This window comes from Microbacterium flavescens, assembly GCF_018588945.1.
GTDB classification, from domain to species: Bacteria; Actinomycetota; Actinomycetes; order Actinomycetales; family Microbacteriaceae; genus Microbacterium; species Microbacterium flavescens.
This window is the reverse complement of sequence record NZ_JAFIWA010000003.1, coordinates 1-113,398: the sequence shown is the minus strand read 5'-3', so window position 1 is coordinate 113,398 and position 113,398 is coordinate 1. Positions and strand designations below refer to the sequence as shown.

Here is a 113,398-nt window from a genome sequence, read left to right as displayed (position 1 = left end):
TCCGGCCGCTCGGGAACCTTCGCCGGTACGACCTCCTCCGCCTCGTCGTACAGGCTGTCGAAGTCGAACCCGATGGCGCCCGTCGCCGCCTTGCGCTTCGTCTCGACGGCTGCCTCGGTGGCGTCCTCGTGGATCTCCATGAGTGCGCGTCGCGTGGAGCCGAGCGAGTCGAACGCGCCCGCCTTGATGAGCGACTCGACCGTGCGCTTGTTGGCGACGTGGATCGGCACCTTCGTCAGGAAGTCGTGGAAGCTCACGTAGCCCTCGGTGGCGCGCGCGCTCACGATGCCGTCGACGACGTTGGCGCCCACGTTGCGCACGGCGCCGAGGCCGAAGCGGATGTCTTCCCCGACGGCCGCGAAGTACCGGATCGACTGGCCGACGTCGGGCGGGAGCACCTTGATGCCCATCCGGCGGCACTCGTTGAGGTACACCGCCATCTTGTCCTTGGAGTCGCCGACACTCGTCAGCAGCGCGGCCATGTACTCGGCCGGATAGTGCGCTTTGAGGTAGGCCGTCCAGTACGAGACGAGTCCGTACGCCGCCGAGTGCGCCTTGTTGAAGGCGTAGTCCGAGAACGGCAGGAGGATCTCCCACAGCTTCTGGATCGCGGCGTCGGAGTAGCCGTTCGCGTGCATGCCGGCTTGGAAGCCCTCGAACTGCTTGTCGAGCTCGGACTTCTTCTTCTTGCCCATGGCGCGGCGGAGGATGTCGGCCTGGCCGAGGCTGAAGCCGGCGACGCGCTGCGCGATCGCCATGACCTGCTCCTGGTAGATGATCAGGCCGTAGCTGGTGTCGAGGATGTCGGCGAGCGATTCGCGGAACTCCTCGTGGATCGGGGTGATCTCCTGCTGCCCGTTCTTGCGCAGGGCGTAGTTGATGTGCGAGTTCGCGCCCATCGGCCCGGGTCGGTACAGCGCGATGACGGCCGAGATGTCTTCGAAATTGTCGGGCTTCATGAGCCGCAGGAGCGAGCGCATCGGCCCGCCGTCCAGCTGGAAGACGCCGAGCGTGTCGCCGCGGGAGAGGAGTTCGTACGACTCGGCGTCGTCGAGCGTGAGGTCTTCGAGGACGAGCGGATGACCCCGGTTGGCCTCGATGTTGTCGAGTGCGTCGTTGATGATCGTGAGGTTGCGCAGCCCCAGGAAGTCCATCTTGATCAGGCCGAGCGACTCGCATGCCGGGTAGTCGAACTGCGTGACGATCTGGCCGTCCTGCTCGCGCTTCATGATCGGGATGATGTCGATCAGCGGCTCGGACGACATGATCACGCCGGCGGCATGGACGCCCCACTGACGCTTGAGGTTCTCGAGCCCGACCGCGGTGTCGAACACCGTCTTGGCCTCGGCATCCGTCTCGATCAGTGCCCGGAACTCGGACGCCTCTTTGAAGCGGGGGTGGTCCTTGTCGAACATGCCCTCGAGCGGCATGTCCTTGCCCATCACGGCCGGGGGCATCGCCTTGGTGAGCTTCTCCCCCATGCTGAACGGGAAGCCCAGCACGCGCCCCGCGTCCTTCAGGGCCTGCTTGGCCTTGATCGTGCCATACGTGACGATCTGCGCGACGCGCTCGTCGCCGTACTTCTCGGTGACGTACTGGATGACCTCGCCGCGTCGGCGGTCATCGAAGTCGACGTCGAAGTCGGGCATCGAGACGCGGTCGGGGTTGAGGAACCGCTCGAAGATCAGGCCGTGCTGCAGCGGGTCGAGATCGGTGATCTTCATCGCGTAGGCGGCCATGGAGCCGGCGCCGGAGCCACGGCCGGGACCGACGCGGATGCCGTTGCGCTTCGCCCAATTGATGAAGTCCGCGACGACGAGGAAGTAGCCGGGGAAGCCCATCTGGACGATGACGCTCGTCTCGTACTCGGCCTGCTTGCGCACCTCGTCGGGGATGCCGCCGGGGTACCGGTCGTGGAGGCCGTTCTCGACCTCCTTGACGAACCAGGACTCCTCGGTCTCGCCCGCCGGCACGGGGAACCGCGGCATGTAGTTGGCGCTCGTGTTGAACTCGACGTCGCAGCGCTCGGCGATCAGGAGGGTGTTGTCGCACGCCTCGGAGTGATCGCGGAAGACCTGGCGCATCTCGGCCGGCGTCTTCACGTAGTAGCCGTCGCCGTCGAACTTGAAGCGCTTCGGGTCGTCGAGCGTCGAGCCCGACTGCACGCAGAGCAGCGCCGCGTGGCTCTTCGCGTCGTGCTGGTGCGTGTAGTGCAGATCGTTGGTCGCGACGAGTGGGATGTCGAGATCCTTGGCGATCTTCAGCAGATCGGTCATCACCCGGCGCTCGATGGACAGCCCGTGGTCCATGATCTCGGCGAAGTAGTTCTCCTTGCCGAAGAGATCCTGGAACTCGGCCGCCGCCGCGCGCGCGGCGTCGTACTGGCCGAGGCGCAGCCGGGTCTGCACCTCGCCGGACGGGCATCCGGTCGTCGCGATGAGGCCCTTGCCGTACTTCTGCAGCAAGTCGCGGTCCATGCGGGGCTTGAAGTAGTAGCCCTCGATGCTCGCGAGCGACGAGAGGCGGAACAGGTTGTGCATGCCCTCGGTGCTCTGCGAGAGCAGGGTCATGTGCGTGTAGGCGCCCGAACCCGACACGTCGTCGTCGTTCTGCTCGGGGGTGCCCCAGCGAACGCGCGCCTTGTCGGAGCGGTGTGTGCCCGGCGTGACGTACGCCTCGATGCCGATGATCGGCTTGATGCCGGCGTCTTTCGCGGTCTTGTAGAACTCGTACGCCGCGAACGTGTTGCCGTGATCGGTGACGGCGATTGCCGGCATGTCGAGGCGCGCGGCCTCCTGCACCATCGGCCCGATCCGGGCGGCGCCGTCGAGCATCGAGTACTCGCTGTGGACATGCAGATGAACGAAGGAGTCGGATGCCACGGATCGAGCCTAACGAGCGCCGCCGACACCTCGGTGCCGCACGCCGCGGCTCAGCCGATCGGACGGAGGAGTCGCTTCACCCTCCACTCGAAGGTGAAGCTTGCGGTCGCGCGCGGGGTCAGGGCGCCTCTTCCACCACCGTGATCGCGGTGGTGTACGAGTAGTCCGGAATCGATTCGGGCACCACCCCGGAACCGGGCCCGAGCGTGGTCGACCGCGACGTCACGAGGCCCGTCGTCGTGTCGATGGTCAGCGTCTCGCGACGGCCGCCGGAGAAGACGTACGCGATGGTCGACGTCGACGGGCCGGAAGCGACCATCTCGGCGCCCGGCACCATCCCGAGTGCGCGGAACATCGCCGCTCGCAGCACCGGCGGGGCGGCGTTCATCTCGAGATCCTGGATGAGCATGATCACCACCGCGGCGTCGACCGGCTCGTCAGCGGAGAGGTTCGCCCCTCCGACCCTGTCCCGGTTCCACTGCAGGAGCGCAGCCGGGTCCTCGGGCATCTCTGCGAAGTACGCATCCGACCCGGGGAGCACCTCCCCTTCGAAGGACTCGACCGTTCCGCCCTGCACGCGGTGCACGATCTGCTCGGCGACTCCGCTGTCTCCGAGCCACTGCTCGATCAGCTCATCGGTCGCCGCCCCGAACCGGCCCGTGATCTCGCGCTCCGGCTCGAACACGCGAACCCACTCCCCGGACCTGTCAGCGGGGATGTACTGCACCCACGTCCCCGTCGACACCCAGGCGGCGGTCGCCGTCTCACGGCCGGCGTTGTAGGGGCTCTCCGGGGCGTCCTCCGCGAAGAGGACGAGCTGCTCGATCGTGTGCTCGACCCGCAGGTACCTTCCGTCCGCCATCACCGATCCCGCCGACGAGGCTGCCAGCGCCGCGGCATCCTCCAAGACGTCCTGCGCCGTGGGTGCGGACGGCGTCGGCTCGGAGGGGCTCGGCTCCGGAGCCGGTTCGACGGTGACGACGGGCGTCTGCCGCACGCCGGCGTCGGGTGACGGCTGCACGACCGGCGGGGTCGAGTTCAGCATCGACACGGCGATGGTCGTCGCCGCGGCTCCCGCGAGCACGGCCCCTCCGATTCCGCCGCCGAGCGCCCAGCGGAACCGGCGCTTGCGTGCGCTCTCGCCCGCGATCGCCTGTCGCAGCATCCGCTCCGCTGCTCGTTCGCTCTGCTCGTCGAGCTCGACGTCACGGCCGACTTCACGCACGAGTTCCCACACGTCCATCGATCCCACCTCCCGTGCTGTCCCCGTCGGCTGCGACAGCGCCGACTCCCTCGGTGAGCTTCTGCCGCACGCGATGCAGCCGTGAGCGCACGGTTCCCGTCGGCACTCCGAGTGCCTGCCCGATCTCCTCGTACGTGAGGTTGCCCCAGGCATACAGCAGAAGCGTGTCGCGGTCGCGACGCGGCAGACCGGCGATGAGTGGTGCGAGGAGGCGCACCGAGGCTGCGGCATCCAAGCGCTCGCCGGCCGCGTCCAGCGCACCGTCAGACGACGTAGCGCCGCTTCGCGACTCGGCAGCGAAGGCCCGCCACTGCGCAGCCTCGTCTCGGAAGTGCTTGCCTGCCACGCGAGACGCGATGCCGAGCAGCCACGGACGCGCCGACTCCCAGGTGTCGGTGTCGAACGAGCCCCGCCGGCGGAACGCGATGAGGAACGTCTCGCTGAGGACGTCCTGCGCTGCGTTGCGTCCCACGCGACGGGCGGCGAACGCACCGACCGGCTTGGCGTGACGCACGAAGATCTCGGCGAACTCCGCTGGTCGATCCAGGGAGAGCCGGATGATGTCGGCGTCGTTGGTCACACTGAGTATTGTCCGATTCGCCGTTCCCGGTTCATATGGGGTGCGTGATTCGACGCTCCGCAGGGACTCGGCGAGACCGGCCGGGACCGCGCACCGCGGGAAGCCCTGCTCCGCCTCAGCGCAGGTCGAGCCGCATGAGCACGCGCGGGAAGCCGTTCAGCACCGAGTGGGTGTCGGCGGCCTTGCGGAAGCCGGCCTTCTCGAACAGCTTCTTCGTGCCGACGTACGCCATCGTGAGGTCGACCTTCTCGCCCCGATTGTCGACGGGATAGCCCTCGATCGCGGGGGCACCGTTCTTCTTCGCGAACGTGACGGCGCCGTCGAGCAGCGCATGCGAGATGCCCTCACCGCGATGACCCGGACGCACGCGGATGCACCACACGCTCCAGACGTCGAGGTCGTCGACATGCGGGATCTTGCGGTTGGTTGCGAACGCCGTGTCGGCGCGCGGATGGACGGCGGCCCAGCCGACGACCTCGTCGCCGTCGTAGGCCAGCACTCCGGGCGGGCCTTCCTTCATGAGCTCGCGCACCCGCTCGCCGCGGGCCTCTCGATGGAGCGAGAGGTTCTCCTTGCCCGGCACGCGGTAGCTGAGGCACCAGCAGACATCGGCGTCGGGCCGCTTCGGACCGACCATCGTGCGCACGTCGGCGAACGTCACGGCCGGCACCACCTCGATCGACTTCGTCACCGCATCAGCCTGGCACCGGCCTGCGACACGCGCATCAGTCGCCGCGCAGCACCTCGAGAGCGTGCGCGAGGTCGGCGGGATAGGGCGACTCGAACGAGACCCACTCCCCCGACGACGGGTGGGCGAACGACAGCTGGTGGGCGTGGAGCCACTGGCGGGTGAGCCCCAGCCGTGCGGCGAGCGTCGGGTCGCCCCCATACAGCGGATCACCCACGCACGGGTGCCGATGCGCGGCCATGTGGACGCGGATCTGATGCGTGCGGCCGGTCTCGAGATGGATCTCGAGGAGGGACGCGCGCGGAAACGCCTCGAGCGTCTCGTAGTGCGTGACGGAGTCCTTGCCGTCGGGGATCACCGCGAACTTCCACGAGTGGCTGGGGTGACGGCCGATCGGGGCGTCGATCGTGCCGGCAAGCGGGTCGGGGTGCCCCTGCACGACGGCGTGGTAGATCTTGTCGACCTCGCGCTCCTTGAAGGCGCGCTTGAGCACGGTGTACGCATGCTCCGACTTCGCGACCACCATGAGCCCGCTGGTCCCGACGTCGAGGCGATGCACGACGCCCTGGCGCTCAGCGGCGCCGGTGGTGGCGATCCGATAGCCGCCTGCCGCCAGCGCACCCAGGACGGTTGGGCCCTCCCAGCCGAGCGAGGGGTGAGCGGCCACGCCCGCGGGCTTGTCGACGACCACCATGTCGTCGTCGTCGTAGACGATTCCGAGGTCGGGGACGGCCATGGGAACGACTCGCGGTTCCTCCTTCGGCGCCCAGGAGACGTCGAGCCAGGCGCCGCCGCGCAGCTTGTCGGACTTCGCGAGGGTGCGTCCGTCCATCGTGACGCCACCGGCGTCGGCGACCTCGGCCGCGAACGTGCGCGAGAACCCCAGCATCTTGGCGAGGGCGGCGTCGACCCGCGTGCCGTCCAGGCCGTCGGGGACGGGAAGGCTGCGCGACTCCACGTCAGGCCTTCGGGAGATCGGATGCCGCGGCATCCGCTTCTCCGTCGCCGGCGGCGTCGACGTCATCCTGCGCGGCTGCCTTGCGGGGCTCGCGCGTGCCGTCGAGGTGCAGACCGACGAGGACGAGCAGCGCGACGCCGATCATCATCGAGACGATGAAGATGTCTGCGACGTTGTAGATGGCCGGCATCATCCACGGCGTGTTGATGAAGTCGATGACGTGGCCGACCGGGAAGCCCGGCTCGCGCAGCGCGCGGTCGGTCAGATTGCCCAGGACCCCGCCGAGCAGCAGACCGAGGGCGACAGCCCACAGTCTGGACTTCACGCGCGTGGCGGCGAGCCACACGATCGCGATGGCCACGGCGGCCAGGGCGATGGTGAAGATCCACGTGACGCCCTCGCCGAGCGAGAAGGCGGCGCCGGGATTGCGGACGAGGTAGAAGATCAGGAAGTCGCCGAAGACGGGAACCGGCTGCTCGTAGGGCAGGTTGTCGAGGGCGAGCTGCTTGGTGAACTGGTCGGCGGCCAGCACCACCACCGCGAGAACCGCGATGATGGCGCCGGCCGCCGCCTGGCGAAGGGGAGGCCTGTCTGTCAAAAGGCGGGCCTAGAGGCCGATGGCCGAGACCGGCGTCGAGCCGGACGAGGAGGCCGTGGTCTCGAGGTCGCGGAGCTGGCCTTCGATGTAGCTGCGCAGCTGGGCGCGGTAATCGCGCTCGAAGTTGCGGAGCTCGGAGATGCGAGTCTCGAGCTGTGCGCGCTCGCGGTCGAGCTTGGCGACCTCGTCGCGGCCGCGCGACTCAGCCTCGGACACGATCTGAGCGGCCTGGGACTTCGCATCGGCGATGAGCTGGTCGCGCTGGGCGCGGCCTTCGGCGACGTGCTCGTCGTGCAGGCGCTGCGCGAGCTCGATGATGCCGGCGCTGGCGGCGCCGCTGGGCGCGCCCTCGGCGGCGGCCGGGACCGGGCTCGGCGCCGGAGCGGCGACCGGCTCGGCGGCACGGGCGGGAGCGGGGGCGGAACCCGACTCGTAGGCAGCCAGCTTGGCCTTAAGCTCCTCGTTCTCGGCGAGGGCCTTGCGCCACTCCACGACGATCTCGTCGAGGAAGTCGTCGACCTCATCGGGGTCGAAGCCCTCCTTGAAGCGGACGTGCTGGAACTGCTTGGTGACGACGTCATCGGGGGTCAATGCCATGGTGATTCCTCTTTCGAGCGCTCCGGTCGCTGGCCGATGTCGGGGACGACCCGCCGACGGCTGGTCGTATCCAGCAAGCATAGTCGCGGGTCCTGGGAGTGTCGAAGCACTCGGCGTGCACCGCGATCCGATCGTCAGCTCGCGATGGCGCGGGTGACGCTCAGCAGGATGAAGCACAGCAGCATCGTCAGGGCGAAGCCGAAATCGATGGCGATCGCGCCGACCCGCAGCGGAGGAATGAACCTGCGGAACAGCTTGATCGGCGGGTCTGTGAGCGTGTAGACGATCTCAGCGGCAACCAGTCCCGCACCCTTCGGGCGCCACTCGCGATTGAAGAACGGGATCCAATCGATGATCAGCCGCGCGAGCAACAGAAAGACATAGAGGAGCAGTGCCAGATTCAGGATCGAGGCGATGAGTTGGACGACGGCCACGGATCCAGACTACGGCTGCGAGAACGGAACGGATTCCGCGTCGGCCTGAGCCACCGCGCCGTCACCGGACACCGCGACGTTCTCGGGCGAGAGCAGGAAGACCTTGCTCGTCACGCGCTCGATGCGCCCGTACAGGCCCAGCGAGAGCCCGCTCGCGAAGTCGATGAGGCGGCGCGCGTCGGCGTCGCTCATCTGCGACAGGTTGATGATGACCGGGATCCCGTCACGGAAGTTCTCGGCGATCACCTGCGCGTCGCGGTACTGCTTCGGGTGCACCGTGAGGATCTCGTTGATCGCGGACGGCGTCGGCTGGCGCACGACGGCAGGGCGGTGCAGCGGCGTGACGGGCGCAGTCTTCTCCACGATCGCCTCCGGCTTGCGGTTCCGCGGCTGCGGAGCCGGCTCGTCGTAGACCTCTTCCTCGTCGGCGAGGCCCAGGTACACCATGGTCTTCTTGAGCGGGTTCGACATCGCATCCTCCGTAGTGCTCATCTGTTCTGAGGTTAACCGTGCGGGGGCCGTGGGCCCGTGATTGCCGAGCCGATCCGCAGGTGTGTCGCGCCCGCGGCGATCGCCTCGGCGAAGTCCGCCGTCATTCCGGCGGAGATCCAATCGGCGTTCGGGACGACAGACCGGACGGTGTCGGCGAGCCCCGGAAGCTGCGCGAAGGCGGCTTCGGGCGCCACGTCCAGCGGTGCAACCGCCATGATGCCGCGCACGCGCAGGCTCGGCAGGGCAGCGGCGTGGCCGGCCAGGGCTTCGAGCTCGGCCGGCTGGACCCCGCCCCGGCCCGGGTCGTCGGTGAGGTTGACCTGCAGCAGCACGTCGAGCACCGCAGACCCCGGCTCCGCCGCCGCGTGGAGGGCATCGGCCAGCCTCGCGCGGTCCAGAGAGTGGACAGCGGATGCCGCGGCCCGGATCGCCCGCGCCTTCTTGGTCTGCGCCTGCCCGATGAAGTGCCAGCGCAGACCCTCGAGGTCGCCGACCTCGGCGACCTTGGCCGAGAACTCCTGCTGGCGGTTCTCGCCCACGTCGCGCACTCCCAGCCGGTGGAGGTCGTGGACGAGCGACGCCGGATGGAACTTCGTCACGACGATGCGCGTGAGCGCGGCCGGGTCTCGCCCGGCCGCGCGCGCGGCATCCGCTATGCGCCCGTCGACGTCGGCGAGACGATCGGCGAGTGCAATCGCGAGCTCAGGGGTGTCTGGCACGGCGTGTCGGTCTCTGAGCTCGCGGCCGGCTTACTTGAGGAAGTCGGGGATATCGAGGTCGTCGTCGCCGAACGCCGAGTCGAACGACGACTCGGGCAGCGCGGCGCCGACCGACACGGGCTCCGCCTCGCGCTCCTGCGCCGCCGCCTCGTCGGCAGGAAGCGCCGGCACAGCGGGCGTCGTGACGATGCGCGAGGCCGTGATGGGCTCGATGCGCTGCTGCGGCTCGCCGCCGTCGAAGCCCGCTGCGATGACGGTCACGCGCACCTCATCGCCGAGCGTGTCGTCGATGACCGTTCCGAAGATGATGTTCGCCTCCGGGTGCGCAGCCTCCTTGACCAGCTGCGCGGCGTCGTTGATCTCGAAGATGCCGAGATTCGAACCGCCCTGGATCGACAGCAGCACGCCGTGCGCACCCTCGATCGACGCCTCGAGCAGCGGCGATTCGACGGCGAGCTCGGCTGCCTTGATCGCCCGATCAGCGCCGCGCGCCGAGCCGATGCCCATGAGGGCGGACCCCGCCCCCTGCATGACCGACTTGACGTCGGCGAAGTCGAGGTTGATGAGACCGGGCGTGGTGATGAGGTCGGTGATGCCCTGCACGCCGGCGAGGAGCACCTGGTCGGCCGTCGCGAACGCCTCGATCATCGAGATGCCGCGGTCGCTGATCTCGAGGAGACGGTCATTGGGCACCACGATGAGGGTGTCGACCTCTTCCTTCAGCTTGCCGACTCCGGTCTCGGCCTGCTGCTGGCGACGGCGTCCTTCGAACGAGAAGGGCTTGGTGACGACACCGATGGTGAGCGCCCCGATCGACTTGGCGATCTTCGCCACGACGGGCGCGCCGCCCGTGCCCGTGCCGCCGCCCTCTCCGGCGGTCACGAAGACCATGTCGGCGCCGCGCAGGGCCTCTTCGATCTCCTCCGCGTGATCCTCCGCTGCGCGCCGCCCGACCTCGGGATCGGCGCCGGCGCCGAGTCCGCGAGTGAGCTCGCGACCGACGTCGAGCTTGACGTCGGCGTCGCTCATGAGCAGCGCCTGGGCGTCGGTGTTGATCGCGATGAACTCGACGCCTCGCAGGCCGAGCTCGATCATGCGGTTGACGGCGTTGACGCCGCCTCCGCCGACCCCGACCACCTTGATGACGGCGAGGTAGTTCTGGTTCTGGCTCATGCCGGCCTCCGTAGCCCTGGACCTGTCGAAACCTTCAACCTCTAGTAGAGGTATAAAGAATTGCCCGGTATGCAATTCCTGACTTGAAGGTATGCGGATGCCGCCGCCCCGCGGGTACCGGGGTGGGCGTGTCGCGACATCCCCTCCGAGAACGGAGGCGTCGGAGGCTCAGCGGATGACGATAGCCGTGGGGGACGACACGTCGTAGAGGCTGACGCCGGCCGGAGGACGGGACACCATCGCCTGGGAGAGGGTCAGCGCCTTCATGGCCGAGTCCTCGGCGCTCCCCCAGACGACCGTCGTGTTCGTCCCGCCGAGCTCGAGCGTCACGTCGTCGGGGGTCGACGCCGAGACACCGGTGACCTGCGACCGGATGGCGTCGGGGAGCGACTGCATGATGCGTCCGGCGGCGACGAACGCGTCGGACGCGACGCCGCCGCGGATCTCCAGGATCGGCATGCCGGCCGGTGCCGATGGAGAGGTCGACAGCGCGACGCCGGCCGCGTCGACCAGCGTGAAGCCCGCCGCGGTGTCGATGACGCCGATCGGCACGCGCTCGACGATCCGCACCACGAGCTCGTGAGGCGGGCGCGCCTCGAGCGTGTACGACTGCACGAGCGGGAAGGTGATCAGCGCGGCCTTCACCGCACTCTCGTCGACAAGCGGCAGCGGCGTGCCGCGCTGACCGTCGAGCGCGGCGCGCACCTCGGCCTCGTCGAGCTGCTGCGCGCCGACCACGGTGATCGTCTCCACCGCGAACAGCGGACTGTACGCGGCGCCGATCGTCGCCAGGGCGAGCACGAGCAGGGATGCCGTGACGCCGATCCAGACTGCGCGACGGCGTCGCTGCCGAGCCGTGAAGCGGCGCACCTCGGCGCGCAGGGCCTTCCGGCGTGCGCGAGCGGCTCGCCACACCTCGCGCAGGCCCACCGCCTCATCGGCGAACGACTCGCCGGGCGCAGCCGAGGCGCCGGGCATCGTGGGCAGGGCGTCCGGAGCATGTCGCTGCGCGCCGTCGAAGGTCTCGGGAGTCCCGAGCGGGATGACCGGCGCCGCGTCGCGCTCGTCCGGCTCGGTGCCCGGGTCCTCCGCCTCCGGAGCCGCGGGGCGCTCCGCCGGCGTGGCGCGCTTCGCCTCGCCGCTCGCAGGCGGCGGCAGCGGCGATGGCCGGCGCATCCGGTCCTACTCCCCCGGGTTCGCGTCGGCGGTGCCCGACCGCTCGAGGGCCTCGAGCACCTGCGGGATGATGAGGTTCACGTTGCCGCAGCCGAGCGTGATGACGTAGTCGCCGTCGCGCGCGACGGACGCGGTGTAGTCCGCCGCCTCCTGCCAGTCCGGCACGTACTGCACGTGGCCGGGGTCGGCGAAGGCGCCGCTCACGAGGGCACCGGTGACACCCGGCACGGGGTCCTCCCGGGCGCCGTACACGTCGAGCATCACGGTGTGGTCGGCGTGGGTCTCGAGCACCTCGGCGAACTCGCGGTACATCTCCTGCGTGCGCGAGTACGTGTGCGGCTGCTGGATGGCGATGATGCGGCCGTCGCCCACGACCGTGCGCGCGGCCGCCAGTGCCGCGGCGACCTCCGTCGGGTGGTGGGCGTAGTCGTCGTACACGCTGACGCCGCGCAGGGTGCCGTGCAGCTCGAAGCGCCGCACCGTGCCGGCGAACTCCTCCACCGCGCGGACCGCGGGTTCGAGGTCGAAGCCCAGGGTCAGCAGCACGGCGACGGCGCCTGCGGCGTTGATGGCGTTGTGCGCGCCGGGAACCGGCAGCCCGGCCGCGACGGTCGCCCCGCCGTGGCTGATCGTGAACGACACCGGCCCGTCGGTGCGGATGTCGGCGACGCGGACGATCGCGTCGTCGGCCTCGCCGAAGGTCACGACGCGGTCATGCGTGAGGCGCTCGGTCACGAGGCGGGCGCCCGCGTCGTCGGACGAGATCACCACGGCCTCCCGAGCCTCGTTGCCGAAGCGGGCGAACGCGTCGTAGAACGCCTCGGCCGAGCCCCAGTGGTCGAGGTGATCGGGATCGACGTTCGTGATGAGCGCGACGGACGTGTCGTAGAGCAGGAACGTGCCGTCGGACTCATCGGCCTCGATCACGAAGAGGTCATCCGAGCCGCTGCCGCTCGAGACGCCGAGCTGGGCGATGACGCCCCCGTTGACGAACGTCGGGTCGGCGCCGAGGGCGCGCAGCGCGGTCACGATCATGCCCGTGGAGGTCGTCTTGCCGTGGGCGCCGGCGACGGAGACGAGTCGGCGTCCGCCGATGAGCCAGTACAGCGCCTGCGACCGGTGGATCACGTGGAGACCGCGCTCCTTCGCCAGCACGAACTCGGGGTTCTCGGGCCAGATGGCACCGGTGTGCACGACGGTGTCGACGTCGTCGCCCAGGTTCGCTGCGTCGTGCCCCACATGCACCGTGGCGCCGAGGGCGGCCAGTTCCTGCAGGCCCTTGCTGTCGGCCCTGTCCGAACCCGAGACGCGGATGCCGCGCTCGAGGAACATGCGGGCGAGGCCCGACATGCCGGAGCCGCCGATGCCGATGAAGTGGGCGGCCTCGATGTTCTCGGGGATGGGCAGGGTGAGGTCGGGTCTGATCATGACCTGTCAATCCTAAGTTGGGGGACGGATGCCGCGCCCCCGGCGCGCCCGTCCGGCAGCGCTCACCGCGCACTCAGTCCATCGCCGGAGCGCAGCCCCCGTACTCGCCGATCGTCGTCGCGTCCTCGCACACCTCGTGTGCCCAGCCGCCGCCGAAGGCGTCCTGCGTCATGTCGGTGAAGACCTCGACACCGCCGGCCGGAAGCGCTCGGTAGTAGGTCACGATGGGATCGCCCTCGACCGTCGGCATGGTCACGACCAGTTCGGCGCCCTGGTCACCGGCATCCGCCAGACAGTCGATGGCGTCCTGCGGGATCCCCTCGCCCTGGCCGAGGTCGACGCTGCCGCACGAGGGCAGCGCCGCGCGGCCGGTGAAGGCGTCGGGCGCGTGCAGCTCGGTCCGTGCGCTGGGCGCCTGCCGACCTTCGAGGCTCGGAGTGCCGCCGGGTGTGCCGCCCCCGGTGGAGCAGGCGGTCAGCGCGACGGCGAGGAGCAGGATCCCTCCTACGACGATCGGGCGTGAGCGGACCCTCTCGGACATGACACCTCCCGGATTCGATCGACCGCACGCGGTCGCTGATGGGTGAGTGTCCACCGCGCGACGATCGTCTCGCACCACGGCCGCGCTAGCGTGAGGGACGCCGAGCAGCACCTGCAGGAGGTCCCGCATGATCACCATCGACCCCGCCTCGCCCATCGCGCCGTTCGAGCAGCTGCGCGGCGGACTGCTCGAGGCGATATCGTCCGGCGAGCTCGCCGCAGGTCAGCGCCTGCCTACCGTGCGCCGCCTGGCCGAAGACCTCGGCGTGGCGCCCGGAACCGTCGCCCGCGCGTACCGCGAGCTCGAGGCATCCGGGGTCATCGAGACCCGCGGGCGCAACGGAACGTTCGTGTCGTTCGCCGGCGACCCGGCTCACCGGGCGGCGCAGCAGGCGGCGACGGCGTTCGCCGAGCAGATCCGCACTCTGCGGATCGACCCCGAGGAAGCTCTCGCCCTCGTCGCGGCGGCGCTGCGCGGCGGCGGTCCCGGCGTCGCCTGACGAAGATCAGCGCCCGAGCGACTCGTCGATCAAGGTCACGACGTTCTCGGTGCCCGTGCGGGTGCCGACGGATGCCGCGGCCTCGGCCATGGCCGCCCGGCGAGGCTCGTCGGCCAGGAGCGGCACGACCTCGGCACGCACACGGTCGCCGGTGAACTCCGCGTCGGCGATGAGGACCGCCGCGCCCGCCCGAACCGCGGACGCGGCGTTGAGCGCCTGCTCGCCGTTGCCGACGGCGTACGGCACGTACACGGCCGGGATGCCCAGCGCGCTGATCTCGCTGACGGTGGCGGCGCCGGCCCGCGACACGATGAAGTCGGCCAGAGCGAAGGCGAGATCCATGCGGTCGACGTAGCGCTGCACCGCGTAGCCCTGCGCTCCGGGGTCGGAGAGCGTGGAGCGCTCCCCCGTCACGTGCAGCAGCTGCCACCCCGCTGCGACGACATCGCGCCAGGCTGCCCCGTGGCCCTCGCCGAAGGCCGCGTTGAGGCGCTGCGCGCCGAGCGAGCCGCCGAACACCAGCAGCACGGGGCGCGCGGAGTCGAGCCCGAAGTGGGCGGCCGCCTCGGCGCGCAGGCCGGCTCGATCGAGCTCCACGATCTCGCGCCGAAGCGGCATCCCCACGACGCGCGACCGCTTGAGCGGCGTGCCTTCGAAGGCGACGCCGACGCGGGCCGCGCTGCGCGCACCGAGGACGTTCGCCAGGCCGGGGCGCGCATTCGCCTCGTGCACCACGAAGGGCACGCGTGCGCGCCGCGCGGCGACGTATGCCGGTGCCGAGGCGTAGCCGCCGAAGCCGACGACCACGTCGACGCCGCGCGCGGCGATGTGCGAGCGGACCTGGCCGACGGCCCGAGGGAACTGCACCGGGAACGCCGCGGCGGCGCGATCGGGGCGGCGCGGGAAGGGCACCTTGTCGACGAACAGCAGCTCATAGCCGCGCGCCGGCACCAGCCGCGCCTCGAGCCCCTCGCGCGTGCCGAGGACGAGCACCTCGTCGTCGGGCTCGCGCTCGCGGAGGGCGTCGGCCACGGCGAGCAGCGGGTTGACGTGGCCGGCGGTGCCGCCGCCGGCCAGGAGGTACGTCGTCACCGTGCGAGTTTACCCAGCGCGCTCAGCGCGCCGCGCCGGCCTGCCGGTGCGCGCGTGCGGCGCGGGCCTGCTGGATCGCCGCCTCGCGCTTCGCGACCGCTGCCGGCAGCGTCCGCGCGAACGACAGCAGCACGCCGGACGCGACGAGCACCGAGACGAGCGACGTGCCGCCCTGCGACATGAACGGCAGCGGCACGCCGAGCACCGGGAACACACGGAGCACGACGCCGATGTTGATGAGCGCCTGGCCGACGATCCAGACCGTGATCGCCCCGGCGACGATGCGCACGAAGGGGTCGTCCGTCTTGCGGATCACGTGGAACGCCCCGACCGCGTAGAGCGCGAAGAGGGAGAGCACGACGGCGCAGCCGATCAGGCCGACCTCCTCGCCGACGATCGCGAAGATGTAGTCGTTCGCGGCGGCCGGGAGCCAGTCGTACTTCTCGCGCGAGTTGCCGAGCCCCAGGCCGAAGATGCCGCCGTTCGCGAGACCCCAGATGCCGTGCAGCGGCTGGTAGCACGAGTCGAGGTAGTCGGCGATGCAGTTCTGGTCGAGGAAGCTCATGATGCGCCGCATGCGGTTCGGGCTCGTGACGGCGAACACCGCCATGCCCGCGATCGCGAGGATCAGCGGGATCACGAAGAGGCGCAGCTTCACGTTCGAGAAGAACAGGGCGCCCAGGAGGATCAGCACGAGGACGATCACGGTGCCGAGGTCGTGCCCGGCGAGCACCGTCGCGAACACGGCGATCGACACCGGCACGATCGGGATGAACACGTGCTGCCACTTGCTCAGCAGCGTCTGCTTGCGGAACAGGATGAAGCCCAGCCACAGCGCGAGCGCCAGCTTGAGGAACTCCGACGGCTGCGCTTGCAGACCGCCGATGTTGATCCAGTTGCGGTTGCCGTCGTTGTCGACGCCGAGGGGCGTGAAGACCAGGAGCTGGAAAGCCGTGGCGAAGATGAGCGCCGGCCAGGCGATGCGCTTCCAGAACGAGATCGGCAGCCGGCTCGCGATGAACATCAGCGGCACGCCGATCGCGGCGAACAGCGCCTGCTTGAGCACCGCCTCGTACGGCGGCAGGCCGGCTGCTGTCGCCACGGCAGAGGTGGCCGACAGGATCATGACGAGCCCGAAGAAGGTGAGCAGCAGCGCCGTCGACGAGATCAGCAGGAACTCGCTGGGCACCGGCGCGAACACGCGCCCCAGCGACACCCGGGCGGCGAGCCCGCCGCGAGCCGAGGGGTCAGGCGGCGTCGTCGGGGTCGGCCGGGTCCGCGACTGCGTCGTGCTCATCGCCGGCCCCCGTTCCGATCCGATCCCTCACCGCGGCTGCGAAGCGCCGGCCGCGGTCCGCGTACGACGCGAACTGGTCGAAGGACGCCGCGGCGGGGGCGAGCAGCACGACGTCCCCGTCACGCGCGATCCCGGCCGCCAGTTCGACGACCCGCGTCATGACCTCTTCAGTCTCGACGCCCTCGACCTCCCAGACGGGCACCGCCGGCGCGTGTCGCTCGAACGCGGCCACGATGGCGGTGCGGTCGCTCCCGATCACGATCGCGGCTTTCGCGCCGATCCCCCGCGAGGCGACCAGGTCGGCGATGTCGACGCCCTTGAGAAGCCCGCCGACGACCCAGACCGCGCCCGGGTAGGCCGTGAGCGACGACGCGGCGGCATGCGGATTGGTCGCCTTCGAGTCGTCGACCCAGGTCACGCCTTCGTGCCGGGCGACGACCTCGATGCGGTGAGGGTCGAGCCGGAACTCGCGGAGGGCGTCGCGGATGTCGGCCGGCGCGATGTCGAGCGAGCGCGCGAGGGCCGCGGCCGCGAGGATGTTGGACGCGACGTGCGGGGCGGCGAGCCCGAGCTCGGCGAGCTCCGACACGGTGGTGAGTTCGAGCGCGCTGGTGCGGCGGTCCTCGAGGAACGCCCGGTCGACGAGGATGCCGTCCACCACGCCCAGATCGCTGGGTCCGGGCACGCCCAGGTCGAAGCCGATGGCGCGTGCACCCTCGACCACGTCGGCGTCCTCCACCATGGCGCGGGTCGCGGCATCCGCTTTGTTGTAGACGCACGCGACGCGCGTGTTGTCGTACACGTGCGCCTTCGCCTCGCGGTAGGCCTCGAACGAGCCGTGCCACTCCAGGTGGTCGTCGGCGAGGTTGAGGCAGACGGCGGCGTGGGGCGAGAGCGGCTCGGGGCCGTCCTGCAGCCCGAGGTACCAGAGCTGGTGACTCGACAGCTCGACCACGAGGGCGTCGAAGCCGCTCGGGTCGCGCACCGCGTCGAGCACCGGAGTGCCGATGTTGCCCACGGGCGCGGCGCGGAGTCCGCCCGCGACGAGCATCGAGGCGGCCAGCCGGACGGTCGTGGTCTTCCCGTTCGTGCCGGTCACGAGCACCCAGTCGGCGGGCGTGCCGTCGGGCCGCGTCACCTTGTCGCGCACGCGCCAGGCGAGCTCGATGTCACCCCACAGCGCGATGCCCGACTCGCATGCCCAGACGATGAGCGGATGCCCCGGCGCGAAGCCGGGCGAGGCGACGACGACCTCGGGCGCGAAGTCAGCGAGCTCCTGCGGCACCGTGTCGAGCGGCCCTGTCCACAGCCGGGCGCCGATCACCGGGACCAGGCGCGCGTACTCCTCGTCGGCCTTCTCGCTGACGACGAGCATCTCCGCACCGAGCTCGGCGAGCGTGTCCGCGACGGAGAAGCCGGTGACCGAGAGGCCCAGCACCGCGACGCGCAGACCCTTCCAGTCGGCGTACCAGCTCGTGAGGGCGTGGAGCCGGTTCGAAGTCATGTGCGGGAGAGCCATTCGACGTAGAAGAATCCGATGCCCGAGACGGCGAGCAGGCCGGCGATGATCCACATGCGCACGACGATCGTTACCTCCGACCAGCCGCGCAGCTCGAGGTGGTGGTGGAACGGGCTCATGAGGAACAGGCGTTTGCCACGCGTGACCTTGAAGTACAGGCGCTGGAGGATGACCGACCCGGGCCCGATGATGAAGACGCCGGCCACGAGCACGGCCAGCAGCTCGGTGCGGGTGAGGATGGCCATGGCGGCGATCACGCCGCCGATCGCCATCGATCCGACATCGCCCATGAAGACCTTCGCCTTCGGGGCGTTCCACCAGAGGAAGCCGACCAGGGCGCCGACGAAGGCAGCCGACACGATGGCGAGATCGAACGGGTCGCGGGTCGGATAGCAGGCCGTCTTGGCGGCCTCCGACAGTCCGTCGCCGCCCCAGCACGCCTGGTTGAACTGCCAGAACGCGATCAGGCTGTACGCGCCCGTCACGAAGATGCCGGCTCCGGCGGCCATGCCGTCGAGTCCGTCGGTGACGTTCACGCTGTTCGAGAAGGCCACGCCGATGAAGGTCACCCACGCGAGGTAGAGGATCCAGCCGGCGATGAGCCCGAACGTCATGAAGCCGAGCACGGGCACGTCGCGGAAGATCGAGACGTAGGGGGACGCCGGCGTCTCGTCGAACCCGTTCGGGAAGTTCAGCGCGACGATGCCGAACGGCACGGTCACGATCACCTGGCCGACGATCTTGCGCCAGCCGCTGAGGCCCATGAAGCGCTGCTGGCGCACCTTCATGTAGTCGTCGATGAAGCCGACCGCACCGAGCCCGACCATCATCCAGATCACGAGCAGACCCGAGATGGTCGGCGGGTTGTTGCCGACCACGCCTCCGACGAGGTAGCCGACGATCGTGCCGACGATGAAGATCGTGCCGCCCATGGTGGGCGTGCCGCGCTTCGCCTTGTGGTTGGGGTTGCGGATGTCTTCGGGCGTGCGGATCACCTGTCCCCAGCCCCACTTGCGGAAGAGCCGCAGGAAGACGGGGGTGAGGAAGAGCGTGAAGGCCAGCGAGATCGCGGCTGCAGTCAGGAGTGATCTCACGAGAACGATTCTCCCAGACGATCGCCGAGGAACCGCAGACCCGCCGAGTTGGACGACTTCACCAGCACGCGGTCGCCGTCGCGCAGCTCGCCCAGCAGGTACTCGAACGCCTCGTCGGCGGTGGCGAAGAACACCGCCTCCGCGTCCCACGAGCCCTGCGCGACGGCTTCGAGGTACATGCGGCGGGCGTCCTGACCCACCACGACGATCCGCTTGATGCCCAGGCGCACGGCGAGGAGCCCGACGCGGTCGTGCTCCTCCTCGGCGTGCTCGCCGAGCTCGCTCATGGCTCCGAGCACCGCGACCGTGCGCTCGTCGGGGCCGGTGATCTGCGCGAGCGTGCGCAATGCAGCGGCCATGGAGTCGGGGCTGGCGTTGTAGGCGTCGTTGATGATGCGCACGCGCTCGGACCCGAGCGGCTGCATGCGCCAGCGCTCGGCGATCTCGACCGTCTCGAGCCGCTCGATGCAGTCCTGCAGCGATACACCCAGCGCCGTGGCGGCTGCGATCGCGGCCAGCGCGTTCATCACGTGGTGCTCTCCGAGGACCCGCAGTCGCAGCGGTGCGCCCACGCCGTCGGCCGTGACGACGAAGGAGGTTCCGGATGCTGTCACCACGACGTCATCCGCACGAACCTGCGCGTCGGGGCCGCGGCCGAACCAGCGCGCCTCGACGCCGCGCTCCGCAGCGATCTGCGCCATGGCCGCCACGCGGGCGTCGTCTGCGTTGAGGACCGCGAGCCCGCCGGGGCGGATCGAGCGCACGAGCTCGGACTTCGCCAGGAAGGTCGCCTCGATGCCGCCGAAGCCGCCGGCGTGGGCCATGCCGACCATCAGCACGATGCCGATGTCGGGCTCGACGAGGCCGGCGAGCCGGGCGATCTCGCCGGGGGCGCTCGCCCCGAACTCGCTCACCAGGTACTTCGTGTCCTGGGTCACGCGCAGCATCGTCAGCGGGGCGCCGACCTCGTTGTTGAACGACGCCTTGGGCGAGACGGTCTCGCCCTCGCCCTCCAGGATCCGCGCGAGGAGGTTCTTCGTGGTCGTCTTGCCGTTGGACCCGGTGATGCCCACCGCGCGCAGGGCGCCGCCGTCGCGTACCCGTGCGACCACCGTGCGCGCGAGGTCGGCCAGCGCGTCCACCGCCGAGGGCACCACGATCTGGGTCACGGTCGGCCCCTCGACCGGGTGCTCGACGATCGCGACCGAGGCGCCCGCCTCGGCTGCCGCGGCGACGAAGAGATGCCCGTCGGTCTCTTCGCCGGGCTTGGCGACGAAGACGTCGCCGGGTCCGATGAGACGAGAGTCGGTGTCGACGGTTCCCGACACGACGGTCTCGGGCGAGTCGCCTGCCGCCAGGAGGGCCTCGCCTCGGACGGCGCGGGCGAGCTGGGCGATGGTGAGGGGGATCATGTGGTCTCCGGCCGGATCGGAAGCGTCACCCGAACTTGGGCAACAGCTTCGGCGCCGACGTCGAGGGCATGACGCGGTAGGTCTTCAGAACCTGGGTCATGGCCTTCTGGAACGCGGTCGCGTTGGCCGCAGACGATGTTACCTTTTTGGGCTCGTCGAGCGTGACGACGACGACGTACTCGGGGTTGTCCGCGGGCGCGAATCCGACCATCGTCGTGTAATAGACGCCCGCCTTGTACCCGCCCTTGCCGTCGGACTTCTCACCGGTTCCGGTCTTGCCCGCGATGCGGTAGCCGGGGATCTCGACGGCCTTCGCGTACGGGGCCTGGAGGAAGACGTTCTCGAGCATCGACCGCACCTGCGTCGACGTGGATTCGCTGATGACGCGGGTGGGCTCAGGGAGGTCGGGCTCCACGACGGTCCCGTCGGCCTTCGTGCAGGACTCGATCAGCGACAGCGGCATGCGCAGCCCGTCGTTCGCGATCGCACCGTACGCGCCGGCGAGCTCGGGCATGGTCGTGGTCAGCCCCTGACCGAACGCGGTGTTGTAGGTCGTCTGGGCGCCCCACTCCTCTACGGGGTGGATGTCGCCCGTCTCCTCGCCGCTGAAGCGGACCGCCGACCCGCCGCCGATGCCGAACTTCTTGAAGTAGTCGTAGCGCGTGGACGCGGGGACCCGCTCGCTGAACTTCGAGATGCCGGCGTTCGAGGAGTCGATCAGCACGCCGGTGAGGGTGTACGTGTACGCCGGGTGCTGGAACGAGTCGCGCACACGCGCGCCACCCGGGAAGTTCTCGAGGCTGGAGGCCACGATGGTCGAGGCCGGCGTCTGTCCGCCCGCATCGATGACGGTCGCCGCGGTCAGTGCCTTGAAGGTCGATCCCGGCTCGAACGTTCCCTCGAAGATCTTGCTGCCGCGCACGCCCTCGACGGCGCCCGGCTCGTTGGGATCGGCGGTCGGATACTCGGCCGCGGCACGGATCTTGCCGGTCGACGTCTCGAGGACGAGGATCGCGCCGCGCTCGGCCCGCATGTCCTGCACCTGCTCCCCGATCAGCTGCTGGAGGTACCACTGCAGGTCGCGGTGGATGGTCAGCTCGAGCGTGCCGCCGTCGACGGCCGCCTGCTCCACCTTCGTGCCGGGGATCACGACCCCGTCCTTGCCCTTCTGATAGGCGCGCTTGCCATTCGTCGCCGTCAGGCAGTCGTCGTACGACTTCTCGATGCCTTCGAGCGCGTCGCCGTCGGTGCCGACGAAGCCCACGAGGTTGCCGGCGACGGCGCCGTCGGGATAGGCGCGCGCCGGGTGCTGCAGGCACACGATGTACGGGGTGCCGAGATCGGCGAGTGCGCGGAACTGCTCGGTCGACACGCCGCGCTCCAGCTCTGCGTACCGTGACCCGGCGTCGGCGGCGAGGGCAATGGCGACGATCTCGCGGATCTCTTCGGGCTCCTTCTCCAGGATCTCGGCCACGTCGTCCGACACGTCCGCCCAGAGCCGGTCGTCCGACTTCTCGTCGAGCACCTGCGCGTCGATCTGGGTGATGAGCAGCGGGTCCAGCTGGCAGTCGTACTCGAGGATGCTTCCCGCCAGCGTCTGACCCGTCTCGTCGACGATCTGCCCGCGGGTGCCGTACAGCGTCTGCGAGCCGCGCAGTGCGATCTCGAGCGAATCGGCGGCGTGCTCATCGGCGTTGACGACCTGGATGTCGACGAGCCGCACGATGAATCCGGCGAGGACCGCCAGGACGACGGCCAGTGCGACGACGGTCCGGCGGCGCGGGCTGCGGGTGCTGCGTGTCGTCATGTCTCAGTGTGTGCTCGGCGTGGGGAGTCCGTCGGTGATGGGAGGCGGAGTGTTGCCGACTCCGCCGCCGTCTGCCCCGGTTCCGGCGTCGACCGGGGCGACGGGCTTGCCGTCGATCGTGGCGTCGGGCTCGGTCACCAGCGGCGTGTCGGCGATGAGGGCGTTCGGCACCGCGCCCCGGCCGATGGCGTCGACAGACGACGAGCCGAGCGACACCTCCCCCGCTCCAAGGAGCGCGCCGTCGCTGAGGCGGAGGTAGCTCGGCGACTCGTCGATGACCATGCCGAGCGCGGCTGCGTTGGCGGCGAGGTACTGCGGCGAGCTCAGCCCGGCCACGCTGTCGTAGAGGATCTGCTTCTCGTAGGTCAGGTCGCGCTGCTGCTGCGTGAGCGTCGACAGCTCGTACGAGCTCTGCGTCGTCATGATCGACAGCACCATCTGCGCCCCTGCGATGAGGAAGGCGCCGAGCACGGCGACGATGCCGTACAGCAGCCTCGGACGCCGGCGACGGGCCGGCGCCTCGACGACCCGCAGTCGGCGATTCGGACTCCCGGTGCGGTCGGGGGCGACGGAGGGCGCCGTGCGCAGGGCGGTGGCGGTTGCGGTGCTCATGCGTCCTCCCGCAGCCGCTCGGCCGCGCGCAGGCGCACGGGGGTCGCGCGCGGGTTCACCGCGCGCTCCTCATCGGACGCCAGCTCGGCGCCCTTCACGAGGAGCTTGAACTTCGGCGCGTGCTCGGGCAGCTCGACGGGCAGCCCGGCCGGCGCCGTTGAGGCCGAGGCATCCGCCAGCGCGCGCTTGACCAGGCGGTCCTCGAGCGACTGGTAGGCGAGCACCACGATGCGGCCGCCGACGGGCAGCGCGCCGAGGGCGGCGGGGATGGCCCGCTCGAGCACCGACAGCTCACGGTTCACCTCGATGCGCAGGGCCTGGAACACGCGCTTGGCGGGGTGGCCGGTACGCTGCGCCGCGTACGGCGTCGCCGCCACGAGGATCTCGACGAGGCGCCCGGAGCGTTCGATCGGTGCCTCCGCCCGGGCGGCGATGATCGCGCGGGCGTAGCGGCCCGCGAGCTTCTCCTCGCCGTAGCGCTCGAAGATGCGCCGGAGGTCGCCTTCGCCGTACGTCGCGACGATGTCGGCGGCGGTCGTGCCGGCCGACTGGTCCATCCGCATGTCGAGGGGCGCGTCCTGCGAGTAGGCGAAGCCGCGATCGGCGACGTCGAGCTGCAGCGACGAGACGCCGAGATCGAACAGGATGCCGTCGGCCGCGGCGTACCCCGACGAGGTCACGGCGTCGGCGATGCCGTCGTACACCGTGTGCACGAGGGTGACGCGGTCTCCGAAGCGCGCCAGGCGCTCCCCCGCGATGCGCAGGGCGTCGGTGTCGCGGTCGAGACCGACGAGACGGATGCCGGGGAACCGCTCCAGGAACGCCTCGGAGTGGCCGCCCATGCCGAGCGTCGCGTCGACGAAGACCGCTCCCTCGCGCTGGAGGGCCGGAGCGAGGAGCTCCGCGCAGCGGTCGAGCAGCACCGGGGTGTGGATGTCGCGCAGGTTCATGTCGTTCGGGGCCGTGTCCCTCGGCCCTGATCCCCATCCGCTCCGACCTGGCACCGGGGAAGTGGCGTCAGGGCACGAGCAGCTGGGAGTCAGAGCGGAGGGCTCAGAAGAGGCCCGGAATCACCTCCTGCTCCAGCTCGGCGTACGTCTCTTCGTTGGCGTCGGCGTAGGAGTTCCACGCGTCGGCGTTCCAGATCTCGGCATGGGCGCCCACGCCGGTGACGACGAGGTCGCGCTCCAGGCCTGCATAGGCGCGCAGCGGAGGGGGGATCGTGATGCGGTTCTGGCTGTCGGGCTTCTCGGCGCTCGCGCCGGAGAGGAACATGCGCAGGAAGTCGCGGGCCTGCTTGTTGGCGAGCGGCGCCTCGCGGATGCGCTCGTGCACCCGCTCGAACTCCTGCGTGCTGAAGACGTAGAGGCAGCGGTCCTGTCCGCGGGTCACCACGACGCCTCCACCGAGGTCGTCGCGGAACTTCGCGGGAAGGATGACGCGGCCCTTGTCGTCGAGCTTGGGAGTGTGCGTGCCCAAAAGCATCGGCTCATCACTCCCCCTTCATCCCTGGCCCCCCTGGGTGTACGCCACTTTACTCCACTTCCCTCCACTTTGTCACTCATTGATCGCATGCCGCTCCCCTGGGCCTCCATTCGGCGCACGATCCCGGCGTTTTCGGGCAAAAGAAAAAGCACCGACCCGAAGGTCGGTGCTTGTCTTCCGTCGTCAGCGGATGGAGCTGATCAGCGTCCTTCCTGACGCCGGTCCCAGCGGTTGTTCATGCGATCCATGAACGAGGATCCTTGCGGTGCGGCCGCCGGCTTCTCGGGCTCGACCCGCAGCCGTGCGGTGCCGCGAGTGGGAGTGACGGCGAGCAGCACGCCCCCGAGCATGATCACGAACCCGATCACGCCGACGACGATCAGCTGCTGCGAGACGCCCACGATCAGGCCGCCGAGTCCGAGCAGCACGAGGATCGTGCCGTAGACGATGTTGCGGTAACTGAGGCTGCGTCCGTCGCGGGGCGCACTGACGACGTCTGCGTCGTTGCGCATCAGATGGCGTTCCATCTCGTCGAGCAGACGCTGCTCCTGTTCGGAGAGTGGCATGCATCCCCCTCTGTAGCTCGATTGCACCGATTCTACCCGTGCCGTAGATCACTAGGCTAGGCCCGTGTCAGCCTCTCCAGATCCTGTCGAAGCCATTTCCCAGCGTCTGGACATCTTCATCTCGGCTCAGCGCCTCCACGCAGCCGACCTCGGCGCCGAGGCGGCATCGTTCGTGGAGGCGGCCGCCGCCACGGTCGAGGGCGGCAAGCGACTGCGCGGCCGCTTCTGCGTCGCCGGGTGGAGGGCAGTGGAGGAGGCATCCCGCCCTGCCCCCTCGATGCCGGCCGAGGTCGTGACCGCGGCCGCCGCCCTCGAGGTGTTCCACGCCGCCGCGCTCGTGCACGACGACGTGATCGACAACTCCGACACCCGGCGCGGCCGCCCCGCCGCGCACCGCGCCCTCGAGGCGTCGCATCGGAGCGCCCGATGGGCGGGGGATGCCGCCGCCTTCGGTCGGTCGGCGGCCGTGCTCCTCGGCGATCTGCTCGTGGCCTGGAGCGACGACCTCTTCGAGGAGGGGCTCGCTGTCGCCCAGCCTGCGCCGGCGTCGGCGGCACGTTCCGAGTACGCCACGATGCGCCGCGAGGTCACGATCGGGCAGTTCCTCGACATCGCCGAGGAATCGGCCTTCGTGACCGAGGACGACGACCGCCACGCCGACCGGGCACTCCGGGTCGCGTCGCTCAAGTCGGCGCGCTACAGCATCCAGCAGCCGCTCGTGATCGGCGCGACCCTGGCCGGCGCGGATGCCGCCCAGGTCGCCGCGCTCGCGGCTTTCGGTCATCCGCTCGGCATGGCCTTCCAGCTGCGCGACGACGTGCTCGGAGTCTTCGGCGACCAGCGCGAGACGGGCAAGCCCTCGGGCGACGATCTCCGCGAGGGCAAGCGCACCGTCCTCATCGCCTACGCGCGGGAGTCCCTCGCGCCCCCGGCGCGACGGATCGTCGACGAGCTCATCGGCGATCGCACGCTGGATGCGGGCCAGATCGCGTCGCTGCAGCGCACCATCGTGGAATCCGGCGCGCTCGATCGGGTCGAGAGCCTCATCGCCGACTATGCACGCGCGGCGGAGCGCTCACTCTCGGGCGCGCGCCTGGGCAACGCCGCGGTCAGCGAGCTGCGCGACCTGGCACGGGCGGCGACGGTCCGCGTCACCTGACAGCGGTCTCAGGCCATCGTCTGGGCGACCCGCCGGACCTCCGCCTTGCGACCGGCGCGCAGCGCCTCGATGGGCGGGATGCCGATGGACTCCTCCGGCGTGAGGAGCCATTCGATGACTTCGTCGTCCGAGAACCCGGCGTCGTGCAGCACGATCACGGTCCCCCGCAGCGACGCGAGAGGGTGCCCGTCCACGATGAACAGGGCGGGGACCTTGAGGGCTCCGTCGCGGCGCGTGCCGACGAGGTAGGACTCGTCGATGAAGCGGCGGACACGGCCGAGCGGTTCGCCCAGCACCTCCACCAGTTCGGGCAGGGTGAGCCATTCGGTCTCGATGCGCGGGGCGTCTTCAGTGGTCACTCAGCAACTATCGCACTGCTCCGGCGCCCTCCGCACGCCGAGCGCCGAGCGCGCTTCCGTCACATTCATCACATTGGTCCCTTCTCTCACTGCCGTTGACACCCGTTCACATCCGTGACACCGTTCTGGAAGTCCATAGAGGGGGGAAATCTCTTGCGACCCGACCACCGCACCCACCGTGCCCGCTCGCCGAGGATGATCTCGGCCGGCGTTCCGGCCGCCGTCCTCGGCTCGATCGCTCTCGTCCTGTCCGCTGCTCCGGCACACGCCGAGCAGAGAACGGCGGAAGAGCGGATGCCGCGCCCCCTGCCTCTTCCCGCGGCGCTCTCCGGTGCCTCGGCGAAGGCCCCTGCGGCGGCACCCACTGCGATCCACGTCGCCGCCGCGAAGCCCTCCAAGTACACCGTCCAGCGCGGCGACACCGTCAGCGCGATCGCGTCGCGCTTCGGACTGCGCACGATCGACGTGCTCACGCTGAACGGCCTGGGCTGGAAGTCCACCATCTATCCGGGCCAGGTCCTCAAGCTGTCGGCGGCGGCGACCGCGGCGCCGACGTCAGCGAAGCCGAAGGCTGCGGCATCCGGCCCCTACACGGTGCGGCAGGGCGACACCATCAGCGCGATCGCGTCGCGCCACGGGGTCTCGACCGCCGCGGTGCTCTCGGCGAACGGCCTCGGCTGGTCGTCGATCATCTACCCCGGTCAGAAGCTGTCGATCCCCGGCATGGTGCGCGCGGCAGCGTCGGCACCGGTCGCCGCAGCTCCAGCGGCTCCCGCTCCGGCCCCTGCACCTGCACCTGCCGGCAGCTACGTCGTGAAGGCGGGCGACACGATCACGTCGATCGCGGCGCGCCACGGCGTCTCGATCGGCGCGGTGCTCACGGCCAACCGGCTCGGGACGTCGTCGATCATCTACCCCGGTCAGAAGCTCGCGATCCCCGGAAAGGGGGCGGCGGCGGGGCTCGATGCCGAGCAGGCCGACAACGCACGGCTCATCATCCGTGTCGGCCGCGAGCTGGGCGTCCCCGACCGCGGCATCGCCATCGCGCTCGGCACCGCGATGCAGGAGTCCTGGATCCGCAACCTCGACTGGGGCGACCGCGACTCCCTCGGGCTGTTCCAGCAGCGCCCCAGCACCGGCTGGGGCACGGCGGACCAGGTCCGCGACCGCGTCCGCGCGATCAAAGTCTTCTACGGCGGCCCGTCGGATCCGAACGGATCGCGCACGCGAGGTCTCCTCGACATCCCCGGATGGCAGAGCATGACGTTCGCGCAGGCCGCGCAGGCGGTGCAGATCTCGGCGTATCCCGATCGTTACGCACAGTGGGAGAAGCCTGCCTACGCGTGGCTTGCAGCCCTCGGCTGAGCCGCGAAAGCCGCGGCTGCAGGGTGAGGCGCTCCGCGGGCTCGCAGGTCTGCGTCCGTAGACTTCTCCCGTGAGCACGAGCCAGCAGACGGACCCGCTGATCGGGCGTCTGGTCGACGCCCGATACCGCGTCCGCGCTCGCATCGCCCGTGGCGGAATGGCCACGGTCTACGTCGCCACAGATCTGCGCCTCGAGCGTCGGGTCGCCCTGAAGGTCATGCACGGGCACCTGAGCGACGACACGGTCTTCCAGAGCCGGTTCATCCAGGAGGCCCGGGCGGCCGCCCGCCTCGCCGACCCGCACGTGGTCAACGTCTTCGACCAGGGCCAGGACGGCGACATGGCGTACCTCGTCATGGAGTACCTGCCCGGCATCACGCTGCGTGAGCTCCTTCGCGAGCAGCGCCGGCTCACCGTGCCGCAGGCGGTGTCGATCCTCGACGCCATCCTCTCCGGCCTGGCCGCAGCCCACCGGGCGGGCATCGTGCACCGCGACGTCAAGCCCGAGAACGTGCTCCTCGCCGAGGACGGCCGCATCAAGATCGGCGACTTCGGCCTCGCCCGTGCGACCACGGCGAACACCGCGACGGGTGCGCAGCTGCTCGGCACGATCGCCTACCTCGCGCCCGAGCTCGTCACCCGCGGCATGGCCGATGCACGCAGCGACATCTACTCGCTGGGCATCCTGCTGTACGAGATGCTCACGGGTGAGCAGCCCTACAAGGGCGAGCAGCCCATGCAGATCGCGTTCCAGCACGCGACGGACTCGGTGCCGCGTCCGAGCGTGAAGAACCCCGGCGTACCCGAGCCGCTCGACGAGCTCGTGCTGTGGGCGACCGAGAAGAACCCCGACGACCGGCCCTCCGACGCGCGCGAGATGCTCGACCGCCTCCGCGAGATCGAGCGCGAGCTCGGCATCACGCCGAACGTGACGCGCACGACGCCGCTCGGCATCCTGCGCGACGACGGCGCGCCGTCCGGAGACCTGACGGCCGTGCTCCCCGCGGCCGCCGGCACCGGTCCGACGCTCGCCGTCGAGGAGGTCGACAACGCCACGGCGCTTCGCCGGGCGACGCGCCGCCGTCGCACGCGGGGCGGCTGGCTCATCGCCGTGGTGATCCTGCTCGCGGCCCTCGCCGGCGGACTCGGCTGGTGGTTCGGCTCCGGGCCCGGATCCATGGTCGTCGTCGCCGACGTGGCCGGGATGACCTTCACGGAGGCCCAGCAGCGCCTCGCACAGGACTCTCTCACCGCGGTCGAGCAGGGGCAGAACAGCCTGGAGGTCGAGGCCGGCCGCGCGATCGGCACCGATCCCCCGTCCGGCTCGCGGCTCGACAAGGAGTCCGAGGTCACGGTGCTGATCTCGCTCGGGCCCGCCGAGGTGCAGGTCGAGTCGCTCGTCGGCAAGGACAAGGCGGAGGCCACGGGCATCCTCGACTCGCACGGCATCGCGGTCGACGGCGAGACCGGTCTGTTCGGCGACGCCGCCGTCGACACGGTCGTCGGCGTGACGATCCATCCCCGCGCCGGCGGCGACAACGTGTCCTGCGGCGAGGGCTGCACGGTCCACGAGGGCGACACCGCCACGCTGTCGGTCTCCCTCGGCAAGCTGCCCGCCGTGCGCGGGCTCTCCGTCGATGATGCGCGAGGCACCCTCAGCGACGCCGGGCTCGAGGTCGCCGACTCGGTCGTCGAGCAGCCCGACGAGGAGATCGCCGCGGGTCTCGTGATCGGCACGAGCGAGCGCGAGGGCGGCGGAGCGTGGCGCCCCGGCGACCCCGTGACGCTGATCGTCTCGACGGGCCCGCCTCTGTTCCCCGTACCCGAGGTCATCGGCATGACACGCGACCAGGCGATCCAGGAGCTCGAGGCTGCAGGATTCCAGGTCGACTATTCCGCTCTGTGGGCGCCCTTCCCCGACGAGATCACGGAGGTCGCCTCGTCGAACCCGGCGGCAGGATCGATGCTCACGAAGGGCACGCGCGTGTACATCGAGATCACCGTCAGCGGCTGAGCCGCCGATCTGAGCGGGATGCCTCGGGCCGAGGCATCCGTCAGCGCTTCTCGAGCTCCTCGGCGACGAGGAAGGCGAGCTCCAGGCTCTGCATGTGGTTCAGGCGCGGGTCGCACAGCGACTCGTAGCGCGTCGCGAGGGTGGCCTCGTCGATGTGCTCGGAGCCGCCGAGGCACTCGGTGACGTCGTCGCCCGTGAGCTCGACGTGGATGCCGCCGGGGAACGTGCCCACGGCCCGGTGCGCCTCGAAGAAGCCGCGCACCTCGTCGACCACGTCGTCGAAGCGACGGGTCTTGTAGCCGGTGGGCGTCGTGATGCCGTTGCCGTGCATCGGGTCGGTCACCCACAGCGGCGTCGCGCCCGAGTCGCGCACGGCCTCGAGCAGCGGCGGCAGCGCGTCGCGGATCTTGCCGGCACCCATGCGCGTGATGAACGTGAGGCGTCCGGGCTCGCGGTTGGGGTCGAGCTTGTCGATGAGGGCGAGCGCCGTCTCGGGAGACGTGGTGGGCCCGAGCTTCACGCCGATCGGGTTGCGGATCTTCGAGAAGTAGTCGACGTGCGCGCCGTCGAGCTCGCGAGTGCGCTCGCCGATCCACAGGAAGTGGGCGGATGTGTTGTACGGCGTGTTCGTGCGCGAGTCGATGCGCGTCATGGGCCGCTCGTAATCCATGAGCAGGCCCTCGTGACCGGTGTAGAACTCGACGCGCTTGAGCTCGTCGAAGTCGGCGCCGGCGGCCTCCATGAAGCGGATGGCGCGGTCGATGTCGGTCGCCATGCGCTCGTACGCCTGGTTGGCCGGGTTCTGGGCGAAGCCCTTGTTCCAGGAGTGCACCTCGCGCAGATCGGCGAAGCCGCCCTGGGTGAACGCGCGGATCAGGTTGATCGTCGATGCGGCGGTGTGGTACCCCTTCAGCAGGCGCTGCGGGTCGGCCTGCCGCGAGCCCTCGGTGAAGTCGTAGCCGTTGACGATGTCGCCGCGGTAGGCGGGCAGCGTCACGTCGCCGCGGGTCTCGGAGTCGCTCGAGCGGGGCTTGGCGAACTGCCCCGCCATGCGGCCCATCTTCACGACCGGCATGGAGGCGCCGTAGGTCAGCACGACGGCCATCTGCAGCACCGTCTTGATGCGGTTGCGGATCTGCTCGGCGGTGGCGCCGGCGAACGTCTCGGCGCAGTCGCCGCCCTGCAGCAGGAACGCCTGGCCGGAGGCGGCGCGGGCGAGCTTCTCGCGCAGGTTGTCGACCTCACCGGCGAACACCAGCGGCGGAAGGGTGGCCAGCTCGGCGGAGACCGCGGCCACGGCGTCGGAATCGGGCCAGGAGGGCTGCTGTTTGATGGGCAGATTCCGCCAGTGGTCGAGGCTGTCGAGCTGCTGAAGCATCCCTCGAGTCTAGCCGTGGGCGCCGGCCGCCCGGCGCCGCATGACGACCGCTCAGCGCTTGGTCTTGAGGCGGTCCTTCACGGTGGACGCGTAGACGTCCTCGTACTCCTGCTCGCCCAGCCGCTGCAGCGCGACCATGATCTCGTCGGTGATCGAGCGGAGGATGTAGCGGTCGCCCTCCATCCCGGCGAAGCGCGAGAAGTCGAGGGGCTCGCCGATCACGACGCCCACGCGCACCACGTTGGGCACTCGGCGGCCGATCGGCATCATCGTGTCGGTGTCGACCATGACCACCGGCACGACGGGCACGTGCGCCTCGAGCGCCATGCGGGCGATGCCCGTGCGGCCGCGGTACAGCTTGCCGTCGGGGCTGCGGGTGCCCTCGGGGTAGATCCCCAGCAGCTCTCCGCCGCCCAGCACCTGAAGGCCCGTGTTGAGGGATGCCTCGGATGCGCGCCCGCCGGAACGGTCGATGGGCAGCTGCCCGGTGCCCTTCATGAAGATCCGGGTCGCCATGCCCTTCAGGCCCTTGCCGGTGAAGTAGTCGCTCTTGGCCAGGAACGCCATGCGACGGTCGATCATCAGCGGGAGGATGACCGAGTCGACGAACGACAGGTGGTTGCTGGCGAGGATGGCGCCGCCTTCGGCGGGGATGTTACGACGGCCGACGATCCAGGGACGGAAGATCGCCTTGACGATCGGTCCGACGACCACGTACTTCATCAGCCAGTAGAACACCGCTAGACCTCCCGGCCCGCCAGGTCGGCCGCGCCGATGAGCCCGGCGTCGTTGACGAGCTGCGCGATCGCGAACTCGGCGATGGGGCGATCGCCGTACCCGGGGAGCGACGTCTCGTACGCCAGCCGCACGGGGGCGAGGAGATCCTCGCCGAGCTGGGCCACTCCCCCGCCGATCACGAAGAGCTCGGGGTCGAGCACGGCCTGGAACCCGCCGCAGGCCTCGCCGAGCGCGGTCGCCACTCGGCGCAGCGCCTCGGTCGCGCCGGGGTCGCCGGCCAGCACCAGCCGCGACACCGCCGGCCCGCTGATCGTGCCGGTCTGGGTGCGCAGCTCGGCGAGAGCCGCGCCGATGCCGCCGGCGTCGGCGATCGCATTCGCCTCGCGCTGCAGTGCGCGACCGGACGCATACTGCTCGAGGCATCCGTTCTGGCCACAGCCGCACGGCAGGCCGTCTCGCGTGAAGCGGGTATGGCCGAGCTCGGCGGCGATGCCGTGCCCGCCGCGGAAGAGCTCGCCGTCGAGGACGATGGCGCCCCCGACGCCGGTGCCCATCGTCAGCATGACCATGTTGTCGACATCGCGGCCGGCGCCGAAGCGGAACTCGGCCCAGCCGGCGGCGTTGGCGTCGTTCTCGATCGTCACGGGCACGTCGATGCGGCCCTCGAGCGTCGCCTTGAGCGGCTCGTTGTGCCACGCGATGTTCGGCGCGTGGATGACGGTCGCGCGGTCGCGGTCGATGAAGCCGGCGGCGGCGACGCCGACGGCGGCGACCTCGTGACCGGCGCCGAAGTGGCGGACCATGTCGATCACGGCATCGGCGAGTGCGCGGGTGTCTGCGGGGGTGTCCACTCGGACCTTCTCGACGATCCGGCCGTCGTGGTCGACGACGCCTCCTGCGATCTTCGTCCCGCCGATGTCGATCCCGACCTTGAGCACCGCACTCCCTCTCCGGCCGACGCGCGCGCGACGGCGCGTTGAAGTCTAGCGGCGCGCTGGCATCCACACCCCTGCTGGCCGGGGGGCCCGAGACGATTAGACTCGGATGAGATCCACCCGAGATTCATTTCCGGTACCGAAGGAGCTGCCGTGGTCCAATTCGAAGTCCCTGCGATCATCCCCGCCGACCCGCAGGCGAACATCACCGATCTGCTCGTAGATCGGGTCAAGGCGACCCCGCAGCTTGCGCTGTTCGCCGTGCCCGACGGCGACGGCTGGCGCGACATCACCGCCGCCGACTTCCACAAGCAGGTGCTCGCGCTGGCGAAGGGCTTCGTGGCCGCGGGCATCGAGCCGGGCGACAAGGTGGGCTTCATCGCCCGTACGACCTACGACTGGACGCTCGTCGACTTCGCGCTGTTCTTCGCCGGCGCCGTCATGGTTCCCGTGTACGAGACCAGCTCGCCCTCGCAGGTCGGATGGATCCTCACCGACTCCGGCGCGATCGCCTGCATCACCGAGTCGGCCGACCACTCGGCGCGTCTCGACGAGGTGCGTGCCGACCTTCCGCTCATCCGCTCCACGTGGGAGATGGCGCGCGGTGACCTCGACAAGCTCATCGCCGGCGGCAAGGACGTCACCGACGAGGAGATCGAGCGCCGTCGCAACCTGGCCAACGGCGCCGACATCGCCACGCTGATCTACACCTCCGGCTCGACCGGTCGTCCCAAGGGCTGCGTGCTCACGCACAGCAACTTCGTCGAGCTGACGCGCAACTCGGGCAAGGCCCTCGCCGAGGTGGTGGCCAAGCCCGGCGCCTCGACGCTGCTCTTCATCACGACGGCGCACATCTTCGCGCGGTTCATCTCCATCCTGAACATCCACGCGGGCGTCAAGACGGGCCACCAGCCCGACACGAAGCAGCTGCTGCCCGCGCTCGGCTCCTTCAAGCCGACGTACCTGCTGGCCGTGCCGCGCGTGTTCGAGAAGGTCTACAACTCGGCCGAGCAGAAGGCGGAGGCGGGCGGCAAGGGCAAGATCTTCCGCGCCGCCGCGCACACCGCCGTCGAGCACTCGACGCTGCTGCAGGACGGCAAGAAGGTCCCCTTCATCACGAAGATGAAGTTCAAGCTCTTCGACCGTCTCGTCTACAGCAAGCTGCGCACCGCCATGGGCGGCAACGTGGAGTACGCCGTCTCCGGCTCCGCTCCGCTGGGGCCGCGGCTGGGCCACTTCTTCCACAGCCTCGGCGTGACGATCCTCGAGGGCTACGGCCTCACCGAGACCACCGCGCCGGCGACGGTCAACCTCGCGACGAAGTCGAAGATCGGCACGGTCGGCCCCGTGCTCCCGGGCGTCGGCATCCGCCTCGGCGAAGACGACGAGATCCAGGTGCGCGGAATCAACGTGTTCAAGGAGTACTGGCGCAACCCCGAGGCGACCGCCCAGGCATTCGACGGCGACTGGTTCAAGACCGGAGACATCGGCACGTTCGATGAAGAGGGCTTCCTGAAGATCACCGGCCGCAAGAAGGAGATCATCGTGACGGCGGGTGGCAAGAACGTCGCCCCGGCCGCGCTCGAAGACCCGATCCGCGCCAACCCGATCGTCGGCCAGGTCGTCGTCGTCGGCGACCAGAAGCCGTTCATCTCGGCGCTCATCACGCTCGACTCCGAGATGCTGCCGACGTGGCTGGCCAACAACGATCTGCCGGGCGACATGTCGCTCGGCGACGCAGCCAAGAACCCCGCCGTGCGCGCCGAGGTGCAGCGGGCGATCGACCACGCCAACAAGTCGGTCTCGCGCGCCGAGTCGATCCGCAAGTTCACGATCCTCGAGAACGAGTGGACCGAGGCGAGCGGACACCTCACCCCCAAGATGAGCATCAAGCGCAACGTGATCATGGACGACTTCGCGTCCGAGATCGACGAGCTCTACAGCGCTCCCGTGAACACGAGCAACGTCTCGCTCAAGTGATCACATAGAGCGGATGCCGCGGCCCCGGCCCTCTTCGGAGGTCCGGGGCTTCGTCATTCCCGTCGCCCCGGTCGTCGAGCGAGCGAAGCGAGACGAAACGCCCCCTCCCAACCCCGGTCGTTGAGCCAGCGAAGCGAGACGAAACGCCCCACCCCGCGCCCCGCCCCCCGGTCGTTGAGCGAGCGAAGCGAGACGAAACGCCCCCACGCCGCGCGCCCCGCCCCCCGGTCGTTGAGCGAGCGAAGCGAGACGAAACGCGCTCGTCAGAACCAGTCCGACTCGCGGATCTCCCGCATGGCGATCTTGCGCTCCTCCGGCGTGAGCCGCTTGAGGTAGAGCATGCCGTCGAGGTGGTCGGTCTCGTGCTGCAGCGCCTGGGCCATCAGCCCTTCGCCCTCGAGCACGACCTCGTTGCCGTCGAGGTCGTTGCCGACGACCTTCGCCCACGGGTGGCGGACAGCGTCGTGCCAGAGGCCCGGAACGGACAGGCATCCCTCTCCGATCGCCTCCGGCTCGCCCGACACCTCGACCAGCACCGGGTTGAGCACGTAGCCGATCTCGCCGTCGACGTTGTAGCTGAAGGCGCGGAGTCCGACGCCGATCTGCGGCGCTGCCACGCCCGCGCGACCCGGGAGCTCGACGGTGTCGAGCAGGTCGCGCACGAGCGCTCGCACGCCGTCGTCGATCTCGTCGATGGGCGCGCTGACGGACGTCAGGACAGGGTCGCCGAAGACCCGGATGGGACGGACTGCCACGCCGAGCCTCAGGCTGCGGACGCCGAAGCGACGGTGCGCAGGCCCTCGACGACCGAGGCCGCGAGGTCGCGCGCCGCGAGACGGGTCTCGGGCTGCAGGTCGCGGAACACGATCGCGCTGCCCGCGGCGATGTGCGCGTCGTAGGGCATGCGCACGACGGAGCGCACGCGCGTGCGGAAGTGCGACTCGAGCTCTTCCAGCTGCACCAGCGGGTTGCCGGGGCGGGCGTTGTTGAGCACGACGATCGCGTTGCGCACCTTGGCCGAGTGGCCGTTTGTCTCGAGCCACGTGAGCGTCTCGGACGCGAGACGCGCCTCGTCGACGCTGAGGCCGGCGACGATGACGAGCTGGTCGGCGAGCTCGAGCGTCGCGCCCATGACCGAGTGCACGATGCCGGTTCCGGTATCGGTGAGCACGATCGAGTAGTAGTGGGCGGCGAGGCCCGCCACGTCGCGGTAGTCGGCGTCGCTGAACGCCTCGGACACCCGCGGGTCGGAGTCCGATGCCACGACGTCGAGTCGCGTCTCGTCGCGCGCGACGATGCCGGACAGGTCGTTGAAGCCGACGACGTCGCCGCGGATGCGCACCAGGTCGCGGACCGTCTTGCCGCTCGATCGGGCGATGCGCTCGGCGAGCGTGCCGCGGTCGGGGTTGGCGTCGACGGCGATGACGCGGTCGTCACGAGCATCGGCCAGCGCCATGCCGAGGACCGTCGTGACGGTGGTCTTGCCGACGCCGCCCTTGCGCGACAGCACGGGCACGAACCGCGCCCCGCCGCTGAGCGGTGCGGCGATGCGGCGATCGAGCTCCTTGCGGGCGCGGGCGCGCTTGCCGTCGCCGAGGTTGATGCGACGGCCGGAGATCGAGTAGACGAGGTGCTGCCAGTAGCCCTCGGGCTCGGAGCGCACGACCTGGTGCGGATCGAGCAGGCGGTCGGCGGTGAGCAGGTCGGCCGTCTCGCGGTCGGCCTCGAACTCGCCCAGGCGCTTCGACGTCAGCGTGACGTCGGGCTGCGCGTAGCCGGCGCGCTCGGCGGCCTGCGGGCGGTCGAACACGTCGCTCGCAGCAGCGGGCCGCGCGGCAGCAGCAGCTGCGGGTGCAGGTGTCACGATGTCGTCGAAAGATTCAGCAGGGACGGATGCCGCGGCCTGCGGCTCGGACACCACGGCGGCAGGCGCCGCGGCGACATCGGGATCCGTCTCGTCGAGCACCTCGTCGGCGTCGGCGATGTCTTCGAGGGGCTCCCAGTCCTCGACGCCGTCCTCGACGGTCCAGTCCTCGGCGTCGGCCGCCGTCTCGACGATCTCGGCCTCGGCGGTGTCGGCGGGGATCTCGACCACGAACGGAACCTCGTGGCCGATCACGTCGTCGTCGACGAGGTCGTCGTCGGACGCGGAGGGCAGCTCGACGTTCACCTGCGCGGTCGATCCGCCGAGGATGCCGAAGCCGGCGGTCTCGATGCTGCCGGTGTCGGACAGCACGCCGTGTTCGGATTCGTCGGGCGTGTGGTCGGGGCGATCAGGCGTCACTGCGGCGTTCTCCAAGAGAGGGAGGGCGATTTCGGGCGGGTGCCACCCTCCAGGTTACTGGGCAGGGCGGATGACGACCAAAAGGTCTCCTGCGTCGACCTGCTGCGTCTCACTGATCGCAAGGCGCTCGATGACCCCATCGACGGGTGCGGTGATGGCCGCTTCCATCTTCATGGCCTCGATCGACGCGATCGGGTGGCCGGCCCGGACGGTGTCGCCCACGGCCGCCTTCAGCGTCACGACGCCGGCGAACGGCGCCGCCACCTGACCGGGCTTTGTGGTGTCGGCGCGCTCGGTCTGCTTGATGTCGACCTTGATGCTCCGGTCGCGCACGAACACGGGCCGGAGCTGGCCGTTGAGCGTCGTCATGACGGTGCGGATGCCCTTGGGGTCGGCCTCGCCGATGGCCTCGAGACCGACGTAGAGCTGCACGCCCGGGTCGATCTCGGCGATGTGCTCCTCCCCCGGCTTGAGCCCGTAGAGGTAGTCGGGGGTGCCGAGCGCCGACAGGTCGCCGTACGCCGCGCGGTTCTTCTCGAACTCGCGGGCGGGCGCGGGGAACAGCAGCCGGTTGAGCGTGCGGCGGCGTTCGACGCCGTCTCCGGCGAGTCCGGCCCGCTCCTCGTCGGTGAGTGGCGGCACGTCGATCGAGACCGTACGGCCCTCCAGCACCTTCGTGCGGAACGGCTCCGGCCATCCGCCCGGCAGATCGCCGAGCTCCCCCGCCATGAAGCCGACCACCGAGTCGGGGATGTCGTAGTTCTGTGGGTTCTGCTCGAAGTCCGCGGGATCGGCGCGCACCGCGACGAGCGCGAGAGCGAGGTCGCCGACGACCTTCGACGACGGCGTCACCTTCGGGATGCGGCCGAGCAGACGGTCGGCCGCCGCGTACATGTCCTCGATCAGCTCGAAGTCGTCGGCGAGGCCGAGGGCGATCGCCTGCTGGCGCAGGTTCGAGAGCTGACCGCCCGGGATCTCGTGGTGGTAGACGCGCCCGGTCGGGGATGGGAGTCCCGACTCGAACGGACGGTACAGGTGGCGCACGGCCTCCCAGTACGGCTCGAGGTCGCAGACCGACTGCAGGTCGAGCCCGGTGTCGCGGTCGGTGTGCGCGAGGGCGGCGACGAGCGCCGACAGCGACGGCTGGCTGGTCGTGCCCGACATCGGCGCAGCGGCCGCGTCGACGGCATCCACTCCCGCGGCGCTCGCTGCGAGCAGGGTCGCGAGCTGCCCGCCGGCGGTGTCGTGCGTGTGCAGATGGACCGGCAGGTCGAAGCGCTCGCGCAGTGCCGTGACGAGCTTCGCGGCGGCTGCGGGCCGGAGGAGCCCCGCCATGTCCTTGATGGCGAGGACGTGCGCGCCGGCCTCGACGATCTGCTCGGCCAGCCGGAGGTAGTAGTCGAGCGTGTAGAGCTGCTCGTCGGGGTTCAGCAGGTCGGAGGTGTAGCAGAGCGCGACCTCCGCGATCGCCGTGTTCGTCGCGCGCACCGCGTCGATCGCGGGCTTCATCTGCGACACGTCGTTGAGGGCGTCGAAGATGCGGAACACGTCGACGCCGGTCAGCGCGGCCTCGCTCACGAACGCGTCCGTCACCTCGACGGGCCGCGGCGTGTAGCCGACGGTGTTGCGTCCGCGTAAGAGCATCTGGATCGGGATGTTCGGCATCGCCTCGCGCAGCGCGGCCAGGCGCTCCCACGGGTCTTCCGCGAGGAAGCGCAGGGCGACGTCGTAGGTCGCCCCTCCCCAGGCCTCGACGGAGAGCAGCTCCGGCGTCATCCGGGCGACGTGCGGGCCGACGCGGACCAGATCGCGGGTGCGCACGCGCGTGGCCAGCAGCGACTGGTGCGCGTCGCGGAAGGTCGTCTCGGTGACGGCGAGCGGCTTCTGCTCGCGCAGGGCGCGGGCGAATCCCTCGGGACCGAGGCTGCGCAGGCGTGCGAGCGTGCCCGCCGGCGGCTCGGCGGACAGGTCGATGTGCGGCAGCTTGCTGCCGGGCGAGGTCTGCAGCGGCTTCTCGCCGTACGGCCGGTTGACCGTGACATCGGCGAGCCAGTTGAGGAGCTTCGTCGCCCGGTCACGCGAGGGGTTGCTGGTGAGCAGCTGGGGGCGCTCGTCGATGAACGACGTGCTCAGGTCGCCGGCGACGAACGCCTCATCGTCGAGCACGGCGCGCAGGAACGGGATGTTGGTCGCCACGCCGCGGATGCGGAACTCAGCGAGGGCGCGCCGTGCACGGGTGACGGCCGCCGGGAAGTCGCGGCCGCGGCAGGTCAGCTTGGCGAGCATCGAGTCGAAGTGCGGGCTGATCTGCGACCCGGCCGCGGTCGTTCCGCCGTCGAGACGGATGCCCGCGCCGCCGGGTGAGCGGTACGTCGTGATGCGGCCGGTGTCGGGGCGGAAGCTCTGCGACGGGTCCTCGGTCGTGATGCGGCATTGGAGGGCCGCGCCGCGCAGCTGGATCTGCTCCTGGCGCAGGCCGAGCTCCGCGAGGGACTCCCCCGAGGCGATGCGCATCTGCGATTGCACGAGGTCGACGTCGGTCACCTCCTCGGTGACCGTGTGCTCGACCTGGATGCGGGGGTTCATCTCGATGAACACGACCTCGCCCGTACGCGGTCCGGCGGTCTCGAGCAGGAACTCGACCGTGCCGGCGTTCTCGTAGCCGATCGAGCGCGAGAAGGCGACCGCGTAGCGGTGGAGCGCGTCGCGGACGTCGGGGTCGAGGTTGGGAGCGGGCGCGATCTCGATGACCTTCTGATGGCGCCGCTGCACCGAGCAGTCACGCTCGAACAGGTGGACCGTCTCGCCGGACTTGTCGGCCAGGATCTGCACCTCGACGTGCCGGGGGCGCTGCACGGCCTGCTCGAGGAAGACGCGCGCGTCGCCGAAGGCGCTGCCCGCCTCGCGCATCGCCTCCGCGAGCGCGGGGGCCAGCTCGGCCGGCTGCTCGACGCGGCGCATGCCGCGTCCGCCGCCGCCCGCGACGGCCTTGACGAAGATCGGGAAGCCGATCTCGTCGGCCTGTGCGAGCAGCGCGTCGATGTCGTCGGACGCCTCCGTGGATCGCAGCACCGGAACTCCGGCGGCGACGGCGTGGTGCTTCGCGGTGACCTTGTTGCCGGCCATCTCCAGTACACGCGCGGGCGGTCCGATGAAGACGATGCCGTTCGCGGCGGCCTTCTCTGCCAGCTCGGGGTTCTCGGAGAGGAATCCGTAGCCGGGGTAGATCGCGTCGGCGCCGGAGGCGAGGGCGACCCGGATGATCTCGTCGACGTCGAGATAGGCGCGGACGGGATGCCCCTTCTCGCCGATCTCGTAGGACTCGTCGGCCTTCTGCCGATGCAGCGACCCGCGGTCCTCGAAGGGGAACACCGCGACAGTTCGCGCGCCCAGTTCATAGGCGGCACGGAAGGCTCGGATGGCGATTTCACCACGGTTTGCGACCAGGATCTTGCGGAACATTCGACCTCCGAGGGCGGCGGTGCGGGCGGGCCTGAGTGTGCTCTCAGCCTAGGGGACGGTAACGTGGTGCCTTGTGCACGTCCTTTCCGTCAGCTCGCTCAAGGGAGGCGTCGGCAAGACGACCGTGACTCTCGGACTCGCGTCGGCGGCCTTCGCCCGCGGTGTCCGCACGCTCGTCGTCGACCTCGACCCGCAGTCCGACGTCTCGACGGGCATGGACATCCAGGTGGCAGGCCGCCTGAATGTCGCCGATGTCCTCGCCAATCCCAAGGAGAAGACGGTCCGTCAGGCCATCACCTCCAGCGGGTGGGCCAAGGTGCATCCCGGCACGATCGACGTCATGATCGGCAGCCCGTCGGCCATCAACTTCGACGGCCCGCATCCGAGCGTCCGCGACGTGTGGAAGCTCGAGGAGGCTCTCGCGACGATCGAGGCCGACTACGACCTGGTCCTCATCGACTGCGCACCGTCGCTCAACGCCCTCACGCGCACGGCGTGGGCGGCCAGCGACCGCGTGATCGTGATCACCGAGCCCGGCCTGTTCTCGGTCGCCGCCGCCGACCGCGCCCTCCGCGCGATCGAGGAGATCCGCCGCGGCCTCTCCCCCCGTCTGCAGCCGCTCGGCATCGTGGTGAACCGCGTGCGACCGCAGTCGATCGAGCACCAGTTCCGCATCAAGGAGCTGCGCGACATGTTCGGCCCGCTCGTCCTCGCGCCTCAACTCCCCGAGCGCACGTCGCTGCAGCAGGCCCAGGGCGCCGCCAAGCCGCTCCACATCTGGCCCGGTGACTCGGCGCAGGAGCTCGCCGCCGACTTCGACTCGCTGCTCGACCGCGTCATGCGCACCGGCCGCATCCCCGTCCCGGGCGAAGCCCGCGCCTGACCCGCCTAGAGCGGCCCGAGCGCTCCGGCGCCGCGCCGCACCTCGAAGACGAGCTGCGTCTCGGTCTTGGTGACCGCCGGATGACTCGTGATGTGCTCGAGGATCAGGTCGCGCAGCCGCTCGGGACTGGCGACCGCCATGTGCAGGTGGAAGTCGTTGTCTCCCGCGACGTGGACCACCGAGAGCGTCCCCGGGATCTCCACGAGCCGGTCGAAGAGCTCGTCGATGTGCACGCGGCTGTGGCTCGAGAGGTGCACCTTCACGACGGCCTGGATCGGGCGGCCGATCGCTGCGAGGTCGATCCGGGCATTGATGCTCGAGATCACGCCGCTCTCTCGGAGCGCCCGCACCCGGTAGGCGCAGGTCGACTCGGCGAGCCCGACGCGCGCGGCCAGGGCGGAGTTCGTCATCCGGCCGTCCTCGACGAGTGCGGCCAGGATCGCCCGGTCGAACGCGTCCAGTGAGACGGCTTGCGGATTCTTCGAAGACGAGACCATCGGATGCCTCCACTCTGCGGATTCTGCAATCGTCAATGACGATACGGCATCGTCACCGCGGTCTGACTTGCCCGTCTCTGCGATATCGCCGACGATGGCAGCATGACACCGAAGTCGCTGCACCCTGACAGCCTTGCGGTGCACGCCGGCCGCGACGACCTCGCAGAGCTCGGAGTGCACGCGCTTCCCCTCGACCTCTCGTCGACGAACCCGCTCCCCGGCATCGACGTGGGCGGGCTCTCCTACGAGGTGCTCGCGACCGGCGGCCACCCGTTCGAAGGCGGCTCGCACGTCTACGCCCGCCTGTGGAACCCGACCGTCGCCCGCTTCGAAGAGGCGCTCGCACGGCTCGAGCACGCCGAAGAGGCCGTGGCCTTCTCCTCCGGCATGGCGGCCGTCACCGCTGTGCTGCTCGCACTGTCGCACGAGCAGGGCAAGCGTCACGTGGTCGCGGTGCGCCCGCTGTACGGGGGCACCGACCACCTCCTGGCTTCGGGCCTGCTCGGCGTCGAGGCAACGTACTGCACTCCGGATGCCGTGGCCTCCGCTGTGCGGCCCGACACGGCTCTGGTGATCCTCGAGTCCCCGGCGAACCCGACGCTCGAACTCGTCGACATCCGCGCTGTCGTCGCCGCCGCGGGCGACGTGCCGGTGCTCGTCGACAACACGTTCGCGACGCCGGTGCTGCAGCATCCGCTCGATCTCGGCGCTGCCATCTCGCTGCACAGCGCGACCAAGTATCTGGGGGGCCACGGCGACGTCGTCGGCGGTGTCGTCGCGTGCGACGCCCAGACGGCCGCTGCGCTGCGTCGCACCCGTGCCATCACCGGCGCGATCATGCACCCGCTCGCCGCGTACCTGCTGCACCGGGGGCTGACGACGCTCCCCGTGCGCCTGCGCGCGCAGCAGGAGGGCGCCCGCATGGTGGCGCGCTGGCTGACGACGCGTCCCGAGGTTGCTCGCGTGCACTTCCCGGAGTTCGCCGAGTGCGATCCGAACGGTCTCGTCGGCTCGCAGCAGTCCGGACCGGGCGCGATGATCGCCGTCGAACTCGCCGATGGCTTCGACGCCGCGAGCGAGCTGACCGCGGCGGTCGAGCTCTTCACGCACGCCGTGTCGCTCGGCAGCGTCGACTCGCTCATCCAGCACCCCGCGGCGCTCACCCACCGCCCGGTGCAGTCGGAGGCCAAGCCGTCGGACGCGCTGGTGCGCCTGTCGATCGGGCTCGAGAGCCCCGACGATCTCATCGCCGACCTCGAGCAGGCGTTCGCGCGTTCGAGGGTGCTCTCGCACCAGGCCTGACGTCGCCCGCGCGGAGCGCTTTCCTCACAGGTCGTTGAGCGAGGAGCGAAGCGACGGTGCCGTTCTCAGGACGAGTCGACACCCGGGACGGCCCCCGCCGCGGAAATCCGGTGCTGCCAGCGCGGGGGCTGTCCATCGATCCTGAGAACGGTACGCGCCCTCACTGACCGGGGCGTCGCCTCGCCCACGGGTCGTTGAGCGAGGAGCGAAGCGACGAGACGAAACGCCTCGAACCCGCGAAGAGCCCTTAGTCCGCGCGACGCGTTTCGTCTCGCTCCGCTCGCTCAACGATCGGCGGTTGCGCCCCCGCGAAGAGCGTCAGGCCGTGCGGGCGGCGCGGCGGACCGCGAGCTCGTCGAGCGTCTCGGGCGCCTGGGCCTCGAATGCCACGAGCTCGGTCTCGACCTCGCGGAGCACCTTGCCGACGGCGATGCCGAAGACTCCCTGACCGCGGCTGACGAGATCGATGACCTCGTCGTTCGACGTGCACAGGTAGACGGACGCGCCGTCGCTCATGAGGGTGGTTCCGGCGAGATCGCGGATGCCGGCGGCACGCAGCTGATCGACGGCGGTGCGGATCTGCTGCAGCGAGATGCCGGTGTCGAGGAGCCGCTTGACGAGCTTGAGCACGAGGATGTCGCGGAAGCCGTAGAGCCGCTGGGACCCGGAGCCGCTGGCTCCGCGCACCGTCGGCTCGACGAGCTCGGTGCGGGCCCAGTAGTCGAGCTGGCGGTAGGTGATGCCGGCGGCGCGTGCGGCGACCGCACCGCGGTAGCCGACCTCGTCGTCCATGGCGGGGAGCCCGTCGGTGAAGAGGAGCTCAGCTACGAACGGCTCGTTGTCGGCCGCTTCTCGAGCAGTCATGCTCGCCCCCCTCGGACTCGGATACTTCCACGCTAGATGAGGCGCCGCGCTCCGTCTACGACATCGGCGCCTACGGCCTCGGCGTGTCGCGCGATCGGCGCCTCGGATCGATCAGGACAGCAGCCGGTCGAGGGCCGAACGGACGAAGATCGCCCGCACCTCGTCCAGCCGTTTGGCCAGTTCCGGCGCCAGTTCTCCTGCTCGGCCGCGGGACGAGGCATCCGTCCGCCGCAGCAGGGGCGAAAGCGCCTGTTCCACCAGAGCGACGTCGCGCTCGGCGTTCTGCCGGAGCGCACGCACGTGACGCGGCTCGATGCCGTGACGGTCGAGCGCCACGAGCGCCCGCAGCAGCGCGACGGACTGGTCGGTGTACGCGTCGGTGCCGACGAGTACGCCGGTGCTGATCGCGTCGTTGAGCAGCTGCGGTGCGGCGCCTGACGCGGCGAGCAGCTCGTCGCGCCGGTACCGGCGCGGGGCGGGCACGATCGACGGCGGCGGAACGGCCGTCGGCGTCGCGGGCTCGCGTCCGGCGTCGACGTCTTCGAGATACTCCCGGATCACGACGAGCGGCAGATAGTGGTCGCGCTGGAGCGTGAGCGCCAGGCGAAGCCGCTCGAGGTCGGCCTGGGAGAACTTGCGGTAGCCGGACTCGGTGCGCACGGGCGTGACGATGCCCTGCACCTCGAGGAAGCGCAGCTTGCTCGAGGTCAGCGACGGGAACTCGGGCGAGAGGCGCGCCAGCACCTGGCCGATGCTCAGAAGACCCGCGGACGACGAACGTTCGCGGGCGGAGGCGGCGGGCATCACCCGTCCGCGGCCTGGGCCAGGTCTGCGGGCGAGACGAAGAAGTTCAGCCGGAACTTGCCGATGCGCAGCTCTGCGCCGTTGCGCAGCGTGGAGCGGTCGACCCGCTCGCCGTTGACGTAGGTGCCGTTGAGCGAGCGCTGGTCGACGAGCTCGAACGACGTGCCGGTGCGGGTGATCTCGGCGTGACGACGCGAGACGGTGACGTCGTCGAAGAAGATGTCGGCTTCGGGATGCCGGCCGACCGTCGTCACGTCGGTGTCGAGCAGGTAGCGGGCGCCGGCCGTCGGGCCGGACCGCACGAGGAGCAGCGCAGCGCCGGTGGGAAGGGCGTCGATCGCCTCGAGCTCGGCGTCGGCCAGCTCACTTCCGAACGGCACGAACGAGAGGTCGGAGTCATGTCCGAAGGTCTGCGTCGTGTCGGTCCCGCGATCGGACTCGGCCGACTCGGGGTCTGCACCGGATGCCCGGCGGATGTCGCCCTCGTCAGGTCGGCGGTGTTCCTCCACGGTGGTCCTCCTCTGCGTGCAAGCCTATCCGATCACCCCGCCCGCGAAAGTGCGGAAATCGGCGTGACGCGCTGATCGGCTTTGTTTCGCTCCGTGTCAGGTCGCGTGCCCCGGGAAAGGCGCCGTCCTAACGTAAACGAAAGACCGAAGCTACGAGAAGGAGTCCTGCCGTGTCGAGCCAGCACCGCCACATCCCGCCCCTCGAGGTGCGTGAGCGTGCGGCGTGCATGTGCGACCACGGTGACGCGTGCTCCTCGTTCGCTCCAGGGCACGCGCTGCACCTCATCCAGTCGCGCCTCGCCTCGGCGACGCCGTCGGACTGGACGGACGCGATCGTCGAGTCGGCCGATGCCGCGTCGGGCACGATCGTGGTGCGCGACCTGACGACCGCAGAGGCGATCGCCCTGTGGAACAGCGCGGGTGCGGCGCACGTGCTCACGCCCGGCACCCCGGTCGCGGTCCACGGCCGCTACCACGTGCTGGCCGTCGGGCGCGAGCGTTTCAACGTCGCACGGTGACGCGGCTCAGGCCGCCTTCATCATCATGTCCTTGACCGCCATGCAGGCGTCCATGCAGGCCTTGCACGACTGAGCGCACATCTTGCAGACCTCGCTGTGGTCGGCGTGCTCCAGGCACTCGTCCATGCAGTTCTGGCACATCGCGATGCACGCGTCGAGCATGGCCATCATCGACGCCGGGGTCGTCCCCTGCATGCGCATCATGGCGCGCATCATCGTGTTGCACATGTCCGCGCAGTTCATACATGCCGGGGCGCACGACATCATCTGAGTGGAGCACACCGTGCACGCCTGCTCGCAGGCCGAGCAGGCGTCCATAGCCGCCTGCAGCACCGACATGTCCATCGTGTCCATGCCGGGCATCGACATCATGTCCTTCGACATGGCGTCCATCATCATGGAATCCATCTGCCCACCTCGCTTCCGTGATCGTCCGCGGGCAGGGGTGCCCGCCTGCTCGTCAGGGTACCCGCGGCCTCGGCGGGTGAGAAGGCTTGGCTAGGCTGGCCGGGATGATGTCACAAGGAATTCACACAGCCCTGCCCGCCCGTGTTCTCGCGCTGGTGGCGGCCCTGCTCACGGCGTTCGCGCTGCTCGTGGTTCCGGCATCCCCCGCGCACGCGCACGACGAGCTGATCGGAAGCAACCCCTCCGCCGACTCGACCGTCGAGGGAGTCCCCGCGCAGCTGACGCTGACCTTCAGCGGCGCGATCGCGACCGATGCGGGCGCCTCGGAGGTGGCGGTGACGGATGCCTCGGGCACGTCGCTCCTCGACGGCGCACCGACGGCGCAGGACAACGTGCTGACCCAGCCGCTCGCGGGCGAGGCATCCGGTGAGATCACGGTGCTGTGGAAGGTCGTCTCGAGCGACGGCCACCCGATCTCGGGCGAGTTCGCCTTCACGGTAGCCCCTGCGCCGACGCCGACCGACACCGCGACGCCCACGCCGACGCCCACCGAGTCGACCGAGCCGACGACCGAGCCGACGCAGGAGCCGGCACCGACGGCATCCCCCACCGCCGCCCCCGACGCCGACGAGGCGTCGACGTTCGGCGACGTGTGGCCGTGGGTGGTCGGCGGACTCCTGCTCGCCGCGCTCGGCGGCGCCGTGATCTACCTCCTGACGTCTCGCGCCCGCCGTGAGAAGGAGCTCGCCGAAAGCCGCGAGCGAGCCCTCGGCGGCGCCCCGGAGCCCGACTCCGACCCCCCTGCCGAGAGATAGGCTTGAACCCATGCCCCACTACGACGTCGTCATCCTCGGCGCGGGCCCCGGCGGGTACGTCGCGGCTGTCCGCAGCGCACAGCTCGGCCTCTCCGTCGCGATCATCGAAGAGAAGTACTGGGGCGGTGTGTGCCTCAACGTGGGCTGCATCCCCTCGAAGGCACTCCTCAAGAACGCCGACCTCGCGCACCAGTTCAACCACAAGGCGGAGCTCTTCGGCATCTCGGGTGACGTGAAGTTCGACTTCGGCGTCGCGTGGGACCGCAGCCGCAAGGTGGCGGACACCCACGTCAAGGGCATCCACTACCTGATGAAGAAGAACAAGGTCACCGAGTACGAGGGCCGCGGTTCGTTCACCGGACCCAACGCCATCACGGTGGCCAAGGCCGACGGCTCCACCGAAGAGGTCACCTTCGACAACGCGATCATCTCGACCGGCTCGAAGGTGCGCCTGCTGCCCGGCGTCGAGATCGGCGGCAACATCGTCACGTACGAGGAGCAGATCCTCGCCCGCGACCTGCCCCAGTCGATCGTCATCGTCGGCGCCGGCGCCATCGGCATGGAGTTCGCCTTCGTGATGGTGAACTACGGAGTCAAGGTGACGATCATCGAGTTCCTCGACCGTGCGCTTCCCAACGAGGACGCAGACGTCTCGAAGGAGATCGCGCGCCAGTACAAGGGGTACGGCGTCGACATCCTCACCTCGACCAAGGTCGAGACGGTCACCGACAACGGCGACAAGGTCACCGTCACGTACACGGCCAAGGACGGCACCGCCGGCTCGATCGACGCCGACAAGGTCATGATGTCGATCGGCTTCGCCGCCAACGTCGAGGGCTTCGGCCTCGACAAGACCGGCGTGAAGCTCACCGACCGTGGCGCGATCGACATCGACGACCACATGCGCACCAACGTGCCGCACATCTACGCGATCGGCGACGTCACGGCGAAGCTGCAGCTGGCCCACGTGGCCGAGGCGCAGGCCGTGGTCGCCGCTGAGACGATCGGCAAGGCCGAGACGATGACCCTCGGCGACTACCGCATGATGCCGCGCGCGACGTTCTGCTCGCCGCAGGTGGCGTCGTTCGGCCTCACCGAGCAGCAGGCGCGCGACGCCGGCTACGACGTGAAGGTCGCGAAGTTCCCCTTCTCGGCGAACGGCAAGGCGAACGGCCTCGGCGAGCCGATCGGCTTCGTCAAGCTCATCGCCGACGGCGAGCACCTCGAGCTTCTCGGCGGCCACCTCATCGGCCCCGACGTGTCGGAGCTGCTCCCCGAGCTGACGCTGGCGCAGAAGTGGGACCTCACCGCTCTCGAGGCGGCGCGCAACGTCCACACGCACCCGACACTGTCGGAGGCCGTGCAGGAGGCCTTCCACGGTCTCGCCGGCCACATGATCAACCTCTAGACCACGCACCGCCGAAACGACCTGACCGGTCGTTGAGCGAGCGAAGCGAGACGAAACGCCCCGGGGTCCTCGTGACCCGGGGCGTTTCGTTCATGGCCGCAGCACGAGGAGCGAGCTCGTCGCGGTGGCGAGGGCTGTGCCCGCGGCATCCTCCACCACGCCTTCGGCGAAGATCACCCGCGACCCGCCCTTCACGACGCGACCTCGCGCCCGCAGCAGGCCGGTCGTCGCCAGGATCGGGCGCAGGTACGACACGTTGAGGTCGATCGAGGTGTACCCGACGCCCGCGGGCAGGGTGGTGTGCGCGGCGCAGCCGACCACCGTGTCGAGCAGGGTGCAGGCCACGCCGCCGTGCACCATCCCGAGCACGTTGTAGTGGTACTCCGCCGGCTCGCACTCGAAGACGACCTCGCCGGGGTCTGCCGACACCATCCAGAAGTTCATGAGGCGCGAGATCGGCGGCGGCGGGAGCTCCTCGTCGATGAGTGCGCGGAGGTAGCCCAGGCCGTCGAGTCCGCGCGACGCTGCGAGAGGCGGGCCCGGATCGTCCCAGTCGAAGGTGCGGGTGCGCGAGGTCTCGGTGCTCATGCGTCTCACCCTAGAACCCGCTCCCGGGTCGTTGAGCGAGCGCAGCCCCTCCCGGGTCGTTGAGCGAGCGCAGCCCCTCCCGGTTCGTTGAGCGAGCGCAGCGAGACGAAACGCGCCCCGCCCGCCGTCAGTGCCCGAGTGCGCGAGCGAGCTTCGAATCGGATGCCGCGGCCCGCGCGCCGGCGGCCATCGCAGCGTCCTCGACCGCAGCGAAGAACGTCCGGCGCTCGTCGGGGTCGGTGGGCCCAGCAGGCCCGAGCTCGATCTCCCATTCGTGCCACTCGCGCTCGGTGCCCGAGCGCTCGTCGCGGGTGCGGACGTGGTCGTCGGCGAATTCGGCGACGACGCCGCCCTCGGCCGAGAGCAGGAAGTACGCCACGCGCTCGTTCCGGATTCGGGCGAGGGGCAGAAGCGGCGCATCGCCGGCCACCGGGGCGATCTCGGCGCGCGCTCCGGCGGGCACCGCGTCGGCCTCACCGAGTGGCCAGTGCAGCTCCACGCGCCCGCCGTCGGCACCGCGCGGACCTTTGATGTGCCAGCCGGCGTCTGGTCCGCCGGTGCGGCGGCGCAGCGCGTAGCCCGCCCGGGCCAGAGCGAGGTCGGCGGTGTCGAGGTAGGCCGCGTCGAGCGAGCGCGTCTCACCCGCGCTCACCGAGGCGACGCCCGGCAGGGACGACCAGTCGGGCAGGGCGGTGCCTTCGGCGACGTCGAACTTCAGCTCGATCTCGACCGAGCGGCCGGGCGCCTCGTCGGAGCCTGCGTCAGATACGGTCACGAGCCATGTCGGTGTACGGGTCGATGTCGTCCTGCGACTCCACGAACCAGTACTCGGCCTCGGTCGGGCCGTCCGATTCTCCGGTGCGCTCGAGGTCTCCCTTGCGGGCGTAGACGACCTGCGTCTCGCTGTACGGGACGATGAGTCGGTCGAGGTCGGGGTTCTCGAGGGGCAGGAGCTGCCCGTCGAGCGGACCTCCGTGCAGTCGTGCGATAGCCATGTGCCGAGCCTAGACCCGGGCCGCGACGCGACGTCCGCCCTTGACGATTCCGTCTTCCCCCGTTCGTCGCGCGGCCGTCGGCATCCTCCGAGTGCAAGCGTTTCCATCTTCGACGCCTAGAATCACTCGCGTGAAGGCCATCCGAACGTTCACCGTCCGTCCTGTCCTCTCCGAAACCCTCGCCCCACTCGACCGCCTCGCGTCGAACTGGCGCTGGTCGTGGAGCCGCGCGACGCACTCCCTCTTCGCGTCGATGGATCCTGCGCTGTGGGACGAGATCGGCGCGAACCCGGCGCGCATGCTCGGCGCTCTCGGCCAGGAGCGCCTCGACGAGCTCGCGCACGACGAGGGCTTCGTGCACCGTGTTCGCGAGGAGGACGAGCGCCTCACCGCCTACCTCGACGGCGACCGCTGGTTCCAGCAGCTCGAAGGCCCCAAGCCGGCGCACATCGCCTACTTCTCCCCGGAGTTCGGCGTCGACGGCTCGCTCCCCCAGTACTCGGGCGGACTCGGCATCCTGGCCGGCGACCACCTCAAGAGCGCCTCCGACCTCGGCGTGCCGCTCACAGGCGTCGGCCTGTTCTACCGCGCCGGCTACTTCCGCCAGTCCATCGGCGACGACGGCTGGCAGCGTGAGAGCTACCCGCTGCTCGACCCGTACGGACTCGGCCTCACGCTGCTGCGTGACGGGTACGGCGCGCCGGTCGAGATCTCGCTCGATCTCCCGGGCGATCGCGTCCTCCACGCGCGGGTGTGGGTCGCCGACATCGGCCGCATTCCGCTGCTGCTGCTCGACTCCGAGACGCCCGCGAACTCCGAGGAGCTGCGCCGCGTCACCGACCGCCTCTACGGCGGCGGCGGCGAGCACCGTCTGCTGCAGGAACTTCTCCTCGGCGTCGGCGGCGTGCGCGCTGTGCGCGCGTGGTGCGGCATCACGGGCCGCCCCGCGCCCGACGTCTACCACACGAACGAGGGGCACGCCGGGTTCCAGGGCCTGGAGCGGATGTCGGAACTGATCACGCACGATGGCCTGGGCTTCGACGCCGCGCTCGCGCAGGTGCGGGCCTCCACGGTGTTCACGACGCACACGCCCGTCCCCGCGGGCATCGACCGGTTCCCGCGCGACCTCATCGCCGACTTCCTCGCCGGCGGGCTGTTCGAGGGACTCGACGCCGGACGCGCGATCGCGCTCGGCCTCGAGACGTGGGACGGCGGCGACCAGGGCGTCTTCAACATGGCGGTGCTCGGACTCCACCTCGGCCAGCACGCCAACGGCGTCTCGGTGCTGCACGGCGAGGTGAGCCGCGGCATGTTCGGCCACCTGTGGCCGGGAGTCGACACCGACGAGGTGCCGATCACGTCGATCACCAACGGCGTGCACGCCCCGACGTGGGTGCATCCCGCGCTCAAGGCCGTCAGCGAGCGCACGTTCGGCGACGCCCACACCGACGCCCACGACTGGACCGACCGCGAGACGGTGACCGACGCCGAGCTGTGGGGCGTCCGCCAGCAGATGAAGGGCGAGCTCGTCGCCGAGGCGCGGCGCCGGGTCGCGGCATCCCTTTCCAACGGCTCAGGAGTCGCACCGGCCTGGGTCGGCGAGCTGCTCGACCCCGAGGTGCTCACGATCGGATTCGCGCGGCGCGTGCCGACGTACAAGCGGCTGACGCTCATGCTGCGTGACCCCGAGCGGCTGACGAAGCTGCTGACCGACCCCGAGCGCCCGGTGCAGATCGTGATCGGCGGCAAGTCGCACCCGGCCGACGACTCGGGCAAGATCCTGATCCAGCAGCTCGTGCGCTTCAGCCGCGATCCGAAGGTGCGCGGACGCATCGTCTTCCTGCCCGACTACGACATCACGCTCGCCAAGGACCTCTATCCGGGCTGCGACGTGTGGCTGAACAACCCGCTCCGTCCGCTCGAGGCGTGCGGCACGAGCGGCATGAAGGCGGCGCTCAACGGCGTGCTCAACCTGTCGATCCTCGACGGCTGGTGGGACGAGTGGTACGACGGCGAGAACGGCTGGGCGATCCCGACGGCCGACACGGCGTCGAACGACGAGGAGCGGGATGACGCCGAGGCGTCTGCGCTCTACGACCTGATCGAGCACCAGCTCGTGCCGCGGTTCTACGAGCGCGAGGGCGGCATTCCGCTGCGCTGGCTCGCGATGGTGCGCCACACCATGACCGAGCTCGGCAAGAAGGCGACGAGCGACCGGATGGTCCGCGACTACGTCCAGCGGCTGTACGTGCCCGCGGCGGCTCATGACGTCGCTCTGCGCGCCGACGGCTTCGCCGAGGCCCGGGCCCTGTCGGAGTTCGTGGTGCGGGTGAAGGATGCCTGGCCCCGCGTCTCGATCGCCGGTGTCGACTCCTCGGGCATCCCGTCGCAGGCGCAGGCGGGTGACACGCTCGAGGTGAGCGCCGCGGTCCGGCTCGACGGGCTGTCGCCCGACGACGTCGCCGTTGAACTCGCGTACGGGCGCACGAACGAGGACGACGCGCTCGCCCGCGACCACTCGGTCTACCGGCTCCTGCCGGAGGGTCCGGCCGTCGACGGGGTGACGTCGTTCACCGGCGCTCTGCCGCTCACCGTGACCGGAACCTTCGGCTACACCGTGCGGGTCGTGCCGTCGCACCCGCAGCTGGTCTCGCCCGTCGAGCTCGGCCTGGTGACCTACCCCGCCTGACCCCACCGCCCCGCCCCCGTCGCCTTCCGCACCCCCAACCCCCTGTTGAGTGTCCAGGACGCGCCGCGCCCACGCCCGCGACGGCGGCATGTCCTGGACACTCAACCGATGCCCGGGGCGGGCAGGAGCGGCGCGGGGCGGGGCGGGGCGGGCCGTAGGCTTGCGGGGTGAAGCCGTTCGTCCTCCTCGCCACGCGCGCCGAAGACGTTCCCGCCGACGAGGAGTACGCCCTCTTCCTGCGCTACACCGGACTCGACGAGCGGCACCTCGTCCGCATCCGCCTCGAGGCCGAGCCGATGCCGTACCTCGACCTCGATGCCCTCTCCGGCATCTTCGTCGGCGGCGGACCGTTCAACGCCTCCGACCCCGCCGACGCCAAGTCGGCGGTGCAGCACCGCGTCGAGGCCGAATTCCAGACCCTCCTCGACGAGGTCGTCGCCCGCGACTTCCCGTTCCTCGGCGCCTGCTACGGCATCGGCACGCTCGGCGCCCACCAGGGCGCCGTCATCGACCGCACCTACCCCGAGCCCATCAGCGTCGTGCCGGTCGAGCTCACGGAGGCCGGGGCATCCGATCCTCTCCTGCGCGACCTGCCGCGCCGTTTCGAGGCGTTCGTCGGCCACAAGGAGGCGATCTCGGCGCTGCCCGCTTCGGCCACCCTGCTCGCCTCATCCCCCGACTGCCCCGTGCAGATGTTCAAGGTGGGCGAGAACGTGTACGCGACGCAGTTCCATCCCGAGCTCGACGTCGACGGCATCACGACGCGCATCCACGCGTACGCCGGCTACGGATACTTCGCCGCCGACGAGCTCGAGCTCACCCTCGCCGCAGTGCGTCGCGCGGCAGTGTCCCATCCGAGTCGGATGCTGCGCACCTTCGTCGAGCGCTACGCGAGGTAGACGCGCTCAGCCTCGAACGACGCGGGTGACGGATGCCTCGCCCGCCGGCTCCTCGCCGGCAAGACCTGGTCCGAGGCCGAGGTCGACGAGCACGAGCTCTCCGCACAGCTCGGGCCCGCGCCCGACCGCGAGCCCGGCTTTGACCGCGCCGAAGGTCACCGTGACCGCGGCCGGCAGCACGACGTCGTCAGCCGTGCCGGTGTCGGGGTGCAGCCCGCTCGGCAGGTCGACGGCGATGGTGCGCGGTGAGCCTTCGACGGAGAGCAGGCGCGACACCGCCTCGCGTGCGGCGCCGCGCAGCGCGGGGTCGGGCGATGTGCCGATGCCGAGGATCCCGTCCACGACGAGGGTGTACCCGGATGCCGCGGCCAGCGCCTCGTCGAGAGAGACCTGCCGCGCGCCGGCGTCCAGGGCCGCGGCGAGCCCGGCCTCGTGCACGCGGCTGCCGACGGGGAGGACGTCGACGTGAGGGGGACGCGTTTCGTCTCGCTTCGCTCGCTCAACGACCGCGGCGGCGAAGAGGGCGTCGCCGCCGTTCTCGCCGCTGCCCGCGAGGACGAGGATGCGGGGGGACGGGGCATCCGCGATCCGTTCCTGCACGATGGCGGCGAGGGCGTATGCCGCGCGACGCATGAGAGGCTCACCGGCCTCGAGCAGCGGGCGCTCGGCGGCGCGCACCTGCGCTGCGGTGTACGTCGGAACCCGGATCGTCACCGTCACGCCGGCTTCGGCTTCGCGGGCTGGCGTGCCTTCTCGGTGGCCTCGTTCGCGAGCTTCAGCTCCTCGGCCGCGACGCGAAGGGCGTCCTCGGCGCGCTTCACGCGGCGCGCTTCGAAGCTGGGAGCGCCGTAACGCTCGCGCACGCGGTCGGCGTCTTCGGCGACCCCGACGATGATCCACGTCGACGCGAGCAGGATCACCTGCGCCGACAGGTTGAACCACAGCAGCAGCGCGATCAGCGCGGCGAACGACGCGAGGAGCGGGTTCGACCCGGCGCCGGCGACGAACATGCCCGACAGCTGCTGCAGCACGGTCAGGCCGATGCCGCCGATCAGCGACCCGACGAAGAGCGTGCGCGGTCGGGCCTTCACGCCGCTCAGCACCACGAAGGCGAGGGCGATCAGCCCGGCGTCGAGCAGGAAGACCACGACGAGCGCGAGACCGCGGGTCGCGGCATCCGCTACGAATCCTTGGATCCCCAGCCAGTCCCCCACCCAGTCGATGAAGGTCGAGCCGTAGAACGTGACGGCGGCGGACAGCACGAAGCCGCCGCCGATCGCGATGGCCAGCAGCAGGTTGCGCAGGATCACCCAGATCCAGAAGACGTCGTCGTGGATCTCGTCGGCGAGCGTACGCAGTCCGGCCCGCAGCGAGCCGATCGCGCCGATCGCGGCGCCGACGAGGGCAACGAGCGACAGGATGCCGGTCAGCGTGAGGCCGGCAGGCGCCTGGATCTGATCGACCTGGATGAGACCGTCCTCGCCGATGAGGCCGGGGATCGCGGAGTCGACGGCGTCGACCAGCGCCTGCCACGCGACGGGGTTGTCGCTGAGCCACAGCGCGGCGAACGAGAAGCCCAGCAGGACGCCGGCGAACACGGAGAACAGCGCACGGTACGTGACGCTGTCGGCGAGCATCGCGCCGCGTCTCTCGAGGAAGTGGAACCAGACCCGCACCGGCCTGAGACTCAGTGCCCACGCCGTCAGTTTCGCGATGAGGTCAGCCATGGCGCCAGGCTATCCGGGCACCGCTCCGGCCGGCCGCGGTTGACACGGGGCCGGCGAAGGTCCAGGCGTCAGCCGCTCTGGCCGAGCTCGCCGTAGATGGAGAAGATCGGCATGTACAGCGAGATCACCATGCCGCCGATGATGATGCCGATGCCCACGATGAGGATGGGCTCGATCGATGCCGTGAGCTGCGACGTCGCCGATTCGACCTCGTTCTCGTAGAACTCGGCGATGCTGCGCAGCATCTCGGCCAGCGTGCCCGACTCCTCGCCGACGGCGATCATCTGCGCCACCATCGGCGGGAACACCTCGGCCTTCGCGAGCGGCCCCGAGAATGAACGGCCCTGCTTGACCGACTCCTGGATCTCGCGTACCGCCTGCTCGATCTTCCAGTTGTTGGATGCCGCGCCCACGATGGACAGCGCCTGAACCAGCGGCACTCCGGCGTCGAGCATCATCGAGAGGCTGCGCGCGAACCGCGCTACGGCGATCTTGGTGGTGAGCGGGCCGACGACTGGCAGCTTCAGCCTCCACGGGTCGACCACGCGGCGCACCTTCTCCTCCCGGCGGTTGCGCACCCACCAGAGCCACCCGGCGATGCCCCCGCCGATCATGATCGGCAGGATCCAGAGCATGTTGTTCGACAGGGTCACGAGGATCTGCGTCGGCAGCGGCAGTGCCGAGCCGAGCCCCTTGAACATGCCCTCGAAGATCGGCACGACGAAGGTCACCATCGCGACCACGCCGAGGATCGCGATGACGAAGACGATGATCGGATACGTCGTCGCCGACTTGATCTTGCCCTGCAGCTCGGCTTCTCCTGCGTAGGTCTCGGCGATGGTCGCCAGGGACTCCCCGAGGAAGCCGCCCGACTCGCCCACGCGGATCATGCTGATCATGAGCGGCGGGAAGACGTCGGGGTAGGCAGCCAGCGCGGTGGAGAACGACGATCCGGATTCGACGGCCGCCCGTGTGCCGGCGAGGGCGCTCTGCAGCTTCTTGTCCTCGGCCTGCTCGATCAGGATCGCCAGCGTGCGCATGAGCGGAAGGCCGGCGTTGATGAGCCCGGCCATCTGCTTCGCGAAGACCGCGAGCGTGCCGACCTTGACCCGCCGCTCGAAGCCCGGGATCGACACGTCGCGATTGAGGCCGGTCTTCGCCGTGAGCGTCACCTCGAGCGGCGTGAGGCCCTGCGCGCGAAGCTTCGCGGTCACACCGTTCGCGCCGGACGCCTCGAGCGTGCCCTTGACGATGCCGCCACCCGCGGCGTCGATGGCGCGGTACGTGTACTCCTCGATGAGCGCCATCAGTGCCCCCAGCCGACCGTCTGCGCGTCGGCATGGGCCGACCACGCATCGGCGTCGAGGTCGCGCGGGCGCACCCGCACCTCGTCGAACGAGGCGGGGTCGCTCGCGTAGCTCTTCGCGAGCTGCATCGAGATCGAGCCGTCCTCGACGAGGCGACGGAGGTCCTGGTCGAGCGTGTGCATGCCGAGGCTCCCTCCCGCCTGGAGCATCGAGTAGATCTGGCTCACCTGTCCCTCGCGGATCAGGTTCGCGATGGCCGGGGTGTTGACGAGCACCTCGGTGGCGATCACACGGCCCTCGGTCTGCGCGCGGGGCAGCAGCGTCTGGCTGATGATCCCCTGCAGCGTGTCGCCGAGCTGCGTGCGCACCTGTGCCTGCTGGTCGGGCGCGAAGGCGTCGACGATGCGGTTGATCGACTTCGCGGCGCTCTGGGTGTGGAGCGTCGAGAGCACGAGGTGGCCGGTCTCGGCCGCGGAGAGAGCGGTGGAGATGGATGCCGGATCCCGGAGCTCTCCGATGAGGATGACATCCGGGTCCTGGCGCAGGACGCGCCGCAGAGCCTCCGAGAACGACGCGGTGTCGCTGCCGATCTCGCGCTGGTGGATGAGGGATCGCCGGCTGGTGTGCTGGAACTCGACGGGATCCTCGACAGTCACGATGTGCGCGGGGAGGGTGCGGTTGACGACGTCGATCATGGCGCTCAGCGTCGTGGACTTACCAGATCCGGTGGGCCCGGTGACGAGCACGAGTCCGCGCGGGCGCAGCACGAGGTCGCGTGCGGCGCTCGGCACGCCGAGCTCCTCGAGCGGGCGGATCTGGTCGGGGATGAAGCGCATCGCGACGGCGACGTCGCCGAGCTGGCGGAAGACGTTCACGCGGAACCGGGCGACGTGCGGCACGGTGTGCGAGAGGTCGACCTCGCCGTGGGTGCGGAACTCCTCGAGCTGGTCGCGCGACATGAGGCCGCCGACCGCCTCGTCGAGCCACGCGGGCGAGGTCGGCTCGGTCCAGCCCGGGATCGGGGTGAGATCGCCGTCCACCCGCATGAGCACGGGGTGACGGGCGGTCAGGTGCACGTCCGACGCGCGCGAGCGCTGGGCGATGCCGAGCATCGAGGTCAGGTCTTCCGAGGCGGTCATGTCAGTCCTTCGTGCGTACGAGGGCGAGGGCGGTCACCGTGAGGGTGCCCTCCTCGAGGGTTCCGTCGATGGGGGCGAGCAGTCGGGGTCCGCGGCCGAGGGCGTCCATGAACGCCGCGGCGGATCGGGCGTCCGGCACCTGCACGGCGATCGTGACCGGGATCTGCTGCTGCGGCGAGACGGCCTCGGCCACAGCCTCGGCAGCGGGATCGGCGGCGGTCTCGCTCGCGTCGGCGGGGTCGGTCGACTCGGCGGTGTCGCCTTCGGCCTCGTCGCCCTCGGGGGCGGGCGCGGCCTCTTCGACCGGGGCCGTCCCGGCGTCGTCGTCGCCGGCGAGCCCGGTGCGCGGCATCCACGGCTCCGCATCGGCAGCCGACACGCTCTCGATCGTGGCGCCGGTGGCCCGGGCGGAGTCGACGACGATCTGCATGACGTCGTCGAGCTGGCTGGATGCCGGGATCTGGCGCCGCAGTCCGGTGACCTCGCCCGTCAGCTCCTCGATCCGCTCCTGCGCCCCCGTGAGCGTCGCGACCTGCACGTCGTACAGCTGATTGGTCTGCGCGACGCTCGCCGTCTCGCCGTCGATGGCCCGTGCGGAGCTGTACATCGGAAGGACGATCAGCGTCGCCCCGGCGACCAGCAGCGCGACCACCACGACGATGCCGACGAGGTTGATCATCTGACGGGGGATGTTCATTCCGCCGCCTCCTCGGTGTAGGCGCCGGTATAGACCGACTGGTCGAACGTGACGCGGAGCTCGTAGGTGTATCCGCTCTCGGTGGCGTCGACCTCCCAGCCGTCGGCCTCCATCACGCCGGGCAGCGCGCGCACGGCGCGCACGATCGGCACGACCAGCTGCGGGTCGGCACTCGCGATGGTGACGGTGCCGCCGGCGCCCACCTCGAGCGTGGGATCCTCGCCCTGCGGCATCCCGGCGGGGGCAAGACTGAAGCCGGCCATCTCCGAGCCGCCGGGCAGCGCGGCCCCGATCGCGTTGATCAGCCCGCCGTAGCGCAGGTCGGTGGCCATCGCGCCGCTGCGGAAGTCCGTCAGCTCGGACTGCAGGTTGAGCTGCGCCTGCACGTCGGACAGGTCGGCGAGCTGCGAGAGCAGCGTCTGGGTGCGGAGGTTCTCGACCGCGAAGCGCTGAGCGGCGGTGAGCTGCAGCCAGAAGGTGCCGGCAGCGCCGACGGCGACGAGGACGACCACGGCGACGAGTGCGAGGATCCAGCGGCGCAGCAGCCGCGCACTCTCGCGCCGCGCGGTCTCGGACGGCGGGATGAGGTTGACGAACGGGGCTCCCCCGATGACGATCGACGTCGTCTTGGCGATCGACATCAGCGCCCCTCGTTCAAGGCCAGGCCCACGGTCGTCAGGAGGTCGAGGCCGACGGTTCCCTGCGGCGCGTCGCTTTTCACGGCGACGATCTCGGCGGCTCCGGCGTACGCGACGGGAAGCGGGAGGCTGGCGGCGAGGGAGTCGCCCACCTCGGGAGCGGCCGCACCGGCACCGGTGAGGATCACGCGCGACACCGGCACGTCGTTCGTGCGGCCGGCGTAGAACGCGAGCGTGCTGCGCATGCGGCTCACGAGGTCGGACAGGGCCGCCTCGGTCATGCCGGCGATCCGCTCGCCGCGCGCCGACGAGTAGCGGCGCCGGCGGGCGCCGCCCGAGCCTGCCGCTGCTCCGACGAGCTCCTCGACGGGAGCCTCGACCTCGTCGACCGCCGGTGCCGCGGCGGCCTCGCGGTCGCGCACCGCGTCGGTGAGGATCTCGAGCGGGAGGATGCGGACGAAGCGCGGCACGCCGTCGCGCACGATCACGACGTAGCTGGTGTGGTCGCCGAGGTGGAGCGCTGCGATCGACTCCCCCGGCGCCGCGAGGCGGCTCACGCCGCGGGCGAGGCCGAAGGGCGCCAGGTCGACGGAGTCGACGGTGAGCTTCGCCTTGCCGACGGCCGTCACCAGCTGCTCGACCGTCTCGGCGACGGCTGCGACGAGCAGCCCGGTGATCTGGTCGCCCTCCTGCGACGAGGCGTAGAAGTCGAGCACGGCCTGGTCGGCGGGCACCGGCAGGAGGTCCTGCACCTGGAAGGGCAGCGCCTGGCGCAGCAGGTCTGGCCGCAGCGCCTGGGTCGTGTACTCGCGCACCAGGATTCGGCGGCTGCCGATGCCGAGCACGACGCGGCGATGCGTGAACCGCCCGCGACTCCACAACTGGCGCAGGGCGAGCGACACCGCGTCGGGGTCGAGCACTTCTGAATCCTTCGCGGCGCCGGCGGGCAGTGGCACTGCGCCGTACGCGACGAGGGTCGGGTTGCGACCGGTCGTCACCTCGGCGGCGCGCACGCCCTCCTCGGTGATCTCGAGACCGATGACTGTCTTCGCCATGACCCGCTCCTCTCTTACGTGCGATCGCTCAGGCGATCGCGAACAGTCCCACGTACCAGCCGGCCAGCGTCTCGCCGGCGACGATTCCGATCCATGCGCCCGCGAGCATGAACGGCCCGAACGGGATCGCGGTCTTGCGTCCGGCGCGCCGCATCAGGATGAGTGCGACACCGAAGATGCCGCCGACCAGGAACGCCGCGAAGGCGCCGACGGCCAGTGCTCCCCAGCCGAGCCAGGCCAGGTAGGCGCCGACCACGCCGGCGAGCTTGACGTCGCCGCCGCCCATGCCACCCGGTCGCACCACCCGCAGCACGAAGTAGAAGAGGTACAGCGCTGCTGCGCCGATCCCCGCGCGCAGCAGCGCCGACCAGTCCGCCCCGAGCACGCAGGCAAGTGTGAAGAGCACGGCGACGACGACGTAGCTCGGCAGCACGATGCTGTTCGGCAGGCGGTGGGTGTCGATGTCGATGAGCCCGAGCGCGATGGTGATCGCGGCGAAGTAGAGGTACGCGATCGTCACGATGACGGATGCCGCGACCGGCACGCCGGGCTGGGCGAGGAAGAGCCACACGACACCGGCGAATGCGAGCCCCGTCGCGAGCTCGACGAGCGGGTAGCGCAGCGAGATCGTCGCGCCGCACGACGCGCACCGGCCGCGGAGCGCGAGCCACGACACCACCGGCACGTTCTGCCACGGTCGCACCGCGGCATCGCAGGCCGGGCAGCGGCTCTCACGGGTGAGCGGGATGCCCGCGGGAACGCGGTAGATGACGACGTTGAGGAAGGACCCGATCACGAGGCCCAGCAGACCGGCGAAGACGAGCACGAACGCGAGAAGGGCTGGGCTCACGGGATCACCTGCGGAGGGATGTCGCGCTGGGACACGAGGGCGCCGAGCGTGCCGGACCCGCTGCCGCCGGAGCCGCCCGACGTCATGCCGGGAAGCCCGATGGGATCTGCGGTGAAGGTGAGGCCGCCGCCGTAGTTCCAGCCCCCGCCGTAGAACGCCCCGTTCCAGGCATCCGCGATCCCGCCGGCGCCGCCGCCGACGTCGATCTTGCACGGCGTGTAGGCCATCGCCGTGACGCTCGTCGCGGTGACCGTGCCGTTGATATAGATCGGGCCGTAGCCCGATGCGCACGTCGGCTTGATGTCGCCGGGCGTGAGGTCCTCGGTCACGAACCACACTTTCGGCTTCGACGAGAGCCCCGGGGCGGCCTTGATGGTGAGGGTGGTGAGATTCATGCCCTTGGCCAGGATGACCAGGTTGGTGCGGATCGAGAGAGTCGGGTTCGAGCCGTTGTTGGCGGAGAGCGTCGTGCAGGCCCGCGCGTCGAGGACGGTGGCGCCCGTGTAGGCGGCGAGAGTCGTCCATCCGGTGCCGGGCGAGTTGTTGAAGTACGAGCACGTGCCGGGCCCGGTGCCGGAGTTCACGAGGGTGACGACGCTGAAGCCCGGCCAGTCGGACGCCTTGTACTTGTACTCGAACCACGGCGGCAGGGTCGGCGGGGTGGGGCCGGGCACCGTCGGCGGCGTGGAGACACCGCCCGCCACGGTGCCGTCCTGAGGCTTGTACGTCTTGGCGGACGGCATCGTCAGCGATCCGTCGATGCGCACGTTGCCCAGCGAGACGTTGCCGTTGGCCGTCACCGACTTCCCGACGCGCTTGCCCTCCCAGCCGAAGGTGAGTGCGCCGTTCGCGTGCACGTTCCCGAGCACCGTGCCGCGGATCACGCCGCTGCCGGTGCCGGAGGTCGACAGGTCTCCCTCGAAGGTGTCGCTTCCGCAGCAGATGTTCACGATTCCGGTCGCGCGGACGTTCCCCTTGATGGTGCAGCCGCCGTTGCCGTCGATGTCACCGCCGAGGGTGATGTTCGCGGGGATGAGGTTCTGGCACACGAAGCCCGCCTGCGGCACCACGATGTCGAGCAGACGGCCGGAGGCCGCGGTCTTCACCTCGGCCGTGAAGGTGACGTCGCTGGTGCCGAAGAACACCATGTCGCCGGCGCCCGCGGGCGTCTCCGTGTACCGGTAGATGGCCTGGGTGGTCGTCATGCCGCTGGACGCCGTGCCGGTCGCCGTGATGGTGGCGATGCCCGCGCCGCACGTGACGTTGTAGCTGTACGTCGGGGACGAGGCATCCGCTGTATCGACTTTCACGTTCTTGAGCGTGCTCGGGCAGGCGAGGGTGCCGCGGCGGAGCGCGGTCACGGCGTCGGCGAGACCGGCATCGGCTGCGGCGCGCGACTGGGCCGTGCTGCGGCTGTCGGCGAGCATCGACGTGGTGTTCGTGACGATCGCCGCCAGCGCGAGTCCGCCGATGCTGAGCACCAGCATGATGACGAGCACCGAGACGAGCGACGACCCGCGGTCGCCGAGGGCACCGTGGCGGGAGGACGGGTTCACCAGCATGTGAGCGTGTCCGTTCCCTCGACGAACGCCTGCGCGGTGACGCCGTTCGAGAGCGAGACGGTCGCGTCGCCGCGGGTGACGTCCAGGCCGTACGACAGGGTCAGGCCGCTGCGCGAGAACGCGTCGGTCAGCCCGTCGCCGTCGGCGTCGACCGGCACGAAGCGCGGACTGCCGTCGGCATGGGTGCCGTCGCGGCGAGACAGCGACGGGTGCGCACCGTCGCCGCTCGCCGCGTCGCCGTCCACGAGCACGGTCCACGCGCTCGTGTCGGAGGTGGAGATGGCGGATGCCGCAACCCGGTACCGCACATCTCCACCGGTCGTCACGACCCATGCCCGGCACTCCCGACCGCCCCCCCGGGGTCGAGACTTTCGCGATCAGCGCACGGTTGGCCGAAGTGATCGTGAAGGCCGTGGCATTGCGCAACGACGACTGGATGGAGTTGCTGACCACGTTCGACTGACCGGTCGCGGAATCGCGATCGGTGGTCTGCGCCTGAGCGCGGAGTCCGTTGACGAACATGAGGGCCAGCAGTCCTAGGAAGAGAGAGGTGACGACGATGTAGATGATCAGTTCGACGAGGGTCACGCCGTCGTCGTCGGCGTTCACGGGCCCGACACCGAGACGCGGGTCGGCAGCCGCACGAGGGCGGCTCCGGGAGCCGCCGAGTCCTCGACGGCGACCGTCACGAGCACGATGCCCGGGTAGGTCGCCGGGCAGGCGCCCACCGAGATGTCCGCCTTCAGGCCGGTTCCCGCGGTGTCGACGACGTCGGTGGCTGCGCGGCCCCGGAGAGCCGCGCAGCTGGTCGGCGTCGCCGGATCGTTCGGGAACGAGGCCTTGATCGGGGCGAGCTGGGCGCCTGCGAAGGTGGTCGCGGCGACGAGGTCGCGGTTGACCACGCTCGTGTTCGTCGCTCCGATGATGAGCGGCAGCACCGCGAGCGCGAGAACCATGAGCAGGAACATCGCGATGATCACCTCGACGATGCTGAAGCCCTCGGAGTCACGCATCGGCTCCCCCTTCGCACGAAAGTACGCCGGGGCCGGCCAGGCAAACCGGCCCCGGCGAGTCTGAGGGGGTTACGGGGTGGGGGCGGGGCAGCCGGGTCCGGAGTACTGCGGCGTGCCGCCAGTGCCCTTCACGGCCTGCACGCAGAAGTTGTCGAGCGTGCGATCCGTCGACTGGAAACTCACGACGATGTCGGCCTCGTTAAGGTTGCCGAAGAAGGTCGCTGTGTCGATCGTGTCATCCTGCGCGATCGCCGAGGCGGCCTGCGTCGCGCCGTTGGCGGCGGCGGTCTTGACGGCGTTGGTCTCCGCCTCGGCCTGGATGTTCAGGAAGATCGGGATCGCAATGGCGGCGAGAATGCCGAGAACCACGACGACGACGATGAGCTCGATGAGCGAGAAGCCGGCTTCGCCGTTCTCCTCGCGACGGGCCTTCTCGGACTGGATGTAGTTGCTGATGAAAGTGCGCATAGCGGTGGCTTTCTTGATCTGTGGATAAAATATCCCTGATCAGACCGCGTTTTCGCCCAGTCGGCCAGTCGATTCAGAGGCAAACTCAGGATCCATGCGTCTGCATGTCTCCATCCCCGTCGACAACATTAAAGACTTCTCATACAGAGTTGAAGTCGGTTTTGCCCAAGATTCGGCAAGCAGTTTCCTGAGGGTTTGCTGAGGTAGGTGTCCAGCGGCGTTCCCGCCGTAGGATGAGCGCGGGGACAAAGGGGAAACGCCATGAGAGGACTCGCGCAGACGCTCGTGCTCACCGGTGCGGTGCGCGCGGCAGACATGTCGGCGGCCATGGCCGAGGTGGGCGAGGGGCCTGAGCTGCAGCACCTGCTGGTGAGCTCGAAGCTCGTCACCGAGAGCCAGCTCGCCGAGGCCATCGCGCTGCAGACGGGCCATCGCTTCATCGATCTCGCGAACATGCCGCTCGACCCCAATGTGGTCGCCCTCGTTCCCGGGGCCATCTGCCGCAAGTACCAGTTGATCCCCGTCGACAAGACGGCCGACCGGCTGACCGTGGGCATCCTCGATCCCACCGACATCGTGGCCCTCGACGACGTGGCGAGCGTGACGGATCTGTTCGTCGAGCCGGTCGTCGTCGCGCAGGACGCCCTCTCCCAGATGTTCGAGCGGTTCCTCCGCTCCGACGAAGAGCTGAGCGAGCTCTCGATGACCATCGAGGAGTCCGCCGAGACGAACCAGGCGGCGTTCACCGAGTCGCTCGAGGAGCAGGACAACGACGCGCCGGTCGTCCGGTTCGTGAACCTCCTCATCGCCCAGGCGATCAACGACCGGGCGAGCGACATCCACGTCGAGCCCGGCGAGAAGCAGCTGACCGTCCGGTTCCGCATCGACGGGGTGCTGCACGAGATGCAGAAGGCCGATCGCACCATCCAGGACGGCATCATCTCGCGCCTCAAGATCATGTCGGCGATCGACATCGCCGAGAAGCGCAAGCCCCAGGACGGCCGCCTCTCCGTCACCCACGAGGGTCGTTCGGTCGACCTCCGCGTGGCTACCCTGCCGACGGTGTGGGGCGAGAAGATCGTCATGCGCATCCTCGACAACACCGGGCAGACGATGACCATGCGCGACCTGCTGTTCTCGGGGGTGAACGACCGCCGGTTCCGCGAGGCGATCATGAAGCCCCACGGCATGATCCTCGTGACCGGCCCCACCGGTTCCGGCAAGTCGACCACCCTCTACACGGCGCTGCGCGCGGTGGCGAACCCGAAGATCAACGTCATCACGGTCGAGGACCCGGTCGAGTACCGCATCGCCGGCATCAACCAGGTGCAGGTGAACAACCGCGCCGGCCTGACGTTCTCATCGGCCCTGCGGTCGATCCTGCGCAGCGACCCCGACGTCGTGCTCGTCGGTGAGATCCGCGACCACGAGACCGCGACGATCTCGATCGAGGCGGCGCTCACGGGTCACCTCGTGCTGTCGACGCTGCACACCAACGACGCGCCGTCCGCCCTCACGCGACTCACCGAGATCGGCTGCGAGCCGTTCCTCGTCGCCACCGCCCTGTCGGCGGTGGTGGCCCAGCGCCTCGCGCGCCGGCTCTGCATGAAGTGCCGCGAGCCGATGATCGAGCCGACCGAGGTGCTCAGCTCCCTCGGCTTCCCGCACGACCCGCGCGACGTGCCGCAGCTCTACCGTGCGGTGGGCTGCCCCGCATGCTCGAGCACCGGCTATCGCGGGCGCGTCGCCCTCCACGAGGTCATGGCCCTCAGCGATGAGATCGAGTCGCTCGTCGTGACGCGGTCGACGGGCAGCGACATCCGTCAAGTCGCTCTCCAGCAGGGCATGATCTCGCTGCGCGAGGACGGCTGGTCGAAGGTCGCCCAGGGCCTGACGACGATCGAGGAAGTCCTGCGCGTCTCGGTCTGACCGACAGCACACCGCCCCCGGGGGCCTCTCGGCCCTCACCAGGGGCGGTGGTTTCGACGCCGAGCCCGTGCGGGAGGGGATCTCGGCGCCGAGTCTGGGGCTGCTGCTACTGCGCGCTCAGGTCCTGGTAGAGCGTGAAGATCGGCAGGTACAGCGAGATCACCATGGCGCCGATCACGATGCCCAGCACCACGATGAGCACGGGCTCGATCGTCGCCGACAGCTGCGCCGTGGCCGTCTCGACCTCGTCCTCGTAGAAGTCGGCGATGCTCGCCAGCATCTCCGACAGGGTGCCCGACTCCTCTCCGACCGACACCATCTGCGCCACCATCGACGGGAAGACATCGGCCTTCGCCAGAGGGCCGGCGAACGACTTGCCCTGCCGGATCGACTCCTGGATGTCGCGCACGGCGGCTTCGATTTTCCAGTTGTTGGATGCCTGGCCGACGATCGCCAGCGCCTGGATGATCGGCACGCCCGCATCGAGCATCATCGACAGATTGCGCGCGAAGCGGGCGACCGCGATCTTGGTGGCGAGCTTGCCGAAGATCGGCAGCTTGAGCTTGAGCGGATCCACCAGGCGACGCATCTGCTCGGTGTTCTTGTTGCGCGACCACCACGCCCAGACGGCGATGACGATGACGGCGAGCAGCGGCAGCACCCACCACATGTTGCGCGAGAGGTTCACCAGGATCTGCGTGGGCACGGGCAGCTCGTTGCCGAGGCCGGCGAACATGCTCTCGAACACCGGTACGACGAACGTGACCATCGCCAGCACGCCGACCATGGCGATGATCAGGACGATCACCGGGTAGGTCGTCGCGGCGCGGATCTTGTTCTGCAGCTCGGCCTCGCGCTTGTAGTTCTCGGCGATGGAGTCGAGCGCCTGGCCGAGGAAGCCGCCGGTCTCGCCGACCTTGACGATGCTGAGCAGCAGCGGCGGGAAGACATCCGGATGCCGCGACAGGGCGCCTGAGAACGACGACCCTCCCTCGACATCCGCCTGCACGGCGACGAGCGCCGGCTGGAGCCGCTTGTCCTCCGTCTGATCGATGAGGATCGCGAGCGTCCGCATGAGCGGCAGGCCGGCGTTCAGCAGCCCGGCCATCTGGCGCGCGAAGATCGCGAGCGCCTTGGCCGGCACCTGCTTCGAGACGCCGGGCATCTTGAGCTCGCGGTTGAGGCCGGTCTTCGACTTGAGGGTCACCTCGAGCGGTGTGAGTCCCTGCGCCTTCAGCTTTCCGGTGACGGCCGTCTCGCTCGCGGCTTCGACGCTGCCCTTGACGACGGCTCCACCGCGGGGATCCACCGCGCGGTAGAGGAACTCCTGCATGACGGCCATCTCAGAACCCCTGTTCCTTCGGGACCGTGCCGAAGCGCGACCCCATGCCGAGCCCGGTGCCGGGCGTGGTGTTCGAGGCGACCGCCTGCGGATCGGGCTGGTGCCACTCCCCCGCGTGCAGCGCCCATGCCTCGGCGTCGAGGTCGCGCGGACGCACGTGCGCACCGTCGAGGCTCTTCGGGTCGACCGCGAACGACTTCGCGACGTTCTGCGCGATGACGCCCTCTTCGACGAGTCGTCGCAGGTCCTGGTCGAGGGTGTGCATGCCGACCGACGCGCCGGCCTGCATCGCGGAGTAGAGCTGCGCCACCTGACCCTCGCGGATCATGTTCGCGACCGCGGGGGTGTTGATCAGCACCTCGGTGGCGATCGTTCGGCCGTCGGTCTGCGACAGCGGCATGAGCGTCTGGCTGATCACGCCCTGCAGGGTGTCGCCGAGCTGGGTGCGGATCTGCGCCTGCTGATCCGGCGGGAAGACGTCGACGATGCGGTTGACGCTCTTCGCCGCGCCCTGTGTGTGCAGCGTCGAGAGCACGAGGTGGCCGGTCTCGGCTGCCGACAGCGCCGTGCGGATCGACTCGGGGTCACGCAGCTCGCCGATGAGGATCACGTCGGGGTCCTGACGCAGCACGCGCCGCAGCGCCTCCGAGAACGATGCCGTGTCGCTGCCGACCTCGCGCTGGTGGATCAGCGCCCGCTTGCTCTCGTGGTGGAACTCGATCGGGTCCTCGATCGTGATGATGTGCGCCGGGATCAGCTGGTTGACGATGTCGATCATCGCGGTGAGCGTGGTCGACTTGCCAGAGCCCGTCGGTCCGGTCAGCAGCACCAGTCCGCGCGGCTTCAGCGCCAGTTCGCGCGCGATCGCCGGCGCGCCGAGCTCTTCCAGCGTGTACACGCGGTCGGGGATGAATCGCAGCGCGATCGCGATCGACCCGAGCTGGCGGAACACGTTGATGCGGAAGCGGCCGATGCCGGGGCTCGCGAGCGCGAGGTCGACCTCGTAGCGCTCTTCGAACTCCTGTCGCTGCAGCGGCGACATGAAGGTCAGCGCGGCATGCTCGACCCACGACTCGGGCAGCGGGTCGGGGTAGCCGGGGATGGGCACGAGGTCGCCGTCGACGCGCATGAGCGGTGGATGCTCGGCGGTGATGTGCACGTCCGACGCGCGGTGGCGTGCGGCGCGGGCCAGCATGGCGTCCAGATCGAGGTTGATCATGCCCTTCACCCTTCAGAGTCCACGAACGTGAGAGCGCTGACCTGGACCTCGACCGCCGTGCCCGTCTGGGTCGTGGTCGCGGTGATGCTGTCAAGCAGGCGCGGCCCCGCGCGCAGCGCGTCGAGGAACCGGGTCGCCTGAGCCATGTCGTTCGCGGTGACCTGGATCGTGAAGTCGACCTGCTGACGGCCGCTGAGCGGCGCGTCGACCGGTGCGGCGGCGCCCGTGTCCGCCCCCGTGCCGTCGGTCGCGACCGCCGTGTCATCGGTGGCCGTCGTGCCGTCAGCGCCGTCCTCGGGGACGGCCGCCACCTCGGCGACCGGCTCCGCGCCCGGCTCGATCGCGGTGGTCCGCACGACGAAAGCGGCGGACTCGCCCGCGGTGGCGCTGACGATCGTGACGCCGGCGGCGGCTGCCGCCCGGCCGATGACCTCGAAGACGTCGTCGAACCGGCCGGTCGCCGGGATCTCGGTGCGCAGGGCCGCAACCGAGGCCTCGATCTCACCCTGCCGCTCCTGCTCCGCCTCGAGGGCGTCCACCTGGGCCTGGTAGAGCGCGTTGGTGTCGGTCACGGTCGCGGTCTCGGCGTCGATCGAGAGCGACTGCACCCACATGGGCAGAGCCACGACGGCGATGCCGAGGGCGATCACTCCGAGCGAGACGATCAGCCCGATGACGGTGATGAGCTGCTTGGGCATCAGTCTTCCTCCCCCTGGATGGCGAACTCGCCCGAGTAGATGCTCTGGTCGAAGGTGACGGTGAGCAGGTAGGCGTAGGCGCCTTCGGTCACGCTGCTCGAGGTGACCGACTGGCCGTCTGCGTACAGCACGCCCGGCACGCCGCGCAGCGACCGCACCGCCTGGACGATGTCGATCGGGTCGGCGCTGCCCACCGAGATCGTGCCCGTGAGCCCGACCTGCACGGCAGGATCCTCGCCCTGGGGGATGCCGCCGCTCAGGAGGTCGAAGCCTGTCAGGGCAGCGCCGCTCGGCAGGCTGCCCGCGACCGAGGCGATGACGGGGGCCCACGCGAAGTCGGCGCCCATGGCCTCCGCCCGGAAGGTCGTGAGCTCCTGCTCCGTGGCCAGCGCCTGGCTGACATCGGCCAGCGCCGCCAGCTCGGCGAGGATCGCGTTCGACTGCGCCTGCTCGGCGGCGAGCCGCTGCTCGGCCGCCCAGCGCAGGCCGAAGGCCGCGGCGATGATCAGGAGCGCGACGACGATCGCGCCGAGCACTCCCCACATCCAGCCTCGGGTCACCGAGTCGCGTTCGCGGCGCAACGTCTCCGAGCGCGGCATGAGGTTGACACGTGGCACTCCGCTGAACGCGGGCGTGAGAGCAGTCATCAGCGGGCCTCCCCGAGAGCGATGCCGATCGTCGACACGAGATTGAGGGTCAGGTCGCCGGAGGGCTGCACGGCGCGGACGCCGACGACCTCCTCGACCGACACCGAGCGCAGCGGCGCGTCGATGGCCGCCGTGAGCGCCGGCATCACGCCGGGCACGGCGACGCCGGCGCCGGTCACGAACACCTGGTCGATCGGCGCGGCTCCGGGCCGGCCGGCGAAGAACGCGATGGTGCTGCGCACGCGCGCCGCGAGATCGTTGACGACCGGAGGAACGGTGGATCCGGCGCGGAGCGAGTTGCGCACCCGAGTGGCCGGCACCAGCGCCAGCGAAGACTCCAGCTCGGCCACCGCGTCGATCGGCACGGGCGCCTGTCGCAGCGACGCAGCCGTGGGCACGTCGAGGGGCAGGATGCGCACGAACAGCGGCACTCCGCCGCGCGACACCACGAGCTGCGTCGTGTGATCGCCGACGAAGACCGTCGCCACCGTCTCGGTCGGAGCCGCCAGCCGGGCCGTGGCCCGCGCGAGGCCGAAGGCCGTGAGGTCGACGCTGCGCGCGCGCAGCTTGACCTTGTCGAGCGTGCCGATGATCTGCTCGATCGACTCCGACACGGCGGCCACGAGCAGGCCGCTGACCTGATCGCCCTGCTGCGAGAGCGGGAAGAAGTCGAGCACGGCCTGGCTCGCCGGCACCGGCAGCAGGTCCTGCACCTGGTACGGCAGCGCATCGCGCAGCAGGTCGGGCCGCATGGCCTGCGTCGTGTACTCGCGCACCAGGATGCGGCGGCTCGCGACGCCGAGCACCACATCCCGGCTCTTGAAGCGAGCGCCCGCCCAGAGCTGTCGCAGAGCGACCGCGATGGTGCCGGCGTCGAGCACTTCGGAGTCCTTGGCCGCGTCGGGCGGCAGCGGCACTTCACCACAGGCGATCAGCTGCGGTGTGCGAGACACCGTGATCTCCGCGGCGCGGACGCTCTCCTCGGTGAGTTCCAATCCGACGATCGTTTTCCCCATGAACGATCTTCCTTTCTAGGTGCCCGAATACAGGCTGGTGTAGGCGTGCCCCAGGGCTTCGCCGGCGAAGACGCCGGTCCAGGCGCCGATGAGCATGAATGGTCCGAACGGGATGGCGGTCTTGCGTCCGGCGCGGCGGGTGGCGATGAGCGCGATGCCGACCACCCCGCCGACCAGGAAGGCGGCGAAGGCGCCCACGGCGAGGGCTCCCCAGCCCACCCATCCGAGGTACAGCCCCACGACGCCGGCGAGCTTGACGTCGCCGCCTCCCATGCCGCCGGGCCGCACGAGCCGCAGCACGAAGTAGAAGACGTACAGCGCGATCATCCCGACGCCGCCGCGCAGCAGCGCGTCCCACTCGCCGCTCAGCCACGCGGCGCCGGCGAAGAGCACGAGCCCGACGACGTAGCTGGGCAGCACGATCACGTCGGGCAGGCGATGCGTCTCGAGGTCGATGAGCGTCAGCGCGATACTGATCGCGACGAAATAGAGGAAGGCGACGATCACGAGCCCCAGCGCCCAGGATTCGCGGACGGATGCCGCAGCCGTCGTCGCCAGGAACGCCCACGCGATCACGGCGAACGCGATCCCGGTGAACGCCTCGACGAGCGGGTAGCGCGCCGGGATCGACTCGCCGCAGGCCGCGCAGCGCCCGCGCAGCGCGAGCCACCCGGCGACGGGCACGTTGTGCCACGGCTTGATCGCACTGTCGCACTGCGGGCAGCGGCTCTCGCGGCTGAGCGGGATGCCGGCGGGAACTCGGTAGACGACGACGTTGAGGAATGACCCGATCACGAGCCCGAAGACTCCGACCAGGACGACGAGGAACAGTTCGAGGGGCGTCACGGCTGCAGCTCCGTCTGGTAGACGAGGCTGCCGAGGCGCTGCACGAGCGAACCCTCGGCCACGCCGCCCTCGCCCTTGATCTTGCAGCCGAGCTGATCGAACGACGGCGCCCACGACATCGGCTTGCAGGTGTACGTGGCGCTCGAGTGCATGTGCACCGAGTCGTTGGTGTAGTACTGACCCGAGAAGCTCGACGTCACCGTGCCGGTGATGCCGCACGGCGAGTACATCATGAGCCGCACGTTCGCGTTCACGGCGCCCGAGATGTCGAACTTGTCGTTCTGGTTGCCGTTGCCGCAGTTGGGCACGGGCTCGCCGCCGGTGTAGTTTCGCGTGGCGTCGGAGTGGATGAACAGCACCTGGCGGTTGTTGCCGTCGTCGCCGACTGTGCCGTTGATGTTGACGACCATTCGCACGCTCGGCTTCGCGATCATCACGACATCGCGCTGCGGCGTGATGTTGCCGAACGCGATGTCGACGGCGCCGTTGCCGCACGAGGTGAAGTCGAGCACGAGTCGGCTTCCCGGTGTCTCCACGAGGCTCTTGATGCTCGGGGTCGGGTTGTTGTTGAGCAGGCTGCAGACGTTGGTGGCCGTGTAGGGCGTGCCCCACCCGGTGTTGTCGAGGTCGATCCACTTGGTGGCCGCCTTCAGCCACTCGAGGGTCGGCTCGAACACCGGGTCGGTCGGGCTGTTCGGCGTGCGGGTGCCGGGCGCGGTCCACAGCGAGCCCACCGTGATCGAGTTGCGGCTCGTGAGGTCGCCGGTGACCGAAGCCTGCGTGCTTCCCTGGTCGCTCAGCGTGATGGTGCCCTTGGCGGTGACCGATCCGTCGAGGAGCGCGCCGCCGTTCGACGAGATGGCGACGTAGCCGTTCGTGGTGATGTCGCCGCGCACCTTGATGGCCTGGCTGTTGCTGGTGACATTGCCGTCCGACCAGACGTCGCCGTTGACCTGGCAGTTGTTCGAGAAGGTCGTCGTGCCCTGCAGCACGTACAGGTCGCCGTCGAGGATTCCGTCGATGTTGCACGTCCAGCTTCCGTCGCGCAGCACGAGGTCGCCGGTGTAGTGCGACACGCCGGCGGTGAAGCCACCCGAGAAATAGGTGACGACGCCGCCCGGCTGCTGCGAGTAGGTGACCTGCCATGGGTAGACCGCGTCGATGGTCGCCGTCGAGCCGTCCGCGCCGGTGCCCGTGGAGCGGATCACAACGTAGCGCGTGGCGGCGGTCGGGCAGCCGGCGCCCACGCCGGGGTCGGTCGCCGACGTCGGCTGGTCTCCCGCGGTCACGTACACGGTGCTGGAGAAGATGGGGTCGGTCCCCGAGAACGAGGTGACCGAGCATCCGGCCGAGATCGACGCGATCGCCACGTCGCGACCCGACTCCGCGGCGACGAACGCCTGCGTCTGGCTGCGGTTCTCGGCGTTGGCCTGGATGGTGAAGAGAACGGATGCCGCGACCACGCTCGCGACGACGAAGCCGACGAGCATCACGATGACGACGGTGATGAGCACGGCGCCGCGGTCGTCGGAGCGGCGGTGGGCGTGGCGAAGAAGTCGATCGATCACCAGCATGGCGAGCTCACCCCCGTGGGCGTCGAGCGGGTCGACGCCTCTCCTGCGAATCGCACCGGCGCGGATTCGGTCTCGATGTCGAACGTGTAGACGACGGACTGACCCGTCTGTGCGAAGAACGGGGTCGCCCCGTTCTTCTTGACGCCTTCGTTCCATGCCGTCCATGAGGCGGGCAGACCGGGAAGCGCGCCGGCGGACTGCGCGAGGCGCGCGGTGCCGGGAGCCAGGTAGAAGGCCTGGCATTGCTGGGCGCCGCCGAGCGACGTGCGCACGCGCAGCTCCTGCTGATCGGCGGAGACCTCGAAGTCGAGCGCGTTGCGCATTGCCCGCTCGATGGTCGATCCCATGGACTGACCGCGGTTCGTCGCCTCGCTCACGCTGGTGACGTCTTTCTGAGTGTTCAGAGAGTTGATGAGGATCATGGACGTCGCGATCAGGATGATGCTGGTGAGCATCACGTAGACGATCAGCTCGATGAGCGAGATGCCGGCGTCGTCGCGAGGGTTGTCGTAGCTCATGGCACGTAGATGATGGCTGTCGTTGTGGCGAGAACCGCTCCGGATGTATCAACAGCCTTAAGGGCGAGCTTCACGGTCTTCGATGCAGCAGGGCAGGTGCCGACCGTGCCCGACGTGACGATCGCTCGACCTGCTCCGTCTGTCACGTTCTGCTCGAGCGCGACCGCGGAGAGATTTGGGCACGTTGGGGTGCCCCGGGCCTCCTCGACTAGGGTATTGAGTTCCCGGGTCGCTGTTGCGATTGCCGACTGCTCCGACGAGTGCCGGATCCCCGAAACGAGGGCCGGAAGGAGAGCGACTGCGACGATCGCCAGCAGAAACATTGCGATCAGCACCTCGACGATGCTGAATCCTTGCTCGTTCTTCACCACGTTCTCGCTCCTCCCCAGGTATGTGACGGCCGGGCCGGACGTGACGGTCTCCGTTCCCTTGGCGGCAGAAACGCAGATGGTGTCGATGTCTTTGGCCGTGAGCTTGGTCACGGTGACGGTCACGTTGTCCTTGGACAGGTTCGCGAGCGTCGCGCCCTGAACGGGCGCTGTGGCGCTATTTCCCGCCACGGCCGCCGCGACCTGGGTCGCGCCGTTCGCCGCGATCGCCTTCAGCGAGTTCGTCTGAGCAGTGGCCGAGATGTTCATGAAGATCGGGATTGCGATCGCGGCCAGAATGCCGAGGATCACGACGACGATGATGAGCTCGATCAGCGAGAACCCGCCGTCTTCGCCCCGCTCGATGCGCTGCTTCTCGAGCGCGTCCATGTAGTTCTTGATTGATGCACGCATGTGCGCTGTCTCCCCTGTGAATGGTGATTGAAGACAGCCCTGATGAACCGCGCGACAAAGCACGGATGTCCGCCGTGCCGGCAAGCGGCATGGCGAAACCACGCGGCAGCGTGGCCGAATGAAAACCCCAGATTCTAAAACCCCAGTTTTGCGTCCCAGCACTTCATCAGAGCCGGGTCTGGAACGCACGCACAGGTATGCGTGAATCCCCTCCCACCCAGAAGCATGGGATAGCAGTCACCGCTTGTCAACGCGCGATGCCTCAGCGTCGGCTCAGGAACGCCTCAGGAACCGATGATGCCCATTGACTTCCCTCAGGTTTGCGCGGAGAAACCCTCGAACGCGGGGTCGCCGCGTTTCGTCTCGCTTCGCTCGCTCAACGACCCGCGAGGGGCACGGAACCCGAAACCACCACCCCGGGCCGTTGAGCGAGGAGCGAAGCGACGAGACGAAACGCGTCCCCGTCCGGACTATCCGTCCAGCACCTCGAGCCGCACGAGCACCGGACCGCCGTCGACCAAGCCCTCGGCATCCCGCACCGCCTTCTTCAGCGGGAGCACGTACGAGCCGCTCTGCGACGACGGGAAGATCGACGTCGACCACTCCGACCCGCCCACCCGCGCGCGCACGCGCACCGACCCGAACCCGCGGTACGGCCGCGGAATCTCGCGGATGTCTTCGCTCAACTCAGGAGGCACGGCCGCGAAGAACCAGGCCGAGTCGTCGCGGGCGTCCCAGCGGAAGATCTCGCCTTCGAACTCGATGATCATCCCCTGAGGCTACTCACCGCCGCCGACCCGGCCGGAGCCGGTGGCCGGACCGCCGCTGCCGGCGAAGTAGAGCCACACGATCGGCACCACCGACCCGACCGCGACCATAGACAGGAACGGCAGCACGAGCTGCGGCAGGAACGAGCACGGGAACGCGAGCACGAGCGCCGTCGTGACATAGCCGGGCGCCGCGACCACCGCGCACCACACGCCCGAGCCCATGATCAGCCAGCCGATCGCCGCCACCATGGCCAGCGCGAGCGCGCCGATCATCAGCATCATGCCGTCGTCGATCACGCACACCTGAGGCTGCAGCTCGACCGGCCGCAGGCGGTAGATGCCCCACCACAGCAGCAGGAGCGCGCCGAGCACTCCCGCGATCCAGATGAGCGCGAAGAGCACCCGCCCCCAGAGCCGCGGGTGGTCGCTACCCGAACGCGGCGACTCCGCCATGGCGATCGATCAGCCTCTGCAGGCAGTTCGACCAGCCCTCGATATGGCTCTCCCGCTCGTCGGCCGACTGAAACCCCGTGTGGCGCACGGTCACGCGGGTCGAGGCATCCGCTGCTCTTTCGAGCGTGAGCTCGGCGTCGGTGGTGTGGTCCTCGCCCTCCCACCGCCACTCGAGCCGCAGCCGGGTCGGCGCCTCGAGGTCGAGCACGCGGCCCAGCACGGCCAGGTCGGCGACCGACGACCGCACCTCCCACCGCCCGAGCTCGACCGGCTCGACGACGGCCTCGGTGTCGAACCGTGGCGGCCAGATCCATTCGCCGAGCCGTGAGGCGTCGGTCAGATCGCTCCAGACTTCGTCGACGGATGCCGCCACCAGCGCGCTCTCGGTCATCTCGAACATGCCCGCCACCGTAGCGCAGGGCACCGACCCGGCGTCAGGACTACTTCTTGAAGCTCACGTCGAACGCGTGGGTCGTGCCGTCGCTGAGCGTGAGGACGAACTGACCGGTCTTCTTCGCCCACGCCTTGTCCGTCTTCCAGACGTAGGTGTAGCGGTCGGTGCGGGCGTCGTAGCCGAGTCCGCTCCGGCCGGCGGTCGCGGCATCCAACTCCTCCCCCGGCGGGTTCGCAACGGTTCCTTCGATCACGAACCGCGCCGACGTCACCACCTGGAGTCCTTGGTCGCCGCCGAGCGAGAACGACACCGGGATGGCCTGCCCTGCTTTCGCGACATTCGGACCCGACATCGACACCGGGTCGAAGAATCCCGCGAAGTCGAAGGCGTCGGGCAAGCCCAGCGCGAACGGCGAGAAATTCGATGTCGTGCCGCACACGAGTCCTGGCGAGCGGGTCGACGTGATGTCCTGCCATCGGTTGAGCGCGGTGTCGAAGTGGTACAGCCGGGGCGGATCGCCCGGCAGATTCGCCGTGTCGTAGGCGAAGCACACGGTCGCCGTTCCCGTGAACGTCGCCGTGGTGCTGAGGTGGAAGTAAAGCGGCGGGTCGCCCGCGAGCTGGAACCCGTCGGTCGCCGGTCCCGTCCCGCTGACCGTCGCCGTCGTGGTCCCACCCGTCGCGCTGGCGGGGAACGAGACGCGTGCCTCGGTCGTACCGAGCGGGATCACGGCGGTGTCGACTCCGGGATCCGTGTTGTCAGACTCCGCGTTCGGCGGCGCCGTCACCAGGAAGTCGCCGTAGCTTCCGGCAGGCCAGTACCGCTCAGCCGGGTCGCCGACCACGAGCTGATAGTCGCCGTACGGAAGCGCCGCCGGCAGCGCGAGCGGGGCCACGAGCGTGCCGTCGGTCGCCACCGTGCCGCTTCCGACATAGGTCGCGCTGACCGGCAGCCCGCCTCCGAGCAGGACGAAGTAGAAGTAGTCCAGGTCGGGCGCGATCCACAGTTCCAGCTCTTCGCCGGGAGTGAGGCCGGATGCCGTCGCCGACGTCGCCACACCGGGGAAGAGATCCGGCGAGCCGGCGCCCCCGTCGACCGTCGCGCGCTTGCCGATGATCTCCGATACGTGATCGAGGTCGGCGTTCTCGAGGTTTGCGCCTACGAACCGTCCGGGCACGACATGCGTGTCGAACGGAGTCACCGTCGACGCGGCCGTTTCGGACGGTGGCTCAGTGAGTTCGAAGATGCGCATCGTATGGCCCGACCACGACGGGAGCGGATTGAACCACGTGCTCGCATCGCCGCCGTCCACGGAGAGCGACTCACCCGGGTCGAGGGTGAGCCAGAAGGTGGACTGGATGCTGCCCAGCACGTCCGCGAAATCGCCCCAAGCTTCAGGCGTCCAGAGGTGATCGACGATGCCTTCCGTGACGAAGTCCATCCCGAGACCGAAGTGCCTGGTCGACGTCGAGCCGTTCACGAGTTCCACCCTCAGCACCGGCAGCGGATCGCGCAGGAGCTCTCCCCCGAAGGGCGACGTCGTGGACGACGCCGTCTGCCACGTCACCGTGACTCCGTCGATCGTCTTCGGATAGCCGTCGACGTTGGTCCACGCCAGGGGCGGAGGATCGTCGCCCATCGCCGGCGCGACGCCGGGCCCCGCGACGAGCAGCACGGCGGTCAGAAGTGCTGCCCATGCCGTGCGAATGCGTGATCGAGACATGGCCATTGCGGCCCCCTTGTGTTCGGCGCTTCCCCAGCGCTCCGACCGACGGCCCCAGGTCGCCGTGGCGCACATGTTCCACCCGCGCGAGAGGCGTGTCAAGGGCGCACGTGATGCGACGCGTGGACGGGACTCGGGCGATTCGGGAGCGCAGAGCGGTCCGGGGCGGTGGGTGCGTCCGCGATGCGACTGCGCTTCGCCGGGGTGAGGTCAGCGGCCGAACTCGGGCGTCCAGTCGTCGGTGTCGGGCGCCCACTCGTCGGCGGCCGTGGTCGCGGCATCCGCTCTGCTGCCCGTCGTCTCTTCGCGGCGGCGCCACGAGGCTCCTTCGGGCCAGCTGGCGGCGAACGTCGTGGCGACCTTGAAGACGCGGCGCGACAGGCCGCTCACCGTCTGGAGCGGGCGTGCCGACACCGGCATGAGCAGCTGCGGGTCGTACCGCACCCCGTCGGCGGGACGCAGGCGGATCGTCAGGTCGAGATCGTCGTGGATCGCCCCGTTCTCGCGATCGACCCGGTCGCGCACGCGCCGCCAGACGGCCGAGCGCATGGCGAAGTTCGACCCGAACACCAGCGGGACGCCCAGCCACTTGCGCACCCAGTAGTGCCCGCCGCCGATGTACCATCGCTCGCCCAGGTAGTTGGTGAGCGCGCTGCCGCCGTAGAACTCCGCGCCGCCGGTGAGCACGCCGAGACCCGGATCCGACACGAATGCACGGACCAGCCGTGCGATCCAATCGGGATGAGGGCGAGAGTCGGCGTCGAGGCGCGCGATGATGTCGGCGTCGCCCATCGCCTCGTCGTAGCCGCGTGCCGCGGCCGGCCACACCCCCACCCTCGCTTCGTCGAGCAGGGTCGCGTAGTGACGGCGAGCAACCTCGGCCGAGGCATCGGTGCTGCCGTTGTCGACGACGATCACGCGGTCGGCCGGGTGGGTCTGCGCCGCGAGCGCGGTGAGACAGGCATCGAGGAAATCGGCATCGTTCCGGCACGGGATGACGACCGTGACGCGAGGGACGAGGGGCACACGCACACCCTACTCTCGCCTCGCTCGAGGGCTCGGCGACGGCGGGGATAACTTCGGAAAAGTGTTGCTTTGCGTCGGTTAGTTTAGTATATTTGTTCTCGTCGGAAGTGCCCATCCGCTTCATCAGCGGCCCGATAGCGGCAGATTGATCATCGCGCGCAGCGGAAGGCACTCCCATGTTCGAACCTACAGACGATCCCATCGGCGGCCTCGCCGATGCATTGGCTGTGGTGGCGGATGCCTGGCCCATTGATCCGCGCGGCTCTCACGTCGCCGTCGACGCGCTCGACCAGGCCGAACTGGTCGCCCTCAACAGCACGATCGGCGCCCTGCGTCGTCGCGTCGAAGCGGTGCACGCGCGGGTCGCATCCGAGATCGCGCGCCAGTCGCGTCCCGAGCTCGGCTCCGAAGGCCTCGCCAAGAAGAACGGCTACCGCAGCCCGGCGGTGCTCATCGCAGCCACCACCGGCACGAGCGTCGGCGACGCCTCGCGACTCGTCGCCGTGGGCGAGGCCACCGCGCCACGCCGCACGTTCAGTGGAGCGGATGCCCCGGCCCGCCACCCTCATGTCGCCGAAGCGCTCTCTGTCGGCCGCATCGGCATGTCCGCGGCATCCGCCATCATCGCGATGCTCGACCGCGTCGCGATGCGCGCCGGTCTCGAGGAGCGCGACCGGGCCGAGCGCATGCTCTGCGAGCAGGCGGCCGGGCTGTCGCTCGATCAGGTCGGCAAGCTCATCGCGCGCGCCGAGGCGTGGCTCGACCCCGACGGCCTCGAGCCGCAGGAGCACGAGCTCCTCGGCGAACGCATCATGAACATGTACGAGCGCGCCGGCATGCTGCACGTCAACGCGAAGCTCGACCCCGAGGCGGGCGCGCCCTTCAGGGCCGCGATCGAGGCCATCGTCACCGCGCAGTTCCGCACCGAGCAGGTGTCGGGCGGCGGTGGCGTGGTGTCGCCCTCCGACGCCGATGCGCCGCGTCGCACCCTCGCCCAGCGCCAGGCCGACGCGCTCGCGCTGCTGGCTGCGCACATGCTCGGCTGCGGCTCTGCTGACCGGCCGATCGAGGGCGCGACGGTCGTCGTTCGCGTGTCGCTCGCCGACCTCCGCGACGGAACCGGCAGCGCCACGGTCGACGGCATCGACCGGCCCGTCTCGATCGCGGCGGCCCGGCGCATGGCCGCGTCGGGCGGAGTCATCCCCTGCGTGCTGGGTTCCGACAGTGAGATCCTCGACTGGGGCCGCCGCAAGCGCCTCTTCACACCGGCTCAGCGGCTCGCCCTCGGCGAGCGCGACGGGGGCTGCGCGATGTGCGGGCTTCCGCCGGGCATGACGAAGGCTCATCACATCCGATGGTGGGCTCGGGATGCCGGACCCACCGACCTCGACAACGGCGTGCTGCTCTGCGAGACGTGTCACCATCGCATCCACGACAACGGGTGGGAGATCCGAGTCGACGGCCGCGGTGTCGACGGACGAGTGTGGTTCGTCCCGCCATCGCACGTCGATCCGGGTCGCGTTCCAAGACTCGGCGGCAAGGCGCGCTTCAGCTGGGTCGCGTAGCCGCGGGGCTGGAGTGTGCCCCGGCAGAGAGCATCCCGCTGTGTCCGCTCCGCGGGCTACCCTGACCCCATGACCGCGGCCGGCACCACGCCCGACCTGCGCATCGTCCCCGCCAACGAGGCGTCGTGGGACGACCTGCAGGCGATCCTCACCGGCGCCGCCGGGCAATGCCAGTGTCAGCGACAGCGACTGGGCGACCACGACTGGTGGTACATGCCGGTCACCGAGCGCGCCGCCATCCTCCGCGACGAGACCCACTGCGACGACCCGCGCGCGACCGAGACGATCGGCATCGTCGCCTACCAGGGCGATGAGCCCGTCGCCTGGTGCGCCGTCGACCGCCGAGGGGTATACGGTCGCCTCCGAGGCTCCCCCGTCCCGTGGAAGGGCCGCACCGAGGTCAAGGACGACGAGACCGTGTGGGCGATCGCCTGCATGATCGTGCGCAAGGGCCACCGCAGCCAAGGCCTCACCTACCCGCTCGTCGCCGCCGCCGTCGAGTTCGCACGCGACCGCGGAGCCTCGGCCGTCGAAGGCTATCCGCTGCTTACGGGCGGTGGGCAGGTCATCTGGGACGAACTGAACGTCGGCCCGGTCGGCCCGTTCCAGGCCGCCGGACTCCGTGAGGTCGCGCATCCGACGAAGCGGCGCCTCGTCATGCGCATCGACTTCTGAGTCCTTTCACCCGCACGGGGTGACGCCGCGCTTCAGCGGCAGGAGAACGATGTAGTCGCCAGAGATCACACCTCGCCGATCTCACCGTTCCGAAGGGAATCGACTCCATGTCATCTACGCAGCGCACCGGGTGGGCCGGCTGGGCGGTCTTCGCCGGCATCCTCATGATCATCGCCGGAGCCCTGGCCGCCCTCAATGGCCTGAACGCCATCCTGTCGCCCATCGAGAAGTGGGCGATCTCGTCCGACGCCGGAACCTTCCTCTTCGACGTCGAGGTCTGGGGATGGTGGCATCTCATCCTCGGTCTCGCCATCATCGTCACGGGCATCTTCGTGCTCCGCGGAGTCACGTGGGCCCGCGTCATCGCGGTGATCCTCGTCGCCCTCAACGCGATCAGCCAGCTCGCGTTCTTCAGCGTCCAGCCGTGGTGGGCACTCATCGTGATCGCGCTCGACGTCATCGTGATCTACGCGCTCACGGTCCACGGCCGGGAGCTCGACGAGGGCTGATCACCGCCCGTCCAGACACGAAGGGCGCCGCACCCATCCGGGGGTGCGGCGCCCTTCGCCTGCGTGGGCGCCGCCCGGCTACCCCGCAACCCCGCAACCCCGGCAAGCGATTCCCTCGAAATGCGCCCTTGAAACCGCTCCCACGGTTTGGTTACAGTCCTGTAAGTAGGCGGCATACCTGCCGCGCGACATCCCTCGACGAAGAGAGGACATTCGCATGACCAGCCCCACCACGCACCGCCGGAGGACTCGGCTCGCAGCCGTCGCCACGGGCGCGGCACTCATCGCAGGAGCCCTCATAGCCGCCCCGGCCACCGCCGCGCCGCCGCGCGCGGTCGACCCGTTCAACCCGGACTTCGGGCCGAACGTCACCGTCTACAGCCCCGACATGCCCGTCGACGAGATCGAGGCCGAACTCGACGCGCTGGCCGACCAGCAGCGCGACGCCGAGATGAGCAGCGTCCGCCGTGCGGTGTACTTCCTCCCCGGCCAGTACGGCACCGCCGAGAACCCGCTGCAGTTCGACGTCGGCTACTACACCGACGTGGCCGGGCTCGGCGCCTCCCCCACCGACGTCGACATCAACGGCTCGATCGAGGTGTACAACCGCTGCCTCACCGCCGACAACTGCATCGCCCTCGTCAACTTCTGGCGCACGATCTCGAACCTGTCGCTCCAGGTGAACAGCCTCGGCGACGACGACTGCCGCGCCAGCGCCAACTTCTGGGCGGTGTCGCAGGCCGTCTCGATGCGCCGTGTCGATATCTCCGGCGCGAACCTGTCACTCATGGACTACTGCACGGCCGGCCCCCAGTTCGCCAGCGGCGGGTTCATCGCCGACTCGCGCCTGCCGTTCGTCGTGAGCGGCTCGCAGCAGCAGTGGCTCACCCGCAACAGCGAAGTGGCCGGCTGGTCGAACGGCGTGTGGAACCAGGTCTTCTCGGGCGTCGTGGGCGCCCCCGACGACGCGGGCTTCCCCGACCCGCCGTACACGACGCTCGACGAGACGCCGCTCAGCCGCGAGAAGCCGTACCTCTACGTCGATGACGACGGCCGCTACAACGTGCGTGTACCTGAGGCGCAGTCCGGCACCCGAGGAGTGAGCTGGGCCGACGGCATGACGCCGGGGCGCAGCATCCCGATCACCGAATTCTTCATCGCGAAGCCCGGTGACTCGGTGAAGGACATCAACAACGCGCTCGCCCGCGGTCAGCACCTGATCCTCACGCCCGGCGTGTACGACATCGCCCAGACGATCGAGGTCAAGCGCGCCGACACAGTGGTGCTCGGACTCGGTCATGCGACGCTCACGGCCGTCGGCGGTGCGGTTCCGCTCGAGGTGAAGGATGCCGCGGGCATCGTCATCGCCGGAGTCACCATCGACGCCGGCACCGAGCTGTCGCCCGTGCTGCTGCGGGTCGGCAAGGCGAAAGGCGGCAAGCCGCTCGGCGCCGCGAACCCGATCACGCTGAGCGACGTGTACTTCCGCGTCGGCGGCCCGCACATCGGCAAGACGACGACTGCGCTCGAGGTCAACTCCGACAACGTGCTCATCGACCACATCTGGGTGTGGCGCGCCGACCACGGCGTGGAGGGCTTCGACCCGACCGACGGCGTCAACGGCGACAACCAGCGCTGGGCCACGAACACCGGCACGAACGGCGTCATCGTCAACGGCGACAACGTCACCGCGACGGGACTCTTCGTCGAGCACTTCCAGAAGTACAACACCCTCTGGAACGGCGAGAACGGGCGCGTGGTGCTCTACCAGAACGAGCTGCCTTACGACCCGCCCACCCAGGCGGACTGGACGCAGCCCGACGGCACGCTCGGCTACCCGGGCTACGTCGTCGGCCCGAAGGTCAAGACCCACCGCCTCGACGGGGCCGGCGTCTACGTCTTCAACCAGAACAACCCGTCGATCATCACGGAGAACGGATTCTCGGTGCCCGAGACGCCTGGCGTGCAGCTGCACCACGTCATGACGGTGAACCTCAGCGCCGGCACGATCCAGCACGTCGTGACCGGCGTCGGCGGTCAGGCCGACAACAGCAACACCGGCACGCCGCAGTACATCGTGGACTATCCCACGCCGTAGAGAATCGGATGCCTCGGCACCGGTCCCCCCGCGGGGCCGGGGCATCCGTACGCCACCCCCGTCGCCCCGGGTCGTTGAGGAGCGAAGGCCCACCCCCGGGTCGTTGAGCGAGTGAAGCGAGACGAAACGCGTCCCCGCCCCGCGCACCCCTCACCAGAGCGGGTGGATCGCCTCACGCAGATCACGGTCGTAGACCTCGTGCACCACGCGGTCGAACGTCTCGACGTCGAACCCGCCGTCGAGCAGGGCTGCGGCATCCGCGTTCGAGGTCGCCTGCCGCACGTTCCGCGCACCGGGGATCACGCTCGTCACTCCGGGCCGGGATGCGATCCACGCCAGCGTCGCCGCCGGAAGCGAGACTCCCTCGGGCAGCGCGCCCGCGAGCTCGGCCGCGGCATCCAATCCGACCTGATAGTCGACACCCGAGAACGTCTCACCGCGGTCGAACGCCTCGCCGTGACGGTTGTAGGTGCGGTGGTCGTTCTCGGCGAACGTGGTCGACGCCGTGTACTTCCCCGACAGCAGCCCCGAGGCCAGCGGCACGCGCGCGAAGATCGCGACACCGGCAGCCTCGGCCGCGGGCAGCACCTCGTCGAGGGGCTTCAGGCGGAACGGGTTGAAGATGATCTGCACGTTCGTCACGTTCGGACGCGCGATCGCGGCGAGCGCCTGCGCGCACGTCTCGACGGAGACGCCGTACGCCGCGATGGTGCCGTCCGCCACGAGGGCATCGAGGGAGTCGTAGGTCGCGTCGTCCTCGATGACGGCCGACGGCGGGCAGTGCAGCTGCACCAGGTCGAGGGTGTCGACACCGAGGTTGCGGCGCGACCGGTCGGTCCAGGCGCGGAAGTTCTCGGGCGTGTAGTTCTCGGGCTCCTGCTCGAGACGCCGGCCCATCTTCGTCGCGACTGTGATGTCGGTGCGGCCCGCGAGGAACCGACCGATGATCGACTCGCTCCGCCCGTCGCCGTAGACGTCAGCGGTGTCGAAGAGCGTCACACCACGATCAGCGGATGCCGCGAGCACCGCCGTCGCGTCCTCCTCGCTCACCGCACCCCAGTCGGCGCCGAGCTGCCATGTTCCGAGGCCGATGGCCGAGACCTGACGAGCGGTGCGGCCGAGGGGGCGCTGATTCATGGGGATCCTTCCGATTGCCGGGCCTCCTCGAACGAGGCGCCGCGATCCAGCATGCCAGGTCGCAGAGGGTCAGGGGCTGATGATGACCGGGGTCCCGTACGGCAGTTCGGCGAGCGCGGCGATGGCGTCGGGGTCGAGCCGGATGCACCCGTTCGAGATCGGGCCGGATCGCTCATCGTGATAGTGGAAGGCCGTGACCGCGGCATCCGCTCCCCCGAATCCGTCGAGGGTGGGCGACTGCACCGCGAGGTAGATGATCGGATGCCCGCGGGTGTACCAGAACTCCGGCACGACGCGGGTGGTCATGATGTACGTGCGACCGAGCGGGGTCGGGGTGACGTCCGTGCCCCAGCCGAAGTCGGTCGCGATGCGCTCGGCCGTCCCATTGCGCACGATGTCGACGGTGCGCGCGGCGATGCCCACCTCGACGACGGCGTCGGTGGACGCGAACTCGACATCCTGTACCCGCAGCCACCCGCTCACCTGCGACGCGTCGCCCTTCGACGGCACGGCCTGCCGCCCGGTCAGCAGCACCCTGACCCAGTGGTCCTGCCGCTCGACGACCGGCATCGTCGTGCCGTCGTACGGGAACTCGCGCGGCACGTAGGCCACGGGCTCCGCGGCGGGATCGGCCCAGACCGGCGCGCCGATCCCGACCGCGAGCGCGGTCTCACCGGTGGGCTCCGTGAACGGGTCGTCGTCGACGGGCAGCTGCGGGATAACGGCGAACACGTTCACCTGCGGCAGCTGCGTCACGTCGTATGTCGCGGTGTTCGCCGGGAAGCCCGTCGGCGTCGGAGTGGGCGACGGAGTCGGCGTGACGGTCACGGTAGGCGACGCGCTCGGCGTCGGCGCGGCTGCGGACGGGCCTTCCGGGCGCACGAGGAGAGCTGCCAGGATGCCGCCGACGACGACGAGGGCGATCACCGCGCCGATCAGCCAAGCCGACCGCCGTCGGGGCGCGGCGACGGGCGGCCCGGCGGGTTCACCCGGGCCGGCGCCCTGCGGTGCGGCATCCCCCATGCATCCATGGTCGGTGCGGGTGACGGATGCCGCAACCCGAGCGGCTTACGAGGGCGTCGTCGATTCCTCGGCCCGCGCCGGCTCGGGCTCGGCTGCACGACGGGGCAGGGTGACGACGGCGTCGGCACCCACGAGGACGACAATCGTCAGGAGGTACACGAGGAGGTCGCGCCCGTCGAAGACCGTGCCGAGCGCGAGCATCGCCGGCGGGAACACCGCGCCCAGCGCGAGCGGGATGCCGGTGAGCTGGAACAGTTCGACGAGCACGCACCAGACGGCCGCGATCGCTCCGACCGTCAGGGGCGCGAGTCGCGGCGCGACGATCACGACGGCGAGGTACGCCGCGACGGCGTACAGCGCGTCGCCCGCGATGTCGGTCGCCGTGGTGTCGGGCAGCAGAGCGTGGACGACCAGCCCGGCCGCGATCACCCCGGCGAGGAGGACAGCCGCGACGACGCGGCGGGCCGGGCGGCGTGGGGCGGAGGCATCCATTCGCTCGATTCTGCACCATGGGGTGCACCGACGCTGATCTTCGGTCTAGTGCGGAGTGGGGCGAACGCCTACCGTGGACCGCACGCACTTGCGCGCCGGGCTCCTACGACGGAGGACAGATGGTCAGACGGTCAGCGGTCCTCGCGATCACGGCACTTATCCTCATGGGGGTGCTGGGCACTCCGCCCGCGACTGCCGCGGCACCGCTGGTGACGGTCAGCGGCACGGTGACCGGCGCGCCGGGCGACGACGACTTCTGGCTGACGTTCCATCGGCTCGGCGAGAGCGCCGATGTGACCTACCGACCCATGGTCTTCGCGGGACCCGACTTCACCGCCGAGATTCCTCCCGGTCGGTATCACGTCTTCATCTCAACGGAAGAGTCCGCGTCGTCGTGGCTCGGAGGTACGCGGTTCCCGACCGGGTCGGAGGTCCTCGTCGTCGGGGATGCCGACCGAACGCTGGACATCACACTGTCCGCCGAATTCGGATCGATCTCGGGCGTCGTGGGCGGCTTTCCCGCGGGCCTGAACCACTTGATCACGGTGGAGGCATATGCCTATGACGCGGCGACCAACCAGGCCGATTTGAGCGCGCATAAAGCCACGCCAATCGGTACCGGGCAGACCGGCGCCTTCACCATCGACGGGCTCGCGCCCGGGGTGTACCAGCTGCGCGGCTACACCGAACCCGACATCGGACCTCCTTACCGGTATCTTCCGGAACGCGTTGTCGTGACGGTGACCGCGGGCTCGGTCGTCGACGTGGGGACGATGACTTTCAGTCAGGAGCCGGTCCAGTACCAGCGGGTCGCAGGCCTGGATCGCTACCGCACGGCGGCGGCGCTTTCCGCGAAGTACTTCGGCGCCGCGCGCACAGACACCGTCTTCATCGCGAGCGGTACGGCCTTCCCGGATGCGCTGAGCGCGGGTGCCGCGGCAGCGGTGAACGGAGCGCCCGTGCTCTTGGTCCCGCGCACCGGTCTCCCGGCCGCGGTCGCGTCGGAGCTGCGGCGGATCGAGCCCGCCACGATCTACGTGATCGGCGGAGCGGCAGCCGTTTCCACCGCTACCCAGACCGCCCTGCGCGGCTACGCCGGGACGGTCGTGAGGATCTCCGGGCCGGACCGATACGCGACCTCTCGCGCGGTTGCCGCAGAGTTCTTCGACATCCCCGCCATCGCCTACATCGCGACGGGTCGGGACTTCCCCGACGCGCTCGCGGCGTCGGCCGTCGCCGGAGCGCTCGGGGGTCCGCTCGTGCTGGTGGATGGGCAGACATCGACACTTGACGCGACTACCCGCGACCTCGTCGGCACTTTCGATGCACCGTTGCGGATCGTCGGGGACACCGGCGTGGTGTCGGCAGGCATCGAAGCCGATCTCGCCGCCATCGATCCGGGTGTGACGCGTCGAGGAGGTGTTGACCGATACGAGACGGCCACCCTGCTCGCTGGGGACCTGCCGGTGGCGGACACCTGGTTCTATGCGACGGGGACCGGTTTCGCGGATGCCACTGCCGGCGGAGCAGTCGCCGGACAGCTCGGTTCGCCCCTGAAGCTCGTGCGCCCGTCCTGCGATCCGAACTGGTTCGATCTCGGCTACATGTATTCACAAGGTCCGCGCACGGTGGTCGTGGTGGGCGGGGAGAGCGCGATCAAGAGCGGCGCACTCGGACGAGCCTGTTGATCGAACCCGACGGTCCGATTCAGCGGTTGAGTGCCCCCGCGGGTATCGTCGCCGTCGCGGGTCCGGTCGCGGGAAGGCACCGGCCATCCGCACCACGAGATTTTCCGTCCTGGAGGCGATTGCTCATGCGTGACCGCAGCCTGCCGCTGGTGCTCACACTCGTGGCCGCGCAGCTGGTGGTGATGCTCGATTCCAGCATCCTGAACGTCGCACTTCCCTCCATCGCCGAGGACCTCGGCCTCACCGCCGTCGGAACCGCGTGGGTGCTCAACGCCTACTTCCTGACCTTCGGCGGTCTCCTGCTCATCTCCGGACGCGCCGCCGACGTCTTCGGCCGTCGCCGGATGTTCCTCATCGGCGCCGCGGTTCTCGCCGCCGGATCGGTGCTGGGCGGCTTCGCGTCCAGTGACACCGTGCTCGTGACCGCGCGCCTCGTGCAGGGCGCGGGATCGGCGATGCTCAGCCCCGCCGCGATGTCGGTGATCCTCGCGACGTTCGCCGGAGCCTCGCGGGCGCGGCCGATGAGCTGGTGGGGCGCGGCATCCACTGCCGGCGGCGCGCTCGGGGTCGCAGTCGGCGGGCTGCTCACCGGCGCGCTGGGCTGGCAGAGCGTCATGTTCGTCACCGCGGCCGCCGCGATTCTGGTGGGCGTCGCAGGCTGGCTCCACCTCCGCCGCGACCACTCCTCGACCCGCCGGCACTTCGACGCCACCGGAGCGACACTCGTCACCGCGGCTGCCGCCGCCGTGGTTTTCGCGGTCCTGAGCGTGCCGCATGCGGGCATCGTCTCCTTCGAGGTGCTTGCTGCGTCGGGAATCGCCATAGTGGCCGGCGTGGGCTTCGTCCTCGTCGAGCGGCGGAGCCCCGACCCGGTGCTTCCGCTCCCCGGGCTGCGCGACAGCCGAGTCGCCGGAGGCATCTTCGTCAACCTGCTCGGAGGGGCGGCACGCATCGCCTGCTTCGTCCTCGTCGCCCTGCTCATCCAGCAGGTTCTCGACTACGACCCCGCCATGGCCGGCCTCGCGATGCTGCCGACGTCGATCGCCGGCTTCGCAGTCAGCACCCTGGTGCTTCCCCGAGTGCTCGCGCGCTTCGGGCCGGAGAAGGTGGCGGTGATGGGGCTCCTCATGCTCGTCGTCGCGCATGTGCTGTTCGCGACCATCGACACCGGCGTGCCCTACGTGTGGCGAGTGCTCCCCGTCCTGATCATCGCCGCCACCGGCGTGGCCTTCAGCTTCACTCCGACGACGCTGGTCATCGCCGAGGGCATGGCAGCCCGCAACGCCGGTGTCAGCTCCGGCCTCGCGTCGTCGACCGCCCAGATCGGCGGGGCGATCGGCATCGCCGTGTTCGGTGCCGTCGATGCTCTGAACCGCGCCGCGGCGCTGTCGGAGGGCGGCAGTGCTGTCGACGCGGCGCAGGCAGGCCTTTCGGCCGCACATCTCGCAGCGGCCGCGGCTGCAGCGCTCGCCGCGGTCATCGCCGTGCTGACGTGGCCGGCACTCCGCCGACGTCGTGGCTCGCGCACCGAAGCCGCACCCGCCGCAGCCGACTGAGGCCGCCGGCCGGAGCCGCTGCGATAGCGCGCCTCAGGTGCATCCAAGATTTCACCCAAGACGCGGAGACCGGGACAGTGCCGGGGATACGCTCGCTGGAGCACGGATAACGCACATGAGGGTCGCCATCGGGGTGGGCGGCCCTTTTATTCATGCCGTGGAAGCCACGCTCGATGTCCGTGCCCTCGCTACTGCGTCCCCACGCGCCAAGGAGCCCAGAGATGACATCACCGGTCGGCCTCATCCCGCCGCCCTCACCCGGACCAGCCGAGCCGCCCCGCAAGCGGCGGCGACGCATCCCCGCGTGGCTGTGGATCGTCATCGGCATCGTGGGCCTCGGCCTGCTCGTGCTGCTCGCGCCACTCCTCGCGGCGGGTGCGCTGACCGTTCTGATCACCGGCATCTTCTCGCTCGCGAAGAGCACGCCCACGTGGCTGCGGTTCCGCTCGCGGAAGACCGCCATGGTCGCGACGATCGTCTCCGCGGTGATCTTCTTCGCCGCCGGGCTGATGACGTCGGTGGTGTACCCCCAGGCCGCCGCGGAGGGGCGGGCAGCCGCGCCGGTCTCCACCCCCGTAGGCTTCGCCGCTCCGTCGGAGGCGCCGTCAGAACCGACGCCGGGCGGCGACGACGAGTCGGTCGATGGGGAGAGCACGGATGTCCCGTTCGAGGGTGACGTGCAGACGGCATCCGACACCGCCACGACAGCGGACCAGACCGCACTGGCGGTCCTCGAAACGCTCGAGGTGAAGGGCCGCGCCCCGAACGCGGGATACGACCGGGACCAGTTCGGTCAGCGATGGCTGGACGTGGACCGCAACGGCTGCGACTCACGCAACGACACCCTCGCCCGCGACCTGATCGACGAGGTCTTGTCCGGCCCGTGCAAGGTGATGAGCGGGACCCTGAGCGACCCGTTCACCGGGCAGACCATCGACTTCGTCCGCGGGCAGGGAACGAGCGAGCTGGTGCAGATCGACCATGTCGTCGCGCTGTCGGATGCCTGGCAGAAGGGTGCGCAGCAGCTGACCGCCGACCAGCGGGCGACGTTCGCGAACGACCCGCTGAACCTCCTGGCCGTGGACGGGGCTGCGAACGCACAGAAGGGTGACGGGGATGCCGCCACCTGGCTGCCGAAGAACAAGGCGTTCCGCTGCGAGTACGTCGCGCGACAGGTGTCGGTGAAGGCCACGTACAACCTGTGGGTCACGGCGGCCGAGCACGACGCGATCGCCCGGGTGCTCTCCAGCTGCCCGGACCAGGCGGCCTACACATCGACGTTCGCTCCGGTGGCTGTCGTCGAAGCCGAACCGGACCCCGAGCCCGCGCCCGCGCCCGCGCCCGCCCAGCCCGAGCCCGCGCCGGTGGCACCGGCTCCGGCGCCCGTGCAGCCTGCTCCGGCTCCCGTCGCGCCCGCCCCCGCCCCAGTCGAGGTCCATTACAAGAACTGCGACGCGGTCCGCGCCGCGGGCGCCGCTCCCGTCTACGCGGGGCAGCCCGGGTACGCGAAGCACCTGGACCGGGACAACGACGGCATCGGCTGCGACAAGTGAGCAGGTAGGTGGGCAGCAGGACGTGTGAGGTGTGAGGCTCGCGTCCGCGGCGAGCGACTACTCGCGCCAGGGAAGCTCGAGATCCTCAGGTTCCACGTCGACATCTCCGACGTCGTCGGGGCCGCCCGTCCCGGGCACAGCACGAACGCCGTCTGGGTCGATATCGCGGTCGATCGTGCTGGGCAGCGGATCATCCTGCTTCTGCTGCGTTTCCGCCTCGCTGCTCGGACTGTAAGTCATGTCCTTCCGGACCGAGTCAGCGCTCGTCATCGGCGCAGGCGGGAGCTCCTCAGTCTCGCCCGCAGCAAACTCATGATTCGACTTGGCGCCGTTCTCGCCCATGACCGCACCACCCTCCAGCTCGTAGGCGCGACGCTAAACCCGGGCCGAAAGAAGAACGACGGGCTTGACACGGCAGCGGTCGGCGCAACCGCATCCCCGCTCGGCGATTGCGGCACAGAGCTGTCGTCGGCTCAGGGGGCTTGCACCGCGCGCGCAACAGAAAACGCCCCTGAGAAGATCTGGCTTCTCAGGAGCGTTCTCCGTGATTTTCCGGGCCTTTTCCGACCCCCGGATTGGTCGGGATGACAGGATTTGAACCTGCGACCCCTTGACCCCCAGTCAAGTGCGCTACCAAGCTGCGCCACATCCCGATGCCCGAGCCGGAGCGCGGACAACTCCCCTATGCTACCCGCTCCTCGGACCGGTCGCGAACCGGCCATCGTTCGGGCGCGTCGTTGCGTGGTCAACCGCAATCGCCCACGGGTTGTCCACAGGCGTCTCATCTGGCTCTCATCTACTGCCTCTGATGTGCTCGGCTCCCGATCACTGGGGCATCGTTTCGAGACCCCGGGAGTATCACCATGTCCGCACCTGCCGTGAGGGACGCCACGCGTCCCCCGAGGCGTCTTCCGCGACGGGCCGGACGCGCTCTGACCGCGGTCATGGCCGCCGTCGCGCTCGTCCTCGCCCCGTTGTCGGCGACGGCAGCGATCGCCGCCGAAGAGGATGTCGCCTCCGTCGTGGCGCCGGCCGAGGCATCCCTCACCGGCTCCTTCGTCGTCGGCAGCGACATCACTGCTCAGACCGGCGTGTGGACCCCCGCCGACGCGACGCTGACCTACGTGTGGTGGCAGAACACCGCCCCGTACCAGGCGCCCGTCGAGGGCGTCGACCAGAATCAAGGCGCTGCCATCATCGATGGCGCGACGACCGCGCAACTCACGCTCGACGCTTCCCTGGAGGGTCGCTTCATCTGGGCGGTCGTTACCGGTTCCGCGCCCGACCTGGCGGCGGGGAGCGTCGTCGCGGCAGCATCCACGCCGGTCGTTCTCCCGAGCATCCAGGGGCTGCCTGATGTCTCGATCGTGGGAACCGCCATCGTCGGAGCGCCGCTCGCCGTCGCGCTTTCCGGCCCCGTGCCGGACGGCGTCCAGGTCGGGTATCACTGGACGCGCGGCGGCGCGCCGATCGAAGGCGCTCAGGGCTCGGGTTACACGCCCCTCGCCACCGACGCGCTGGCCTCGCTGCGTGTCGTCGCAACGTTCACCGCCGAGGGCTTCACGACAACGACGCGCACGAGCGACGCGATCGTGGTCGCGAAGGCCGACTTCACGGGCGCGCCCAGCGCCGCGATGGCGGGTTCCGTCCGCGTCGGGAGCACTGTCACGGCCGTGACCGGATCGTGGCCGGAGGGCACCACGTTCCGTTTCAGCTGGCGCTTCACCGACGCCGCTGGGCGGGAGACGGTGTCGGCCACGACCACCCAGGCGTACACGCCTACGTCGAACGTCCTGGCTCGCAAGCTCAGCGTGATCATCACGGGCACGGTGCCGGGCCACAACGCCGTCAGCACGCGCAGCTCTCTGGTCACCATTGCCCCCGGCATCATCAACGCCCCGACACCGAAGATCTCTGGCTCGACTGCCGTCGGCTCCACTTTGCAAGCGGTCTTGGGCTCCTGGGGTCCTGCTGACTCGATCACGTACCGCTGGAAGCGCAACGGCGTGGGAATCAGCGGAGCGACGGCGAGAACGTACAAGCTCACGGATGCCGATCTCGGCAAGAAGATCACACTCGTCGTCGTCGTAAAGCGCAGCGGATACACCACTGTCACACGGACAAGTGCCGCCACCGCGACGGTAACGAAGCCATTCACGAAGGTCAGCACGCCGAAGATCAGCGGAACTGCACGCGCCGGCTCGGTGCTGACGGCGGTTCCCGGCACGTGGTCGCCGACTCCGACGCTCGGCTACCAGTGGAAGCGCAACGGCATCGTCGTCTCGGGCAAGACCTCGAAGACGTACACTCTGACCTCTGCCGACGTCGGGGCGAAGATGACGGTCTCGATCACGTATAAGCGGACGGGCTACTTCACGCGCGTCGCCACCTCTGCGTCGACCGCCACCGTCACCGCGGCCAACGCCATGACCCGCCAGGGATGGTTCACCGTCGGCACCCATGTGGCCGCCGGAACCTACTATGCGAGCGGCGGCAACGACTGCTACTTCGAGCGACGCACGAACACGATGCTCGCCCAGGGAGAAGGTCTGCTCGGCTACCAGTACAACTGGGAGTGGGGCTTCGGCGGACAGAAGATCGTCACCATCAAGGCGACCGACAAGTACTTCTACACCGAGGGCTGCGGCACGTGGAAGCCGCTCGCGGTCGCGCAGCGCTCGTCGGTCGGCGACGGAACGTTCGGCATCGGCAGCCAGATGAAGACCGGAGTATGGCAGGCCGTCGGCCCCTTCGACTCGGATGGCTGCTACGTCGAGCTTCTCCGCTCCTTCACCGGCAACCCCGACGTCGACATCATCGATAGCGGCTTTGTGGAGGCTCCCGGTCTGGCAATTCGCATCGACTCGACGATGAAGGGCTTCACCACCGACGGGTGCGGCACCTGGAAGTTCGTGAGCAGCTGACGAACCGCTCGCGGCGTTTCACCCTGTCCCCACCCCGGAGTAGCGTCGCCGCATGGCACAGATCACCGTCGAGCCCGCCACCCCCGCTCGCTTCGATGACGCCCAGCACGCCCTCACAGGCGGCGGCGATGGGCGCAGCTGCCAGTGCCAATGGTGGACTCTCACGAACACCGAGTTCAACGCCACGCCCACCGATGAGCGCCGTCGGCTGCTGAAGGACGAGATCGGGACCGGTCCGCCGCCGGCGCTCATCGCCTACGTCGACGGTGAAGCCGCGGGCTGGGTGCGCGTCGGACCCCGCACCGCCCAGGTGCGCCTCTCGCGCACCCGCAAGTTCTCCGCGACGGAAGAGCCGTGGGACGACGATTCGGTCTGGGCGGTGAGCTGCTTCGTCGTGCGCAAGGAGCACCGCGGAGCGGGCCTCAACGCCCGGCTGCTCGACGCCGCCATCGACTTCGCGCGTGATCGCGGTGCGCGCGTGGTCGAGGCGTACCCTGTCGACCCGGCCGCAGGGGCCAAGAAGGCGTCGAACGACCTCTACCACGGTGTCGTGTCGACCTTCGCGGCGGCGGGGTTCCGCGAGGTCGCGCGACCGTCGCCCGATCGCGCGATCATGGCGCTCGAGCTGCGATCCTGACCGAACGACCCGGTTCCCACCCCTGCACCTGCGGACCATCCCCGGCGTGGGACGATGGTGGTCGCCACGCTCGACGAGGAGGAAGATGTCGCGGCTCCTGATCGGTTTCATCCCCTACACGCTCGCGACCGTCACGCACGTCGGGGCCCTCGCCGTCGGCGCGCACGACCTGGCTCAGCCGACGAAGTTGATCCTCATGCCCCTCCTCGCCTTCGCTGTCGCGTGGGGCGTGAACCGGTCGTGGACACCCGTCCACACCGTGCTCGTCGCCGCCATCGCGCTCTCGTGGCTGGGCGACGGCGCCGGCACGTTCTTCCCGGGGCTGCCCACCGTGCCGATGATGCTGGCGTTCTTCGGCCTCGCTCACCTCTGCTACATCTGGCTGTTCTGGCGCATGCTGCCGCGGCGGCGCGTTCCGCTCTGGGCTCTCGTCTACGCGGTCTGGTACGTCGCGCTCCTCGCCGTCCTCTGGCAGAGCCTCGGCGCCCTCCTCGTGCCGGTCGCCCTGTACGGCCTCGTCCTCGGCGCCACCGCGGTGGGCGCCGCCCGCTGTCACCCGCTCGTCGCGTGGGGCGGACTCTTCTTCCTGACCTCCGACTCCGTCCTGGCATTCCGCCTGTTCCAACCCGACGCCCTGCCCGACTGGGCGAGCCCGCTCGTCATGGCCACCTACTGCCTCGGCCAGGGTCTCATCGCCGCAGGTGTCATCGTGTCGACCCGCCGACCCCGCACCTCGACCGGCGGCGACGAAGCCCCCACCGTCGTGGAAGTGCCGGCATGACGGATGCCTCGGCCCGCGTCGACTCGTGGCTGTGGGCCGTGCGGGTCTACAAGACCAGATCCGCCGCAACGACCGCATGCCGCGCGGGGCATGTGCGGGTCAACGGCGAGAAGGCGAAGGCCGCGCAGCCGGTGAAGCCCGGCGACGAGCTGCGCGTGCGCATCAGCGGCTTCGACCGCATCCTCGTGGTGCGCAAGACGATCACCAAGCGGGTCGGCGCGGTCCTGGCCGCCGAAGCCGTCGAGGATCGCACGCCTCCTCCCCCGCCCCGCGAGATGACGGCGTTCGTCCCCCGGCGCGACCGCGGCGCCGGGCGTCCGACCAAACGCGAGCGCCGCGACATCGACCGCCTCCGCGGACGTGAGTGATCGCCCCGCTCGCTCAGGCGGATTCGAAAAGCTCGTGGAGCCAGCGCGATCCGCGCGCCGCGGCTCCGGCATCCGTCACCCGCGTCACGAGTTCGCGGTCGCTCGTGACCACCGTGACCGTGCGTCCTGCCGCGACGAGTCGTCGCACCGCGTCGACGATGGCGTCGTCGCCGGATGCCTCGGCCCGCACGACCTGCACACCGGGTGCGTCGCCGGCCGCGCGCGCCTGACCCTCCAGCACGACGACCCAGTCGGGGAACCAGACGTCCTCGGGCAGTTCGAGCGCGGCCGCCGGGATTCCGGTCTTCGCGAGCGCCGCGACCCGCTCGACGAGCCGGCCGGCAGCTCCGGATCGGTCGCGCCACCACCCGTCCGGCACCGAGCCGACGACGTTCGCGGCGTCGACGACGACCGCGGGGCGCACGCCGAGGAGGGCGCGCAGCCGTTCCCACGACGCCGCGAATCCAGGATGGAGCGGATGCCTCGTCACCTCGTCGACTGGCACCCAGGCCAGCTCGTGGCTCTCGGGATCGCTGATGGTGGGTTCGAACGGGTGGACGACGTCGCCGATGAGCGTCGTGTAGGACCAGTAGCCGAGATCGAGCACCGACAGCAGGCGCGGGCGGATCGAGGCATCCGGAACTCCCGCCTCCTCCGCCGCCTCACGCAGCGCGCCGTCGCACGCCGACTCGCCCTCGTGCCGGGCGCCGCCCGGCAGCGCCCACGTGTCGCCGAAGTGGCTCCACGTGACGCGGTGCTGCAGCAGCACGCCGCGTTCGGCGTCGAGGGCCAGCAGCCCTGCGGCGCCGAAGCGGCCCCAATACCGCTCGCCCGTCGGAGCGACCACCCACGCGTCGCCCGGGTCGCGCGGACCCTGCGGGCGCCGCGGCTCACCGGGTGCGGGAGGTTCGATCGTCACCCTGCCACCCTTCCACACGTGCCCCGTGTCGGACGCGGCCCGACTCGCCGGTGCCGGCGCCGGCTGCCGCTCAGCGCTGGCGACGCTCGCGAACCCGCATGTTGATCACGATGGGCGACCCCTCGAAGCCGTACAGCTCGCGCAGGCGACGCTGGATGAACCGGCGGTAGCCCGGGTCGAGGAAGCCCGTCGTGAACAGCACGAAGGTCGGCGGACGCGTCGAGGCCTGAGTTCCGAAGAGGATGCGCGGCTGCTTGCCGCCGCGCACCGGGTGCGGGTGCTCGTTGACGAGCTCCGACAGGAACGCGTTGAACTTGCCGGTAGGAATGCGCTGGTCCCACGACTCGAGGGCCGTCTCGAGCGCGGGCACGAGCTTGTCCAGGTGGCGGCCGGTGCGCGCCGAGATGTTCACGCGCGGTGCCCACGCCACGTGGGCGAGGTCCTGCTCGATCTCCCGCTCGAGGTAACGGCGGCGCTCGATGTCCTCGTAGTGGGGGGTGTTGAGCACATCCCACTTGTTGAAGGCGAGGACCAGCGCGCGCCCCGACTCGAGGACGAGGTCGATGATGCGCACGTCCTGCTCGCTGATGGGCTCGCTGACGTCGAGGACGACGACGGCGACCTCGGCCTTCTCGAGTGCGGCCGAGGTGCGCAGCGACGCGTAGAAGTCGGCGCCCTGCTGCAGGTGCACCCGGCGACGGATGCCGGCGGTGTCGACCAGGCGCCACAGGCGTCCGCCGAGCTCGACCACCTCGTCCACCGGGTCGCGCGTCGTGCCGGCGAGGTCGTTGACCACGACCCGCTCCTCGCCTGCCGCCTTGTTCAGCAGCGACGACTTGCCCACGTTCGGACGGCCGAGGATCGCGACACGGCGCGGGCCGCCGATCTCCTGCTTGGCGACGGCCGACACCTCGGGCAGGACCTTCATGATCGCGTCGAGGAGATCCGCCACGCCGCGGCCGTGGATGGCTGACACGGGGTACGGCTCGCCGAGACCGAGGTTCCACAGCGCCGCGGCCTCCGGCTCCTGGCGGGAGTCGTCGATCTTGTTCGCGACGAGGAACACCGGCTTGCCGCTCTTGCGAAGGAGCTTCACGACGTGCTCGTCAGTCGAGGTGGCCCCGACCATCGCGTCGACGACGAACAGCACGACATCGCACAGGTCGATCGCGACCTCGGCCTGGGCTGCCACCGACCGGTCGATGCCCTTCGCGTCGGGCTCCCACCCGCCGGTGTCGACCAGCGAGAACCGGCGGTCCATCCACTCGGCCTTGTAGGTCACGCGGTCGCGGGTGACGCCCGGGGTGTCCTCGACGACGGCCTCGCGGCGGCCCAGGATGCGGTTCACGAGCGCCGACTTGCCGACGTTCGGGCGACCGACGATCGCCACCACGGGCAGTGCGGGAAGGTACTCGATCCCGTCCTCGCCCAGCGCGAGCCCCTCGAGCAGGGCGGCGTCGTCATCGTCGAGCTCGTAGTCCTCGAGCCCCGCGCGCAGGGCGGTCGCCCGCTGCTCGGCGAGCTCCTCGTCGAGGTCGGCGAGGTTCTCGGCGAGGCGGTCTTCGCCGCCCTCGTATTCTTCTTCGGCGTCACGGGTGTCAGATGCCATCGTGAGCTCCCGTCTGTGCAGGCACGTTCGTGCGGATGACGCCGATGACGGCGTCCACGGTCTGGTCGAAATCAAGGTGGGTCGAGTCGACGACCTCCACGCCGGGGGCGGCGGTGAGGAAGTCCACGACGGTGGAGTCGGAGGCGTCGCGCTTGTGGAGCGCCGCGGCGACGGCCGCGGCATCCTGAGACGACAGCTCTGCGCTGCGACGGGCCGCACGCACCTCGGGGGCGGCGGTGAGGAGGATCCGCACGGGGGCGTCGGGCGCGACGACCGTCGTGATGTCGCGGCCCTCGACCACGACGCCCGGGCGGCCGGAAGACGACACCATCGAGCGGAACAGCGCGTTGACCGCCTGGCGGACGGCGGGCACGCGCGCGATGCCGCTCACGGCCTCGGACACGCGAGGCTCGCGGATCGCCTCGGTCACATCCGACGCGCCGACGCGCACCCAGCGCTCGTCGGGGTCGAGCGAGATCGCGTAGTCGAAGTCGCCCATGACGTCGACGACGGAGGTCGAGTCTGACGTGTCGGTGCCGCGCTCGAGCGCCAGCCAGGCGAGGGCGCGGTAGGCGGCGCCGGTGTCGAGGAAGCCGTAGCCGAGTCGCCGGGCGACCTGCTGGGAGACGCTCGACTTCCCGCTCCCGGCGGGGCCGTCGATGGCCACGACGACGGGTTCGGCGGCCTGCGCCGCCGCCGTTTGGGCGGAGTGCATCGCGGGATCAGTCATTGGTGGTGCTCGCAATCTTCCAGCCGCGGGACTCGAGGCCCTCCACGGCACGTCGTACGGCGCCGGGCACGACGCTGATCTCGGCCAGTCCGAACTGAGCTCCCGGCGAGTGCTCGAGACGCAGGTCCTCGACGTTGACGTCGAGTTCGCCGAGCTCGCCGAACAGCCGGCCGAGCTGGCCCGGCGTGTCGTCGACCATGACGACCACCTGTTCGAAGCGCCGGTTCTGGCCGTGCTTTCCGGGAAGCCGCTCGACTCCCTCGTTGCCGCGGCGGATCGTGTCGGCGACCGCGCGTCGCGCGCCGGGGGCATCGGGGCTGCGCAGGGCGTCGGCGACGTCGCGCAGGTCGGCGGCAAGGGCGTCGAGCACATCGACGACGGGTGTCGCGTTCGCGCCGAGGATCTGCACCCACAATTCGGGAGCGGATGCCGCGATCCGCGTCGTGTCCCGCACGCCCTGGCCCGCGAGCCCGAGCGATCCCTCGGGCGCGTCGACGAAGCGGCCCGCGAGCAGGCTGGCGACGAGCTGGGGCACGTGGGAGACGAGGGCGACCGAGCGGTCGTGGTCTTCGGGGCTCATCTCGATCGGCATCGCACCGAGATCGAGGGCGAGCGCCTCGACGAGGGCGAGATCGCTCGCGGGCGTCTCGCCGTCGCGGCACACCACCCACGGGCGTCCGATGAAGATGTCGGCGCGGGCGGCGATCGCTCCGCCGCGCTCTCGGCCCGCCAGGGGGTGCGAGCCGATGTAGTGGGTGAGGTCGACACCGCGGTCACGAAGGATGTGCAGCGGCTCGAGCTTGACGCTCGCGACGTCGGTCACCACCGCGCGCGGGAAGCGCGTGAGCTCGCGCTCGATGACGTCGGCGGTCACGTCGGGCGGCACGGCCACCACGATCAGCGTCGGATCGTCGTCGGCGGCGGCACGGCGGCCGGCGCCGTAGTCGACGGCCAGCCGCAGCTGCGCGGGCGAGGTGTCGTCGAGGGCGACGTCGACCCCCAGCGCGCTCAGGGCATGCCCGATGCTGGCACCCAGCAGACCGGCGCCGACGACCCGCACGGTGCCGTGCACGCGCGGCGCTCGCGCGCGCGCAGACGGGGGCGTGGGGTCGGTCACTGGTTCTCCTGGTCGCTCCGCGGCTCGGAGGTGTCGCGGGGCTCGGGGGCGTCGCCCACCGCGCGACGCGCGAGAGTCAGCAGAGCGCCCCGCTCCACCTTAGTCAACTCCCGTGCCTGCCCGGCTGGCAGTGTTCCCAGGTGCAGCGGCCCGAACTGACGTCTGACCAGCTCGATGACGGGATGCCCCACCTCGGCCATCATGCGGCGGACGATGCGGTTGCGACCCGAGTGGAGGGTCAGTTCGACGAGCGAGCCGCCTCCCTCCGCCGAGGCCGACAGCAGCCGCGCCTTGTCGGCGGCGATGTGCCCGTCCTCGAGCTCGACCCCCTTCGTGAGGCGCTGGATCGTCTGCGCCGTGACCCGTCCTTCCACCTTCGCGATGTAGACCTTGGTGACGCCGAACGACGGGTGTGCGAGCACGTGCGCCAGTTCGCCGTCGTTCGTGAGCACGAGGAGGCCGCTGGTCTCGGCATCCAATCGTCCGACGTTGTACAGCCGCTCGTCCCAGTCCTTCGTGAACCGTCGCAGGTCGGGGCGGCCGCGGTCGTCCTTCATCGAGCTGACGACGCCCGTCGGCTTGTTGAGCATCACGTAGCGCTTGGACTGGTCGAGCTGGATGGCGGTGCCGTCCACGTCGACGAGGTCGTTCTCGGGGTCGATGCGCCTGCCGAGCTCGGTCACGACGTCGCCGTTGACCCGCACGCGCCCCTCGACGATGAGCTGCTCCGCCACGCGGCGCGACGCCACGCCGGCGTTCGCCAGGACCTTCTGCAGACGCACGCCTTCCGGCTGTGCGAAGGGATCATGCCCGGTCATCGCCGTGCCTCCTCGTCGAATCCGTCCGCCCCGTCGTCGAGGAGGGGCGAGATGTGCGGCAGCTCGTCGAGCGAGTTGATGCCGAGGTTCACCAGCAGCGCGTCGGTCGTGCCGTAGTTGATGGCGCCGGTCTCGGCATCCGTGAACAGCTCGGTGATCAGCCCGCGCGACAGCAGGGTGCGCACCACGGAGTCGACGTTCACCGCGCGGATCGAGGCGACCTGGCTGCGGGTCACGGGCTGCTTGTAGGCGATGACCGCCAGCGTCTCGAGCGCCGCCTGCGACAGGCGCGACGGCGCCTGGGCGTTGACGAACTCGCTCACCAGGTCGTCGTGCTCCTCGCGCACGTAGAGGCGCCAGCCGCCGCCGACCTCCCGCAGCTCGAAGCCGCGCACCGGCCCGCCCGTCTCGCCGTCGTAATCGGCGACGAGACCCTCGATCGCCTGCCGCACTGCGGGCACGGGCGACCCGACCGCCGCGGCCAGGCTCACCAGGCTCTGCGGCTCTTCGACGACCAGGAGGATCGCCTCCAGGCGGCGGGCGACATCGGCCACCGCCGGCGCCCCCCGCTGATCGGGCGTATCGCGGTCATCGGTCATAATCGGCTCCCAGAGTGGCGAGGTTCTCGTCGGACCACCGCTGCGCGCTCCAGCGCAACGTGAGCTCCCCGAGCGGTTCGAGCTGTTCGAAGGACAGGGCGGCGTGGCGGTACAGCTCCAGCACTGACAGGAAGCGGGCGACCACCACGCCGGGCTGCGAGACGCCGGCGACGAGCTCGCGGAAGCTCAGCGACCCGGCGTTGCGCAGCAGGGTCACCACCACCGCCGCCTGCTCGCGGATGCTCACGAGCGGCGCGTGCAGATGGTCGAGCCCGACGTGCGGGATCTCCTTCGGCGTCATCGCGAGCAGCGCGAGGGCCGCGAAGTCGTCGACGCTGAGGGTCCACACGAGCTCCGGCACCGCCTGCCGGTACTTCTCGTCGAGCCGCACGCTGCGCGTGTGCCGCCGGTCCTCGCGCTGCAGGCACCGCTCGAACCACACCGACACCTCTTTGAACGCGCGGTACTGCAGCAGACGCGCGAACAGCAGGTCGCGCGCTTCCAGCAGCGCGACCGATTCGGCGTCGACGGGCTCGCCCTGGGGCAGGAGCCCTGCGACCTTCATGTCGAGCAGGGTCGCGGCCACGACCAGGAACTCGGATGCCTCGTCCAATTCCTCGTCCGGACCGAGTTCGCGCAGGTACGCGATGAACTCGTTCGTGACGAGCGAGAGCGACACCTCGGTGATGTCGAGCTCGTGCTTGGAGATGAGCGTCAGCAGCAGGTCGAAGGGGCCGTCGAAGACGCCGACCGAGACTCGGAAGCCTTCCGCCGGCTGCTGCGGATCGGGAGTCTCGTCAGGCGACGGCGCCACGGGCGACCAGCTCCCGCGCCAGCCGCAGGTAGGCCTGGGCGGCGGCGTGCTCGGGCGCGAACTCGGTGATCGGCATGCCCGACACCGAGGCATCGGGGAACTTCACGGTGCGACCGATGACGGTCTCGAGCACGTCGTCGCCGAAGGCGTCGACGACCCGCTCCAGCACCTCGCGCGAGTGCAGGGTGCGGGCGTCGTACATCGTGGCCAGGACGCCGTCGAGCGTGATCGTCGGGTTCAGGCGGTCGCGCACCTTGTCGATGGTCTCGATCAGCATCGCGACCCCGCGCAGCGCGAAGAACTCGCACTCCAGCGGGATGATCACGCCGTGGCTGGCCGTCAGCGCGTTGACCGTGAGCAGGCCCAGCGACGGTTGGCAGTCGATGAGGATCACGTCGTAGTCGGCGGTGACCTTGCGCAGCGCGCGCGCCAGCGTCTGCTCGCGCGCGACCTCGTTGACGAGGTGCACCTCAGCCGCCGACAGGTCGATGTTGCCCGGGATGACGTCGAGGTTCTCGACGCGCGACTTCACGATCACGTCGTAGGGATCGCGCTTGCTGTCGAGCAGCAGGTCGTAGATGGTCGGGATCTCGTGGGTCTGGATGCCGAGACCTGCCGACAGTGCGCCCTGCGGGTCGAAGTCGACGGCCAGCACCTTGCGCCCGTAGCCGGCGAGCGCAGCGGCCAGGTTGATGGTGGTCGTCGTCTTGCCGACGCCGCCCTTCTGGTTGCACAGCGCGATGATGCGCGCGGGGCCGTGGCCGTCGAGCTTCGGCGGGGTCGGGAAGCCGTGGTACGGACGCCCGGTGGGACCGATCGGGGTCTCGTTGTCTGAGGCCTTCGTCGCGCCCCGCTTGCTGCCCACAGACTCTCCTGACTTCGCCATGCCGTGCACCGATTCTAGTCACGGCGCGGCCTCTCGCCCGGGACCGCTCAGCGGGCGCGCGGGTGGGAAGTGGCGTAGACGTCGCGCAGGGCGTCGACCGAGACATACGTGTAGATCTGCGTCGTCGCCACCGACGCGTGGCCGAGCAGCTCCTGGACCACCCGCACGTCGGCCCCGCCCTGCAGCAGATGCGTCGCGAACGAGTGGCGCAGCGTGTGTGGCGACACATGCGACGACAGCTGAGCGCGCTCGGCGGCGGAGTGGATGACCAGCCACGCGCTCTGGCGCGACAGCGGCGCCCCCCGCGCCCCGAGGAACAGCTTCGGCGTCGCGCGCCCGCGGCGCCCGAGCTCCGGGCGTGCGCGCGTCAGGTAGGCGTCGACGGCCGCGCGGGCGTACGAACCCACCGGCACGATGCGCTCCTTGTTGCCCTTGCCACGCACGCGCACCACGTCGCCGTGCGCGAGATCGTCGACGTCGAGCTGCACGATCTCCGACACCCGCGCGCCGGTGGCGTAGAGCAGCTCGAGCAGCGCGCGGTCACGGAGGCCCAGCAGATCGCCGGGCGCCGCCCCGGCCGGGGGTAGGTGGCCGGTCGAAGGGGCGGGGCCGGAGGCATCCAGCAGAGCTTCCACCTGATCGATCGTGAGGGCCTTCGGCAGCCGGCGCGGCTGCTTGGGCGGCCGCAGCCGCACGGACGGGTCGGCGTCCTCGACGCCCTCGCGCGCGAGGAACCGGTGCAGGCCGCGCACCGACGACTGAAGACGGGCGAGGGAGGATGCCGCGACCGGCGGCTGCGCGGATGCCCGTTCGGCCGCGAACTCGGCCACGATCTCGGGGGTCACGGCCGCCGAGTCGTCGACCCCGCGCTCGTCCAGCCACTGCACGTAGCCAGCGAGGTCGCGGCGGTAGGCCGCGACCGTGTTGTCCGACAGGCCGCGCTCGATCGAGATGTGCCGCAGGTACGCGTCCACCGCCCGGTCCAGCCGCATGTCAGTCCCTCGCGCCCGCCGCCGCCTCCGTGCGTCGGAGCCGCTCCGCGGCGGCCAGGACGCCGACCGCGAGGATGCCGTTGCGCAGCCGGCCGGCGAGCACGCCGTCGAGCACCGCGTCGAGAGGAACCCACTCGACGCGGATGTCGGCCTCCTCCTCGGCGCGGTCGTGTGCGGAGCCGATCTCGGACAGCCCCCGAGCGAGGAAGAGGTGCACGACCTCGTCGTTGCCCCCGGGCGTGGTGAAGATGCTGAGGAGCGACTCCCACGACGACGCCGTGAGATCGGCCTCCTCGGCGAGCTCACGCTGGGCGGTCTCGAGCGGAGACTCGCCGTCGACGTCGAGCAGCCCGGCCGGGATCTCCCAGTCGCGGTGGCGGATCGGGTGGCGGTACTGCTGGATCAGCAGGACGCGCCGCTCGTCGTCGATCGCGACGATGGCCGAGGCGCCCGGATGGTCGACGTACTGACGCACGATCTCGCCGTCGCCGTACGACACGGTGTCGCTGCGGACGTCCCACACACGCCCCGCGTAGACGAGGTCACTGGCGGTGACCTCGTACTCGGCGGGCTCGTCGGCGAGCGGCATGGCCGCCGAGTCGTCAGTCATTCTCGACGTCGAACAGCTCGCTGGCGCGATGGCGCTCGAGTGCCGCGCCGACCAGACCGCGGAAGAGCGGGTTGGCGTCGGTGGGCCGCGACCGCAGCTCGGGGTGCGCCTGCGTCGCGATGTAGTACGGGTGCACCTCGCGCGGCAGCTCCACGTACTCGACGAGGTCGAGGTCGGGGTTGAGGCCCGAGAACACCAGGCCTGCTTCCGCGATGCGGTCGCGGTAGCGGTTGTTCACCTCGTAGCGGTGGCGGTGGCGTTCCGACGCGACGGTCGATCCGTAGACCTCCGCGGCGATGGAGCCCTCGGCCAGATGCGCCGGGTACAGGCCCAGGCGCATGGTGCCGCCCATGTCGCCGCTCTGGAGGATGTCGACCTGCTCCTCCATCGTGGCGATGACGGGATGCTCGGTGTCGGGGTCGAACTCGCTCGATGAAGCATCCTCGATGCCGGCCACGTGACGCGCGTACTCGATGACGATGCACTGCAGGCCGAGGCAGATGCCGAGGGTCGGAATGCCCTGCTCGCGCGCGAACTTCAGCGCGCCGATCTTGCCCTCGATGCCGCGGATGCCGAACCCGCCGGGGATCACGATGCCGTCGACCGGAGCCAGCGCCTTCTCGGCGCCCTCGGGCGTCTCGCACTCGTCGGACGGGATCCAGCGGATGTTGACGTGCGTCTCCTGCTCGAAGCCGCCGGCCTTGAGAGCCTCCGTGACCGAGAGGTAGGCGTCGGGGAGGTCGATGTACTTGCCGACGAGGCCGATCGTGACCTCGTGCTTCGGGTTGTGCACCGCGTTGAGCACGCGCTCCCAGCGCGACCAGTCGACGTCCGCCGCCGTGCTGAGTCCGAGCGCCCGTACGATGTACTCGTCGAGGCCCTGCTCGTTCAGCATGGTCGGGATGTCGTAGATGCTCGGAACGTCGACCGCGTTGACGACCGCGCCCTCGTCGACGTCGCACATGAGCGCGATCTTGCGCTTGTTCGACTCGGTGACCGGGCGATCGCTGCGCAGCACCAGAGCATCGGGCTGGATGCCGATGCTGCGGAGCGTGGCGACCGAGTGCTGCGTGGGCTTGGTCTTCTGCTCGCCCGATGCGCCCATGAACGGCACGAGCGACACGTGCACGAAGAAGACGTTCTGACGCCCCAGCTCGTGGCGGATCTGACGCGCCGACTCGATGAACGGCTGCGACTCGATGTCTCCGACCGTGCCGCCGATCTCGGTGATGATCACGTCCGGACGCGGCTCTTCGGTCGACTGCAGGCGCATGCGGCGCTTGATCTCGTCGGTGATGTGCGGGATGACCTGCACGGTGTCGCCGAGGTACTCGCCGCGGCGCTCCTTCGCGATGACCTGCGAGTAGATCTGCCCCGTGGTGACGTTGGCGGCCTGGTTCAGCTCGATGTCGAGGAAGCGCTCGTAGTGGCCGATGTCGAGGTCGGTCTCGGCGCCGTCGTCGGTGACGAAGACCTCACCGTGCTGGAACGGGTTCATGGTGCCCGGGTCGACGTTCAGGTACGGGTCGAGCTTCTGCATGACGACCCGCAGACCGCGGGCGGTGAGCAGGTTGCCGAGGCTGGCGGCGGTGAGACCCTTCCCCAACGAGGAAACGACACCTCCGGTCACGAAGATGTGCCGAGTGGTGTCGTTCGAAGTGTCGCCGCGGGAAGAATCAGAAGTCTGCATCACGGGCTTTTATCCTATCTCACGTCGGGGACGGCAAGCTGAGGAAACGCGCACGTGTTCGTCTCCCCCGCGATTCAGGCCACCTCGGCCCGCAGGCCGAGCAGTTCGCGGGCATGGGTGAGCGCGGCGTCGGAGTCAGGCATGCCCGACAGCAGCCGCGCCATCTCGGCCTCGCGGTCGGATCCGTCGAGGCGGCGCACGTCGGACGCGGTCACCGATCCGTCGCCCGCCTTCACGACCGTCAGGTGGTTCGTCGCAAATGCGGCGACCTGCGCGAGATGGGTGACGGCGATCACCTGCGACGACTGCGCGAGGCGGGCGAGACGGCGTCCGACTTCGATCGCCGCGGCACCGCCGATGCCGGCATCCACTTCGTCGAACACGAACGTCGGCACGGGATCGACCGCCGCGATCACGACCTCGATGGCCAGCATGACGCGGCTGAGCTCACCGCCGGAGGCGCCCCGTGAGACAGGGCGCGGCTCGGCGCCGACGTGCGGCGCGAGCAGGATCGCGACGTCGTCGCGGCCGGTCGCCGACTCTGCGCCGGGCGAGACCGAGACGGTGAGTCGGGCGTCGGGCATGGCGAGGGCGTGCAGCTCGGCGGTGACCGCTGCTCCGAGCCGCTCGGCCGCCGCCGTGCGCGCGGCGGTGAGCACGTGGGCGGCTTCGTCGAGAGCGGATGCCGCGACCCCCCGCTCCTCGGTGAGCCGCTCGACCCGCTCGCTGTCGTCGTCGAGCTCGGCCAGCCGGGCCGACCCGGTGTCGAGCAGGGCGATCGCGTCGTCGAGGCTGCCGTGCGCCCGGACGAGCGCCGACAGCACCGCCCGTCGCTCTTCGACCGCGGCCAGCTCGTGCGGGCCGGTCTCGTCGAGGTCGGCGAGGTACCCGGCCAGCGCGGCAGCGAGATCGGACGCGCGGTAGCCGAGGTCGGCAACCTGACCCGCCAGGTCTTCCAGGATGGGATCGTGTGCGCGCTCGAGCGCGCGCCGCGCCTCGGCGAGCAGGGACGAGGCATCCGGCTGCTCCCCCTCGCCCGACAGGGCGTCGTGAGCGGTCGCGGCTGCGATGCGGAGCTCTTCGGCGTTGGCCAGCCGCTCGGCGCGGATGGTGAGCTCGGCGTCCTCACCGGGCTGGGGCGCAGCCTGCTCGATGTCGGCGAGCTGTGCCCGCAGGTCGTCGGCCTCACGGGCGCGCGCATCGCGCTCGGTGGTGAGCTCGGCCAGCTCGCGGTCGATCGCACGCCAGCGCTCGTACGCATCGCGGTACGTCGCCAGCGCCCGCTGCACCACGTCGCCGCCGAAGCGGTCCAGCGCGTCGCGCTGCGCCGCCGCGGTGCGCAGCCGCAGCTGGTCGGACTGGCCGTGCACCACCACGAGTTCGTCGGCGAGATCGGCCAGGACGCCCGCGGGTGCCGCGCGGCCACCCACCGACGCGCGACCGCGGCCCTCGCTCGAGATCGACCGGCCGACGTACAGTTCCGCGCGGCCGTCGCCGAGGGGCTCGACGTCGCCGCCCGCCTCACGGACGCGGTCGGCGACCGAGCCCGACTCGGGCACGATCCAGACGCCGTCGACCGTGGCCTGAGCGGCGCCGGCACGCACGGCGCCGGAGTCGGCGCGCTGACCGAGGAGCAGCCCGAGACCGGTGACGACCATCGTCTTGCCGGCCCCGGTCTCACCCGTGATCGCGGTGAATCCGGGACCGATCGGCAGCGTGGCCTCGGCGATGACCCCGAGATCGCGCAGGCGCATCTCCTCGATCACGGCGTCGGCCCGGTGATCGCGGCGGGCCCGCGCCATCCTTCGACGGGCAGCCGGAACTTGCGCACGAGGCGGTCGGTGAAGGACGCGGGATGCAGGCGCGCGAGCCGTACGGGCTGACCGGAGCGGCGCACCACGACCCGGGCGCCGGGCGGGAGGTCGTGGGAGCGCCGGCCGTCGCACCAGAGGATGCCGACGCCGTTGGTGCGCTCGAGCACCTCGATCGCGACCGCGTGCTCGGGGCCGACCACGAGCGGCTTCGCGAACAGCGCGTGCGCCGACAGCGGCACCACCGAGATGGCCTGGACCGTCGGCCAGATGACCGGCCCGCCCGCCGAGAAGTTGTACGCGGTGGAGCCGGTCGGCGTCGACACCACGACACCGTCGCAGCCGAACGTCGACAGCGGCCGCCCGTCGATCTCGATCACCACCTCGAGCATCCGCTCGCGGCTGGCCTTCTCGACGGTGGCCTCGTTGAGCGCCCACGTCTCGTAGATCACCGAGTCGGAAGCATCCTTCACCCGCACGTCGAGGGCGAGACGCTCCTCGACGTCGTAGTCGCGCTCGATCGCGCGGCGCACGGCGTCGTCCATGTCGTCGCGCTCGATCTCGGCGAGGAAGCCGACGTGCCCCATGTTGATACCGAGCACCGGGGCGGTGCCGTCGCGCACGAGCTCGGCGGCACGCAGGATGGTGCCGTCGCCCCCGAGGACGATCGCGAGCTCGACGTCGCGCACCGGCACGTCGTCGCCCAGCACCAGCACGTCGGCGAAGGTGTCCCGGACGGCCGCGAGCTCGGCGCGGTCGTCGGCGGCGAGCACCGGCCGCGCGCCGGCAGCGCGCAATGCGGCGACGACGCGCTCGGCAGCGATCACGGTGTCTTCTCGTTGGGCGTGGGCGACCACAAGGATGCTGCGCTCGGCGCGTGCGTCGGTGATGGTCATCGGCTCCCCGCCAGTCGGTTCACGGTGCTCAACCATTCTGTCGGATTGGTGCCGCGCCCCGGCGCGAGATGGGCGATGTACTCGGAATTCCCGTGCGTTCCGACGATCGGGGAGGAGACGATACCGCACGTGCCGAGCCCGGCGTCCCATGCTGCCCAGAGCACGCGTGCAACCGCATCGGCGCGCAGCGTGGGGTTGGTCACGAGGCCGCCCTTCACCGCGGTGCGCCCGACCTCGAACTGCGGCTTGACGAGCAGCACCAGATCGGCGTCCGCTGCCGCGACCGCGCGCACCGCCGGCAGCACGTGGCCGAGCGAGATGAACGACAGATCGCCCGTGATGACGGAGGGCGCAGCCGAGATGGCGCTCGCCTCGGCGAGCGAGTCGGTCGTCATGTGGCGGACGTTGAAGCCCTCGATCGAGATCACACCGGGGTCTGCGGCGACGGCCGCCGCGAGCTGGCCGTGGCCGACGTCCACCGCGATGACGGGGTCGGCTCCGCGCTCGCGCAGCACCTGCGTGAACCCGCCCGTCGAGGCGCCCATGTCGAGCGCGAGGCGACCGGAGACGTCCACGCCGAACGCGTCCAGTCCGGCGATGAGCTTGTGCGCCGCACGGCTGACATAGTGATCGGATGCCGCGACCTCGAGCACCGCTGAGTCGGCGACGGGCGTGGACGCCTTGACCACTGGCCGGCCGTCGACCGACACGAGGCCGTCGGCGATCAGCGTCGCCGCGTGCGTGCGCGACCGGGCGAGTCCTCGAGCGGCCAGCGCGGCATCGAGGCGCGACGTCATGACGCCGGCGCGCCGCCGGGAGCCGCCTCCAGCCTCCGGGCGAGCGTGTCGTGCAGGGCGTCGTAGGCCTCGGCGCGGGTCGCGAGGGGCTGGGCCTCGATCACCTCGAGAGTCGACAGCAGATCGTCGGGGTCGAGCTCACGGTCTTCCGGCTGGGCCATGTCCCCCAGGATACGGCGAACCTTCGCCGCGGCCGCGTGATCAGGGCCGGTGGAAGGGATCCGCGTACAGCCGCTCCGGCACGCGGAAGCCGAAGATCGCACGACCGGTGCTCCAGATCGCGGCGGCGCCGGCACGGAGCAGGTCGATCGGTCGGTCGCCCTCCGCGACGATCCGCACATCGGCGCCCTCGATCGCGACGACGGCATTGCGGACGGTGGCGACACCGTCCTTCACGCGCACCTCCGGATAGGGCTCGTGCAGCTCGCGGAGGTCGCCGAGGATGTAGGTCGGCTGCGACCCCTGCGGTGCCGCGAGCACGTGCTTCGGTCGGTCGATCCCCGTGAGGACGAGCGCAGACGCGATGCCGGCGCGGTTGGCGCCGAGGATGTCGGTGTCGAGTCGGTCGCCGAGGAAGAGCGGATGCCTCGCCCCGAACCGCGCGACGGCCTCCTCGAAGATCGGGACCTCCGGCTTGCCCGCGACCGTGGCCAGACGACCGATGGCGGTGTGCACGGCCGACACGAGCGTGCCGTTGCCCGGCGCGACACCACGCGCCTGCGGGATGGTCCAGTCGGTGTTGGTGGCGATCCAGGGGATGCCGCCCTCGTCCTCGGGCACCTTGAGCGCGAACGCGGCTTCGGCGAGCTGGGTCCAGCCGACCTCGGGTGCGAAACCCTGGACGACCGCGGCCGGTGAGTCCTCAGCGCTGCGGGTGACGACGAATCCGGCCTTCACGACCTCGTCGACAAGTCCCTCGCCGCCGACGACCAGCACCGTCGATCCCGGTGCGATCAGCTGGGCGAGAAGCCGCATCGCGGCCTGCGGGCTCGTGACGACCTCCGAGGGTGCGGTCGGGAGGCCGAGCTGCGAGAGATGCGCCGCGACCGAGGCATCCGTCCGCGCAGCGTTGTTCGTGATGTACGCGAGGGCCCGACCTTCGCGGGCGCGCGTGAGGCTGTCGACCGCGTGGGGCAGCGCACCCGCTCCGGCGTAGACGACCCCGTCGAGGTCGGCGAGCACGACGTCAACGCCGTCGAGCGGCCCGGCCGGGGCCGGGCGGCGGCCGAACAGCGGCATCAGCGCTCGGAGCCTTCCGACTCGCGCGCCTCGTCGCTGTTCTCAGCGGTTTCGTCGGCGGCGTCCACCTCGGCCAGGATCTCGGCGACCTCGTCCTCGACGGAGGGCTGGGCGTCGAGGGGCTCGTCGGTCTCGTCGGTCGCGTCGGATTCGTCGGATTCGTCGGTCTCGTCGGATTCGTCGGTCTCGTCGGATTCGTCGGTCTCGTCGGATTCGTCGGTCTCGGCGTCTTCTGCGGGAGCAGCCGACTCCACCTGCTCGTCCCCGGCGTCTTCCTCGATGATCTCGTCGACGTACACCGTCTCGAGGTCGCCGGCACCGGTGGCTGCGTCGATCGCATCCGCGGCGACGATCGCACGCTCGCGCCAGCGGGCGGCTTCATCGTCGCGTCCGAGCTCTTCGAGGACAGCGGCGCGCGCGGCGAACAGCGACGGGCTCCACTCGAAGGCGCGGTGCGGATCCAGTTCGGGGATGTCCAGCTCGAGGAGCGCCCGCTCGGCGTCGCCGAGATCGAGTCGCGCGCCCGACATGGCGATCGCGAGCTCGACGCGGACCTCCGTCGGCAGGGTCGAACGGTCGACGCTGCGGCCGAGCTCGAGTGCACGGTCGGGGCGCCCGACTCCACGTTCGCTGTCCACCATGAGGGCGATCTGGTCGTCCTTGCCGGAGATGCGGCGGTAGGTGCGCAGCTCACGCAGCGCGAGGGCGTAGTCGCCCGTCGCATACGCCGTGATCGCGAGGGACTCGCGGACAATCGCGATGCGGCCGGCGCGGCGGGAGGCCGACATCGCGTGCTGGTGTGCGAGCTCGGGGTCTTCGTCGATGAGCTGAGCCGCCATCGCGAGGTGACGCGCCACCTGCTCGGCGTTCTCCTTGCTGAGGGTCTTCAGCTCGTTGCGTGCACCCGCGTTGAGATCCTGGGGCGTCACGTCTTCCGGAATGAACGGGTCGTCGTGGCGCGCCCGGACGGGCCGATTCTCCTCGGGGCGCAGGGCGGTGTCGGGGCGATTCACTCCCCCGCGCGAAGGACGGTCGGATCGATCGGAGCCATAGGGCTTCCGGTCGCCATCGCGCTTCGGGTAGGAGGGTCGGTCGCCGTCGCGCTTCGGGTACGAAGGACGTTCACCGTCGCGCTTCGGGTACGAAGGACGGTCACCGTCGCGCTTCGGATACGGCTTCCGGTCACCGTCACGCTTCTCGTACGGCTTCTTGTCTCCGTCGCGCTTCGCGTAGGAGGGACGGTCACCGTCGCGCTTCGGGTACGAAGGACGGTCACCGTCGCGCTTCGGATACGGCTTTCGGTCACCGTCACGCTTCTCGTACGGCTTCTTGTCTCCGTCGCGCTTCGCGTAGGAGGGACGGTCACCGTCGCGCTTCGGATACGGCTTCCGGTCGCCATCGCGCTTCTCGTACGGCTTCTTGTCTCCGTCACGCTTCGGGTACGGCTTCCGGTCGCCATCGCGCCGCGGCGCTCCGCCGGCGTCACGGGCTCGAGGGGAACGGTCGCCGGAGCGTCCGCGCGGCTCGCGATCTGCTGCGCCTTCGCGCGGCTCCTGATCGGCCATCTCTCTCGATCCTTCCCGTGGCTCGCTACAGCGTAGTTAACGCGAAATGGCCACCCTGCGTTGGGTGGCCATTTCGGTAATGGAAGTCCGGCGGTGTCCTACTCTCCCACAGGGTCCCCCCTGCAGTACCATCGGCGCTGAGAGGCTTAGCTTCCGGGTTCG

Annotated in this window: 111 protein-coding genes, 1 tRNA gene and 1 rRNA gene (1 of these 113 cut by a window edge); 25 read left to right on the top strand and 88 right to left on the bottom strand. The window is 70.0% G+C overall.

The window, feature by feature from the left end; genetic code table 11:
• From dnaE to JX005_RS07365, 14 genes are all read right to left on the bottom strand, one after another.
• Positions 1-2,882: the 5' portion of a DNA polymerase III subunit alpha gene (gene dnaE / locus JX005_RS07430; protein WP_214466798.1), read on the bottom strand. The gene continues 637 nt to the left of window position 1, outside the view; 2,882 of the gene's 3,519 nt are visible here — the first part of the coding sequence; it begins with the start codon at positions 2,880-2,882; its stop codon lies beyond the left edge, outside the window.
• Positions 2,883-3,000: 118 nt separating this feature from the next.
• Positions 3,001-4,125 (bottom strand): hypothetical protein, encoded by a 1,125-nt coding sequence (locus tag JX005_RS07425; RefSeq protein ID WP_214466797.1) that lies wholly within the window; start codon positions 4,123-4,125, stop codon positions 3,001-3,003.
• Positions 4,100-4,705, bottom strand: a complete 606-nt coding sequence (locus JX005_RS07420; protein ID WP_214466796.1) for an RNA polymerase sigma factor — start codon at positions 4,703-4,705, stop codon at positions 4,100-4,102. The genes JX005_RS07425 and JX005_RS07420 overlap by 26 nt, the downstream gene beginning before the upstream one ends.
• Before the next feature lie 115 nt (positions 4,706-4,820).
• Positions 4,821-5,342: a GNAT family N-acetyltransferase gene (locus JX005_RS07415; protein WP_214467156.1), complete on the bottom strand. Its 522-nt coding sequence runs from the start codon at positions 5,340-5,342 to the stop codon at positions 4,821-4,823.
• Positions 5,343-5,430: 88 nt separating this feature from the next.
• Positions 5,431-6,351, bottom strand: coding sequence for an RluA family pseudouridine synthase (locus tag JX005_RS07410; RefSeq protein WP_214466795.1), 921 nt, complete (start codon positions 6,349-6,351; stop codon positions 5,431-5,433).
• Position 6,352: 1 nt separating this feature from the next.
• Positions 6,353-6,949: a signal peptidase II gene (lspA, locus tag JX005_RS07405; protein ID WP_214466794.1), complete on the bottom strand. Its 597-nt coding sequence runs from the start codon at positions 6,947-6,949 to the stop codon at positions 6,353-6,355.
• 9 nt (positions 6,950-6,958) lie between these two features.
• Positions 6,959-7,546, bottom strand: coding sequence for a DivIVA domain-containing protein (locus JX005_RS07400; protein WP_214466793.1), 588 nt, complete (start codon positions 7,544-7,546; stop codon positions 6,959-6,961).
• Positions 7,547-7,680: 134 nt separating this feature from the next.
• Positions 7,681-7,980: a YggT family protein gene (locus JX005_RS07395; protein ID WP_127475450.1), complete on the bottom strand. Its 300-nt coding sequence runs from the start codon at positions 7,978-7,980 to the stop codon at positions 7,681-7,683.
• 9 nt (positions 7,981-7,989) lie between these two features.
• Positions 7,990-8,451 carry a cell division protein SepF gene (locus JX005_RS07390; protein WP_214467155.1) on the bottom strand — a complete coding sequence of 154 codons (462 nt, stop codon included), beginning with the start codon at positions 8,449-8,451 and terminating at the stop codon, positions 7,990-7,992.
• Between the two features lie 32 nt (positions 8,452-8,483).
• Entirely contained in the window at positions 8,484-9,167 is a 684-nt protein-coding gene (locus tag JX005_RS07385) for a YggS family pyridoxal phosphate-dependent enzyme (RefSeq protein WP_214467154.1), read from the bottom strand.
• Between the two features lie 54 nt (positions 9,168-9,221).
• Positions 9,222-10,364 carry a cell division protein FtsZ gene (gene ftsZ, locus JX005_RS07380; protein WP_191766252.1) on the bottom strand — a complete coding sequence of 381 codons (1,143 nt, stop codon included), beginning with the start codon at positions 10,362-10,364 and terminating at the stop codon, positions 9,222-9,224.
• Positions 10,365-10,532: 168 nt separating this feature from the next.
• A complete protein-coding gene (locus JX005_RS07375) occupies positions 10,533-11,540 on the bottom strand; it encodes an FtsQ-type POTRA domain-containing protein (protein WP_214466792.1) in 1,008 nt (335 codons plus the stop codon).
• 6 nt (positions 11,541-11,546) lie between these two features.
• Positions 11,547-12,968, bottom strand: coding sequence for a UDP-N-acetylmuramate--L-alanine ligase (murC, locus tag JX005_RS07370; RefSeq protein ID WP_214466791.1), 1,422 nt, complete (start codon positions 12,966-12,968; stop codon positions 11,547-11,549).
• Positions 12,969-13,041: 73 nt separating this feature from the next.
• Complete coding sequence (locus JX005_RS07365; RefSeq protein WP_214466790.1) at positions 13,042-13,509, bottom strand: hypothetical protein; 468 nt, start codon at positions 13,507-13,509, stop codon at positions 13,042-13,044.
• A gap of 127 nt (positions 13,510-13,636) precedes the next feature.
• Between JX005_RS07365 and JX005_RS07360 the strand changes: the two genes are divergently transcribed.
• Positions 13,637-14,008 (top strand): GntR family transcriptional regulator, encoded by a 372-nt coding sequence (locus JX005_RS07360; RefSeq protein WP_214466789.1) that lies wholly within the window; start codon positions 13,637-13,639, stop codon positions 14,006-14,008.
• A gap of 6 nt (positions 14,009-14,014) precedes the next feature.
• Here the strand turns inward: JX005_RS07360 and JX005_RS07355 are convergent, their stop codons facing one another.
• The 10 genes from JX005_RS07355 to JX005_RS07310 form a co-directional block, all read right to left on the bottom strand.
• The gene (locus JX005_RS07355) at positions 14,015-15,100 is read right to left on the bottom strand and encodes a UDP-N-acetylglucosamine--N-acetylmuramyl-(pentapeptide) pyrophosphoryl-undecaprenol N-acetylglucosamine transferase (protein WP_214466788.1); all 1,086 of its coding nucleotides are present in this window, start codon (positions 15,098-15,100) and stop codon (positions 14,015-14,017) included.
• Positions 15,101-15,122: 22 nt separating this feature from the next.
• Positions 15,123-16,397: a putative lipid II flippase FtsW gene (ftsW, locus tag JX005_RS07350; protein WP_214466787.1), complete on the bottom strand. Its 1,275-nt coding sequence runs from the start codon at positions 16,395-16,397 to the stop codon at positions 15,123-15,125.
• On the bottom strand, positions 16,348-17,901 hold the full coding sequence (gene murD / locus JX005_RS07345) for a UDP-N-acetylmuramoyl-L-alanine--D-glutamate ligase (protein ID WP_214466786.1): 1,554 nt from the start codon (positions 17,899-17,901) through the stop codon (positions 16,348-16,350). Before murD ends, ftsW begins: the two co-directional genes overlap by 50 nt.
• Complete coding sequence (gene mraY, locus JX005_RS07340; protein ID WP_214466785.1) at positions 17,898-19,010, bottom strand: phospho-N-acetylmuramoyl-pentapeptide-transferase; 1,113 nt, start codon at positions 19,008-19,010, stop codon at positions 17,898-17,900. The genes murD and mraY overlap by 4 nt, the downstream gene beginning before the upstream one ends.
• Positions 19,007-20,422, bottom strand: coding sequence for a UDP-N-acetylmuramoyl-tripeptide--D-alanyl-D-alanine ligase (locus JX005_RS07335; protein ID WP_214466784.1), 1,416 nt, complete (start codon positions 20,420-20,422; stop codon positions 19,007-19,009). Before JX005_RS07335 ends, mraY begins: the two co-directional genes overlap by 4 nt.
• A 25-nt stretch (positions 20,423-20,447) precedes the next feature.
• On the bottom strand, positions 20,448-22,229 hold the full coding sequence (locus tag JX005_RS07330) for a peptidoglycan D,D-transpeptidase FtsI family protein (protein ID WP_214466783.1): 1,782 nt from the start codon (positions 22,227-22,229) through the stop codon (positions 20,448-20,450).
• Positions 22,230-22,232: 3 nt separating this feature from the next.
• Positions 22,233-22,841, bottom strand: coding sequence for a cell division protein FtsL (gene ftsL, locus JX005_RS07325; RefSeq protein ID WP_214466782.1), 609 nt, complete (start codon positions 22,839-22,841; stop codon positions 22,233-22,235).
• Complete coding sequence (rsmH, locus tag JX005_RS07320) at positions 22,838-23,791, bottom strand: 16S rRNA (cytosine(1402)-N(4))-methyltransferase RsmH (protein ID WP_214466781.1); 954 nt, start codon at positions 23,789-23,791, stop codon at positions 22,838-22,840. Before rsmH ends, ftsL begins: the two co-directional genes overlap by 4 nt.
• A 103-nt stretch (positions 23,792-23,894) precedes the next feature.
• On the bottom strand, positions 23,895-24,326 hold the full coding sequence (gene mraZ, locus JX005_RS07315) for a division/cell wall cluster transcriptional repressor MraZ (protein WP_214466780.1): 432 nt from the start codon (positions 24,324-24,326) through the stop codon (positions 23,895-23,897).
• A 200-nt stretch (positions 24,327-24,526) separates the two neighbouring features.
• Positions 24,527-24,892 carry an SCO2097 family morphological protein gene (locus JX005_RS07310; protein ID WP_214466779.1) on the bottom strand — a complete coding sequence of 122 codons (366 nt, stop codon included), beginning with the start codon at positions 24,890-24,892 and terminating at the stop codon, positions 24,527-24,529.
• A gap of 64 nt (positions 24,893-24,956) precedes the next feature.
• Here JX005_RS07310 and JX005_RS07305 point away from each other — a divergent pair, with 64 nt between their 5' ends.
• Positions 24,957-26,051, top strand: coding sequence for a polyprenyl synthetase family protein (locus JX005_RS07305; protein WP_214466778.1), 1,095 nt, complete (start codon positions 24,957-24,959; stop codon positions 26,049-26,051).
• A gap of 8 nt (positions 26,052-26,059) precedes the next feature.
• Here JX005_RS07305 and JX005_RS07300 read toward each other — a convergent pair whose 3' ends face one another.
• Positions 26,060-26,410, bottom strand: a complete 351-nt coding sequence (locus JX005_RS07300; protein ID WP_307858527.1) for an Rv2175c family DNA-binding protein — start codon at positions 26,408-26,410, stop codon at positions 26,060-26,062.
• A 195-nt stretch (positions 26,411-26,605) separates the two neighbouring features.
• On the opposite strand from JX005_RS07300, the gene JX005_RS07295 reads away from it, so the two are divergent.
• Together JX005_RS07295 and pknB are read left to right on the top strand one after the other, a co-directional pair.
• The gene (locus JX005_RS07295; protein WP_443674035.1) at positions 26,606-27,775 is read left to right on the top strand and encodes a LysM peptidoglycan-binding domain-containing protein; all 1,170 of its coding nucleotides are present in this window, start codon (positions 26,606-26,608) and stop codon (positions 27,773-27,775) included.
• 70 nt (positions 27,776-27,845) lie between these two features.
• Entirely contained in the window at positions 27,846-29,789 is a 1,944-nt protein-coding gene (gene pknB, locus JX005_RS07290; RefSeq protein WP_214466777.1) for a Stk1 family PASTA domain-containing Ser/Thr kinase, read from the top strand.
• Between the two features lie 40 nt (positions 29,790-29,829).
• On the opposite strand, the gene JX005_RS07285 is transcribed toward pknB, so the two are convergent.
• From JX005_RS07285 to JX005_RS07275, 3 genes are read right to left on the bottom strand one after another with little or no spacing between them, the layout of a single operon-like run.
• Positions 29,830-31,167 (bottom strand): class II 3-deoxy-7-phosphoheptulonate synthase, encoded by a 1,338-nt coding sequence (locus JX005_RS07285; protein ID WP_214466776.1) that lies wholly within the window; start codon positions 31,165-31,167, stop codon positions 29,830-29,832.
• Positions 31,168-31,218: 51 nt separating this feature from the next.
• Positions 31,219-31,905 (bottom strand): lysophospholipid acyltransferase family protein, encoded by a 687-nt coding sequence (locus tag JX005_RS07280; RefSeq protein WP_214466775.1) that lies wholly within the window; start codon positions 31,903-31,905, stop codon positions 31,219-31,221.
• Positions 31,906-31,907: 2 nt separating this feature from the next.
• Entirely contained in the window at positions 31,908-32,843 is a 936-nt protein-coding gene (locus tag JX005_RS07275; RefSeq protein ID WP_214466774.1) for an ROK family glucokinase, read from the bottom strand.
• Between the two features lie 150 nt (positions 32,844-32,993).
• On the opposite strand from JX005_RS07275, the gene JX005_RS07270 reads away from it, so the two are divergent.
• Positions 32,994-34,820, top strand: coding sequence for an AMP-dependent synthetase/ligase (locus JX005_RS07270; RefSeq protein ID WP_214466773.1), 1,827 nt, complete (start codon positions 32,994-32,996; stop codon positions 34,818-34,820).
• Positions 34,821-35,083: 263 nt separating this feature from the next.
• Here JX005_RS07270 and JX005_RS07265 read toward each other — a convergent pair whose 3' ends face one another.
• From JX005_RS07265 to JX005_RS07255, 3 genes are read right to left on the bottom strand one after another with little or no spacing between them, the layout of a single operon-like run.
• Positions 35,084-35,575 (bottom strand): peptide deformylase, encoded by a 492-nt coding sequence (locus JX005_RS07265; protein WP_214466772.1) that lies wholly within the window; start codon positions 35,573-35,575, stop codon positions 35,084-35,086.
• A gap of 8 nt (positions 35,576-35,583) precedes the next feature.
• Positions 35,584-37,104 (bottom strand): MinD/ParA family ATP-binding protein, encoded by a 1,521-nt coding sequence (locus tag JX005_RS07260; protein ID WP_214466771.1) that lies wholly within the window; start codon positions 37,102-37,104, stop codon positions 35,584-35,586.
• Positions 37,105-37,158: 54 nt separating this feature from the next.
• Positions 37,159-40,566, bottom strand: coding sequence for a pyruvate carboxylase (locus JX005_RS07255; protein ID WP_214466770.1), 3,408 nt, complete (start codon positions 40,564-40,566; stop codon positions 37,159-37,161).
• A 73-nt stretch (positions 40,567-40,639) separates the two neighbouring features.
• Here JX005_RS07255 and JX005_RS07250 point away from each other — a divergent pair, with 73 nt between their 5' ends.
• Positions 40,640-41,449: a ParA family protein gene (locus JX005_RS07250; RefSeq protein ID WP_214466769.1), complete on the top strand. Its 810-nt coding sequence runs from the start codon at positions 40,640-40,642 to the stop codon at positions 41,447-41,449.
• 5 nt (positions 41,450-41,454) lie between these two features.
• Here the strand turns inward: JX005_RS07250 and JX005_RS07245 are convergent, their stop codons facing one another.
• Positions 41,455-41,946, bottom strand: a complete 492-nt coding sequence (locus JX005_RS07245; protein WP_214466768.1) for an Lrp/AsnC family transcriptional regulator — start codon at positions 41,944-41,946, stop codon at positions 41,455-41,457.
• 102 nt (positions 41,947-42,048) lie between these two features.
• On the opposite strand from JX005_RS07245, the gene JX005_RS07240 reads away from it, so the two are divergent.
• Positions 42,049-43,248 carry a trans-sulfuration enzyme family protein gene (locus JX005_RS07240; protein ID WP_214466767.1) on the top strand — a complete coding sequence of 400 codons (1,200 nt, stop codon included), beginning with the start codon at positions 42,049-42,051 and terminating at the stop codon, positions 43,246-43,248.
• Positions 43,249-43,566: 318 nt separating this feature from the next.
• On the opposite strand, the gene JX005_RS07235 is transcribed toward JX005_RS07240, so the two are convergent.
• The 3 genes from JX005_RS07235 to JX005_RS07225 form a co-directional block, all read right to left on the bottom strand.
• Positions 43,567-44,112 carry a MerR family transcriptional regulator gene (locus JX005_RS07235; protein ID WP_214466766.1) on the bottom strand — a complete coding sequence of 182 codons (546 nt, stop codon included), beginning with the start codon at positions 44,110-44,112 and terminating at the stop codon, positions 43,567-43,569.
• A 111-nt stretch (positions 44,113-44,223) separates the two neighbouring features.
• A complete protein-coding gene (gene ftsR, locus JX005_RS07230; protein WP_214466765.1) occupies positions 44,224-44,916 on the bottom strand; it encodes a transcriptional regulator FtsR in 693 nt (230 codons plus the stop codon).
• Positions 44,916-45,425 carry an FHA domain-containing protein gene (locus JX005_RS07225; protein WP_214466764.1) on the bottom strand — a complete coding sequence of 170 codons (510 nt, stop codon included), beginning with the start codon at positions 45,423-45,425 and terminating at the stop codon, positions 44,916-44,918. The genes ftsR and JX005_RS07225 overlap by 1 nt, the downstream gene beginning before the upstream one ends.
• Before the next feature lie 170 nt (positions 45,426-45,595).
• Between JX005_RS07225 and JX005_RS07220 the strand changes: the two genes are divergently transcribed.
• Positions 45,596-45,943, top strand: coding sequence for a hypothetical protein (locus tag JX005_RS07220; protein ID WP_307858526.1), 348 nt, complete (start codon positions 45,596-45,598; stop codon positions 45,941-45,943).
• Between the two features lie 6 nt (positions 45,944-45,949).
• On the opposite strand, the gene JX005_RS07215 is transcribed toward JX005_RS07220, so the two are convergent.
• Positions 45,950-46,351 (bottom strand): four-helix bundle copper-binding protein, encoded by a 402-nt coding sequence (locus tag JX005_RS07215; protein ID WP_214466763.1) that lies wholly within the window; start codon positions 46,349-46,351, stop codon positions 45,950-45,952.
• Between the two features lie 104 nt (positions 46,352-46,455).
• On the opposite strand from JX005_RS07215, the gene JX005_RS07210 reads away from it, so the two are divergent.
• Together JX005_RS07210 and lpdA are read left to right on the top strand one after the other, a co-directional pair.
• Entirely contained in the window at positions 46,456-47,166 is a 711-nt protein-coding gene (locus JX005_RS07210; RefSeq protein WP_246533689.1) for a copper resistance CopC family protein, read from the top strand.
• 10 nt (positions 47,167-47,176) lie between these two features.
• Positions 47,177-48,574: a dihydrolipoyl dehydrogenase gene (gene lpdA / locus JX005_RS07205; RefSeq protein ID WP_214466762.1), complete on the top strand. Its 1,398-nt coding sequence runs from the start codon at positions 47,177-47,179 to the stop codon at positions 48,572-48,574.
• A 90-nt stretch (positions 48,575-48,664) separates the two neighbouring features.
• On the opposite strand, the gene JX005_RS07200 is transcribed toward lpdA, so the two are convergent.
• The 3 genes from JX005_RS07200 to JX005_RS07190 all read right to left on the bottom strand — a co-directional run bounded on the left by JX005_RS07200 (position 48,665) and on the right by JX005_RS07190 (position 50,157).
• Complete coding sequence (locus JX005_RS07200; RefSeq protein WP_214466761.1) at positions 48,665-49,162, bottom strand: PaaI family thioesterase; 498 nt, start codon at positions 49,160-49,162, stop codon at positions 48,665-48,667.
• 127 nt (positions 49,163-49,289) lie between these two features.
• Positions 49,290-49,937: a CYTH domain-containing protein gene (locus JX005_RS07195; protein ID WP_214466760.1), complete on the bottom strand. Its 648-nt coding sequence runs from the start codon at positions 49,935-49,937 to the stop codon at positions 49,290-49,292.
• Entirely contained in the window at positions 49,924-50,157 is a 234-nt protein-coding gene (locus JX005_RS07190) for a response regulator (protein WP_214466759.1), read from the bottom strand. Before JX005_RS07190 ends, JX005_RS07195 begins: the two co-directional genes overlap by 14 nt.
• A gap of 130 nt (positions 50,158-50,287) precedes the next feature.
• Between JX005_RS07190 and glgP the strand changes: the two genes are divergently transcribed.
• A complete protein-coding gene (gene glgP / locus JX005_RS07185) occupies positions 50,288-52,846 on the top strand; it encodes an alpha-glucan family phosphorylase (protein ID WP_214466758.1) in 2,559 nt (852 codons plus the stop codon).
• A 167-nt stretch (positions 52,847-53,013) separates the two neighbouring features.
• Positions 53,014-53,745: a glutamine amidotransferase gene (locus tag JX005_RS07180; RefSeq protein WP_214466757.1), complete on the top strand. Its 732-nt coding sequence runs from the start codon at positions 53,014-53,016 to the stop codon at positions 53,743-53,745.
• 6 nt (positions 53,746-53,751) lie between these two features.
• Here JX005_RS07180 and JX005_RS07175 read toward each other — a convergent pair whose 3' ends face one another.
• From JX005_RS07175 to JX005_RS07135, 10 genes are all read right to left on the bottom strand, one after another.
• Positions 53,752-54,465, bottom strand: a complete 714-nt coding sequence (locus JX005_RS07175) for an NAD(P)H-hydrate epimerase (RefSeq protein ID WP_307858525.1) — start codon at positions 54,463-54,465, stop codon at positions 53,752-53,754.
• On the bottom strand, positions 54,462-55,472 hold the full coding sequence (locus JX005_RS07170) for a YihY/virulence factor BrkB family protein (protein WP_214466756.1): 1,011 nt from the start codon (positions 55,470-55,472) through the stop codon (positions 54,462-54,464). Before JX005_RS07170 ends, JX005_RS07175 begins: the two co-directional genes overlap by 4 nt.
• 68 nt (positions 55,473-55,540) lie before the next feature.
• On the bottom strand, positions 55,541-56,779 hold the full coding sequence (locus JX005_RS07165) for a type II secretion system F family protein (RefSeq protein WP_214466755.1): 1,239 nt from the start codon (positions 56,777-56,779) through the stop codon (positions 55,541-55,543).
• Positions 56,779-57,918 (bottom strand): type IV pilus twitching motility protein PilT, encoded by a 1,140-nt coding sequence (locus tag JX005_RS07160; protein ID WP_214466754.1) that lies wholly within the window; start codon positions 57,916-57,918, stop codon positions 56,779-56,781. Before JX005_RS07160 ends, JX005_RS07165 begins: the two co-directional genes overlap by 1 nt.
• A 1-nt stretch (position 57,919) precedes the next feature.
• The gene (locus JX005_RS07155) at positions 57,920-58,615 is read right to left on the bottom strand and encodes a hypothetical protein (RefSeq protein ID WP_214466753.1); all 696 of its coding nucleotides are present in this window, start codon (positions 58,613-58,615) and stop codon (positions 57,920-57,922) included.
• Positions 58,612-59,256: a hypothetical protein gene (locus JX005_RS07150; RefSeq protein WP_214466752.1), complete on the bottom strand. Its 645-nt coding sequence runs from the start codon at positions 59,254-59,256 to the stop codon at positions 58,612-58,614. The genes JX005_RS07155 and JX005_RS07150 overlap by 4 nt, the downstream gene beginning before the upstream one ends.
• Entirely contained in the window at positions 59,256-60,308 is a 1,053-nt protein-coding gene (pilM, locus tag JX005_RS07145; protein WP_214466751.1) for a pilus assembly protein PilM, read from the bottom strand. The genes JX005_RS07150 and pilM (JX005_RS07145) overlap by 1 nt, the downstream gene beginning before the upstream one ends.
• Before the next feature lie 28 nt (positions 60,309-60,336).
• Complete coding sequence (locus JX005_RS16075; RefSeq protein ID WP_307858524.1) at positions 60,337-61,158, bottom strand: prepilin peptidase; 822 nt, start codon at positions 61,156-61,158, stop codon at positions 60,337-60,339.
• Positions 61,155-62,714 carry a hypothetical protein gene (locus JX005_RS16070; protein WP_246533688.1) on the bottom strand — a complete coding sequence of 520 codons (1,560 nt, stop codon included), beginning with the start codon at positions 62,712-62,714 and terminating at the stop codon, positions 61,155-61,157. The genes JX005_RS16075 and JX005_RS16070 overlap by 4 nt, the downstream gene beginning before the upstream one ends.
• Positions 62,711-63,046 carry a hypothetical protein gene (locus JX005_RS07135; protein WP_214466750.1) on the bottom strand — a complete coding sequence of 112 codons (336 nt, stop codon included), beginning with the start codon at positions 63,044-63,046 and terminating at the stop codon, positions 62,711-62,713. The genes JX005_RS16070 and JX005_RS07135 overlap by 4 nt, the downstream gene beginning before the upstream one ends.
• A gap of 5 nt (positions 63,047-63,051) precedes the next feature.
• On the opposite strand from JX005_RS07135, the gene JX005_RS16255 reads away from it, so the two are divergent.
• Entirely contained in the window at positions 63,052-63,183 is a 132-nt protein-coding gene (locus JX005_RS16255; RefSeq protein WP_281422047.1) for a hypothetical protein, read from the top strand.
• Between the two features lie 142 nt (positions 63,184-63,325).
• On the opposite strand, the gene JX005_RS07130 is transcribed toward JX005_RS16255, so the two are convergent.
• Positions 63,326-63,733, bottom strand: coding sequence for a prepilin-type N-terminal cleavage/methylation domain-containing protein (locus JX005_RS07130; RefSeq protein ID WP_214466749.1), 408 nt, complete (start codon positions 63,731-63,733; stop codon positions 63,326-63,328).
• A gap of 69 nt (positions 63,734-63,802) precedes the next feature.
• Complete coding sequence (locus tag JX005_RS07125; protein WP_214466748.1) at positions 63,803-64,201, bottom strand: prepilin-type N-terminal cleavage/methylation domain-containing protein; 399 nt, start codon at positions 64,199-64,201, stop codon at positions 63,803-63,805.
• 261 nt (positions 64,202-64,462) lie between these two features.
• Between JX005_RS07125 and JX005_RS07120 the strand changes: the two genes are divergently transcribed.
• The gene (locus JX005_RS07120; RefSeq protein ID WP_214466747.1) at positions 64,463-66,130 is read left to right on the top strand and encodes a GspE/PulE family protein; all 1,668 of its coding nucleotides are present in this window, start codon (positions 64,463-64,465) and stop codon (positions 66,128-66,130) included.
• Positions 66,131-66,236: 106 nt separating this feature from the next.
• On the opposite strand, the gene JX005_RS07115 is transcribed toward JX005_RS07120, so the two are convergent.
• The 14 genes from JX005_RS07115 to JX005_RS07055 form a co-directional block, all read right to left on the bottom strand.
• Positions 66,237-67,472 carry a type II secretion system F family protein gene (locus JX005_RS07115; protein WP_214466746.1) on the bottom strand — a complete coding sequence of 412 codons (1,236 nt, stop codon included), beginning with the start codon at positions 67,470-67,472 and terminating at the stop codon, positions 66,237-66,239.
• Between the two features lies 1 nt (position 67,473).
• Entirely contained in the window at positions 67,474-68,691 is a 1,218-nt protein-coding gene (locus JX005_RS07110; protein WP_214466745.1) for a type IV pilus twitching motility protein PilT, read from the bottom strand.
• A gap of 5 nt (positions 68,692-68,696) precedes the next feature.
• Entirely contained in the window at positions 68,697-69,389 is a 693-nt protein-coding gene (locus JX005_RS07105; protein WP_214466744.1) for a ribonuclease E domain-containing protein, read from the bottom strand.
• Positions 69,389-70,036, bottom strand: coding sequence for a PilN family protein (locus JX005_RS07100; RefSeq protein WP_214466743.1), 648 nt, complete (start codon positions 70,034-70,036; stop codon positions 69,389-69,391). Before JX005_RS07100 ends, JX005_RS07105 begins: the two co-directional genes overlap by 1 nt.
• The gene (gene pilM, locus JX005_RS07095) at positions 70,036-71,052 is read right to left on the bottom strand and encodes a pilus assembly protein PilM (protein WP_214466742.1); all 1,017 of its coding nucleotides are present in this window, start codon (positions 71,050-71,052) and stop codon (positions 70,036-70,038) included. The genes JX005_RS07100 and pilM (JX005_RS07095) overlap by 1 nt, the downstream gene beginning before the upstream one ends.
• Positions 71,053-71,067: 15 nt before the next feature.
• Complete coding sequence (locus JX005_RS16065; RefSeq protein WP_307858523.1) at positions 71,068-71,898, bottom strand: prepilin peptidase; 831 nt, start codon at positions 71,896-71,898, stop codon at positions 71,068-71,070.
• The gene (locus JX005_RS16060) at positions 71,895-73,472 is read right to left on the bottom strand and encodes a bactofilin family protein (RefSeq protein ID WP_246533687.1); all 1,578 of its coding nucleotides are present in this window, start codon (positions 73,470-73,472) and stop codon (positions 71,895-71,897) included. Before JX005_RS16060 ends, JX005_RS16065 begins: the two co-directional genes overlap by 4 nt.
• Positions 73,463-73,990, bottom strand: coding sequence for a PulJ/GspJ family protein (locus tag JX005_RS07085; protein WP_214466741.1), 528 nt, complete (start codon positions 73,988-73,990; stop codon positions 73,463-73,465). Before JX005_RS07085 ends, JX005_RS16060 begins: the two co-directional genes overlap by 10 nt.
• Positions 73,987-74,748, bottom strand: a complete 762-nt coding sequence (locus JX005_RS07080) for a prepilin-type N-terminal cleavage/methylation domain-containing protein (protein ID WP_214466740.1) — start codon at positions 74,746-74,748, stop codon at positions 73,987-73,989. Before JX005_RS07080 ends, JX005_RS07085 begins: the two co-directional genes overlap by 4 nt.
• Positions 74,749-75,242: 494 nt before the next feature.
• Positions 75,243-75,542 carry a DUF1905 domain-containing protein gene (locus JX005_RS07075; protein ID WP_214466739.1) on the bottom strand — a complete coding sequence of 100 codons (300 nt, stop codon included), beginning with the start codon at positions 75,540-75,542 and terminating at the stop codon, positions 75,243-75,245.
• Between the two features lie 9 nt (positions 75,543-75,551).
• On the bottom strand, positions 75,552-75,995 hold the full coding sequence (locus JX005_RS07070; protein ID WP_214466738.1) for a hypothetical protein: 444 nt from the start codon (positions 75,993-75,995) through the stop codon (positions 75,552-75,554).
• The gene (locus JX005_RS07065; RefSeq protein ID WP_214466737.1) at positions 75,970-76,395 is read right to left on the bottom strand and encodes an SRPBCC family protein; all 426 of its coding nucleotides are present in this window, start codon (positions 76,393-76,395) and stop codon (positions 75,970-75,972) included. Before JX005_RS07065 ends, JX005_RS07070 begins: the two co-directional genes overlap by 26 nt.
• 40 nt (positions 76,396-76,435) lie before the next feature.
• Positions 76,436-78,118 (bottom strand): PxKF domain-containing protein, encoded by a 1,683-nt coding sequence (locus JX005_RS07060; RefSeq protein ID WP_214466736.1) that lies wholly within the window; start codon positions 78,116-78,118, stop codon positions 76,436-76,438.
• A gap of 204 nt (positions 78,119-78,322) precedes the next feature.
• The gene (locus JX005_RS07055; RefSeq protein WP_214466735.1) at positions 78,323-79,138 is read right to left on the bottom strand and encodes a glycosyltransferase family A protein; all 816 of its coding nucleotides are present in this window, start codon (positions 79,136-79,138) and stop codon (positions 78,323-78,325) included.
• A 176-nt stretch (positions 79,139-79,314) separates the two neighbouring features.
• On the opposite strand from JX005_RS07055, the gene JX005_RS07050 reads away from it, so the two are divergent.
• The 4 genes from JX005_RS07050 to JX005_RS07035 all read left to right on the top strand — a co-directional run bounded on the left by JX005_RS07050 (position 79,315) and on the right by JX005_RS07035 (position 83,985).
• On the top strand, positions 79,315-80,703 hold the full coding sequence (locus JX005_RS07050; RefSeq protein ID WP_214466734.1) for an HNH endonuclease: 1,389 nt from the start codon (positions 79,315-79,317) through the stop codon (positions 80,701-80,703).
• A gap of 69 nt (positions 80,704-80,772) precedes the next feature.
• Complete coding sequence (locus JX005_RS07045) at positions 80,773-81,378, top strand: GNAT family N-acetyltransferase (protein WP_214466733.1); 606 nt, start codon at positions 80,773-80,775, stop codon at positions 81,376-81,378.
• Positions 81,379-81,485: 107 nt separating this feature from the next.
• Positions 81,486-81,887, top strand: coding sequence for a DUF7144 family membrane protein (locus tag JX005_RS07040; RefSeq protein ID WP_214466732.1), 402 nt, complete (start codon positions 81,486-81,488; stop codon positions 81,885-81,887).
• A 217-nt stretch (positions 81,888-82,104) separates the two neighbouring features.
• Positions 82,105-83,985: a pectate lyase-like domain-containing protein gene (locus JX005_RS07035; protein ID WP_214466731.1), complete on the top strand. Its 1,881-nt coding sequence runs from the start codon at positions 82,105-82,107 to the stop codon at positions 83,983-83,985.
• A gap of 150 nt (positions 83,986-84,135) precedes the next feature.
• Here JX005_RS07035 and JX005_RS07030 read toward each other — a convergent pair whose 3' ends face one another.
• From JX005_RS07030 to JX005_RS07020, 3 genes are all read right to left on the bottom strand, one after another.
• Complete coding sequence (locus tag JX005_RS07030; RefSeq protein ID WP_214466730.1) at positions 84,136-85,122, bottom strand: aldo/keto reductase; 987 nt, start codon at positions 85,120-85,122, stop codon at positions 84,136-84,138.
• A 69-nt stretch (positions 85,123-85,191) separates the two neighbouring features.
• Positions 85,192-86,145, bottom strand: a complete 954-nt coding sequence (locus JX005_RS07025; RefSeq protein WP_214466729.1) for a L,D-transpeptidase — start codon at positions 86,143-86,145, stop codon at positions 85,192-85,194.
• A 45-nt stretch (positions 86,146-86,190) separates the two neighbouring features.
• Complete coding sequence (locus JX005_RS07020) at positions 86,191-86,637, bottom strand: DUF2809 domain-containing protein (RefSeq protein ID WP_214466728.1); 447 nt, start codon at positions 86,635-86,637, stop codon at positions 86,191-86,193.
• A 170-nt stretch (positions 86,638-86,807) separates the two neighbouring features.
• Between JX005_RS07020 and JX005_RS07015 the strand changes: the two genes are divergently transcribed.
• The 3 genes from JX005_RS07015 to JX005_RS07005 all read left to right on the top strand — a co-directional run bounded on the left by JX005_RS07015 (position 86,808) and on the right by JX005_RS07005 (position 91,434).
• Entirely contained in the window at positions 86,808-88,325 is a 1,518-nt protein-coding gene (locus JX005_RS07015; RefSeq protein WP_214466727.1) for a cell wall-binding repeat-containing protein, read from the top strand.
• Between the two features lie 125 nt (positions 88,326-88,450).
• Positions 88,451-89,881 (top strand): MFS transporter, encoded by a 1,431-nt coding sequence (locus JX005_RS07010; protein WP_214466726.1) that lies wholly within the window; start codon positions 88,451-88,453, stop codon positions 89,879-89,881.
• 221 nt (positions 89,882-90,102) lie between these two features.
• Entirely contained in the window at positions 90,103-91,434 is a 1,332-nt protein-coding gene (locus JX005_RS07005; RefSeq protein ID WP_214466725.1) for a GmrSD restriction endonuclease domain-containing protein, read from the top strand.
• Between the two features lie 57 nt (positions 91,435-91,491).
• On the opposite strand, the gene JX005_RS07000 is transcribed toward JX005_RS07005, so the two are convergent.
• Both JX005_RS07000 and JX005_RS06995 read right to left on the bottom strand, forming a co-directional pair.
• Complete coding sequence (locus tag JX005_RS07000; RefSeq protein WP_246533686.1) at positions 91,492-91,776, bottom strand: hypothetical protein; 285 nt, start codon at positions 91,774-91,776, stop codon at positions 91,492-91,494.
• A 234-nt stretch (positions 91,777-92,010) separates the two neighbouring features.
• A tRNA-Pro gene (locus JX005_RS06995) sits at positions 92,011-92,087 on the bottom strand.
• Between the two features lie 210 nt (positions 92,088-92,297).
• Between JX005_RS06995 and JX005_RS06990 the strand changes: the two genes are divergently transcribed.
• The 4 genes from JX005_RS06990 (at position 92,298) to JX005_RS06975 (ending at position 96,144) form a co-directional block, all read left to right on the top strand.
• Positions 92,298-94,358, top strand: a complete 2,061-nt coding sequence (locus tag JX005_RS06990; RefSeq protein ID WP_214466724.1) for an Rv1352/Rv1906c domain-containing protein — start codon at positions 92,298-92,300, stop codon at positions 94,356-94,358.
• Between the two features lie 52 nt (positions 94,359-94,410).
• Positions 94,411-94,995, top strand: coding sequence for a GNAT family N-acetyltransferase (locus tag JX005_RS06985; RefSeq protein ID WP_214466723.1), 585 nt, complete (start codon positions 94,411-94,413; stop codon positions 94,993-94,995).
• Between the two features lie 85 nt (positions 94,996-95,080).
• Complete coding sequence (locus JX005_RS06980; protein WP_214466722.1) at positions 95,081-95,776, top strand: lysoplasmalogenase; 696 nt, start codon at positions 95,081-95,083, stop codon at positions 95,774-95,776.
• Positions 95,773-96,144, top strand: coding sequence for an RNA-binding S4 domain-containing protein (locus tag JX005_RS06975; RefSeq protein WP_214466721.1), 372 nt, complete (start codon positions 95,773-95,775; stop codon positions 96,142-96,144). Before JX005_RS06980 ends, JX005_RS06975 begins: the two co-directional genes overlap by 4 nt.
• A 13-nt stretch (positions 96,145-96,157) precedes the next feature.
• Here JX005_RS06975 and JX005_RS06970 read toward each other — a convergent pair whose 3' ends face one another.
• From JX005_RS06970 to rrf, 18 genes are all read right to left on the bottom strand, one after another.
• Positions 96,158-97,063: an NUDIX hydrolase gene (locus JX005_RS06970; RefSeq protein WP_214466720.1), complete on the bottom strand. Its 906-nt coding sequence runs from the start codon at positions 97,061-97,063 to the stop codon at positions 96,158-96,160.
• Between the two features lie 70 nt (positions 97,064-97,133).
• Positions 97,134-98,672, bottom strand: a complete 1,539-nt coding sequence (gene der / locus JX005_RS06965) for a ribosome biogenesis GTPase Der (RefSeq protein ID WP_214466719.1) — start codon at positions 98,670-98,672, stop codon at positions 97,134-97,136.
• Complete coding sequence (gene cmk, locus JX005_RS06960; protein WP_214466718.1) at positions 98,662-99,402, bottom strand: (d)CMP kinase; 741 nt, start codon at positions 99,400-99,402, stop codon at positions 98,662-98,664. The genes der and cmk overlap by 11 nt, the downstream gene beginning before the upstream one ends.
• Entirely contained in the window at positions 99,395-100,519 is a 1,125-nt protein-coding gene (locus JX005_RS06955) for a prephenate dehydrogenase (RefSeq protein ID WP_214466717.1), read from the bottom strand. Before JX005_RS06955 ends, cmk begins: the two co-directional genes overlap by 8 nt.
• Positions 100,516-101,337, bottom strand: coding sequence for a pseudouridine synthase (locus JX005_RS06950; protein ID WP_246533684.1), 822 nt, complete (start codon positions 101,335-101,337; stop codon positions 100,516-100,518). The genes JX005_RS06955 and JX005_RS06950 overlap by 4 nt, the downstream gene beginning before the upstream one ends.
• The gene (gene scpB, locus JX005_RS06945) at positions 101,334-101,936 is read right to left on the bottom strand and encodes an SMC-Scp complex subunit ScpB (protein WP_214466716.1); all 603 of its coding nucleotides are present in this window, start codon (positions 101,934-101,936) and stop codon (positions 101,334-101,336) included. Before scpB ends, JX005_RS06950 begins: the two co-directional genes overlap by 4 nt.
• Entirely contained in the window at positions 101,926-102,750 is an 825-nt protein-coding gene (locus tag JX005_RS06940; RefSeq protein ID WP_214466715.1) for a segregation and condensation protein A, read from the bottom strand. The genes scpB and JX005_RS06940 overlap by 11 nt, the downstream gene beginning before the upstream one ends.
• Positions 102,734-103,636, bottom strand: a complete 903-nt coding sequence (locus JX005_RS06935) for a ParA family protein (protein WP_214466714.1) — start codon at positions 103,634-103,636, stop codon at positions 102,734-102,736. The genes JX005_RS06940 and JX005_RS06935 overlap by 17 nt, the downstream gene beginning before the upstream one ends.
• Before the next feature lie 47 nt (positions 103,637-103,683).
• On the bottom strand, positions 103,684-104,628 hold the full coding sequence (gene xerD / locus JX005_RS06930; RefSeq protein ID WP_214466713.1) for a site-specific tyrosine recombinase XerD: 945 nt from the start codon (positions 104,626-104,628) through the stop codon (positions 103,684-103,686).
• Position 104,629: 1 nt separating this feature from the next.
• The gene (locus tag JX005_RS06925; protein ID WP_214466712.1) at positions 104,630-105,238 is read right to left on the bottom strand and encodes an NUDIX domain-containing protein; all 609 of its coding nucleotides are present in this window, start codon (positions 105,236-105,238) and stop codon (positions 104,630-104,632) included.
• Positions 105,231-106,928, bottom strand: a complete 1,698-nt coding sequence (gene pyrG, locus JX005_RS06920; protein ID WP_214467145.1) for a CTP synthase — start codon at positions 106,926-106,928, stop codon at positions 105,231-105,233. The genes JX005_RS06925 and pyrG overlap by 8 nt, the downstream gene beginning before the upstream one ends.
• Positions 106,929-107,002: 74 nt before the next feature.
• Complete coding sequence (gene recN, locus JX005_RS06915; protein WP_214467144.1) at positions 107,003-108,694, bottom strand: DNA repair protein RecN; 1,692 nt, start codon at positions 108,692-108,694, stop codon at positions 107,003-107,005.
• Entirely contained in the window at positions 108,691-109,635 is a 945-nt protein-coding gene (locus tag JX005_RS06910) for an NAD kinase (RefSeq protein WP_214466711.1), read from the bottom strand. Before JX005_RS06910 ends, recN begins: the two co-directional genes overlap by 4 nt.
• Positions 109,632-110,432, bottom strand: coding sequence for a TlyA family RNA methyltransferase (locus tag JX005_RS06905; protein WP_214466710.1), 801 nt, complete (start codon positions 110,430-110,432; stop codon positions 109,632-109,634). Before JX005_RS06905 ends, JX005_RS06910 begins: the two co-directional genes overlap by 4 nt.
• Positions 110,429-110,593 carry a hypothetical protein gene (locus JX005_RS06900; protein ID WP_214466709.1) on the bottom strand — a complete coding sequence of 55 codons (165 nt, stop codon included), beginning with the start codon at positions 110,591-110,593 and terminating at the stop codon, positions 110,429-110,431. Before JX005_RS06900 ends, JX005_RS06905 begins: the two co-directional genes overlap by 4 nt.
• 40 nt (positions 110,594-110,633) lie before the next feature.
• Positions 110,634-111,671 (bottom strand): HAD-IIA family hydrolase, encoded by a 1,038-nt coding sequence (locus JX005_RS06895; RefSeq protein WP_214466708.1) that lies wholly within the window; start codon positions 111,669-111,671, stop codon positions 110,634-110,636.
• Entirely contained in the window at positions 111,671-113,236 is a 1,566-nt protein-coding gene (locus JX005_RS16050) for a primosomal protein (RefSeq protein WP_246533682.1), read from the bottom strand. The genes JX005_RS06895 and JX005_RS16050 overlap by 1 nt, the downstream gene beginning before the upstream one ends.
• Positions 113,237-113,321: 85 nt before the next feature.
• Positions 113,322-113,398, bottom strand: a 5S ribosomal RNA gene (rrf, locus tag JX005_RS06885); the annotation flags it as partial.

Bases quoted from the DNA above. Each gene is read 5' to 3' on its own strand.
- JX005_RS07235 (WP_214466766.1), bottom strand. From the start codon at position 44,112: ATGACTGCTCGAGAAGCGGCCGACAACGAGCCGTTCGTAGCTGAGCTC.
- JX005_RS07000 (WP_246533686.1), bottom strand. From the start codon at position 91,776: ATGGGCGAGAACGGCGCCAAGTCGAATCATGAGTTTGCTGCGGGCGAG.
- JX005_RS06900 (WP_214466709.1), bottom strand. From the start codon at position 110,593: ATGGCCCAGCCGGAAGACCGTGAGCTCGACCCCGACGATCTGCTGTCG.
- JX005_RS07365 (WP_214466790.1), bottom strand. From the start codon at position 13,509: ATGTCCGAGAGGGTCCGCTCACGCCCGATCGTCGTAGGAGGGATCCTG.
- JX005_RS07040 (WP_214466732.1), top strand. From the start codon at position 81,486: ATGTCATCTACGCAGCGCACCGGGTGGGCCGGCTGGGCGGTCTTCGCC.
- JX005_RS07060 (WP_214466736.1), bottom strand. From the start codon at position 78,118: ATGGCCATGTCTCGATCACGCATTCGCACGGCATGGGCAGCACTTCTG.
- JX005_RS06990 (WP_214466724.1), top strand. From the start codon at position 92,298: ATGTCCGCACCTGCCGTGAGGGACGCCACGCGTCCCCCGAGGCGTCTT.
- JX005_RS07050 (WP_214466734.1), top strand. From the start codon at position 79,315: ATGTTCGAACCTACAGACGATCCCATCGGCGGCCTCGCCGATGCATTG.
- JX005_RS07045 (WP_214466733.1), top strand. From the start codon at position 80,773: ATGACCGCGGCCGGCACCACGCCCGACCTGCGCATCGTCCCCGCCAAC.
- lpdA (WP_214466762.1), top strand. From the start codon at position 47,177: ATGCCCCACTACGACGTCGTCATCCTCGGCGCGGGCCCCGGCGGGTAC.
- JX005_RS07100 (WP_214466743.1), bottom strand. From the start codon at position 70,036: ATGACTGCTCTCACGCCCGCGTTCAGCGGAGTGCCACGTGTCAACCTC.
- cmk (WP_214466718.1), bottom strand. From the start codon at position 99,402: ATGACTGATCCCGCGATGCACTCCGCCCAAACGGCGGCGGCGCAGGCC.
- JX005_RS07120 (WP_214466747.1), top strand. From the start codon at position 64,463: ATGAGAGGACTCGCGCAGACGCTCGTGCTCACCGGTGCGGTGCGCGCG.
- mraZ (WP_214466780.1), bottom strand. From the start codon at position 24,326: ATGCTTTTGGGCACGCACACTCCCAAGCTCGACGACAAGGGCCGCGTC.
- rsmH (WP_214466781.1), bottom strand. From the start codon at position 23,791: ATGAACCTGCGCGACATCCACACCCCGGTGCTGCTCGACCGCTGCGCG.
- JX005_RS07085 (WP_214466741.1), bottom strand. From the start codon at position 73,990: ATGAGCTACGACAACCCTCGCGACGACGCCGGCATCTCGCTCATCGAG.
- JX005_RS07215 (WP_214466763.1), bottom strand. From the start codon at position 46,351: ATGGATTCCATGATGATGGACGCCATGTCGAAGGACATGATGTCGATG.
- JX005_RS07390 (WP_214467155.1), bottom strand. From the start codon at position 8,451: ATGTCGAACCCGCTCAAGAAGACCATGGTGTACCTGGGCCTCGCCGAC.
- JX005_RS16060 (WP_246533687.1), bottom strand. From the start codon at position 73,472: ATGCTGGTGATCGATCGACTTCTTCGCCACGCCCACCGCCGCTCCGAC.
- JX005_RS07415 (WP_214467156.1), bottom strand. From the start codon at position 5,342: ATGGTCGGTCCGAAGCGGCCCGACGCCGATGTCTGCTGGTGCCTCAGC.
- JX005_RS07030 (WP_214466730.1), bottom strand. From the start codon at position 85,122: ATGAATCAGCGCCCCCTCGGCCGCACCGCTCGTCAGGTCTCGGCCATC.
- JX005_RS07240 (WP_214466767.1), top strand. From the start codon at position 42,049: ATGACACCGAAGTCGCTGCACCCTGACAGCCTTGCGGTGCACGCCGGC.
- ftsW (WP_214466787.1), bottom strand. From the start codon at position 16,397: ATGAGCACGACGCAGTCGCGGACCCGGCCGACCCCGACGACGCCGCCT.
- JX005_RS07130 (WP_214466749.1), bottom strand. From the start codon at position 63,733: ATGCGTGACTCCGAGGGCTTCAGCATCGTCGAGGTGATCATCGCGATG.
- JX005_RS07010 (WP_214466726.1), top strand. From the start codon at position 88,451: ATGCGTGACCGCAGCCTGCCGCTGGTGCTCACACTCGTGGCCGCGCAG.
- JX005_RS07080 (WP_214466740.1), bottom strand. From the start codon at position 74,748: ATGGACGCGCTCGAGAAGCAGCGCATCGAGCGGGGCGAAGACGGCGGG.
- ftsL (WP_214466782.1), bottom strand. From the start codon at position 22,841: ATGAGCACCGCAACCGCCACCGCCCTGCGCACGGCGCCCTCCGTCGCC.
- pyrG (WP_214467145.1), bottom strand. From the start codon at position 106,928: ATGCAGACTTCTGATTCTTCCCGCGGCGACACTTCGAACGACACCACT.
- JX005_RS07035 (WP_214466731.1), top strand. From the start codon at position 82,105: ATGACCAGCCCCACCACGCACCGCCGGAGGACTCGGCTCGCAGCCGTC.
- JX005_RS07190 (WP_214466759.1), bottom strand. From the start codon at position 50,157: ATGGCTATCGCACGACTGCACGGAGGTCCGCTCGACGGGCAGCTCCTG.
- JX005_RS07065 (WP_214466737.1), bottom strand. From the start codon at position 76,395: ATGTTCGAGATGACCGAGAGCGCGCTGGTGGCGGCATCCGTCGACGAA.
- JX005_RS07105 (WP_214466744.1), bottom strand. From the start codon at position 69,389: ATGCCCAAGCAGCTCATCACCGTCATCGGGCTGATCGTCTCGCTCGGA.
- ftsZ (WP_191766252.1), bottom strand. From the start codon at position 10,364: ATGAGCCAGAACCAGAACTACCTCGCCGTCATCAAGGTGGTCGGGGTC.
- der (WP_214466719.1), bottom strand. From the start codon at position 98,672: ATGGCATCTGACACCCGTGACGCCGAAGAAGAATACGAGGGCGGCGAA.
- murD (WP_214466786.1), bottom strand. From the start codon at position 17,901: ATGACTTCGAACCGGCTCCACGCCCTCACGAGCTGGTACGCCGACTGG.
- JX005_RS07070 (WP_214466738.1), bottom strand. From the start codon at position 75,995: ATGGCGGAGTCGCCGCGTTCGGGTAGCGACCACCCGCGGCTCTGGGGG.
- JX005_RS07115 (WP_214466746.1), bottom strand. From the start codon at position 67,472: ATGGCCGTCATGCAGGAGTTCCTCTACCGCGCGGTGGATCCCCGCGGT.
- JX005_RS07110 (WP_214466745.1), bottom strand. From the start codon at position 68,691: ATGATCAACCTCGATCTGGACGCCATGCTGGCCCGCGCCGCACGCCAC.
- JX005_RS07210 (WP_246533689.1), top strand. From the start codon at position 46,456: ATGATGTCACAAGGAATTCACACAGCCCTGCCCGCCCGTGTTCTCGCG.
- murC (WP_214466791.1), bottom strand. From the start codon at position 12,968: ATGATCAGACCCGACCTCACCCTGCCCATCCCCGAGAACATCGAGGCC.
- ftsR (WP_214466765.1), bottom strand. From the start codon at position 44,916: ATGCCCGCCGCCTCCGCCCGCGAACGTTCGTCGTCCGCGGGTCTTCTG.
- JX005_RS16255 (WP_281422047.1), top strand. From the start codon at position 63,052: ATGCCCGGCACTCCCGACCGCCCCCCCGGGGTCGAGACTTTCGCGATC.
- JX005_RS07165 (WP_214466755.1), bottom strand. From the start codon at position 56,779: ATGGCGCTCATCGAGGAGTACACGTACCGCGCCATCGACGCCGCGGGT.
- JX005_RS07200 (WP_214466761.1), bottom strand. From the start codon at position 49,162: ATGAGCACCGAGACCTCGCGCACCCGCACCTTCGACTGGGACGATCCG.
- xerD (WP_214466713.1), bottom strand. From the start codon at position 104,628: ATGCGGCTGGACCGGGCGGTGGACGCGTACCTGCGGCACATCTCGATC.
- JX005_RS06935 (WP_214466714.1), bottom strand. From the start codon at position 103,636: ATGGCGAAGTCAGGAGAGTCTGTGGGCAGCAAGCGGGGCGCGACGAAG.
- pilM (WP_214466742.1), bottom strand. From the start codon at position 71,052: ATGGGGAAAACGATCGTCGGATTGGAACTCACCGAGGAGAGCGTCCGC.
- JX005_RS07400 (WP_214466793.1), bottom strand. From the start codon at position 7,546: ATGGCATTGACCCCCGATGACGTCGTCACCAAGCAGTTCCAGCACGTC.
- JX005_RS07150 (WP_214466752.1), bottom strand. From the start codon at position 59,256: ATGTCGATCGCCAAGACGACGTCGATCGTCATCGGGGGAGCCCCGTTC.
- pilM (WP_214466751.1), bottom strand. From the start codon at position 60,308: ATGGCGAAGACAGTCATCGGTCTCGAGATCACCGAGGAGGGCGTGCGC.
- JX005_RS07375 (WP_214466792.1), bottom strand. From the start codon at position 11,540: ATGCGCCGGCCATCGCCGCTGCCGCCGCCTGCGAGCGGCGAGGCGAAG.
- JX005_RS07075 (WP_214466739.1), bottom strand. From the start codon at position 75,542: ATGATCATCGAGTTCGAAGGCGAGATCTTCCGCTGGGACGCCCGCGAC.
- JX005_RS06895 (WP_214466708.1), bottom strand. From the start codon at position 111,671: ATGCCGCTGTTCGGCCGCCGCCCGGCCCCGGCCGGGCCGCTCGACGGC.
- JX005_RS07245 (WP_214466768.1), bottom strand. From the start codon at position 41,946: ATGGTCTCGTCTTCGAAGAATCCGCAAGCCGTCTCACTGGACGCGTTC.
- JX005_RS07255 (WP_214466770.1), bottom strand. From the start codon at position 40,566: ATGTTCCGCAAGATCCTGGTCGCAAACCGTGGTGAAATCGCCATCCGA.
- JX005_RS16050 (WP_246533682.1), bottom strand. From the start codon at position 113,236: ATGGCCGATCAGGAGCCGCGCGAAGGCGCAGCAGATCGCGAGCCGCGC.
- JX005_RS07170 (WP_214466756.1), bottom strand. From the start codon at position 55,472: ATGGCTGACCTCATCGCGAAACTGACGGCGTGGGCACTGAGTCTCAGG.
- JX005_RS07285 (WP_214466776.1), bottom strand. From the start codon at position 31,167: ATGCTTCAGCAGCTCGACAGCCTCGACCACTGGCGGAATCTGCCCATC.
- JX005_RS07335 (WP_214466784.1), bottom strand. From the start codon at position 20,422: ATGATCCCCCTCACCATCGCCCAGCTCGCCCGCGCCGTCCGAGGCGAG.
- JX005_RS07125 (WP_214466748.1), bottom strand. From the start codon at position 64,201: ATGCGCACTTTCATCAGCAACTACATCCAGTCCGAGAAGGCCCGTCGC.
- JX005_RS06925 (WP_214466712.1), bottom strand. From the start codon at position 105,238: ATGACTGACGACTCGGCGGCCATGCCGCTCGCCGACGAGCCCGCCGAG.
- JX005_RS07155 (WP_214466753.1), bottom strand. From the start codon at position 58,615: ATGAACATCCCCCGTCAGATGATCAACCTCGTCGGCATCGTCGTGGTG.
- JX005_RS06985 (WP_214466723.1), top strand. From the start codon at position 94,411: ATGGCACAGATCACCGTCGAGCCCGCCACCCCCGCTCGCTTCGATGAC.
- JX005_RS07360 (WP_214466789.1), top strand. From the start codon at position 13,637: ATGATCACCATCGACCCCGCCTCGCCCATCGCGCCGTTCGAGCAGCTG.
- JX005_RS07160 (WP_214466754.1), bottom strand. From the start codon at position 57,918: ATGACCGCCTCGGAAGACCTGACCTCGATGCTCGGCATCGCCCAGCGC.
- JX005_RS06980 (WP_214466722.1), top strand. From the start codon at position 95,081: ATGTCGCGGCTCCTGATCGGTTTCATCCCCTACACGCTCGCGACCGTC.
- JX005_RS06950 (WP_246533684.1), bottom strand. From the start codon at position 101,337: ATGACCGGGCATGATCCCTTCGCACAGCCGGAAGGCGTGCGTCTGCAG.
- JX005_RS07020 (WP_214466728.1), bottom strand. From the start codon at position 86,637: ATGGATGCCTCCGCCCCACGCCGCCCGGCCCGCCGCGTCGTCGCGGCT.
- JX005_RS07425 (WP_214466797.1), bottom strand. From the start codon at position 4,125: ATGGACGTGTGGGAACTCGTGCGTGAAGTCGGCCGTGACGTCGAGCTC.
- JX005_RS06910 (WP_214466711.1), bottom strand. From the start codon at position 109,635: ATGACCATCACCGACGCACGCGCCGAGCGCAGCATCCTTGTGGTCGCC.
- scpB (WP_214466716.1), bottom strand. From the start codon at position 101,936: ATGACCGATGACCGCGATACGCCCGATCAGCGGGGGGCGCCGGCGGTG.
- JX005_RS07005 (WP_214466725.1), top strand. From the start codon at position 90,103: ATGACATCACCGGTCGGCCTCATCCCGCCGCCCTCACCCGGACCAGCC.
- JX005_RS06975 (WP_214466721.1), top strand. From the start codon at position 95,773: ATGACGGATGCCTCGGCCCGCGTCGACTCGTGGCTGTGGGCCGTGCGG.
- JX005_RS07310 (WP_214466779.1), bottom strand. From the start codon at position 24,892: ATGCCACTCTCCGAACAGGAGCAGCGTCTGCTCGACGAGATGGAACGC.
- JX005_RS07330 (WP_214466783.1), bottom strand. From the start codon at position 22,229: ATGACGACACGCAGCACCCGCAGCCCGCGCCGCCGGACCGTCGTCGCA.
- JX005_RS07025 (WP_214466729.1), bottom strand. From the start codon at position 86,145: ATGGGGGATGCCGCACCGCAGGGCGCCGGCCCGGGTGAACCCGCCGGG.
- JX005_RS07295 (WP_443674035.1), top strand. From the start codon at position 26,606: ATGATCTCGGCCGGCGTTCCGGCCGCCGTCCTCGGCTCGATCGCTCTC.
- JX005_RS06905 (WP_214466710.1), bottom strand. From the start codon at position 110,432: ATGACGTCGCGCCTCGATGCCGCGCTGGCCGCTCGAGGACTCGCCCGG.